The organism is Aliamphritea spongicola, assembly GCF_017051665.1.
Classification (GTDB): domain Bacteria; phylum Pseudomonadota; class Gammaproteobacteria; order Pseudomonadales; family Balneatricaceae; genus Amphritea; species Amphritea spongicola.
Genome location: NZ_JAFIDL010000005.1, coordinates 1 through 115343, shown reverse-complemented (window position 1 = coordinate 115343; position 115343 = coordinate 1). Strand labels below are relative to the sequence as shown.

The 115343-nt window shown below is 49.2% G+C and carries 104 protein-coding genes and 1 tRNA gene (1 of these 105 running past the window's edge); 23 read left to right on the top strand and 82 right to left on the bottom strand.

Going from position 1 to position 115343, the window contains the following annotated elements:
- The 6 genes in view from JYB63_RS15485 to JYB63_RS15460 are tightly spaced (at most 34 nt apart) and all read left to right on the top strand, a layout consistent with a single transcriptional unit that may run on beyond the window.
- A protein-coding gene (locus tag JYB63_RS15485; RefSeq protein ID WP_205658802.1) for a glycosyltransferase crosses the window boundary here: on the top strand, positions 1 to 986 show its 3' portion. 211 nt of this gene lie to the left of the window's left edge; only the last 986 of its 1197 coding nucleotides appear in the window; its start codon lies beyond the left edge, outside the window; it ends in the stop codon at positions 984 to 986.
- Between the two features lie 34 nt (positions 987 to 1020).
- Positions 1021 to 2193 carry a glycosyltransferase family protein gene (locus JYB63_RS15480; protein ID WP_205658801.1) on the top strand — a complete coding sequence of 391 codons (1173 nt, stop codon included), beginning with the start codon at positions 1021 to 1023 and terminating at the stop codon, positions 2191 to 2193.
- Entirely contained in the window at positions 2190 to 2948 is a 759-nt protein-coding gene (locus JYB63_RS15475; RefSeq protein ID WP_205658800.1) for a polysaccharide deacetylase family protein, read from the top strand. The genes JYB63_RS15480 and JYB63_RS15475 overlap by 4 nt, the downstream gene beginning before the upstream one ends.
- Before the next feature lie 30 nt (positions 2949 to 2978).
- Positions 2979 to 4199 (top strand): glycosyltransferase, encoded by a 1221-nt coding sequence (locus JYB63_RS15470; protein ID WP_205658799.1) that lies wholly within the window; start codon positions 2979 to 2981, stop codon positions 4197 to 4199.
- Between the two features lie 15 nt (positions 4200 to 4214).
- Positions 4215 to 5387: a glycosyltransferase family 4 protein gene (locus tag JYB63_RS15465; RefSeq protein ID WP_205658798.1), complete on the top strand. Its 1173-nt coding sequence runs from the start codon at positions 4215 to 4217 to the stop codon at positions 5385 to 5387.
- On the top strand, positions 5380 to 5967 hold the full coding sequence (locus JYB63_RS15460) for a histidine phosphatase family protein (protein ID WP_205658797.1): 588 nt from the start codon (positions 5380 to 5382) through the stop codon (positions 5965 to 5967). Before JYB63_RS15465 ends, JYB63_RS15460 begins: the two co-directional genes overlap by 8 nt.
- A gap of 61 nt (positions 5968 to 6028) precedes the next feature.
- Here JYB63_RS15460 and JYB63_RS15455 read toward each other — a convergent pair whose 3' ends face one another.
- Positions 6029 to 7030 carry an NAD-dependent epimerase gene (locus tag JYB63_RS15455; RefSeq protein ID WP_205658796.1) on the bottom strand — a complete coding sequence of 334 codons (1002 nt, stop codon included), beginning with the start codon at positions 7028 to 7030 and terminating at the stop codon, positions 6029 to 6031.
- A 212-nt stretch (positions 7031 to 7242) separates the two neighbouring features.
- On the opposite strand from JYB63_RS15455, the gene JYB63_RS15450 reads away from it, so the two are divergent.
- The 4 genes from JYB63_RS15450 to JYB63_RS15435 are packed head-to-tail and all read left to right on the top strand — an operon-like array spanning position 7243 to position 13217.
- Positions 7243 to 9144 carry an ABC transporter ATP-binding protein gene (locus JYB63_RS15450; protein ID WP_205658795.1) on the top strand — a complete coding sequence of 634 codons (1902 nt, stop codon included), beginning with the start codon at positions 7243 to 7245 and terminating at the stop codon, positions 9142 to 9144.
- Positions 9144 to 11033, top strand: coding sequence for an ABC transporter substrate-binding protein (locus JYB63_RS15445; protein WP_205658794.1), 1890 nt, complete (start codon positions 9144 to 9146; stop codon positions 11031 to 11033). Before JYB63_RS15450 ends, JYB63_RS15445 begins: the two co-directional genes overlap by 1 nt.
- 40 nt (positions 11034 to 11073) lie before the next feature.
- The gene (locus JYB63_RS15440) at positions 11074 to 12072 is read left to right on the top strand and encodes an ABC transporter permease (protein WP_205658793.1); all 999 of its coding nucleotides are present in this window, start codon (positions 11074 to 11076) and stop codon (positions 12070 to 12072) included.
- Entirely contained in the window at positions 12069 to 13217 is a 1149-nt protein-coding gene (locus JYB63_RS15435) for an ABC transporter permease (RefSeq protein ID WP_205658792.1), read from the top strand. Before JYB63_RS15440 ends, JYB63_RS15435 begins: the two co-directional genes overlap by 4 nt.
- Positions 13218 to 13281: 64 nt before the next feature.
- Here the strand turns inward: JYB63_RS15435 and JYB63_RS15430 are convergent, their stop codons facing one another.
- Positions 13282 to 14448 (bottom strand): nucleotide sugar dehydrogenase, encoded by a 1167-nt coding sequence (locus tag JYB63_RS15430; RefSeq protein WP_205658791.1) that lies wholly within the window; start codon positions 14446 to 14448, stop codon positions 13282 to 13284.
- 178 nt (positions 14449 to 14626) lie between these two features.
- Between JYB63_RS15430 and mnmC the strand changes: the two genes are divergently transcribed.
- Together mnmC and JYB63_RS15420 are read left to right on the top strand one after the other, a co-directional pair.
- A complete protein-coding gene (gene mnmC, locus JYB63_RS15425) occupies positions 14627 to 16600 on the top strand; it encodes a bifunctional tRNA (5-methylaminomethyl-2-thiouridine)(34)-methyltransferase MnmC2/FAD-dependent 5-carboxymethylaminomethyl-2-thiouridine(34) oxidoreductase MnmC1 (protein WP_205658790.1) in 1974 nt (657 codons plus the stop codon).
- Positions 16601 to 16740: 140 nt separating this feature from the next.
- Positions 16741 to 17310 carry a CBS domain-containing protein gene (locus JYB63_RS15420; RefSeq protein WP_205658789.1) on the top strand — a complete coding sequence of 190 codons (570 nt, stop codon included), beginning with the start codon at positions 16741 to 16743 and terminating at the stop codon, positions 17308 to 17310.
- A gap of 20 nt (positions 17311 to 17330) precedes the next feature.
- Here the strand turns inward: JYB63_RS15420 and JYB63_RS15415 are convergent, their stop codons facing one another.
- The 14 genes from JYB63_RS15415 to JYB63_RS15350 all read right to left on the bottom strand — a co-directional run bounded on the left by JYB63_RS15415 (position 17331) and on the right by JYB63_RS15350 (position 30841).
- Positions 17331 to 17972, bottom strand: a complete 642-nt coding sequence (locus JYB63_RS15415) for a DUF4126 domain-containing protein (protein WP_205658788.1) — start codon at positions 17970 to 17972, stop codon at positions 17331 to 17333.
- A 17-nt stretch (positions 17973 to 17989) separates the two neighbouring features.
- Positions 17990 to 18202 carry a YheU family protein gene (locus JYB63_RS15410; RefSeq protein ID WP_205658787.1) on the bottom strand — a complete coding sequence of 71 codons (213 nt, stop codon included), beginning with the start codon at positions 18200 to 18202 and terminating at the stop codon, positions 17990 to 17992.
- Entirely contained in the window at positions 18203 to 20227 is a 2025-nt protein-coding gene (gene ligA / locus JYB63_RS15405) for an NAD-dependent DNA ligase LigA (RefSeq protein ID WP_205658786.1), read from the bottom strand.
- A 38-nt stretch (positions 20228 to 20265) separates the two neighbouring features.
- Complete coding sequence (gene zipA, locus JYB63_RS15400) at positions 20266 to 22380, bottom strand: cell division protein ZipA (RefSeq protein WP_205658785.1); 2115 nt, start codon at positions 22378 to 22380, stop codon at positions 20266 to 20268.
- A gap of 223 nt (positions 22381 to 22603) precedes the next feature.
- On the bottom strand, positions 22604 to 23860 hold the full coding sequence (gene ccmI / locus JYB63_RS15395) for a c-type cytochrome biogenesis protein CcmI (RefSeq protein WP_205658784.1): 1257 nt from the start codon (positions 23858 to 23860) through the stop codon (positions 22604 to 22606).
- Complete coding sequence (locus JYB63_RS15390) at positions 23857 to 24339, bottom strand: cytochrome c-type biogenesis protein (protein ID WP_205658783.1); 483 nt, start codon at positions 24337 to 24339, stop codon at positions 23857 to 23859. Before JYB63_RS15390 ends, ccmI begins: the two co-directional genes overlap by 4 nt.
- Positions 24340 to 24341: 2 nt before the next feature.
- Positions 24342 to 24872, bottom strand: a complete 531-nt coding sequence (locus JYB63_RS15385; RefSeq protein WP_205658782.1) for a DsbE family thiol:disulfide interchange protein — start codon at positions 24870 to 24872, stop codon at positions 24342 to 24344.
- Positions 24873 to 24894: 22 nt separating this feature from the next.
- On the bottom strand, positions 24895 to 26859 hold the full coding sequence (locus tag JYB63_RS15380; RefSeq protein WP_205658781.1) for a heme lyase CcmF/NrfE family subunit: 1965 nt from the start codon (positions 26857 to 26859) through the stop codon (positions 24895 to 24897).
- Positions 26856 to 27323 carry a cytochrome c maturation protein CcmE gene (gene ccmE / locus JYB63_RS15375; protein ID WP_205658780.1) on the bottom strand — a complete coding sequence of 156 codons (468 nt, stop codon included), beginning with the start codon at positions 27321 to 27323 and terminating at the stop codon, positions 26856 to 26858. The genes JYB63_RS15380 and ccmE overlap by 4 nt, the downstream gene beginning before the upstream one ends.
- A complete protein-coding gene (gene ccmD / locus JYB63_RS15370) occupies positions 27320 to 27514 on the bottom strand; it encodes a heme exporter protein CcmD (RefSeq protein ID WP_431193908.1) in 195 nt (64 codons plus the stop codon). The genes ccmE and ccmD overlap by 4 nt, the downstream gene beginning before the upstream one ends.
- A 48-nt stretch (positions 27515 to 27562) precedes the next feature.
- Entirely contained in the window at positions 27563 to 28324 is a 762-nt protein-coding gene (locus tag JYB63_RS15365) for a heme ABC transporter permease (RefSeq protein ID WP_205658779.1), read from the bottom strand.
- Between the two features lie 43 nt (positions 28325 to 28367).
- Complete coding sequence (gene ccmB / locus JYB63_RS15360; RefSeq protein ID WP_243432012.1) at positions 28368 to 29057, bottom strand: heme exporter protein CcmB; 690 nt, start codon at positions 29055 to 29057, stop codon at positions 28368 to 28370.
- Between the two features lie 79 nt (positions 29058 to 29136).
- Complete coding sequence (gene ccmA / locus JYB63_RS15355; protein WP_205658778.1) at positions 29137 to 29784, bottom strand: cytochrome c biogenesis heme-transporting ATPase CcmA; 648 nt, start codon at positions 29782 to 29784, stop codon at positions 29137 to 29139.
- A 790-nt stretch (positions 29785 to 30574) separates the two neighbouring features.
- On the bottom strand, positions 30575 to 30841 hold the full coding sequence (locus JYB63_RS15350; protein ID WP_205658777.1) for a hypothetical protein: 267 nt from the start codon (positions 30839 to 30841) through the stop codon (positions 30575 to 30577).
- A gap of 317 nt (positions 30842 to 31158) precedes the next feature.
- Between JYB63_RS15350 and fliK the strand changes: the two genes are divergently transcribed.
- Together fliK and JYB63_RS15340 are read left to right on the top strand one after the other, a co-directional pair.
- A complete protein-coding gene (gene fliK / locus JYB63_RS15345) occupies positions 31159 to 31950 on the top strand; it encodes a flagellar hook-length control protein FliK (protein WP_205658776.1) in 792 nt (263 codons plus the stop codon).
- 8 nt (positions 31951 to 31958) lie between these two features.
- Positions 31959 to 32246: an EscU/YscU/HrcU family type III secretion system export apparatus switch protein gene (locus JYB63_RS15340; protein ID WP_205658775.1), complete on the top strand. Its 288-nt coding sequence runs from the start codon at positions 31959 to 31961 to the stop codon at positions 32244 to 32246.
- A gap of 1 nt (position 32247) precedes the next feature.
- On the opposite strand, the gene JYB63_RS15335 is transcribed toward JYB63_RS15340, so the two are convergent.
- The 32 genes from JYB63_RS15335 to JYB63_RS15180 form a co-directional block, all read right to left on the bottom strand.
- A complete protein-coding gene (locus JYB63_RS15335) occupies positions 32248 to 32655 on the bottom strand; it encodes a DUF2802 domain-containing protein (protein WP_243432011.1) in 408 nt (135 codons plus the stop codon).
- A 28-nt stretch (positions 32656 to 32683) separates the two neighbouring features.
- Complete coding sequence (locus JYB63_RS15330; RefSeq protein WP_205658774.1) at positions 32684 to 34630, bottom strand: hypothetical protein; 1947 nt, start codon at positions 34628 to 34630, stop codon at positions 32684 to 32686.
- Entirely contained in the window at positions 34627 to 35400 is a 774-nt protein-coding gene (locus JYB63_RS15325) for a ParA family protein (protein WP_205658773.1), read from the bottom strand. The genes JYB63_RS15330 and JYB63_RS15325 overlap by 4 nt, the downstream gene beginning before the upstream one ends.
- Positions 35400 to 36374, bottom strand: a complete 975-nt coding sequence (locus JYB63_RS15320; RefSeq protein ID WP_205658772.1) for a flagellar motor protein MotB — start codon at positions 36372 to 36374, stop codon at positions 35400 to 35402. Before JYB63_RS15320 ends, JYB63_RS15325 begins: the two co-directional genes overlap by 1 nt.
- Positions 36375 to 36390: 16 nt before the next feature.
- Positions 36391 to 37131, bottom strand: coding sequence for a flagellar motor protein (locus JYB63_RS15315; protein WP_205658771.1), 741 nt, complete (start codon positions 37129 to 37131; stop codon positions 36391 to 36393).
- Positions 37131 to 38312: a protein-glutamate methylesterase/protein-glutamine glutaminase gene (locus tag JYB63_RS15310; protein ID WP_205658770.1), complete on the bottom strand. Its 1182-nt coding sequence runs from the start codon at positions 38310 to 38312 to the stop codon at positions 37131 to 37133. Before JYB63_RS15310 ends, JYB63_RS15315 begins: the two co-directional genes overlap by 1 nt.
- A 61-nt stretch (positions 38313 to 38373) precedes the next feature.
- Positions 38374 to 40536 carry a chemotaxis protein CheA gene (locus JYB63_RS15305; protein WP_205658769.1) on the bottom strand — a complete coding sequence of 721 codons (2163 nt, stop codon included), beginning with the start codon at positions 40534 to 40536 and terminating at the stop codon, positions 38374 to 38376.
- A gap of 12 nt (positions 40537 to 40548) precedes the next feature.
- Positions 40549 to 41352: a protein phosphatase CheZ gene (locus tag JYB63_RS15300; protein ID WP_205658768.1), complete on the bottom strand. Its 804-nt coding sequence runs from the start codon at positions 41350 to 41352 to the stop codon at positions 40549 to 40551.
- 9 nt (positions 41353 to 41361) lie between these two features.
- The gene (locus JYB63_RS15295) at positions 41362 to 41733 is read right to left on the bottom strand and encodes a chemotaxis response regulator CheY (protein ID WP_205658969.1); all 372 of its coding nucleotides are present in this window, start codon (positions 41731 to 41733) and stop codon (positions 41362 to 41364) included.
- Positions 41734 to 41814: 81 nt separating this feature from the next.
- Complete coding sequence (locus JYB63_RS15290; protein WP_205658767.1) at positions 41815 to 42525, bottom strand: RNA polymerase sigma factor FliA; 711 nt, start codon at positions 42523 to 42525, stop codon at positions 41815 to 41817.
- Between the two features lie 18 nt (positions 42526 to 42543).
- Positions 42544 to 43368: a MinD/ParA family protein gene (locus JYB63_RS15285; RefSeq protein ID WP_205658766.1), complete on the bottom strand. Its 825-nt coding sequence runs from the start codon at positions 43366 to 43368 to the stop codon at positions 42544 to 42546.
- A 24-nt stretch (positions 43369 to 43392) separates the two neighbouring features.
- Complete coding sequence (gene flhF, locus JYB63_RS15280) at positions 43393 to 44937, bottom strand: flagellar biosynthesis GTPase FlhF (RefSeq protein WP_205658765.1); 1545 nt, start codon at positions 44935 to 44937, stop codon at positions 43393 to 43395.
- 53 nt (positions 44938 to 44990) lie between these two features.
- Positions 44991 to 47099 (bottom strand): flagellar biosynthesis protein FlhA, encoded by a 2109-nt coding sequence (gene flhA, locus JYB63_RS15275; RefSeq protein WP_205658764.1) that lies wholly within the window; start codon positions 47097 to 47099, stop codon positions 44991 to 44993.
- Positions 47100 to 47281: 182 nt separating this feature from the next.
- On the bottom strand, positions 47282 to 48424 hold the full coding sequence (gene flhB / locus JYB63_RS15270; protein WP_205658763.1) for a flagellar biosynthesis protein FlhB: 1143 nt from the start codon (positions 48422 to 48424) through the stop codon (positions 47282 to 47284).
- Positions 48425 to 49210, bottom strand: a complete 786-nt coding sequence (fliR, locus tag JYB63_RS15265; RefSeq protein ID WP_205658762.1) for a flagellar biosynthetic protein FliR — start codon at positions 49208 to 49210, stop codon at positions 48425 to 48427.
- 3 nt (positions 49211 to 49213) lie between these two features.
- Positions 49214 to 49483 (bottom strand): flagellar biosynthesis protein FliQ, encoded by a 270-nt coding sequence (gene fliQ, locus JYB63_RS15260; RefSeq protein WP_205658761.1) that lies wholly within the window; start codon positions 49481 to 49483, stop codon positions 49214 to 49216.
- An 8-nt stretch (positions 49484 to 49491) separates the two neighbouring features.
- A complete protein-coding gene (fliP, locus tag JYB63_RS15255) occupies positions 49492 to 50202 on the bottom strand; it encodes a flagellar type III secretion system pore protein FliP (RefSeq protein WP_374730438.1) in 711 nt (236 codons plus the stop codon).
- A gap of 47 nt (positions 50203 to 50249) precedes the next feature.
- On the bottom strand, positions 50250 to 50687 hold the full coding sequence (gene fliO / locus JYB63_RS23400; RefSeq protein WP_205658759.1) for a flagellar biosynthetic protein FliO: 438 nt from the start codon (positions 50685 to 50687) through the stop codon (positions 50250 to 50252).
- Positions 50687 to 51136: a flagellar motor switch protein FliN gene (fliN, locus tag JYB63_RS15245; protein WP_205658758.1), complete on the bottom strand. Its 450-nt coding sequence runs from the start codon at positions 51134 to 51136 to the stop codon at positions 50687 to 50689. The genes fliO and fliN overlap by 1 nt, the downstream gene beginning before the upstream one ends.
- Before the next feature lie 67 nt (positions 51137 to 51203).
- Positions 51204 to 52175 carry a flagellar motor switch protein FliM gene (gene fliM / locus JYB63_RS15240; protein WP_205658757.1) on the bottom strand — a complete coding sequence of 324 codons (972 nt, stop codon included), beginning with the start codon at positions 52173 to 52175 and terminating at the stop codon, positions 51204 to 51206.
- A 10-nt stretch (positions 52176 to 52185) separates the two neighbouring features.
- Positions 52186 to 52707 carry a flagellar basal body-associated FliL family protein gene (locus JYB63_RS15235; RefSeq protein WP_205658756.1) on the bottom strand — a complete coding sequence of 174 codons (522 nt, stop codon included), beginning with the start codon at positions 52705 to 52707 and terminating at the stop codon, positions 52186 to 52188.
- Positions 52708 to 52872: 165 nt separating this feature from the next.
- Positions 52873 to 54708, bottom strand: coding sequence for a flagellar hook-length control protein FliK (locus tag JYB63_RS15230; RefSeq protein ID WP_205658755.1), 1836 nt, complete (start codon positions 54706 to 54708; stop codon positions 52873 to 52875).
- Between the two features lie 110 nt (positions 54709 to 54818).
- Positions 54819 to 55259, bottom strand: a complete 441-nt coding sequence (gene fliJ, locus JYB63_RS15225) for a flagellar export protein FliJ (RefSeq protein WP_205658754.1) — start codon at positions 55257 to 55259, stop codon at positions 54819 to 54821.
- Positions 55256 to 56632: a flagellar protein export ATPase FliI gene (fliI, locus tag JYB63_RS15220; RefSeq protein ID WP_205658753.1), complete on the bottom strand. Its 1377-nt coding sequence runs from the start codon at positions 56630 to 56632 to the stop codon at positions 55256 to 55258. The genes fliJ and fliI overlap by 4 nt, the downstream gene beginning before the upstream one ends.
- On the bottom strand, positions 56625 to 57377 hold the full coding sequence (locus JYB63_RS15215; RefSeq protein WP_205658752.1) for a flagellar assembly protein FliH: 753 nt from the start codon (positions 57375 to 57377) through the stop codon (positions 56625 to 56627). The genes fliI and JYB63_RS15215 overlap by 8 nt, the downstream gene beginning before the upstream one ends.
- A gap of 3 nt (positions 57378 to 57380) precedes the next feature.
- Positions 57381 to 58403, bottom strand: a complete 1023-nt coding sequence (fliG, locus tag JYB63_RS15210; RefSeq protein ID WP_205658751.1) for a flagellar motor switch protein FliG — start codon at positions 58401 to 58403, stop codon at positions 57381 to 57383.
- Positions 58396 to 60066 (bottom strand): flagellar basal-body MS-ring/collar protein FliF, encoded by a 1671-nt coding sequence (gene fliF / locus JYB63_RS15205; protein ID WP_205658750.1) that lies wholly within the window; start codon positions 60064 to 60066, stop codon positions 58396 to 58398. Before fliF ends, fliG begins: the two co-directional genes overlap by 8 nt.
- A gap of 41 nt (positions 60067 to 60107) precedes the next feature.
- Positions 60108 to 60452 (bottom strand): flagellar hook-basal body complex protein FliE, encoded by a 345-nt coding sequence (gene fliE, locus JYB63_RS15200; RefSeq protein ID WP_205658749.1) that lies wholly within the window; start codon positions 60450 to 60452, stop codon positions 60108 to 60110.
- A gap of 188 nt (positions 60453 to 60640) precedes the next feature.
- Entirely contained in the window at positions 60641 to 61264 is a 624-nt protein-coding gene (locus JYB63_RS15195) for a 3'-5' exonuclease (RefSeq protein ID WP_205658748.1), read from the bottom strand.
- Positions 61265 to 61281: 17 nt separating this feature from the next.
- The gene (locus JYB63_RS15190; protein ID WP_205658747.1) at positions 61282 to 63096 is read right to left on the bottom strand and encodes a DUF294 nucleotidyltransferase-like domain-containing protein; all 1815 of its coding nucleotides are present in this window, start codon (positions 63094 to 63096) and stop codon (positions 61282 to 61284) included.
- A 116-nt stretch (positions 63097 to 63212) separates the two neighbouring features.
- Positions 63213 to 65021: a sodium:solute symporter family protein gene (locus JYB63_RS15185; RefSeq protein ID WP_205658746.1), complete on the bottom strand. Its 1809-nt coding sequence runs from the start codon at positions 65019 to 65021 to the stop codon at positions 63213 to 63215.
- Between the two features lie 27 nt (positions 65022 to 65048).
- Entirely contained in the window at positions 65049 to 65306 is a 258-nt protein-coding gene (locus JYB63_RS15180) for a DUF4212 domain-containing protein (RefSeq protein ID WP_205658745.1), read from the bottom strand.
- 365 nt (positions 65307 to 65671) lie between these two features.
- On the opposite strand from JYB63_RS15180, the gene JYB63_RS15175 reads away from it, so the two are divergent.
- The gene (locus JYB63_RS15175) at positions 65672 to 69628 is read left to right on the top strand and encodes a NahK/ErcS family hybrid sensor histidine kinase/response regulator (protein ID WP_205658744.1); all 3957 of its coding nucleotides are present in this window, start codon (positions 65672 to 65674) and stop codon (positions 69626 to 69628) included.
- Positions 69629 to 69675: 47 nt separating this feature from the next.
- Here JYB63_RS15175 and JYB63_RS15170 read toward each other — a convergent pair whose 3' ends face one another.
- The 6 genes from JYB63_RS15170 to fliS form a co-directional block, all read right to left on the bottom strand.
- Positions 69676 to 70341 (bottom strand): response regulator transcription factor, encoded by a 666-nt coding sequence (locus JYB63_RS15170; protein WP_205658743.1) that lies wholly within the window; start codon positions 70339 to 70341, stop codon positions 69676 to 69678.
- A 283-nt stretch (positions 70342 to 70624) separates the two neighbouring features.
- Positions 70625 to 72577, bottom strand: coding sequence for an acetate--CoA ligase (gene acs, locus JYB63_RS15165; protein WP_205658742.1), 1953 nt, complete (start codon positions 72575 to 72577; stop codon positions 70625 to 70627).
- Positions 72578 to 73008: 431 nt separating this feature from the next.
- Positions 73009 to 74373 (bottom strand): sigma-54-dependent transcriptional regulator, encoded by a 1365-nt coding sequence (locus JYB63_RS15160; RefSeq protein ID WP_205658741.1) that lies wholly within the window; start codon positions 74371 to 74373, stop codon positions 73009 to 73011.
- A gap of 50 nt (positions 74374 to 74423) precedes the next feature.
- The gene (locus JYB63_RS15155) at positions 74424 to 75545 is read right to left on the bottom strand and encodes a sensor histidine kinase (protein ID WP_205658740.1); all 1122 of its coding nucleotides are present in this window, start codon (positions 75543 to 75545) and stop codon (positions 74424 to 74426) included.
- A gap of 3 nt (positions 75546 to 75548) precedes the next feature.
- On the bottom strand, positions 75549 to 76970 hold the full coding sequence (locus tag JYB63_RS15150; protein ID WP_205658739.1) for a sigma-54 dependent transcriptional regulator: 1422 nt from the start codon (positions 76968 to 76970) through the stop codon (positions 75549 to 75551).
- Between the two features lie 292 nt (positions 76971 to 77262).
- Entirely contained in the window at positions 77263 to 77667 is a 405-nt protein-coding gene (gene fliS, locus JYB63_RS15145; RefSeq protein WP_205658738.1) for a flagellar export chaperone FliS, read from the bottom strand.
- 208 nt (positions 77668 to 77875) lie between these two features.
- Here fliS and pseB point away from each other — a divergent pair, with 208 nt between their 5' ends.
- Both pseB and pseC read left to right on the top strand, forming a co-directional pair.
- Positions 77876 to 78883: a UDP-N-acetylglucosamine 4,6-dehydratase (inverting) gene (pseB, locus tag JYB63_RS15140; RefSeq protein WP_205658737.1), complete on the top strand. Its 1008-nt coding sequence runs from the start codon at positions 77876 to 77878 to the stop codon at positions 78881 to 78883.
- Entirely contained in the window at positions 78880 to 80034 is a 1155-nt protein-coding gene (gene pseC, locus JYB63_RS15135; RefSeq protein ID WP_205658736.1) for a UDP-4-amino-4,6-dideoxy-N-acetyl-beta-L-altrosamine transaminase, read from the top strand. Before pseB ends, pseC begins: the two co-directional genes overlap by 4 nt.
- 2 nt (positions 80035 to 80036) lie before the next feature.
- On the opposite strand, the gene pseI is transcribed toward pseC, so the two are convergent.
- The 14 genes from pseI to JYB63_RS15065 form a co-directional block, all read right to left on the bottom strand.
- Positions 80037 to 81086 carry a pseudaminic acid synthase gene (gene pseI / locus JYB63_RS15130; RefSeq protein WP_205658735.1) on the bottom strand — a complete coding sequence of 350 codons (1050 nt, stop codon included), beginning with the start codon at positions 81084 to 81086 and terminating at the stop codon, positions 80037 to 80039.
- A complete protein-coding gene (locus JYB63_RS15125) occupies positions 81079 to 81960 on the bottom strand; it encodes a class I SAM-dependent methyltransferase (RefSeq protein WP_205658734.1) in 882 nt (293 codons plus the stop codon). The genes pseI and JYB63_RS15125 overlap by 8 nt, the downstream gene beginning before the upstream one ends.
- The gene (locus JYB63_RS15120) at positions 81950 to 82651 is read right to left on the bottom strand and encodes a WbqC family protein (protein ID WP_205658733.1); all 702 of its coding nucleotides are present in this window, start codon (positions 82649 to 82651) and stop codon (positions 81950 to 81952) included. Before JYB63_RS15120 ends, JYB63_RS15125 begins: the two co-directional genes overlap by 11 nt.
- Positions 82644 to 83159: a GNAT family N-acetyltransferase gene (locus JYB63_RS15115; RefSeq protein ID WP_205658732.1), complete on the bottom strand. Its 516-nt coding sequence runs from the start codon at positions 83157 to 83159 to the stop codon at positions 82644 to 82646. Before JYB63_RS15115 ends, JYB63_RS15120 begins: the two co-directional genes overlap by 8 nt.
- Complete coding sequence (locus JYB63_RS15110) at positions 83156 to 84133, bottom strand: hypothetical protein (protein ID WP_205658731.1); 978 nt, start codon at positions 84131 to 84133, stop codon at positions 83156 to 83158. The genes JYB63_RS15115 and JYB63_RS15110 overlap by 4 nt, the downstream gene beginning before the upstream one ends.
- Positions 84133 to 85434, bottom strand: coding sequence for an aminotransferase class III-fold pyridoxal phosphate-dependent enzyme (locus JYB63_RS15105; protein ID WP_205658730.1), 1302 nt, complete (start codon positions 85432 to 85434; stop codon positions 84133 to 84135). The genes JYB63_RS15110 and JYB63_RS15105 overlap by 1 nt, the downstream gene beginning before the upstream one ends.
- Positions 85427 to 86173 carry a cytidylyltransferase domain-containing protein gene (locus JYB63_RS15100; protein WP_205658729.1) on the bottom strand — a complete coding sequence of 249 codons (747 nt, stop codon included), beginning with the start codon at positions 86171 to 86173 and terminating at the stop codon, positions 85427 to 85429. The genes JYB63_RS15105 and JYB63_RS15100 overlap by 8 nt, the downstream gene beginning before the upstream one ends.
- Complete coding sequence (locus JYB63_RS15095; RefSeq protein ID WP_205658728.1) at positions 86167 to 87012, bottom strand: aldo/keto reductase; 846 nt, start codon at positions 87010 to 87012, stop codon at positions 86167 to 86169. Before JYB63_RS15095 ends, JYB63_RS15100 begins: the two co-directional genes overlap by 7 nt.
- On the bottom strand, positions 87005 to 87682 hold the full coding sequence (locus JYB63_RS15090; RefSeq protein WP_205658727.1) for a class I SAM-dependent methyltransferase: 678 nt from the start codon (positions 87680 to 87682) through the stop codon (positions 87005 to 87007). The genes JYB63_RS15095 and JYB63_RS15090 overlap by 8 nt, the downstream gene beginning before the upstream one ends.
- Positions 87666 to 88499 (bottom strand): phytanoyl-CoA dioxygenase family protein, encoded by an 834-nt coding sequence (locus JYB63_RS15085; RefSeq protein ID WP_205658726.1) that lies wholly within the window; start codon positions 88497 to 88499, stop codon positions 87666 to 87668. Before JYB63_RS15085 ends, JYB63_RS15090 begins: the two co-directional genes overlap by 17 nt.
- A gap of 34 nt (positions 88500 to 88533) precedes the next feature.
- On the bottom strand, positions 88534 to 90567 hold the full coding sequence (locus JYB63_RS15080) for a motility associated factor glycosyltransferase family protein (protein WP_205658725.1): 2034 nt from the start codon (positions 90565 to 90567) through the stop codon (positions 88534 to 88536).
- Between the two features lie 13 nt (positions 90568 to 90580).
- The gene (gene fliD, locus JYB63_RS15075) at positions 90581 to 92602 is read right to left on the bottom strand and encodes a flagellar filament capping protein FliD (protein WP_205658724.1); all 2022 of its coding nucleotides are present in this window, start codon (positions 92600 to 92602) and stop codon (positions 90581 to 90583) included.
- Positions 92603 to 92705: 103 nt separating this feature from the next.
- On the bottom strand, positions 92706 to 93086 hold the full coding sequence (locus JYB63_RS15070; protein WP_205658723.1) for a flagellar protein FlaG: 381 nt from the start codon (positions 93084 to 93086) through the stop codon (positions 92706 to 92708).
- A gap of 72 nt (positions 93087 to 93158) precedes the next feature.
- On the bottom strand, positions 93159 to 94934 hold the full coding sequence (locus JYB63_RS15065; protein WP_205658722.1) for a flagellin N-terminal helical domain-containing protein: 1776 nt from the start codon (positions 94932 to 94934) through the stop codon (positions 93159 to 93161).
- A 303-nt stretch (positions 94935 to 95237) separates the two neighbouring features.
- Here JYB63_RS15065 and fliT point away from each other — a divergent pair, with 303 nt between their 5' ends.
- On the top strand, positions 95238 to 95552 hold the full coding sequence (gene fliT, locus JYB63_RS15060) for a flagellar protein FliT (RefSeq protein WP_205658721.1): 315 nt from the start codon (positions 95238 to 95240) through the stop codon (positions 95550 to 95552).
- A gap of 72 nt (positions 95553 to 95624) precedes the next feature.
- Here fliT and flgL read toward each other — a convergent pair whose 3' ends face one another.
- From flgL to JYB63_RS14995, 13 genes are all read right to left on the bottom strand, one after another.
- Positions 95625 to 96923 (bottom strand): flagellar hook-associated protein FlgL, encoded by a 1299-nt coding sequence (gene flgL, locus JYB63_RS15055; protein ID WP_205658720.1) that lies wholly within the window; start codon positions 96921 to 96923, stop codon positions 95625 to 95627.
- Between the two features lie 52 nt (positions 96924 to 96975).
- Complete coding sequence (gene flgK, locus JYB63_RS15050) at positions 96976 to 99720, bottom strand: flagellar hook-associated protein FlgK (protein WP_205658719.1); 2745 nt, start codon at positions 99718 to 99720, stop codon at positions 96976 to 96978.
- A 76-nt stretch (positions 99721 to 99796) separates the two neighbouring features.
- Entirely contained in the window at positions 99797 to 100849 is a 1053-nt protein-coding gene (gene flgJ, locus JYB63_RS15045; RefSeq protein ID WP_205658718.1) for a flagellar assembly peptidoglycan hydrolase FlgJ, read from the bottom strand.
- Between the two features lies 1 nt (position 100850).
- Positions 100851 to 101942 (bottom strand): flagellar basal body P-ring protein FlgI, encoded by a 1092-nt coding sequence (locus JYB63_RS15040; RefSeq protein ID WP_205658717.1) that lies wholly within the window; start codon positions 101940 to 101942, stop codon positions 100851 to 100853.
- A 14-nt stretch (positions 101943 to 101956) separates the two neighbouring features.
- Positions 101957 to 102631: a flagellar basal body L-ring protein FlgH gene (flgH, locus tag JYB63_RS15035; RefSeq protein WP_205658716.1), complete on the bottom strand. Its 675-nt coding sequence runs from the start codon at positions 102629 to 102631 to the stop codon at positions 101957 to 101959.
- Between the two features lie 19 nt (positions 102632 to 102650).
- A complete protein-coding gene (gene flgG, locus JYB63_RS15030; RefSeq protein WP_205658715.1) occupies positions 102651 to 103439 on the bottom strand; it encodes a flagellar basal-body rod protein FlgG in 789 nt (262 codons plus the stop codon).
- 91 nt (positions 103440 to 103530) lie between these two features.
- A complete protein-coding gene (gene flgF, locus JYB63_RS15025; RefSeq protein ID WP_205658714.1) occupies positions 103531 to 104277 on the bottom strand; it encodes a flagellar basal-body rod protein FlgF in 747 nt (248 codons plus the stop codon).
- Positions 104278 to 104423: 146 nt separating this feature from the next.
- The gene (locus JYB63_RS15020; RefSeq protein WP_243432010.1) at positions 104424 to 106754 is read right to left on the bottom strand and encodes a flagellar hook-basal body complex protein; all 2331 of its coding nucleotides are present in this window, start codon (positions 106752 to 106754) and stop codon (positions 104424 to 104426) included.
- Between the two features lie 14 nt (positions 106755 to 106768).
- Positions 106769 to 107446, bottom strand: coding sequence for a flagellar hook assembly protein FlgD (locus tag JYB63_RS15015; protein WP_205658713.1), 678 nt, complete (start codon positions 107444 to 107446; stop codon positions 106769 to 106771).
- A 39-nt stretch (positions 107447 to 107485) separates the two neighbouring features.
- On the bottom strand, positions 107486 to 107920 hold the full coding sequence (flgC, locus tag JYB63_RS15010; protein ID WP_205658712.1) for a flagellar basal body rod protein FlgC: 435 nt from the start codon (positions 107918 to 107920) through the stop codon (positions 107486 to 107488).
- Positions 107921 to 107922: 2 nt separating this feature from the next.
- Positions 107923 to 108330, bottom strand: coding sequence for a flagellar basal body rod protein FlgB (flgB, locus tag JYB63_RS15005; RefSeq protein ID WP_205658711.1), 408 nt, complete (start codon positions 108328 to 108330; stop codon positions 107923 to 107925).
- Positions 108331 to 108592: 262 nt separating this feature from the next.
- Positions 108593 to 109456: a CheR family methyltransferase gene (locus JYB63_RS15000; protein ID WP_272873585.1), complete on the bottom strand. Its 864-nt coding sequence runs from the start codon at positions 109454 to 109456 to the stop codon at positions 108593 to 108595.
- Positions 109453 to 110400, bottom strand: a complete 948-nt coding sequence (locus JYB63_RS14995; protein ID WP_205658710.1) for a chemotaxis protein — start codon at positions 110398 to 110400, stop codon at positions 109453 to 109455. The genes JYB63_RS15000 and JYB63_RS14995 overlap by 4 nt, the downstream gene beginning before the upstream one ends.
- 69 nt (positions 110401 to 110469) lie before the next feature.
- Between JYB63_RS14995 and flgA the strand changes: the two genes are divergently transcribed.
- From flgA to JYB63_RS14975, 4 genes are all read left to right on the top strand, one after another.
- Positions 110470 to 111168: a flagellar basal body P-ring formation chaperone FlgA gene (gene flgA / locus JYB63_RS14990; RefSeq protein WP_205658709.1), complete on the top strand. Its 699-nt coding sequence runs from the start codon at positions 110470 to 110472 to the stop codon at positions 111166 to 111168.
- A 129-nt stretch (positions 111169 to 111297) separates the two neighbouring features.
- Entirely contained in the window at positions 111298 to 111606 is a 309-nt protein-coding gene (flgM, locus tag JYB63_RS14985) for a flagellar biosynthesis anti-sigma factor FlgM (RefSeq protein WP_205658708.1), read from the top strand.
- 14 nt (positions 111607 to 111620) lie between these two features.
- The gene (locus JYB63_RS14980; RefSeq protein ID WP_205658707.1) at positions 111621 to 112115 is read left to right on the top strand and encodes a flagella synthesis protein FlgN; all 495 of its coding nucleotides are present in this window, start codon (positions 111621 to 111623) and stop codon (positions 112113 to 112115) included.
- Between the two features lie 60 nt (positions 112116 to 112175).
- Positions 112176 to 112251: transfer RNA gene (locus JYB63_RS14975), tRNA-Arg, on the top strand.
- 16 nt (positions 112252 to 112267) lie between these two features.
- Here the strand turns inward: JYB63_RS14975 and JYB63_RS14970 are convergent.
- On the bottom strand, positions 112268 to 113905 hold the full coding sequence (locus tag JYB63_RS14970; protein WP_336510895.1) for a tetratricopeptide repeat protein: 1638 nt from the start codon (positions 113903 to 113905) through the stop codon (positions 112268 to 112270).
- A gap of 321 nt (positions 113906 to 114226) precedes the next feature.
- On the opposite strand from JYB63_RS14970, the gene JYB63_RS14965 reads away from it, so the two are divergent.
- Positions 114227 to 115153: a histone deacetylase family protein gene (locus JYB63_RS14965; protein ID WP_205658706.1), complete on the top strand. Its 927-nt coding sequence runs from the start codon at positions 114227 to 114229 to the stop codon at positions 115151 to 115153.
- The last annotated feature ends 190 nt before the right edge of the window (positions 115154 to 115343 follow it).

Sequence of the window (115343 nt, the reverse complement as noted above, 5' to 3'; positions counted from 1 at the left end):
TACACAACGGTGATTACACATCTTTAGGCCTGCACATCGACCTTGCCGATACAATGGCGCTGCGTGAGTCCATTATTCTCCATACAGCCAAAACCTTCGCGCCGGATATTTTTCTGGTGGATAAAGAACCTTCCGGGCTGAAAGGTGAAGTTAAAAGCACCCTTGAGATGCTTAAAGACACCAATACACAGTGTGTTCTCGGGTTACGTGATGTCATGGATGATCCGGAACTATTAGAAGTCGAGTGGCAAAAGAAACAGGTATGGCCAGTACTCGAAGATCTTTACGATGAAATATGGGTATACGGCCCGCAACGCATGGGCAACCCGCTGGAAGGTTTAAGCGGTAATTCCACTGCTATTAACAACAAAATGCAGTATTCAGGCTATCTGCCCCGCCACCTGCCTGAAAATATTGACCCCCAGAGCATCAACATCCCGGAACAACCTTACATTCTGGTCACCCCCGGTGGTGGCGGTGACGGTATCGAAATGATTGACTGGGTTATGCGTGCTTATGAAGCCGCCCCTCAGCCGATGCCGGCACTTTTTGTACTCGGCCCGTTCATGGCGACAGCTGAACGGAACAATTTCCTGCAACGGGCAGAAGCACTTGAGCAGGTTGAAGCGGTGACGTTCAGCTCGCACCTTGAACACCTGATGGCAAGTGCTCACGCGGTTATTGCAATGGGCGGCTACAACACTTTCTGTGAAATTCTGTCGTTTGACCGCCCGGCCCTGATCCTGCCTCGCAGCAAACCCCGCCGGGAACAGCTGATCCGGGCGACAAAGGCACAGTCCCTGGGTTTACTGACTGCGCTGGATCTTTCCGGTGAACGCAGTGTTGAGAGCATGCATCAGGCAATTGCAACACTGGTTACCCAAAAGCCTCCTTCTGAGCAATCCTGCCCAACCATGCTTGAAGGCCTGAGTTTTGTTGCACGCCGTTTCGGTGAACTTATTGATAACGAACAGGCTCCAAACTGAAACATCCTGTTCAGCTGACATCCGCGGAATATCTATGACGCCTACAACTCCCCGAGTGTTGTTTTATGTGCAGTATCTTCTGGGTATAGGACACGTTCGCCGTTCCGCCCTGGTTATTCAGGCACTGGCTAACGCCGGTATTCAGGTCGATGTCATATTCGGCGGCATCCCCGTCCCGCATATCAGCTTTGCCCCAGCCACCCTGCATTATCTCGACCCGGTAAAAAGTGCCGACAACGGTTTCTCCGGTCTGGTAAAGGCGGACGGCAGTGAATTCAGTTCAGCCGACAAACTTCACCGCAGCCAAAAACTGCTTGAGATATGCGATCAGTTGCAGCCGGATGTCATTGTCACGGAAACTTACCCCTTTGGCCGTCGGCAAATGCGCTTTGAACTGACCCCGTTACTGGAATGGGCCGCTAAACAGCCAGTGTCGCCGTTAATGGTGAGCTCTATCCGGGATATTCTCCAGGCCCGCAGCCCCAAACGGGAAGACGAATGCATTGAACTGATTCAGCAGCAGTACGATAAAGTACTGGTTCACGGAGACCCGGCATTCACTCCTCTGGAGAAAAGCTTCGCTAAAGCTGTTCAGATCCATTCTCAGCTCACCTACAGCGGCTATGTTTGCCCGGCAAAACCACCGGCAAAAGTCCGGGAAAACCTGATTGTTGTATCAATTGGCGGCGGAGCAGTGGGTAAAGAAATCCTGCAGGCAGCCCAACAACTTCATGCCAGCGGCTTTGAAGCCGATTGCCAGTGGTTACTGATTACCGGTCCCAATATGGCACCTGAAGACAAAAAGTCACTGGCTAAGCATAACTGCGACAACCTGCAGGTTGTTGAACTGGCAGATGACTTCATAGACAGTCTGAGCCGGGCCCGGGTATCGGTATCAATGGCCGGATACAACACGGTCATGGACTTACTGCAGACAGAAACACCTGCTGTGGTGATACCGTTTGAAGCAGAAAGTGAAACTGAACAGCTCGCCCGCAGCCAGCTACTGGAAGCTAAAGGTCTGCTGTCCATTGTCCGGGAAAATGCTTTAACCGCTGACACCCTGAAGGCAGCAATTATTCAGGCCCGGCAGCAACAACACCAACGGCCTGCCATTAACATGCTGGGGGCTCAGCATTCAGCAGAACTGCTCAAACTTTGGGCTGAACAGCATATGCAGACCTGTAAAAAAGAGACTTCGTTATGAGCTGGCCAGCACTGGAACAAGAGCTGCAACTTTGGGAAACCTCTGCTGACCTCTGGTGGCGGGATGATGATGCTACTCATGATACGCCTGCCCTGCAGCAATTGCTGACCCTTGCCGGAGAATTTCAGATACCTGTACATCTGGCGGTTATCCCGCAACAGCTGCATACCAGCCTGGACTGTATCCGACAGCCGACAAACCGTCCATACAGCTACGTATTACAGCACGGTATTAATCACCAAAGCCATGCAACAGAAGGCATGCGAAAAGTTGAGCTGGGTGGCAACTATCCACTGGAAAGCCTTTGTGATGACCTCGCTGCAGGCCGACAACGATTATCCGGGCATTTTGAGAATCAGTATCTGGACATGCTGGTCCCCCCCTGGAACCGGCTGTCTGATGCCCTGCTACCCCGGCTTAAACAAATCGGCTACGAAAAACTTTCTGTACTGGGCCCCCGCCCTGACACTGACACTGACAGCACACAACAAATCCAGCAGTTAAATGTGCACCTGGATATTATCAACTGGAAAGACCGTTGTTACGCCGGTGATGATCAGATCATCAGTAAACTGACTGAACACCTGTATCTTAAACGCACAGGCCAGATTGATAGCACCGAACCCTGCGGCCTGATGACCCATCATCTGGATCATGACCCCGCATGCTGGGACTTTTTACAGCGCTTTTTTACCTGGTGCCATGAACATGAGAAGATTCGGTGGCTTGCAGGCCCGGATCTGCTCAACCGATAACCTGAATACCGCCAACCAATAAGGATTGACGTGAAAAAAATTGCCCTGATTCTGAAAGGCTACCCACGCCTGTCTGAAACCTTTATTGCACAGGAAATCCGTGCGCTGGAAAAACGCGGCATGGATATCACACTGGTTTCACTCCGTCATCCGACGGATAAGCAAACCCATCCGATTCACCGGCAAATTCAGGCCAATGTCATTTACCTCCCTGAATATCTGCATCAGGAGCCTCTTCGGGTGCTTAAAGCACTGGGGCACTGCATCAGCAAGCGGACATTCTGTAAAGCTTTAAAAACCTTTTTAAAAGACCTGAAAAGGGACATGAGCCACAACCGTGTCCGACGTTTTGGCCAGGCACTGGTGCTCACAGCCGAAATGCCGACAGGCGTCGAACAAATGTATGCACATTTTCTGCATACTCCGGCATCAGTCACCCGTTATTCAGCCCTGTTGAATAAGCTTCCCTGGAGTTGTTCAGCCCACGCTAAAGATATCTGGACCTCCGAAGAATGGGAGTTACGGGAAAAGCTCCAGGAACTGGAATGGCTGGCCACCTGTACTAAAGCAAACCATACCTATCTTCAAAGCCTGAGTGATAACCCTGATAAGGTACAGCTTGTCTACCATGGTCTGGATTTTGACCGCTTTAACTACCCGCAAACAACAGCATCAGAAACACCGGCTGAAACCGTTAAAATTATCAGTGTTGGCCGAGCCGTCCCGAAAAAAGGCTATGACGACCTGCTTAAAGCCTTTGCCATGCTGCCAGCAGAGCTTAACTGGCACTTCACCCACATTGGTGGTGGCGCACTGCTAAAGCCCTTACAAGCTCAGGCAGAAGCACTGGGGATTGCTGATCGCATCAGCTGGCTTGGAGCCCTGCCTCAAGAAGAAGTTCTGCAGTCCTACCGCAACAGCGATCTGTTTGTACTGGCCAGTAAAATCATCGCCGACGGTGACCGGGACGGCCTGCCGAATGTGCTGATGGAAGCCCAGAGTCAGGCGCTATGCTGCCTGGCAACCAATATTTCAGGCATTCCTGAACTGATTACCAGCGGCGAAAACGGCCTGTTAGTAGACTCGGAATCACCTGAACAACTGGCTGAAGCATTACAAACCCTGATTCAGCAACCGGAGCTGCGCAATACTCTAGGTAAAGCAGGCCAGACCCATCTGCGGGAAAACTTCGATGTTGAGCAAGGTATTGACCAACTGGTTGACCTGTTTCAGAGCCCGCAGAGCAGCTGATCCCCGGAGCCCTGTATGCAACAGATTGCGTTTTATGCCCCCCTGAAATCCCCCCGGCATAAAAACCCGTCCGGTGACAGGCAAATCGCACGACTGTTGCAACATGCCCTGCAACTGGCTGGCTTTGATGTACAGCTTGCCAGCCAGTTACGCAGCTTCGATAAAGCCGGAGACAGTCAACGTCAGCAACGCATGATTGCCCTGGCAGACAAGCTGGCAAACAGAATTATTAAACACTGGCAACGTAAAGGGTATCGTCCAGACGCCTGGTTTACCTACCACCTCTACTATAAGGCACCCGACCTGCTAGGGCCGAAAATCTGCAAAACACTGAGTATTCCTTATATTGCATGTGAAGCCTCCTGGGCTGCAAAACGCGCCAACGGCCCCTGGCAAGCCTATCATCAGCAACTGGACATAGCGCTGAGCACTGCCTGCAAAGTCTGCACTATCAATCCCGTTGATCAGATCGCACTTAACGATTATTACACCACGCAAGCACCCTCCCCCTTGCACCGGCTGGCTCCGTTTGTAGAAACGCCTGCCACAGAGCAGGTAAAGGATAAAACTCAGCTTGCTCACACCTATCGGCTTGATGTCAGTAAGCCTTGGCTAATAACGGTCGCCATGATGCGTGACGGGGATAAGTACAAATCTTATGAACTGTTGGCTGAAACCCTTCAGTTAATCCAGGCAGATTTCCAGCTACTGATAATAGGAGACGGCAAACGTCAGGAAGATGTAAAAAAACTGTTCAGCGGTGACCACAGAGTCCGTTTTGCTGGTCGTATAGATAATGAAGCCTTGCTACAGCTGCTGCCACACTTTTCTATTAATCTCTGGCCGGCAGTGAATGAAGCACTGGGAATGACGTTTCTGGAATCCCAGGCAAGAGGCTGCACCGTCGTGGCCGGTAATGAAGGCGGCGTTCACTCTGTAGTGGATAACGGACATACCGGAATACTCTGCCCGCCACGGGATTCTCTCGCCCTGGCCAGGGCCGTTGATTCACTGCTCAGCCATCCCGAACAGTTAGAAAACTATCAGCAAAACGCACGGACATACGTTACTGAAAACCACAGCCTGCAACATGCAGCCACGGAATTACGCGACATCATTTCGCACGCAATAACCATACAAAAACAAAGCAACCCGACTGAAAGTGCAGGAAATCCAGACCATGGCTGACTTTTATTTTTTGCGCCACGCAACCACCGAATGGAACCTGCAGAAACGCTTACAAGGACGTACGAATATCCCCCTTGCAGAGGCCGGCATTGAACAGCTTAAGAACCGTAAGATCCCGACAGTATTACAAACACTGCGCTGGTTCAGCAGCCCCCTGGAGCGAGCCCGGCAAACGGCCGAGCAACTGAACATTAATGCAGCGAGCGAACTTGCACTGATAGAAATGAACTGGGGCGACTGGGAAGGCCTGACACTGACAGAACTGCGCGATACCCAACCGGAGCTGTTAGCCCGTGAAGAAACCCGCGGACTGGACCTGACGCCTCCCGGTGGAGAATCCCCCCGGGAAGTCAGTGCACGGGTAACGACCTGGGCAGACCTTATCAGCAGTCAGGACAGCGACCAGCAATTCGGCTGTATCTGCCACAAAGGGATTATCCGTGCGATTTATGCAGCCGCATCCGGCTGGGATATGTTGGGTAAGCCACCGCACAAACTGGACTTTAATGCGATTCAGGGGTTCCGCTATACAAACGGAGAATGGCAGATTCTGGAGCTGAACATCAATATATCCAGCTGACTCTCAGGGCAAAAAAATGCCGTAAGCTAACCACTTACGGCATATTTCATAAACAGCTCTGTCATCTCTGGTAATACTCTTTATACCAATCAACGAACTTCTGCATACCTTCATCAATTGGCATGGCGGGCTTAAAGTCCACCAGCGCCATCAGTTTATCCACATCAGCATAGGTACGTGGTACATCTCCTGCCTGCATGGGCAAACATTCTTTAACGGCTTCTTTCCCAGCTGCTTTTTCAATTGCAGCAATAAAATCCCCCAGCTCCACCGGCTCGTTATTACCAATGTTATACACTTTAAAAGGCGCCCAACTGGTTGCAGGGCTGTCTTTAGCAGCCTCTGGATCTAGCTGAGGCACTTGCGCCAACACACGCACAACCCCCTCAACGATATCATCGATGTAAGTAAAGTCCCGTTGCATCTTACCGTGATTAAACACCTTTATTGGCCGGTCGTTCATGATCGCATCGGTGAACAGGAAAGGCGCCATATCAGGCCGCCCCCACGGGCCATAAACCGTGAAAAAACGCAGACCTGTAGTAGGCAGGTCATACAAATGAGAATAGCTGTGCGCCATCATCTCGTTAGATTTTTTGGTTGCTGCATATAAAGACACTGGGTGATCCACACCATGGTCTTCTGAAAACGGCACTTCCTCATTCATGCCATAAACAGAACTGGATGACGCATACACCAGATGCTCAACCTTGTTATGCCGACAACCTTCCAGAATTGTTGCCATGCCCACTAGATTTGAATCCACATAGGCCATCGGGTTCTCAATGGAATAACGCACCCCGGCCTGGGCCGCCAGATGAACAACACGGTCAAAACCCTCTGTAGTAAACAACTCGGCAACGGCTTTCCGGTCAGAGATATCCATTTTCATAAAACGAAAATTATCCGCACCCGCCAATCGTGCCAGACGCGCTTCTTTCAGAGCAGGATCATAATAGTCATTCACATTATCAATCCCAATAACCTGATGTCCCTGTTCACATAAACGTAAAGCCGTCGCTGAACCAATAAAGCCTGCAACGCCGGTGACCAATATTTTCATACTTATTTCCAAAAGGAGGGGATCTCGCTAAGAGAGGTAAATTCCAATTATGACATCTATTCTAGTGACTGTGTTACCTGACTGACAGCTTAAAAATATTCCGCTTTGTTATAAATAGGCTCCGGAGCAGCCTTTACAGTGCACTCCAAAGACTGTCATTATCGAAGAACTATTTTTTCTTATCCTTAGGTCGCAGGGTGGAACCTTAACGAATGTACGCCGAACAACAGAGTATACAGGACCAGGCAACCGATCAGCCTTTACTGGAAATTCAGAATCTCGCCGTCAGCTTTATGGTACACGGCAGTGAAATACCGGCGGTTAAGGATGTCAGCTTCACGATCCCTAAAGGTAAGACAGTCGCCATTGTCGGAGAATCCGGCTCCGGAAAATCTGTAACCTCCCAGGCCATTCTTGGCATACTGCCGAGCAACGGACGGATCAGTAATGGCAGTATTCAGTACCACTGCAAGCCTAAAAACAAACCTGCCCAAGTTGTTGATATTGCTACTCTGGCGCCCACCAGCCATGCAATGAGGGACCTGCGCGGCGACGAAATAAGTATTATTTTCCAGGAGCCCATGGTCTCCCTGTCGCCAGTACATACCCTGCTGGACCAGATCGGCGAAGCACTGAAACTCCATAAACAGGTCAGTAAAAGTGAAGTCCGGGATGCGGTACTCAGCATGCTGGAAAAAACCGGCTTTCCTGACCCGGAAAAAGCACTGAACCAGTATCCTTTTGAACTATCTGGCGGTTTAAGACAGCGGGCAATGATCTCAATGGCCCTGATCTGCCAGCCTGCACTCCTCATTGCTGACGAACCCACCACCGCACTGGATGTAACCGTTCAGGCGCAGATTCTTCAGTTAATAAAGTCCCTGCAGGCCGAATTCGGCATGTCGGTATTACTCATTACCCACGATCTGGGGGTCGTGGCTAACATGGCGGATGAAGTGGTGGTGATGTTTCACGGTGAAGTGGTTGAACGGGGACCGATTGAAGCCCTGTTTAACAACCCTCAGCACCCTTATCTGAAAGCACTGTTTGCCGCCATTCCAACCTTCGACATGGCGGATAATGCCCGCCTGACGTCCCTAAGACCGGTCGAGCTGGACAGCCATTACTTACAACAACAACGCAAACCCTGGAGCCAACAGGAACGGGAACATGCTCCTCACCTCAGTATTCAGCAACTGGGAAAAGATTATTACACCCGCCACGGTAGCTGGCACGGTTCAAATGCCGTAATTCATGCGGTCAGGGATTTCAATCTGGATATACCGGTCGGTGAAAGCTTCGGATTGGTAGGTGAAAGTGGCTGTGGCAAAACGACCCTGAGTAAAATGCTCATGCGGGCAATTTCTCCCACTCAGGGGAACATTGTTTATAACGACAGAGGCACATCCCGTCATCTGCTGGAACTGGATGATCCGGCACTGCGTAATTTTCGGCAAAAGATGCAGTTTGTCTTTCAGGACCCTTTTAGCTCACTCAGCCCGCGTATGACAGTGCTGGACATACTCTGCGAACCTTTTGTCATTCATGGCATCGGTGATGCTGCGTTCCATAAACAGCGCGCCAAAGAGCTGATGGCACTGGTTGGGCTTGATGCACGCTTCCTGAACCGTTATCCGCACAGTTTCTCCGGCGGCCAGCGACAAAGGATCAGTATTGCCCGGGCACTGGCTTTACAGCCTGACCTTTTGATCCTTGATGAGCCGGTATCCGCCCTGGATGTATCTGTACAGGCACAAATCCTTAATTTACTCAAAGACTTACAGCGCGACCTTGATCTGACCTACCTGTTTATCTCTCATAACCTCGCTGTGGTAGACTATATAGCAGACAGAATAGGTGTTATGTGTCGTGGCCAGTTGGTTGAAATAGCTCCCCGTCACAGCTTGTTCCAAAACCCACAACACCCCTATACTCATGCATTATTAGCAGCAATTCCTTACCCCGAACTGGAGCGGCCGCTAGATTATAGCCAGCTCGACCGTCGTCATATGGAACCGACACACTGGCCTCGCCCTTATCGCCTGAGCGAAGACGATGCCGGAATTCTGAAAGAAGTTGGTGACCAACACTTTGTCAGAGAGGCGACGCTGTAATGTTCCATAAATATCTTACCTCCATACTGTTAATCACAGGCTGCATGGCAAGCCCGGTATTTGCTCAGCAACAACCAATCCCTTACTTCGCCAAACAGCTAGCAAGCGGCACACTCCCGCCAATGGCTGAACGTTTACCGGAGTCACCGGCAAAACCCTCTTTTTTCGATAAAGAAACCGGCCAGTACGGCGGTAAGATCCGTATGCTGATGGCAAAAGCCAAAGATATCCGCCTGATGGTTGCTTTCGGCTACTCCCGACTGGTGGGCTACGATGATCAGTTACAGCTTAAAGCCGATATCCTGAAAAAAGTAGAAATCGAAGAAGGCCGGATTTTTACCTTACATCTGCGCCCGGGGATGCGCTGGTCTGACGGCACGCCTTTCACATCAGAAGACTTCCGGTTTTACTGGGAAGACATCGCCACCAACGAAACCCTGTCACCGTTTGGCCCGGCTAAAGACCTGCTGTCCCAGAAAGAAAAACCGGTATTCGAAGTTATAGATGAATACACTGTCAAATATTCATGGAACACCCCTAACCCGTACTTTTTACCGGCGCTGGCTGGTCCCCGACCGCTGTTTATCTACATGCCTGCTCATTACATGAAACAGTTCCATGCAGATTATCAGACACCGGAAAAACTCACTCAGTTAACTGAAGAAGCGCATAAACGGAACTGGCGGGGCCTCTTTGTCAGCAAAGGCCGGCAATACAAACTGACCAACCCTGACCTGCCAAGTCTGCAGCCCTGGGTAAATACAACCCGCCCGCCTGCAGAGCGATTTATCTTCAAGCGGAACCCTTATTTCCACCGGGTTGACCCGAACGGACAGCAACTGCCCTATATCGATGAAGTTGAAATTAACCTGGCCTCCGCCGGGCTGATTCCGGCGAAAGCCGGCTCCGGTGAAGTCGACCTTCAGGCCCGTTACTTACGATTGGATAACTACACCTTCCTCAAAGAAGGAGAAGAAAACGGCAATTACCAGGTAAATCTGTGGGAAACAGGTCGTGGTGCCCAGATAGCCCTGTATCCCAATATGAATGCTAAAGACCCTGAGTGGCGTAAACTGATGCAGGATGTCCGTTTCCGCCGTGCCCTGTCTATGGCGGTAAACCGTAATGAGATCAATCAGGTGGTCTATTTTGGTCTGGCTAAAGATATGGCCAATACGGTGCTTCCGAGCTGCCCGTTATTTAAAACTGAATACGCGACCGCCTGGAGTGATTTCAATACCGATGCAGCCAACCGTTTACTGGATGACATAGGACTGACAAAGCGTGATGCCCGGGGCATTCGTCTGCTACCGGACGGTAATCCGATGGAAATTCTAGTGCAGACTGCTGGCGAGAGCACAGAAGAAACCGACGTACTCTCACTGGTTGAAGACAGCTGGAAACGGATCGGTGTACAGATGTACGTTAAGCCTACCCAGCGGGAAGTCTTGCGTAACCGGGTATTCTCCGGTGAAGCCATTATGTCTGCCTGGTACGGACTGCCTAACGGTGTGCCAGTAGCCAGCATGAGCCCTTCACAAATGGCCCCCACCCGTCAGGATCAGTATCAGTGGCCTCAGTGGGGACGCTATTACGAAACAGGCAAAGGGAAACCTTCAAAGATGCCAGAAGTGCAGGAGCTGGTATCCCTGAACAATGACTGGGGGATGGCATCATCAGAAGAAGAACAGGCCCGGATCTGGAACCGAATGCTGGAGATACACGCCGATCAGGTATTTTCCATCGGTTTGGTCAGCGGTGTATTACAACCAATGGTTGTGAATGAGAACCTGATGAATGTTCCCGAAAACGCATTCTATAACTGGGACCCGGGTGCTTATTTTGGCATTCATAATATGGCCGGATTTTTCTATAAGGATCCTGAATGAACCACCTATCACATTTATTTAATCAGCTGGTAACGGACGTATGCTGAAGTATCTGCTTAAACGCTTTCTGGTTATGATCCCTACGCTGATCGTCATCAGCGCTCTGGTGTTTATCATCATTCAGCTGCCACCCGGTGATTATCTGGAAAGCCATATCGCCGAGCTGGAAAGCCAGGGCGAAAGTATTGATCCTCAGAAAATTGAATTTCTGCGACATGAATACGGTCTGGATAAGCCCCTCTGGGAGCAGTACCTGGTCTGGATTACCGGCTTTGTGCAGGGCGATCTGGGCTACTCCTTTGAATACAACCTGCCGGTAGCGGAAGTCATTGGCGATAAAATGTGGCTCACCATTATCGTCTCGTTCTTTACCATCCTCGTGACCTGGCTGATTGCGTTTCCTATCGGCATGTATTCTGCCACGCACCCGTACAGCTGGAGTGACTACAGCCTGACACTGGTCGGCTTTTTAGGTTTAGCCACCCCTAACTTCCTGCTGGCGCTGGTTATGCTCTATCTGGCTAACCGCTATTTCGGTACATCTATAGGCGGCCTGATGGATCCGGAATTCATGGATCAGGACTGGAGCTGGGCCAAAGTAAAATCTGTTCTGGAGCACTTATGGATTCCGGTACTGGTCATCGGTACATCCGGCACTGCGGGCATGATCCGCCGTTTACGGGCCAACCTGATGGATGAATTACGGAAACCTTACGTTGTCACCGGCCGCGCCAAAGGCCTAGGGGAAACCCGGCTGCTGGTTAAGTACCCGCTGCGCCTCTCGATGAACTTTTTCATTGCCGATATTGGCAGCTTATTGCCGAGCATTATTTCCGGCGCGGAGGTTGTGGCCGTGGTGCTTTCCCTGCCGACGACCGGGCCGATTTTGCTTGCAGCCCTGCAAAGTCAGGACATGTATCTTGCCGGTTCCTTCCTGATGTTCCTGGCCGCGCTGACCGTAGTTGGCGTCCTGATATCAGATATATTGCTCGCCATGCTTGATCCCCGAATCCGCTTACAGGGAGGTGTGCAGCGATGAGTCAGCACTGGGTAAGCGACAAACCTTTTGATCCCCACGCCACCAGCGCACTGAGCCCTGAACAGGAAAAATTCTTCCTGGCATCACAATGGAAACTCATCTGGTGGAAATTCAAACGCCACCGTATTGCCATGCTCTCGGCAGTGTTTTTAATCATCACTTACGGGGTGGCTTTTTTCGCGGAATTCTTTGCGCCGTACGCACTGGATACTCGGCATACCGATAAAATCTATTCTCCCCCTCAGTCAGTTTACTGGTTTGATGAAGGCAAGTTTGTCGGCCCTTATGTGTATGGCTGGTCATACCAGCTCAATATGGACAAACTAATCCGGGAGTATTCAGAAGACCGGACAGAAAAATACCCGGTGCAATTCTTCTGCGAAGGTGATGATTACGAACTCTGGGGCATGTTCAGCGGCAACACCCACCTGATGTGCGTTGACGCTCCCGGCAGCCTGTATCTGCTGGGTACCGATCGGCTGGGGCACGATATGCTCTCACGTATTATCTACGGTGCCCGGATCTCTCTGACAATCGGCCTGATCGGCATCATACTCAGCTTTGTATTGGGTCTGACCTTTGGCGGACTGGCTGGATTTTATGGTGGCTGGATAGACAGCAGTGTACAGCGGGTTACTGAAATCATCCGGTCATTCCCGGAGCTTCCTTTGTGGATGGCCCTTTCAGCCCTGCTTCCGCTTAACTGGAGCCCGTTATGGATCTTTTTCGGTATCACCCTGATACTGGCGATGCTCGACTGGACGGGTCTTGCGAGGGCCGTACGCTCTAAAATCCTTGCACTGCGGGAAGAGGATTATACGACGGCGGCAATCCTCATGGGTGCCAAGCCTTCACGTATCATTACCCGGCATATGTTGCCAAGCTTCTTCAGTCACCTGGTAGCCTCCGCCTCACTATCGATTCCGGCGATGATTTTGGGTGAAACAGCGCTCTCCTTCCTGGGGCTCGGTTTACGGCCGCCTATTACCAGTTGGGGTGTTTTACTAAACGAAGCACAAAACATAAATAACGTAGCCGTATACCCATGGCTGATGCTGCCCGTTGTACCGGTTATTCTGGTCATTCTGGCTTTTAACTTTATGGGTGACGGACTTAGAGATGCAGCAGATCCGTATCGCAACTGAAATAACACGAATCAAAAAAGGCCTCGTAAGAGGCCTTTTTTAATGTTCAAATCCGAGCTATCAGTTAATCACTGCCAAACAAATCGCGAGTGTAGACCTTATCCGAAATATCAGTGATATCGTCAGATAAACGGTTTGCCACCACGACATCAGAAATACGCTTAAATTCGTCAAGATCTCTGATTACCCGGGAATTAAAAAAGGTTTCATCCTCCAGTGTTGGCTCATACACCACCACTTCAATCCCTTTCGCTTTAATCCGCTTCATGATGCCCTGAATCGCCGAAGCCCGGAAATTATCAGAACCGGACTTCATCACCAAACGATAAATACCAACAATGCCGGGGGCACGGGAAATGATAGAATCAGCTACGAAATCTTTACGGGTGGTATTCGCATCAACAATCGCCCGAATAATATTGCTCGGGACGTCTTTAAAGTTCGCCAGCAATTGCTTGGTATCCTTTGGCAAACAGTAACCACCATAACCGAAAGACGGGTTGTTATAGTGATCGCCAATCCGGGGATCAAGCCCCACCCCCTGAATAATCTGTTCACTGTTCAGGCCATGACTTTCAGCATAAGAATCCAGTTCATTAAAGTACGCAACCCGCATTGCCAGATAGGTGTTCGAAAATAACTTAACCGCCTCCGCCTCAGTGGAATCGGTAAACAATACATCAATATTGTCTTTACGGGCGCCGGCTTGCAGCAGGGCAGCAAACGTTTCAGCCCGGGCTGAACGCTCCCCAACAATGATCCGTGAAGGATAGAGATTATCGTACAAAGCCTTCCCTTCACGCAGAAACTCAGGAGAGAACATCAGTTGCTCACAGCCGAGCTCTTCTTTCAGTCGGGTGGTAAACCCCACCGGCACAGTTGACTTAATAACCATTACTGCATCTGGATTTATTGTCATCACATCACGGACAACACTCTCAACCGAACTGGTATTAAAATAGTTAGTCTCTGGATCATAATCCGTCGGCGTGGCGATGATGACGAAATCCGCCCCTTCATAAGCAGCCTGTTTATCCATCGTAGCCGAGAAGTTCAGACGATCATCCTGCAAAAAAGACTCGATCTCGGTATCAACAATCGGTGCCCTGCGATTATTCAGCGACTCAACCCGCCCGGCAACAATATCCAGCGCAACCACTTCATTATGCTGCGCCAACAGCAACGCATTCGATAAACCCACATAACCGGTTCCAGCTACAGCAATTTTCATACACTCACATCCTGATCACGAAATCCGTTTCTGTTTATCGCGGCGTTTTACAGAGAAAAAACATCCTGACAGATGTCATCAAAAAGCAATCTTCCTAACGCCAGTACAACTTCTTCGAGGCGGAAAATGGTACCATAGTTTCCCCGATTTAATCCGACTTCCCTACAGATATCCTGACATGAGCCAACAAACCTCCTGCCCAAACGCACAACTGCGGTGGTGTAATAATCAGCCATTTTCAACCCAGTATGAAGATGTCTATTTCAACAGCGAAAACGGGCTGGAAGAAACAGATTATGTATTCCTACAGGGGAATAGTCTTACAGAACGGTTCCAGACATCCGCCGGGAAAAACTTCGTCATTGCTGAAACCGGCTTTGGCAGCGGCATGAACTTTCTCAGCACCTGGAAGCTTTGGCAGGAACATGCCCCTGAAAATGCCCGGCTACATTACATCAGCGCCGAACGATTCCCTTTCAGCAAAGAAGACCTTCAGAAAGCAATGCAAACCTGGCCGGAGTTTCAGCCATTTCTGTTGGAACTGATCCAGCAGTACCCGCCATTAATGTCAGGTTTCCACCGTCTCAGTTTCCCTGACAGCCGTATAACACTCACGCTGATGTTTGGTGACGCCACCAACATGTATTCGCAGTTAACGGCCAGGATAGATGCATGGTTTCTGGATGGATTTGCCCCGTCAAAAAATGCCGATATGTGGCATGAAGATTTATTCCGGACGATGGCGACACTCAGTCACTCCGAAACAACATTTGCGACCTTCACTTCTGCAAGCAAGGTACGCAAAGGCCTTCAGGCAGCAGGTTTTGAAATCAGAAAAATTCCGGGATTTGGCCCTAAACGGGAAATACTTACCGGCCAGTTCAGCAGCACACAACCTGTTAATACTGGCACTCCATGGCTAACACTCCCTCTTCCACCTGCTCACCAAAAACACGCCATTATCATTGGTGCCGGACTGGCCGGAGCCTGCACAGCCTGGAGCCTTGTACAAAGAGGCTGGAAAGTTGAGGTGATTGATCAGCATCCGGCCGCCGCTCAGGCCGGCTCAGGTAATCATCAGGGGGCGCTGTATGCCAAACTGCCAGCAAAACCAATCAGTAGCAGCCAGTTGCACCTGCAAGGATTTCTGCATGCCCTAAACTTCCTGCAAAGCAATATTCCGGCAGAAGGTATATGGAACCAATGCGGCATGCTCCAACTGGCTACCACAGATAAAGAAAAGCTACGCCAGGAAGCCCTGGTAAAAGAAAACCAGTATCCGGAAGCCCTCATCCATGCGGTAGAGTCCTCCCAGGCCAGTAAAATTGCAGGCCAGAACACCCCGCATTCTGGCCTTTATATTCCGGATGCAGGCTGGGTAAGCCCGGTCAGACTCTGTAACTACTTACTGCAACACCCTGATATTCACTGCAGGTTTAATACCCGGGTAGACAAAATCAGCCGCACCGGTGATAACTGGCACCTATACGACAATAATGATCAGTTGATCGCATCATCAGCCATCGTAGTTGTTGCCGGGGCCAGTGAAACCAAACGCTTTGAACAACTCAGCCATCTGCCGGTAAAGCCTATTCGCGGACAGGTCAGCCTGAAACAGGCTACTTCTGAAGCCCCCGTTCTGAATACAGTCATTTGTGGAGAAGGTTACATTTCCCCACCACTGGATAATCAGTGGTGCTTCGGAGCAAGCTTTGACGTCAAAACACCCAGTGATGAAATTCGCGCAGAAGATCACCAGAGTAACTTTAAAAAACTTCAGGATGTATTACCGGAACTGGCAGAACACTTCGCGACTCAAACGGAGAGTCCCCTTGGTCGCGTAAGCCACCGGTGTGCTTCAGCAGATTATCTGCCGATAATCGGTGCGGCCCCGGACTATAATGCTTTTATCAGCGACTTCGACAGATTGCGAAAAGACAGCAAATGGCAATTTGACTGCCAGGCAAAATACCATCCGGGGCTCTATGTAAACCTGGCACATGGCTCTAAAGGATTGATCACAGCACCTCTGGGTGGCGAACTTTTAGCAGACATACTCAATATGACACCTATACCACTGGAAAAAAATTTGATAAATGTTATGAATCCGGCCCGTTTTATCATTAAGAATTTGAAAAAAGGGACGATATAGAGGTATACATATAAGTAAATAAACTAACGGATCTGCATATGGCACTTGTCATTTACGATCAAGGGTATCGCATACAGACACCTGTCAGATCGAACTTTCCACCCACAGGAGTGGAACAACTTACAAACCTGTCGCACTCGATGGAGACTGCAACACAGGCAGATCATGAGCGTGATCTGGCTGCTGCTGTACAACATAAAGAACCACAACAGGGTAATACACGGGCACGGCAGAAAGCAGCTAACATCTACCAACAGGCCCGCAGCAGTAACCCCGCAGATGCGGAGCCGCGCAGCTATATCCCCGCAGCGATGATCATGTCACAGCCGGTGCAAAGCGTTCTTTCCGGAAGCCCGATTCGCTCAGCGCTGTTCAAAATGCAGCAACTGCGAATAGACCACCTGATCGTTCTTTCGGGCCAGGGTTTACTTCTGGGAGTCGTAACCAAAACACTGCTTATGCAGGCACTCAGCAAAGCATCCCTGATGGGTAAGGATTTGGAAGACAGTATCGATGGCTGCTACGACACCAAGGTCGTCACAGCTACACCGGAAACTAATATACGGCAACTGGCCGTAAGTTGTGTGGATCAGAAACTGACCTGCATTCCGATCGTCAGCGAAGAAGGGGATATAAAAGGAATTGTTACCCGTACAGACTTACTGCAGTCACTGATCAATAATGAATGGCTAGACAGCCGGGGGTTATAAACCCCGGCATGACACAACCGCTATTTAATTTTTAACACCGGATCAGATGCCTGCTGGTTGCTGACCTTATCCGGAAAAAACCAGCGAAAGATTTTCTTAATTCCCGACCAGATTCGTGGCAACAACCACACCGCAAACAAAATAAAGACAACCAGCGCTATCAGGAAGAAAACAGGCTGCGAAAGCGCAGTCCACAAGCCGGCAATCACCAGTACATCTTCTGACAATGAAGCAAGCCAGTTAGACACCGGTTCAGGAGAAGTATTGATCAGCACTCTGCTGCCAGCTTTAAGCGTATGACTCGTCGCAGCCATCGTACCACCCACCAGACCTGCAGCCAGCATAGCAGCACCGTTAACCTCTCCCATTGCACCCGCAGCCAGAACCGCACCGGCGGGTATTCTGATAAAGGTATGCAGGGTATCCCAACCGGTATCTACACCGGGGACTTTATCGGCAAAAAACTCCACGCAATACATGAAGCCGGCTGCGATCAGCACCATAGGATCAGACAGTAGCTCGAGACCGGGAGGCAAGGCCATGTGTCCCATATTAGACATCAGCCCCAGCATCAGAATAGCCGCGTAAAGATTAATTCCGCTGGCCCAGCCAACTCCCATACTCAACGCTATCAGCGTTATAACCTGGTCAAGCTGTTCCATAAGCACCTCGCAAAATTTCAGAGAGTGTTACGGTAAACTATATTACAAAGGCCTGTATTCTGACTGAATAGGATGACCACCTCACCGCTGTTAAGCTTAGCTTCCACCTGAGCAACACGGTCACTGAGACCCACTTCAGTCTCGCCATAATCGGTACCATCCCGCGTGACAAACTCTTCAATAAGGTTCAGCAATGTATCTCTGGCAAGCTGATCGTGGGGAATGATCATTTAGCCTTCCAGTTCTTCAAGCCGTGCTAACAACTGAGATTCATCAAGCACTTCAATACCCAGCGCTTCGGCCTTTTCAAGCTTTGAACCGGCAGCCGCACCGGCGACCACATAGCTGGTCTTTTTTGACACACTGCCAGCAACTTTAGCCCCCAGATTCTGCAGCCGCTGCTTAGCCTCATTCCGGGTTAACTGCTCCAGAGTGCCAGTAAGTACCCAGGTCTGCCCTTCCAGAGGTACTGCTTGCTCACTGATTTCGATATCAGCCCAGCTAACACCCGCTTCCCGCAACGCCTGAATCACTTCCAGATTATGCGGTTGACGGAAGAAACTCAGAATATAACGTGCAACTACCGGCCCGACATCAGGCGCTTGCTGCAGTATTTCTTCATCTGCCGCCTGAACAGCTTCAAGACTTCCAAAATGCATCGCCAGCGTACGTGCGGTTGCTTCGCCTACTTCCCGAATACCCAGTGCATAAATAAAACGGGGCAACTCAGTCTGCTTACTGACTTCAATACTGTTAAGCACATTGCTGGCAGACTTATCACCCATGCGCTCCATTTTCGAAAGCTGGAGGTGTTTGAGATGATATAAATCAGCCGGGCTGTGAACCAACTCGCGTTCAACCAGCGCATCAATCAGTTTTTCCCCCAGGCCATCAATATCCATCGCCTTACGGGAAATATAGTGTTTCAGCGCTTCTTTACGCTGTGCAGCGCAGCTAAGCCCTCCCGAACAACGGGCTACGGCTTCATCTTCAAGACGGATAACAGCAGAGTCGCAGACCGGACAGTTTTGCGGCATAACAACCGGCTCGGTACCTTCCGGACGGCGCTCAGCAACCACACTGACAATTTGTGGGATAACATCACCGGCACGACGGATAACAACACTGTCGCCGGCACGCACGCCCAGCCGCTCAACCTCATCCATATTATGCAAAGTTGCATTACTGACGGTTACACCGCCAACAAACACCGGCTCAAGACGTGCTACTGGTGTCACAGCCCCGGTCCGGCCAACCTGAAATTCAATTGCCTTTACTACTGTCAGCTCTTCCTGAGCCGGGAATTTATGCGCGATAGCCCAGCGCGGTGCCCGGGATACGAAGCCCAGTCGTTGCTGTGTTCGCAATGGATTTACTTTAAAAACAATGCCGTCTATATCATAAGGAAGCACATCACGACGGGCAGAGAGGGCCGCATAATACTCAAGACACCCCTCAACCCCTTTAACCGCTCGCATTTCCGGATTGATTTTTAATCCCCAGCCCGATAACTGCTGCAATACACCGGTATGGGTATCGGCCAACTCACCTTCCACAACCCCCACACTGTAACAACACATTTCCAGAGGACGCGAAGCCGTTATTCTGGAATCCAGCTGCCTGAGGCTGCCAGCTGCCGCATTACGGGGATTCACAAACGGCTTTTCTCCCCGGCTCAGCGCCAAATCATTCAGCTTATCAAAGCCCGCTTTAGGCATATAAATCTCGCCCCGAACTTCCAGACGACGCGGATAGCCCTCTCCCAGCAAACGTAACGGAATGCTGTTGATTGTTCTGACGTTCTGGGTAATATCCTCGCCAGTTGAACCATCGCCACGAGTTGCACCTCGAATCAGCTTGCCATCTTCATATAAAAGGCTCACAGCGATGCCGTCTAACTTAGGCTCGCAAGCATATTCCAGCTCTACATCAGGCTGATCAAGACGATCCTTCAGACGCTTATCAAAGGCCCGCATATCATCCGCATCAAAAGCGTTATCCAGAGACAACATCGGCATTTCATGACTGATCTGGCCAAAGCTGTTTAATGGAACATCCCCTACCCGCTGTGTTGGCGAATCATCAGTCACCAACTCAGGGTGTTCAGCTTCAAGCGCCTTCAGCTGTTGAAATAACCGGTCATATTCGGCATCCGGAACCGTAGGGGCATCCAGCACATAATACTGATAATTATGATGACGTAACTGTGCCCGCAGATGCTCTATCATCTGGCTTGCAGAGGTATCCTGACTCATGAGATTTCCGATGGATCTGATTAGGACCCCAGCTGCGATTACAGCTGAGGTTTAAGTTTACGCATTTCAAAATCACGAATGCGTTCGCGGTAGTGTTCTTTTGTCTGAGTTCTCATACTGGAGCGATTTTCATCCAGGAGCTCACCACCCAGGTTTTTAGCAACAGCCTCAGCCGTGCCCAGCATACATTCATATGCGTTCATCACGTCCCGGGGCTCTTCCATAGACATAAAGAAGGTAACACCACGGGTATCCAGGCTTTCCATATTATCGATATCGAAAATACCTGGCTCCATGGCATTCGTCATACTGAACTGAATAGCGCCCTGATCAATTCCATCTTCATAGCGGTTGAAGATCTGCATTTCACCAAAATGCATACCGCACGCCTTAACGATTTGCAGCAGATTACGTCCGTTAAAGCCTTGCTCTTCCCGGGTAACAACAGAAATAACCAGTACCTTATCCGCATCAGGAACAGATTGTTTAGAACGTTTCTGAGGCGCTGGCTCAGAAGGAGCGACGACAGGCGCAGAAGGTTCAGTTACCGACGCCTGCTCAGGCTCTAGCTCTTCAGAGGTGAATGATGTATCAGATGCTGTAGCCGTATCCATCAACGGATCAGTGAACATCGGCTCAGGCTCGATATCAGTAAACGTCGGTTCCTGTCGCTGAGGAGCATCGTGTTCCGCTGCAGGCTCCGAGAGATTTTCACCGATCAGCGGCGCATGACTGATTTCTTCCTCAGCCGGCTCATCTTCAACAGCACTGAATCTTGAAACAGGCGCGGCAGGTTCTACAGGAGCAGGCTCAGAAGGGATTACTGGTTCAGAGAAATCATCAACCTCTCCAAGATCCATTGTTGCCTGTTGAGGACCGGTATCATGAGACCCATGATGGCCAAATAACTCAGTGATCGGCTTTTCAAAGTCCAGACCATTATCCTGATCGTCTTCTTCAACCACCTCAGTCAGCCGTGGCGAAATAAACTCTTCAGCCCCCTGACTCAGGTCATCATCCAAATCATCATACTGATACGGCTCAGATACAGCAGCCTCAGGCACTGTATCTAAATCAACATCAGAAATACCAGCGATCTCTTCAGGCGGCTGTTCAAATGTATAAACAGCCTCTATGTCTGCATCAGCAGCGGGCTGAGCAATATCGACAGTGGCAGGCACCTCTGGAATATCATTTCGGGCCTGATCGTTCTCGTAATCAACAGGTACAGAATCGCTGACAACCCTTACATCAGAAAGACCATCATAATCTGACAATCCATCATCTACTTCGCCAAGAGGTTCAAACAGAGGATCACGCTCAGCAAAGTCATTCGCATCAAAAGCAGGCTGCTCTTCAACAGAATCACGGTGAGCGCCAGTTTCAAAAACAGGCTGGCTGCTTTCAGAGTCAGCAGAAGACTCACTTCCGAAGGCTACGCTGACCTGCTCATCACTTAACTCTTGCTCCGTCGCAGTAAAAGACAAAGACTCTTCCGCTCGAACGTGCTCTTCCTCGGCAAACGGTGCGACGATTTCCTCATCAGTCAGCTCCTGAGGCACAGGCTCTTCAGACGTTTCATACTCCGTTGCGTAACGAACTTCACCAAGACTGTCAAAGCTAACATCAGCGTCCTGCGGCATATCAGTAAAAGCCAGCTGTGGCTCCTCTGTGGAATGGTCAGGCTCTGTAACAATTCGAGGGGCAGAGAGATTATCATCATCAAACACAGGCTGATCCTGTGTGGTTCTTTCTGCAGTAAACGGCTCTGGCTGAGCGACAACAGCTTCCGCTATGATCTCGCTATCTACTTCAGACTTAACTTCAGAAGCGAGTTCTCCTGGCTGTACAGAAGTTTCTTCTGCCGTTATTTCTTCTGAGGGCTCAGGGGGTAATTCAGATTCAACCTCACTGGCCAGGGAGACAGGTGACTGACCTACCGCGCGTTCAGCAGTGTCATCGTCAATAACGCGAAAGCCGCCATTAGGCAGCTCAGGGTTATGGGATTCTTCGGGAAGATCAACAAGACTCTTGTCGATCTGCATGCGCAATGTATTTCGATTGCTGCGCATACGTCGCCATCCGTCGATGATGATTAATGCGATGATAACCACACCGCCAATAATCAGCCATTCACGTAAACTTAGCTCCATCAAAGAACCTGACCCTTAGCAAAAACAATAGACTGTATAAACTGTATCTATTTTATGATTGAGCACAGACACCTGCAACACAACTTATCCCCAGATAAGTGTTTGTTTCACAAAAACAGATGTAAAACCCCGCTTTCTGTGTGACCCGTTTTTTTAATTGATGTTCCGGGCCAAATATCATGCCGAATCCAAATACTCGGATCCGGCATACACAACTCAGGGATTACTCAACAATCTGATCGATAGACAGGTCTAATATATCAACTTGTTGCTGAACAGCAACAGGAGAAATGGTTCCGGTCAGATCACCGGCCTGAGGCCGCAGCTCACCACTGGAAGAAACCCGGGCAATAATCTCAACTTCATCCACTGAAGAAAGTGTCATTTGTGGCTGCATCGCCAGACTGTCATCCAGAATGACATTCGCCGGTAAGTCCGCAACGGTCAAACGTACAGCAGCCAGCGGCACCCGCCCACCGACAGGCCGGGCAAAAATAAATACCGGGCTGTCCGGGCTAACGGTCTGAGCAATCTCAGGCTTAATTGAAACATTGATGCTCAGAGACGCATTTTTCAGCTCCGGCAGTTCAGGTACGCTTTCGCCCTGTTCAATTAGCGCCTGACGGGCTGACTCAATGCCGCTGCGCAACGACTCCTGCTGAACGGGTTCCGCATTGTCATATGCACGACGCCAGAAACCCAGCGCTTCACGGAACTGTCCATTTTCATAAGCATCAATGCCCAGTAAGCCCAGTGCGGTTACTTCATAAGGCTCACGGACCAGAATATCATCAAGCAGAGCACGAATGTCTTCATTCAAACGGTTGTTATTGGCCAGATACAATGCCTGGGCATATTGCCCCTGAACACCGGCATACTGAGGCGCGTCTTCCGGCAGTAGCTCCAGCACCTTCTCGAAACTGCGGGAGGCATCTTCATAACGCTGCATATTCATATAACTGTTCGCTAACAGGAACCAGCCTTCCGGCTTATCAGGTTCATTCTGCAGACGGGCTTCAAGCTCCGCAATAGCTTCATCCATGCTTGGGGTCTGGCCATTAAACGGGTCTACCTCCCCGTTCATTACCGCTCTGACATCATCAATCCGGCCATACTCACCATAAATAGCAATGGCAGACACAGGTATCAGCACCGCTAGTAATACAACGGTCACAAGTGTCTGAGCACTCAGTTTCAGAGGCTTACCGTTCAGTGCTTCAAGATCTGCCACATCATTTAGCAGGTTTTTCTCAAGCTCAAGCTTCAGGCCGGCATGATCATCATCTGAAAGATTCCCGGCGTCACGTTCAGCATCCAGTTCTGCTACGCGTTCTTTATAAATTTCTACGTTCTGAGCCTGACGGTCAACGGCATCATTTTGCGGTTGACTGAGCATCCGGCGGGCCCGGAAATAAGGTAACAGAACAAAACACATTGCCAGCGCTGATAACGCAGCAATACCTAACCAAAAACTCGTCATGCGTCTTTATCCTGATCCTGTTTTAAAAGCGCATCCAGGCGCTGCTGTTCCTGAGCTGATAAACCGTCTTTTTCAGCGGGCTTTCCGGCTGTTTTTTTACGCCTTGTGAGCGCGATCACGACCACTATACCGATGATAAAAAGGCCGGCAGGTGCGTACCAGAGCAAATATGTCTGGCTGGAAACCCGCGGACGGTAAAGCACAAACTCACCGTAACGGGTCACCATGAAATCAACAATTGCAGTATCACTGGCACCACTGTCCAGCATACGGTAAAGCTCATCACGAAGATCTTTAGCAATCGGCGAATTAGAATCAGCAATATTCTGGTTCTGACATTTCGGACAACGTAACTCAGCACTCAGAGCCTGGAAACGTTCCCGGGTGAGGTCATCTTTAAACTCATAGGTATCAATAGCCGCATAGCCGGACTGGCTAATAAGCACTAACAAACCTATAAAGCATGCACGCAGGGTCATTATCATGAGCCGCCCTCCAATGCCTTCATTTTAGCTTTCAGTGTCTGCCAGACCCGTTCGTTCACTTCACCGATATGCTTATAGCGGATAATCCCCTCAGCATCGATAAGGTAGGTCTCCGGCGCACCATACACCCCAAGGTCCAGACCTAACCGACCATTAGGATCAAAAACATTCTTCGCATATGGATCAAGATACTTATCCAGCCAGACCTGAGCTTTCTCGCGGTCATCCTTATAGTTGATGCCGTAGATCGTTACCCCTTCATCACGGGCAATACGGTTCAGCTGCGAATGCTCCTGCTTACAGGTAGGACACCAGGTTGCCCAGACATTAATCAGTGCAGGACCGGTAAAGTCAGCAGCGGACATCATCTGATTCTCATCGTATAACGACGTGAGTGAAAACTCAGGAACAGGCTTGCCCAGTAACGGTGAAGGAATTGTGGTTGTATCCTGTCCAATTCCCCGCCAGAGGAAAATGGCCAGTCCAACAAAAATCAACAGCGGCAGTAAAACTAAAATGCGGCGCATCACAGAATCCTATTAATTGTCTTCAGGCAGCCTGCCGGCGAGCCAGTTCACGTTTTGCCTGTCGGCTGTAGCGCTTATCAACAGCAGCCAGAATACCGCCGAAGGCCATCAGCAAACCGCCCAGCCACAACCAGCGGACAAAAGGCTTATATTGCACACGCACAGCCCAGGCACCACCTTCGAGGGGCTCACCCAAAGCCACGTAAAGATCCCGGGTAAAACCAGGGTCAATAGCCGCTTCAGTCATCACGTTACCGCGGGCATTGTATAAACGTTTTTCAGGCAACAGTTCCGTATACGGCTCACCATCCAGCAGAATCCGGATTACCCCCTGGTCGGAACGGTAATTCGGCCCCTGAACCTTACGGGCACCGTCAAAAATAAATTCATACTGACCAAATGTAATCCGGTCACCCGGCGCCATACGCAAATCCCTTTCTTCATTATAGATAGAGACCATCACAGCACCGACAATCGTTACCGCCACACCGACGTGAGCCAGCATCATGCCGACATAGCTACGGGAGAAGCCGCGCATGCCTTTCCACAAACCGGATTTGGCTGAAGCCCGCTTGTACATATCCTGCAGGCCGGTAAATGCCAGCCAGAAAACCAGCACCATTATTCCGACAACCTGGAAGTTGAATTCACCGGCATACAACCACTGGGAAACCACACCGGCAACAATACTCAGCACCGCCGGCTTCCATAACTGTCGGGCCAGCAAATCAACACTGGTCTGGCGCCAGCGCGCCATAATACCAATGCCAAGGAAGCCAACCATCAGCAGAACCAGAGGAATAAACAGGGCATTAAAGTACGGAGGCCCTACAGAAATCTTACCCCAGCCCAGCGCATCGACAATCAGCGGATAAATAGTCCCCAGCAACACTGTCATGGTGGCAATCACCAGCAGAATGTTATTGATCAGCAACAGGGTTTCGCGGGATACCAGGCTGAAGCTGGACTCACTTTTCACATGCGCCGCTTTCCAGGCATACAGCACCAGAGAACCGCCCACAGAAATGGCCAGCAAGACCAGAATGAAATAACCACGGGCCGGATCTGATGCAAACGCGTGTACTGAAGTCAGTACCCCGGAACGCACCAGGAAGGTACCCAGCAGGCTTAAGGAGAACGCGAAGATCGCCAGCAATACGGTCCAGCTCTTAAATACGCCCCGCTTTTCAGTCACTGCAAGGGAATGTACCAGCGCAGTGCCTATCAGCCATGGCATAAAGGAAGCATTTTCAACCGGATCCCAGAACCACCAGCCGCCCCAGCCAAGCTCGTAGTATGCCCACCAGCTTCCAAGGCCAATCCCCAGTGTCAGGAATGCCCATGCAATGTTCGTCCACGGACGTGACCAGCGGGCCCAGGCAGCATCTAACTGACCGCTCAGCAGCGCCGCGATCGCAAACGCAAATGCCACAGAGAAACCCACATAGCCCATATACAGTAATGGAGGGTGAATAATCAGACCGATATCCTGAAGCAGCGGGTTAAGATCCCCCCCTTCCTGTGGAAATACCGGTAAATGCCGGTCAAATGGATTTGATGTAAGAATAATGAACAGCAGGAAGCCCACACCGATCATCCCCATAACCGACAGAACCCGGGCAACAATTGCCGGTGGCAGGTTATCACTGCGAACGGCAACAGCAAGGGTCCAGCCGCCCAGAATCACAATCCATAACAGCAGCGAACCTTCATGGCCGCCCCAGATTGCACTTATCTTGTAATAAATCGGCAGCGCTGTGTTGGAGTTACTCGCCACATAAACCACCGAGAAGTCATCTGCGACGAATGCATATCCAAGACACAGTAAAGCAATAAACAGAAACAGGAACTTAGCCGTCGCTAGTGGGCGTGCATAAGACATCCACAGAGGGTTATTTGTTTCAGCACCAACCAGCGGAATAAATGCCAGCAAAAAGCTCAGGCACAGAGATAAAATCAGTGCATACTGTCCAAATTCAGGAATCATTCTGCGTAAGCCTCTTGTGCACGTAACTGCTCAGGCATCTTTCCAGCCTTTTCCAGTGCTTCGGCCACTTCCGGTGGCATATAGTTTTCATCATGCTTGGCAAGTACTTCCACAGCAATCAGCTGGCCGGCCTCATTCAGCTCACCCTGAGCAACAATGCCCTGCCCCTCACGGAACAGATCAGGAAGAATACCGTCATAAACAACATTCACCGTGCTGACATAATCAGTCAGACCAAACTCTACCCGCAGACTTTCCGGGTCACGCTTTACACTGCCGTCAACAACCATGCCGCCCGCACGGATACGGGTTTCAACAGGCGCTTTCCCCGCCGCAATATCTGCCGGGGAATAAAACAGATTAATATTCTGGCTCAGCGCGTACATTACCAGGCCAACAGCCACTGCTGCGCCGATTACAATAGATAAAACGATATACAATCGCTGTTTACGCTTAGGGGTCATATTTGGCTTTGCTCCCGGCGCAGACGTCGTGCCTGCTCTTTATGAATCTGTTTTTTGGTACGCAGCGGCGCCATAAGATTGAGCGCCACAACAACCAGGGCAATGGCATAACTCAGCCAGACATACAGTCCGTGACCACCCATTGCCAGAAAATCAGTAAAACTCTCGAAACCCACAACCACCTCACTCACACTGGCCTGCTCGTTTGGCCTGTGCTCTTTCTAATAGTTCCGGTAAATTTAACGAAATTGCGTCTGGATCAGTTCCCGTACCCAGCCACTGCGACGCTCACGGCTGACAATTTCATTGCGCAACCGCAACATCATTGCCACCGCGAAGAAACAGTAGAATCCAATCACCATAATCAGCAGCGGCATCCACATTTCAACAGGCATCGCCGGTTTTTCAGTCAATGTGAAGGTTGCCGGCTGATGCAATGTATTCCACCACTCAACCGAATACTTGATGATTGGGATGTTCACCAGACCAACCAAAGATAAAACCGCGGTCGATTGTGCAGCAGTCGTCTGATTCTCAATCGCAGAGTTCAGTGCCATCACACCGAAATACAGGAACAACAGAATAAGCATAGAAGTCAGCCGGGCATCCCAGACCCACCATGCTCCCCAGGTAGGCTTACCCCAGATAGCACCTGTAGCCAGGGCCAGCACTGCAATCGAAGCACCGATAGGCGCACAGCACTTGGCGACCATATCTGCGACTTTCATTTTCCAGATCAGCCCAACAGCACCGGCAATAGCCATCAGCATATAACAGGACTGAGCCAGAATGGCGGAAGGAACATGAATATAAATAATGCGGAAGCTGTTACCCTGCTGGTAATCAGCCGGTGCAAACGCCAGCGCCCAGGCAGTACCGCCCAGTAACAGCAATACAGCTGCCCAGGCAAACAAGGGTAACAGTTTGCCGGTAATGTCATAACACCATCGGGGAGAAGCCAACTGGTAGAACCACCGCGGCATCCACTTTTTCTCTGCCATATTACAACTACTTAACTGTTAAACAGTCTGTTAATAAAGCCAGTTAACTACTGGCACTGATTCTTAGCGCGGCGGCAATAGCAAACGGCGCCAGCACCAGCCCTAATACTAAAATTGCCCCCAGCAATGCTAGGAAACCGGCGATCGGCAATCCGGTAATCGCTGCCTGAGCAGCACCGGTGCCAAAAATCAGAACCGGAATATACAGTGGAAGTACCAGTAATGAAATCAGCACTCCCCCTTTTCGCAATCCTACAGTTAGCGCCGCCCCTATCGCACCGATCAGACTCAGCGTGGGCGTACCCAGCAACAGGCTGGCCATCAGCCCCCACATGCCTTCAGCCGGAAGAAACAGCATAACGGCCAGCAAGGGTGACAACAGTGTCAGCGCCAGCCCGGTCATCATCCAGTGAGCAAAAACCTTGGCCAGCACGACCATAAACAGCGGCTGCGGGCTTAACAGCGTCTGCTCCAGCGTGCCGTCTTCAAAATCTGAACGAAACAACCCGTCCAGAGATAACAGCGTTGCTAGCAAAGCAGCTACCCAGATAACCCCAGGAGCAACTTCAGCCAGAAAGGTTGGCTCAGGGCTGACACCCAGCGGAAACAAGCTCGCAACCATCAGAAAAAAGATCAGCGGATTAACCAGATCACTTTTCCGGCGGAAGGATAATAACAGATCCCGCTTCAGCACACCCCAAAAGAACATTTCACCTGTTCTGCCTTCAGTCATACATCCGACTCCTGTCTTTCAACAAGAGTTCCGGGGGCACGTCTGAACATCCCGACCACTTGCCTAAGGTGCACACTCATTATACTACTCCCCCGGCACAAGCTAATTGATCGAGATTAATTTTTCTAAGGGTTCCGGCCATCGCCAGTTCATGATGGGTTGTCAGAATAACCATGCCGCCACTGGCTGCATGATCAGCAATCAGCGCTTCGAGCGTTGCTACACCCTGCTTATCGATTGCAGTAAAAGGTTCATCAAGAATCCATACCGGAGCCGTACTCAGATACAGACGGGCAAGGCTCACCCGACGGTTCTGTCCGGCGGAGAGAGTATGACAAGGCACATCTTCAAAACCATGCAGGCCTACCTGCTGTAAGGCCCAGTCGAGCTTATCCACATTAATATGAGGCTGCATGGATGCATACCAGTGGAGGTTTTCTAACGGCGTCAGTAAGGCTTTCACCCCCGCCTGATGGCCAAAATACAGCAGATTCTGGCGATACTCATCGGCGCATTCAGACAGCAGCTGATCACCCCAGTAAATGTCCCCTTCATAATGATTAGACAGTCCGGTCAGCATTCGCAACAGGGTCGTTTTACCACTGCCGTTCTGCCCTTCTATACGGACAACGTCTCCGGCTGACACAGAAAAACTGAGGCCTTCGAACAGTACTCTTTCGTCCCGTTCACAAAACAGATTATCGACCCGAAGCGGTTCAACTGCCAATCTAAAAACCTCAGCTCAGCCTGAATTTCACAGACATTTTTTTCACGGTTAAAGCGGACAAAACCTATAATTTTTTCAGTATCCGCCGAAAGCAAGGCATTATATACAAAATAACTCAGTGAAGTGCACAGTTGCGGCAAAACTACTGCGCTACATCAAAGCTCCGTGAGGCAATCACATATGTTACCGCCTTCCAGTATTCAGAACTCAGCCAGCAATGCTGGCTCTCCGCGGACCACACAGGAACTGGCCCGCGCACTGACGGTGGATAAAGCAACCCCGGTAACAATCCGACAAGTATCAGTCAGCGCTTCACAAAGTAGCCAGCCCAACCAGCCCGCAGCCGCTACCCTGGTTATCCAGCTGGGCAACCAACAATACCAGCTGAAAACTCAACAACAGCCGGGGCAAACACTTACCGCTCAGGCACAAGCCCTTATAACCCGCACTGCCGACGGTAAACTGTTACTCGATTTCCTACAGCAGCCGGCTTCCAGAACACAGGCAAATACACAGACAGAGCAAAGCAGCAGGGCAAATCAGACACCCGTCCAGACAGCTGCTCAGACAACCAGCTCCGGCCCCGGAGCAGCTGCAACAAATCAACCGCAAAACCTGGCAACCCCACGTAACGCACCACTGCAGATAAACCTTGGACAGCCGCAACAGACACCACTGACTATCAACCGCCCAATTGCAGGCCAGTCAATACAGGTAATCCCACAAGCACCTTCTGGTACGGGCAGCGTACAGCCCGGTACAACTGCTTCCGGCAGTACGCCAGCATCCGTCACAGCGCCTGTACAAAATACCGCGCCCCCTGCCGGGCAGTCAGGCGCTCTGCAGACAACAAATCAACAGACAGCTCCGCCGCAACCTGCAGCAACAGGCAATACCGCGCCACAGCCCCAACAAGCTCAGCCAACCTCTGCAAATCAGCCCGCTGGCACACCAACACAGCCGGCTTCAACAGCGACCACTCAGCCATCTTCTGGTCAGCCCTCGACATCGACACAAACCAGCCAAACAGCATCAGCCGGCCAGCCAGCGGCAGCATCAGCTGTCAGTTCCGGTCAGCCTCAGCTTGCCTCCCAAAGCTCTGCAGCTCAACCGGTTCAGCTCTTAGCCCAGCCAGGTGCCGCATTAAGCAAACAGCTACCTATCCAGCGCCCGGTCATCGTTAGCGTCGAACAGGCAACCCAACAAGCCAATGGCAGCCAGTCAATACAGGTTAAACTGAATGATCAAAGCCTCACGCTACAAAGCCCTGTACCAGTCAGTACCACAGACAAAGCAGTGCTGCTGAGAACATCAGGCACTCAAGCTTTACTGCAGCCGATAAGTCCTGAGATTCAGAGCAAAGACACCCAAAAAATGATCAGCGAAACCCTGCGGGAAGTTTTGCCGAACCAGCAGCCTCTCGCGAATGTGCTTAATCAGCTAAACACCTTAGGCAAACAAAATAACAAACCGGAAAACAGTAATCTTAACCGGCTCGTATCTTCTCTTATCAGCCTCTACAGCGTACCGGCTGAAGGCGGTAAGGAAGCCAGCCAGAGTGTACAGCGCAACATTCAGGAAGGCGGCCTGTTCAGTGAAAGGCAACTACTGAATAACAAGCCTCTGACACAGGACCTGAAAGCTCAGCTGGGGCAACTGCTGAATGCAGCAGACAGCCTGCCTGAACAACCCCGACAGCAAATGCTGGATCTGATTAAATCGCTGCTTAACCGGGTGACGCAGAATCAACTGGAAAGCCTGCAACAAAACCGTACCAACCCGGATGGCAGTCTGGAGCGGGTATTCACGCTCGACCTGCCTGTGCGACAAGGCCAGCAACTGGATAATGTCGAGCTGAAAATCAGTGAATACCGCCGGGAAGACAGCGAACAGGAATGGCAGAGCAGCTGGAAAGTACGTCTGCACTTTAACCTTGAACAGCAAGGTACTGTCGATGCGGAGGTACTGTTACAGCAGGACAATGAAGTAACCGCTCAGTTCTGGTGCAGCCACCCTTCAACCACCCGGTTACTGAACGACAAGCTCAGCGGTTTCAATCAGCACCTGCAGGAACAGGGATTTATCATTAACAACCTTAATTGTCATACCGGCAAAACACCGACAGCAAAGAACCAGGTTCAGCAACTTATCGACATCAGCACCTGAGGTAACGTATGACTAAGAAAAGTACCGACCAGCCATCACTGAACCAGAAAGCAATCGCACTGAATTATGACCACGCGTCTGCGCCAAAACTGGTGGCCAAAGGCCGGGGGGTCATTGCTGAGCAGATTATTGCTCTCGCCAATGAACACGACGTTCATATTCACGAGAGCCCTGAGTTGGTTGAAGTACTTCTGAGACTGGAACTGGGGGATGAAATTCCGGAAAGTCTTTACCGTGCGATCGCCGAGATAATTGCTTTCACCTATAACCTGAAGCAAAACCCGGCCAAAACATAAATCAGCGCCGGCCACGCACCTGCGGTGCCGCCACCTCTTTATGCAGCAAGGCCATCAGCTCAGCCTCAGGACGGCCAATACCGCAGTTTTGCACAAGATCATCAACATCGGCGCCCATTTCCATCAAACGTGCAGCCTGATTATATGCCAGTACACCCGGATCACGGTTAGCCAGCTCCTGTTGCTTTTCAACGGTAATGTTCAGACGACTTTCAATATCAACCAACCGGTGCCCCATACCGATGGAACTGCTGGTCATTGCCTGAATTTCATTGCGTAAAACATTAATCAGCGCCTCATACTGACGCTGATGTTGCTGAAGCTGACGATGAGCACGCAAACTGTAAACAGTCGCAACAACAGCCAGCAACGCGACCACTGTAAATCCTATCCATATCATTGCGTTCATCACTCTACCGAATCAACCAGGAAGGCTATTATAACGCCTCTTCCAGCTGTTTACACAAGGCCGGAATATCAACAATCGCACACTTATGTGCCATGCTGGTACCCAGTAGCCACGGACGGCGGCTCTTATCTGTATTTAACGTCACCTCATCCATGCTGATAATCTGCGCTGTCACCATCCGGTCATAGGTCAGTGCCCAGGGTTTACCCTGCAACAACAGAATCTCATCATAGGTGGCATTATGTGGCTCATAGGTTTCCGGAATCAGCCACATCGCCGTATCCACGACATCAATCTTAAAGTTCAGATCCAGGAAACTGCCCAGCACCCAGTCGTACTGATCATCCAGAACAAATGACATATCAGCGATATGCCGCGGCTCCAGCACATGCTCAAGTGGCATTGCTAACTGCAGGCCATGCATTTCAACAATGATGCACTGCATTTCCTCTGCCGGCGTAGCGGCAGCCATTTCCGGCACAGGTTCAGGTTCCGAAGCCACTTCTTCCAGTTCAGCCGGGAACTCAATTTCAGATACATCTTCATCAATAGCAGGTTCTTCAGCGGGCACCTCAGCACTCGCCGCATCCATATCCGCTTCGGCAGCCATTGCCGCAGCGAACTCTGCGGCCAGTTCGTCTTCTGATAAATGCTCTTCTTCTGCTGAAGGCAATTCTTCAGCTAAAAGCTCTTCTTCGGCTGAGGACTCTGCTTCAGCTGAAGGCTCTTCCCCGCCAAACAGCTCTTCTTCAGCGATTTCCTGAGCATCATCACTCAGGTCAAAACTGATCTCTTCTTCGTTCACCACCGCATCAACCGCTTCCAGAATATCTTCTGAAATATCCTCAGCAATAACCGTCGGCTCTGCTTCCGGTTCAGGGTCAGCCTGAACATGTGTATGGGATGAGAACTCCTGAGCAATTTCTTCAATTTTCTGAATAACCGCTTCAGCAACTGAATCATCGGAAACGATTTCAGCCAGCTGTGATAACAGAGCCGCAATATCATGATCATCATGATGCTCTTCCCGCGGCGCCTCGGTTACCGGCTGCATATTGGTAATGTCTTCAACATAGGCATCCAGATCTGCCGATGCTGATATCTCCGCTTCAGCAACTGCCTCAGTAACAGAATCTTCATCTGCCAATAGCGGCTCATACTCCGCAGCAGAGTCATCAGTTGGTAATAATGCTTCCGGCTCGGTGGCAATTTCAGGGATATCCTGTAATGCACTTACCGGCTCAGAGGCTTCTGCATCCTCGAAGGGATCTGCATCGTACTGATCCAGCTCTTCCTGCAGTAATTCCGCAGCAACACTGATCGGATCATCAATCGTCGATACACCATCATCAGCGGCCAGATCTTCAGGCAAATCGGGAAGAGGCTGTTCTGCTTCCATCGGTTCGCCGCTTACTTCAGCAACAGGCTCATCATCAAACTCAGAAATTACTTCTGCTTCTGTCTCAGTTTCTGCTACTGCTTCTGCGGCCTCAACTTCCTCTGCAGCCTTCACAGATTCAATGGCATGTAACGCAGCGTCCAGTGCTTCTTCACTGTCCGGCGGTATCTCAGACATACTTTCAGCAGGAGCGGCTTGCTCCACTTCTGTCAGATGTTCTTCAGTCTGAATGTCAGCAAGTTCCAGAGGCTCCTCACTTTCAGGCTCAGCCCCTGCTAACTCTGTCGCTAAAACAGGCTCAGCATCAAACTCTTCAGAAACGTTGTCGTCAGCTAACACTGCTATTTCTGCTGTCTCCGAAGGTAATTCTTCTGTTTCATTCAGCGTATCCGGCATAGCCGATTCAGCTGCCATCACATCGACAGATTGCTCAGCTTCTGCAGCAACGGGCTGCACAGCATCCACCTCTTCGACTGCTTCAGACTGATCAACCGCTGTTTCCGGATCCGTCAGCAGTGCATCCAGATATTCCTGCACCATTTGCTGCTGGCGATTGCTCCATGGGGTATCTGTCATGATCCTGACCTCTCTCCAAGCACCCGCAGAATCCGGCTATAAGCCTGTACGCCTGCACTGCTGTCATCCAGTGCAGAAGGCGTAACACCTTTTGAACTGGCTACACGGAAACGGGCATCCACAGGCACGACAGTACTGGCCATCTGCTCCGGATAACGCTGATGCAGTTCACGCAGACAATTCACCGACGAAGCCACTGAACGATCATAAAAGGTCGGGATAAGCGTGAACTCAAGTTTCCGTTTACGGGCACGGTTAACCATATTGATTGTACGTAACATACGGTCCAGCCCTTTCAGAGCCAGATATTCTGTCTGCACCGGCACTAATAGATGCTGACAGGCCGCCAGAGCATTGATCATCAGAACACCCAAAACTGGCGGGCTGTCGATCAGTACCACATCATAACGGTCTTTAAGTAAACGTAATGCTTTTGCAACCTGCAGGCCGAGACCTTCCTGCCCGACGGCTTTGCGCTCCAGAGTCGCCAGTGCGGTCGTCGCCGGCATCAGGTCGATCTGCGGATCAGTGGTTGGCATCAGGATATTATCAACACGGTTCAGCGAAATCTGAGACTGCATAAACAGGTCATATACGCTGTTTTCCAGCTCATCCGGGTCATATTTAAAATAACTGGTCATCGAGCCATGGGGATCCAGATCCACCAACAAAACCCGTTTTCCTGCATCGGCCATTAAACCAGCCAAAGCGACAGCCGTTGTCGTCTTACCAACACCGCCCTTCTGATTTGCGATTGCCAAAATCTGCATTACTGTTCCGTCTCCACCGGCGTCGTTATCGGCTGAGTCAGCCTGTCCACCTCAAGCTCATTGCGAGGGACCTTACGCCTAAAAATTACTTTACCGTCTTCCGTTTCAACCCGTTCCATATCAGCAGGCGTCGCTCTGTCTTCAACAAGTACCGAGCTAACTGCATCTTCACTTACCTGCTGACTGCCAAAAGCGGCCACTACCCGCTGGGTTTTCCGGTCACGGGATACCACTATAACCGCCCGACGATTAATTCGCCGGCCATCTTCAGTACCATTATCCCGCACCGGCTGATACTCACCAAACCCTACAGCAGCCATACGGTGTGGCTCAACACCATTAAGCTCCAAAATGCGCACAATTGAAGCAGCCCGCGCAGCTGATAATTCCCAGTTCGAAGGAAATTCATCCGTCGAGATATACTGATCATCAGTGAAGCCTTCAACATGGATTGGGTTAGGGTATTCTTTCAGTATTTCAGCCACCTCAGCAAATAATGGATCAATACTGATCGGTGGCAAGGCGCCTCCCTCAGGAAACACCAGATTTGCCCCCAGCTCAATCGCTACCCAAAGATTATTACTCTGAACCTTAAGATGTCCATCCCGAATCAGCTTTTTGAACTGCAGCTGGGTTTTATCAGCAATTTCACCAAGAATGACACTGTTTTCCGGCTTCGGAGGCACTATTTTGACTGTCGGACTGTTGTCATCAGATTCACCGCCATCAAAAATGCCGATGCCGATGGAATCAGCCTGCGCCTCCTGATTAGCCGGACCTTCAAACTGATCTGTCTGAAAACCTGCAAACACCCCGGAAAGCGCAGAAGAAATCTCTTTATACTTTTCTTCATTCACCGATGAGATGGCATACATGACAACAAAGAAAGCAAACAGAATCGTGATGAAATCCGCATAGGAAATTATCCAACGATCCGTATGTGAACTGTCATCTTCTACTCTGCGACGGGGCATCTGACACCTCTTAAAATTAGCTGAGGTAGCCCTGCAGGCGTTGCTGAATAATACGCGGGCTCTGTCCTTCAGCAATAAACAGTAAGCCTTCGAGCATCATTTCCTGGTAGTGAAAACGCTGCTGAACCAGAGAGCGTATTTTATTAGCAACCGGCAGGAAAAACAGGTTAGCAATACCCACGCCGTAGACAGTGGCCACAAAGGCTGTCGCAATGCCGGCACCCAGCTCATCCGGGCTATCGAGGTTAGACATCACGTGAATCAATCCCAGTACAGCACCAATAATGCCCAGTGTAGGCGCATAACCACCCATACCTTCGATGACCTTGGCACCCTGTATATCGCGGTATTCACGGGTTACCAGCTCCGCCTCAAGCGAGGAGCGAATAACATCCACCGAACGGCCATCTACCAGCAACTGCAACCCGGACTGAATAAATGGGTCCGCCTGCTGATCGATTTCCCCTTCAAGTCCCAGTAAACCTTTACGACGGGCCGTTGCACACCAGCCAACGATCTGGCTGATACCGTGCTCAAAATCCAGTTTGTTTTTGCCAAACGCCCAACCCAGTAAATACATACCCCGCTTAAAATCACCACTGGGTGACTGCACCAGCGAAGCCGCAAATGTACCACCGATAACGATAAGTGCCGCCGGAATGTTGACCAGCTGATCCAGATGACCGCCATCCAGATAATTCCCGCCAATAACAGCTAACAGCGCCAGGATTAACCCGCCAATGCTGACCAGATCCATCAACGCCCTCCCTTATTCTTTAACAGCTGTCCGATATCATTCAGTTTCAGGATGTGATCAGCAACACCGGCATTGATCACAGCTTTTGGCATACCAAAAATTGTACAGGTCGACTGATCCTGCGCCCAGATATGACTGCCCGCCTGTTTCAGCAGCTTCGCGCCTTCAGCGCCATCTGCCCCCATGCCGGTCAGCACGATCCCTAATACATGTTTACTGTGAATTTTGGCCGCTGATGCAAACGTCACATCAACGCTTGGCTTATAGGTAACCCGCTCATCGCTTGGGAAAACTTTAACCCGATCGCCTCTGCCAGGCTCAAAAATCATCTGGCTACCACCCGGCGCAAGGTATGCATGGCCCGGTTTCAGCACATCACCATCTTCTGCTTCTTTAATATTAATCTGGCAGATTCCGTTTAAACGCTGAGCAAACACCGAAGTAAAGGTCTTCGGCATATGCTGTACCAGCAATATCGGATAAGGAAAGCTTGCCGGAATCGAGGGCAGTATATCCTGCAGCGCAGCTGGACCACCCGTTGAAGAGCCGATGACCACAACCTTACAGGGTGGAAAACTCACCCTGTTTACGGAGTCATGACCGCCTGCTGCCGGAGAGGCAGAGGACGAAGCAGTGGAAGCCGGAGCAACAGCTGTACCGGATGATGCAGTTGCCGTTCTGGAAACCGTTGTGGCAGGTCGTGTCAGACCTGACGAACGTGATGCAGGTGCAGCACCGGAGCGGCTGCTTAAGGACGTTGCCTTACGAGGCGGATTAGAACGGTGCCGGTTACCCAGCGCCAGTACTTTTTCAACTACCTGAGCAGAAACGTCGCTTTCTTTCTCAATCCAGAGTTTGGCGTCTTTTTCCAGGTAATCGGCAGCACCGGCATCCAGCGCCTCAAGAGTTACCCTCGCACTGCGCCGGGTAAGAGAAGATAACATCAGAATCTGACAGGGGGCATCCTTCATAATGCCCTTAACCGCTTCAATGCCATTTAACACCGGCATTTCCACGTCCATCGTCACCACATCAGGATTCAACTGTACAGCCTGCTCAATTGCCTCACGGCCATTTTTAGCTGTGCCGACAATCTGTATACGCCGGTCCTGGCGCAAAATCTGGCTAATGCGGTTACGAAAAAAAACAGAATCATCAACAACAAGAACCCTAACCGCCATCCATTCCTCCGGCGACAAATGATACAGAGAGCCATGCCCCGTAAGGCATGGCATAACTCATTTAAGACGCATAATGCTTAAGTAAGTTAGGGATATCAATGATCAGCGCAATGCGGCCGTCACCGGTAATTGTTACACCGGACAGGCCTGGCGTTCCGTACAGAACACTGCCTAACGGTTTAATAACAACCTCTTCCTGACCCACCAACTGATCGACAACAAATGCCACCTGAACAGTACCAACATTGGCAATAACCACATGGCCCTGATCCGGCAACTGATCTCCCTGGTGTCCGTCAACCAGCCAGCGCTTAAGGTGGAACAGCGGCAATGCACGGTCACGCACCACAATCGCCTGCTGACCATCAACGACGTTAATCTGTGTCAGATCCAGGCTGAAGATTTCATTCACATTCACCAGCGGTAATGCAAACGCCTGATCTTCCAGCAGAACCATCAGTGTTGGCATAATTGCCAGCGTCAGCGGTACCTGAATTTCGATCCGGGTGCCTTCGCCCAGTGTGGAATCAATTTCCAGCTTACCGTTAAGCTGAGAAATCTTGGTTTTAACCACGTCCATACCGACACCACGGCCGGATACGTCGGAAATTTCTTCTTTGGTTGAGAAACCGGCAGCAAAGATCAGGTTGAAGCATTCCTGATCACTCAGGCGGTTTGCCGCTTCAACATCCAGCATGCCACGCTCAACAGCCAGACGGCGTAACTTGTTAGGATCCATACCGGCACCGTCATCTTCGATAACCAGCAGAATATGATCCCCTTCCTGTTCAGCCGAAAGCAGTACGCTACCTTCACGTGGCTTCTCGCGATTAACCCGTTCATCCGGCATTTCAATACCATGGTCGATCGAGTTACGCACCAAGTGAATCAGCGGGTCCGCAAGGGCTTCGACCAGGTTTTTATCCAGATCGGTATCTTCACCGCGCAGCTCCAGACGAACTTCTTTATTCAACTGACGGGACAAGTCACGTACCAGACGCGGGAAGCGGCCAAATACTTTCTTCACCGGCTGCATGCGGGTTTTCATTACTGACATTTGCAGATCGCCGGTCACCATATCCAGTGAGGCCAGCGCCTTGGTCAGCTCAGTATCTTCATTATCCGCACCCAGACGCACCAAACGGTTACGGACCAGTACCAGCTCACCTACCATATTCATGATCTGATCAAGCAAACGGGTATCAACACGAACATTGGTTTCAACATTCGCCTTCTTGGCATCCGCTGCTTTTGCAGGCGTCGCTTTCGCCGCAACAGGCTTAGGCTCTGGCTTCGGTGTACCGGTAAATGCACCCTGACCCTTCGACTGCAGATCATCCAGCAGATTTTCAAACTCCTGCTCGGTAATCAAATCATCCTGAGCAGTCCGGGCAGAGGCCGGCGTTTCAGCCTTTGCAGGCTCCGCCGCCGGAGCAGACGCTGCTGCCGGTGCAGAAGTAGCCTGTTTAACAGCCTGATCCAGCAGCTGGTCAAACTCAGAATCTGCCATGGAGCTGGTCGCCGGTGCCGCAGGTGTAATACCAGGCGCGCCGGTAGGTCCGTGCAACTCATCCATCAGGGAATCGAATTCATCTTCAGTAATCAGATCACTCTGAGGGCTTGCAGCAGGGGTGATACCAGGTGCACCACTGCCATGCAAATCATCAAGCAATGACTCAAATTCATCTTCAGTAATCAGATCAGACTCAGCGGCAGCAGGTGCTTCTTCGGCTGCCGACATCCCGGAAACCATTTCATTAAACTGTGCACCCAGATCAGCAGCCGGTTCAGACGCAGGAGCTGCCGCCGGTGCCGGAGCATCCACAGTGATACTCTGCCCTGCAGCCAGCGCATCAAGCTTGGCAATCAGATCAGCAGGTGCAGGTTCCGGATTTTCACCGCCGCGTACGTCTTCGAACATTGCGTTTACAGTATCGAGGGCCTGTAATACAACGTCCATCAAGGCTGCGGAGACTTCTAAGTCATCATTACGCAGCATGTCGAAAAGATTTTCCGCACTGTGACAGCAGTCAACCATCGGTTCAAGCTGTAAGAATCCGGCGCCACCTTTAACGGTATGGAAACCACGGAAAATTGCGTTCAGCAACTCCCGGTCTTTCGGATTCTGCTCGAGATCAACTAACTGTTCAGACAGAAGCTCAAGGATTTCCCCCGCTTCTACCAAAAAATCTTCCAGTATTTCCTGATCAACATTTAAAGCCATTGCCTACCCCTGTTAAAAACCTAAACTGGAAAGGAGGTCATCCACATCATCCTGGCTGGAAGCAACTTCATCATTATCTTTTGCTGCCATTTGTGGGCCTTCAGCCATTACTTTCTTCTTTTTGGCCAACACTTCTGCGTCCGCCGTCATACCGTCAATACCATTCAGACGATTCACTCTGGAAGCAACTTCCATCAGATTAACCAGCTGTGACTCAATGTCGGTAACCAGCTGAATAACACGCTTAATCAGCTGCCCTGTAATATCCTGATATTCCTGTGCCAGTAAGATATTTGTCAGACGCTCTTTCAGCTCAACCAGGGCATCTGAGTTATCAGTTGCATGCTGACAGGCAAGCTTATACAGGCCTTCCAGCTCAGGTTTATCCTGCTGAACCTTATCGAACTCTTCCAGCAAACGCTGGCGGCGACGGAAACCTTCTTCCAGCTCGGATACAAGACTCAGTGAAATATCTACACTGTCTATTGTCTTGTGAGCATTGCTTTCAGTCAGTTCGATTACATATGACAGACGGTCACTGGCATCAGAAATTGATGCAATATGTTCTTTTGAATCCTGCAGCATCGCATTACTGCTGACATCATCGGAGAAGCTGACAATGGCATTATGCAGTGAGCGAGTCAGTGTACCGACTTCGTGATACAGCGCCTGATGACGTTTTTCATTCAGGTCGTGGATCAGCGTCATTGCTGCACCAACATCTCCGTTGGCCAGATGTTCCACAAGCTTGTCAGCATCCTGCTTCAACTCAAGCTCAAAACCACTTGCTCCCTTATTCTCTATCGTCTCAGACATCGCCATCACCTAGCCCAGCCGTTCAAAAATCTTGTCGATTTTTTCTTTCAGCACCGCTGCGGTAAACGGTTTAATTACATACCCGTTAACACCTGCCTGAGCCGCTTCAACAATCTGGTCACGCTTCGCTTCCGCCGTAACCATCAGAACAGGGATATGCTTCAGATTCGGATCCGCCCGAACGGTCTTAAGCAGATCGATACCTGTCATGATTGGCATGTTCCAGTCTGTTACGAGGAACTCAATACTGCCGCTTTGCAGAATCGGTAAAGCAGTTTTACCGTCATCGGCCTCAACAATATTGGTGAACCCCAGATCGCGGAGCAGATTTTTGATGATACGTCTCATAGTAGAGAAATCATCTACCACAAGTATTTTTATGTCTTTTTTCAAGACTATCCCTCCATCAGGAAAACTATCTGACTGTAGTTAGCCAGCGGTATCTACCGATAAGACTGCCAGCTATTGCCAGTCTCTTAACCGACTTCGCAAGCGTAACGCTGCCTGACTATGAATCTGGCTTACTCTGGATTCACTGACACCCAGGATCTGACCGATTTCTTTTAAGTTCATTTCTTCGTCGTAGTACAACGACAACACTAATTTTTCCCGCTCCGGCAACCCTTCGATGGCCGTTGCGATTGCCTGAACAAATCCCAGCTCTTCATGTTCATCTTCAGGGCTTAAATTCTCTGCGGCGATATTTTCACCGGGACCGTCTTCCTGCGGACCAATCAGCTTTTCAAAGCTGAACAGCCGGCTCTCAGCGGAGTCCTTCAATAATGCGTGATATTCAGTGATAGTGATATTTAATTCAGCGGCAACCTCCCCATCTTGGGCATCTCGGCCAGTACGGGATTCAATTGCCTGAATTGCTTCGGAAACACGGCGACCATTACGGTGTACTGAACGGGGGGTCCAGTCGCCCCTACGGACTTCATCAATGATGGATCCACGGATGCGGATACCAGCATAGGTTTCAAAGCTTGCGCCTTTGGTGGGATCGTATTTTTTGCCGGCCTCAAGCAAGCCAACCATGCCTGCCTGAATCAGATCATCCAGCACAACGTTTGCGGGTAAGCGCGCCAGCAGATGATGCGCAATTCGTTTTACCAACGGCGCATATTGCTCAATCAGCTCCTGACCCGACTTAAACTGTAACTGGTTATACATATTTGCTCTTCTGACTTGTCAGCGTTGATTTGCCCCTTTAACCAATCGCTCAACAAAAAACTCCAGATGACCCCGGGGTGAAGATGACACACCCCAATCATCTACTTTTGCCGCCAGCTGCTTATATGCCAACGAGGCCTTACTCTTAGGAAACGCTTTTAAAACAGCACGTTGCTGCTGTACACCTTTACGGACTGACTCATCATAAGGGATTGATCCCAGGTATTGAAGCGTCACATCCAGAAACCTTTCCGCCACCGTCAGCAGCTTACTGTATATATTCCGGCCTTCCTGCTCTGAACGTACCATATTGGCAAGTACCCGAAACCGGCTTACCTGATAATCACGGTTCAGCAGCTTCATCAGCGCATAAGCATCCGTAATTGAGGTCGGTTCATCGCACACTACCACAACCACTTCCTGCGCAGCTTTGACGAAGCTCACAACCGTGTCAGAAATACCCGCTGCGGTATCAATGATCAGCACATCCAGCTCATCTTCAATATCACTGAATGAATGAATCAGTTCTGAATGCTCATGGGCACTCAGCGTCGTCATTTCCTGTGTACCGGAAGCTGCCGGCACAATATGTACGTTTTCACCGACCTCGATCAACAAGTCCCGTAACGAACAGTCTCCGGCAAGCACATCTGTAATGTTTCGCTTTGCTTTTACACCCAGCAACACATCCACATTCGCCAATCCCAGATCAGCGTCCATCAGCACAACCCTGCGACCAATCTCCCCCAGCGCAAGACTCAGGTTCACTGACACATTGGTTTTGCCAACGCCGCCTTTACCACCGGTAACTGCGACAACTTTCACCGGGTGCGGACTAGTCATTATGTCTTCCTATCTGATATCCCATCAATCAACCCACTGCCCATTTTGTGAAAGTTTATCCTGACGCCGGTCCTGCGCCATCCGCTGATTACGGGAAACACGCTGCGCTGTCACCACGGCACGGCTGACCAGATCCCGCTTATGAGCAACATCCAGATCATCCGGCACCCGCTGACCATCAGTCACATAGGTAACCGGCAAACCGTTATCAACGATAAGTTCGATCGCCTCGCCAAGGTTTCCGGACTCGTCTAACTTACTGAGAATACAGCCATTAAGCCCCATACGGCTGTAGGTTTCATAGGCATTCTCAATCACATGCTTTTGGCTGGAACAAGAAAGCACCAGCAGCTTTTTCATCCGCACACTGACACTTTCCAGCATATCAAGCTGGGCCTGCGTATGCGGTTCGTGTGCACTCATACCTGCGGTATCAATCAAGACCAGTCGCTTATTACGTAACGACAACAAAACTTCATCAAGACTGTGGTTTTCATCTACCACCCGCACAGGAATGTCCAGAATCCGGCCAAACGTCAATAATTGTTCATGCGCCGCTATACGATATGAGTCAGTGGTCACCAATGCCACACTGGAACTGCCATGTTTGAGTACATAACGCGCAGCCAGCTTACCGATTGTGGTGGTTTTCCCCACACCGGTCGGCCCGACAAAAGCAATCATACCGCCACGCTCTACAAAATCGCCGCCAATCACAGGTATCGAGTCACTCAGACGGGATAACGTATCCCGCCAGCCATCATCCACACTTTCAGCACCTTCCAACTTAATCAGTTGGCGGCGCAGGTGCGGCCCTATACCAAGTTTCTCAAGGCGATTTTCTACCCGTTTGTGCAGCACATTCTCTTCTGGCTGTTCCGCTTTTTGCGGCACCGGCGCAGCCACAGGCGCAGGTTCAGCAGCAGTTTTAGGCTGTGAGACCTGCTGTAAGAGCAGTGATTTAAGTGTATCGATTTCCGCCCGCATCGAAGCCACCTGAGGATCAGGTGTCGGCGGGCTGTAAGTAGGTTCCTGCCGTACAACCGGTTTAGACTGCGCGACATATTCATCAATGCCCGGCGCCGGCGGTGGAGATACAGAAGAAACAGCAGGAGCGACAGAACCCGGCTGCCGGTTCTCATTCCGCTCAAAATTCCTTGCAGCCTGCTGGGCCTGACGCTGTTTAAGCGTATCCAGTATCCCGTCCAGCCCCGGATCTTCTACCTGCTGGTTTTTGGCTTTTGCCGGCTCTTCGGCACCGGCCTGTGCCGCCGCAATTCTGGCCTGTGCTTTACGCAACTCATCAGCCAGATTACTTTGCAACTTAGGGCTGGCCTCCCGGGTAGCCTGGCGCTGAGCCTGTTGTTGCTGTTGCTGCTGTTTTTCCAGAGCCTGTTTACGCTTGAAGGCTTCCTGCGCGGCTTCATACTCGTGCTCATGAGCGGCAACAACTTCTACCCCTCCGGCAACCCGATGATTAGACACGATGACAGCGTCAGGTCCGATTTCCTCTCGAACCCTCTGCATCGCTTGTCGCATGTCCGGCGCAAAAAAACGTTTAACCTTCATAACCGTTCCTGTATATCGGCCATCCCTTCAAAAACTTTGACGTTTCAAAACTATTACTGACCACGGTTCTGTCCTCCGACAGTCGCAATGATCGTCACCCGTTTATTCTCCGGGATTTCCTGATACGAAAGCACTGATATCTGCTGTTCGCCATAGCGCACAAACTTCGCCAGCAACGGCCGAACCGGCGCTGCCACCAGCAATACTGCCGGCCGCCCGGCAATTTCCTGCTGCTGCGCCACTTCAGTCAGTGACGTCTGTAATTGCTCAGCCATACCCGGCTCGATGACCAGCCCTTCGTTGTTGCCCTGCTGCATTGACCCCAGCAGCAACTGCTCAAGCTGTGGATCAAGTGTAATAACCGGCAACTCCGGCTCCGAACCGTTGATATTCTGTACAATCAGACGATTCAACGCCACCCGTACAGCAGCAGTCAGCGTCATAGGATCTGCGCTTCGCGGTACCGCCTCTGCCAAAGCTTCGGTAATGGTACGGAAGTCTTTAATCGGAACCTGTTCCATCAACAGATTCTGCAGCACTTTCAGTATGATGCTGACAGACAGCTTACCCGGCACCAGATCTTCAACCAGCTTAGGTGAAGATTTCGCCAGAATATCCAGCAACTGCTGCACCTCATCGTGCCCCATCAGCTCATGAGAGTGGGCCTGCAATAACTGATTAAGGTGCGTAGCAACCACAGTCCCGGCATCCACAACGGTATAACCAAGTGTCTGAGCCTGCTCTTTCTGACTCTGTTCAACCCACACTGCATCCAGACCAAAGGCCGGATCTTTAACCGTAATCCCCTGAAGATTACCAAACACCTGCCCGGGATTAATTGCCAGCTCACGCTCAGGATACACCTCAGATTCACCGACAATCACCCCCATCAGAGTGATCCGATACGCTCCTGGCATCAGATCAAGGTTATCCCGAATATGCACCGACGGCACCAGAAAGCCCAAGTCCTGAGACAGCTTTTTACGCACCCCTTTAATCCGGTTAAGCAACTGCCCGCCCTGCAGCTTGTCGACCATAGGAATCAGCCGGTAACCTACCTCAAGACCGATCATATCGACAGGCATTACATCATCCCAGTCCAGCTCTTTCACATCCGCATCCGGCTCTGGTGGCGGCGGCGCTTCAGACTCCGCAGCCTTTTCCCGCTCCTGGGCTTCAAGATTTTTCTTATGAATGAAGTACGCACCTGCGCCACCAAGGAATGCCAATGACAGGAATGCAAAATGCGGCATACCCGGAATGATACCCATGATAAACAGAATACCCGCAGCAACCGCCAACGCTTTATGGGAACCGAATAACTGTCCCAGCACCTGCTTACCCATATCATGGGAAGCATTCACACGGGTTACCATGATTGCTGCAGCAGTGGATAACAGCAATGACGGAATCTGAGCAACCAGACCGTCACCGATGGTCAGCAGCGAGTAGTAACGGGCAGCCAGATCAAATGACAGATCATGCTGTACCATACCAATACCCAGACCACCCAGGATATTGATTACCAAAATCAGAATACCGGCAACCGCATCACCCCGGACAAACTTACTGGCACCGTCCATAGAGCCGTAGAAATCTGCTTCCTGGGTGACATCTTCCCGGCGCTTTTTCGCCTGTTCCTGATCGATAATGCCGGCATTCAGATCCGCATCAATGGCCATCTGCTTACCAGGCATCGCATCCAGTGTGAATCGCGCGCTTACTTCTGAGATTCGCCCGGCACCTTTGGTCACAACCACGAAGTTGATGATAACCAAAATCAGGAATACCACTAAACCGACAACATAGTTGCCGCCGATTACAACCTCACCAAAGGCCTCGATCACCTTACCGGCCGCATCACCACCTTCGTGACCATACAGCAGCACCACCCGGGTTGAGGCAACATTCAGCCCCAAACGCATCAGCGTTGCTACCAGCAAAATCGTGGGGAAAACTGCAAAATCCAATGGTCGCATGGCATAGACACACACCAGCAGAACCACAATCGACAGTGCAATATTGAAGGTAAACAGAACGTCGAGCAGAAACGGCGGCATCGGCAATGTCACCATTGCCAGAATCACCAGCAACAGGAAAGGCACACCCAAGTTGCCCTGTCCTAAACTGCGTACGTTGTTATAGATAGCTGCTCTATCCACTGCCTGCCTGCTTAATCAGTAACGCTTACCAAAACCCAAAGCGTCAAAAAAATAACACTAAAATATAAAATCACTCTACGAGTGGTAAAATACCATTAAAAAGCAGCAACAAACATCAATTTTTTGACGCACCACTTCCCATAGTGGGAGATGATGCAAGAAATCCGCCAATCTACCGACAATCAGTCAGCTTCGTCCCGGCGCAGTTCTTCAGGGATAGGTAACTGATCTGACAGGCGCTGCGGCGCAGGCCCTTCCTTCTTCTTATGGCGCTTCAGCTGATACACATAAGCCAGCACTTCAGCCACCGCCTTGAACAGGCCTGAAGGAATTTCATCATCAATCTCTGTGGAGTAGTAAATCGCCCGCGCCAGGGCCGGCGAGGAAAGAACCGTCACATCATTCGCTTCAGCGATTTCACGAATTTTCAGAGCCAGAAAATCACCACCTTTGGCAACCATAATCGGCGCATGGCCGCGTTCCTGATCATACTTCAGCGCCACCGCAAAATGCGTTGGGTTAGTAATGACCACATCCGCTTCCGGTACCGCGCTCATCATCTGCCGCTGAGAAATTTCACGCTGCAGCTGTCGAATCCGGCCCTTCACCTCAGGCTTACCTTCGGTGTTCTTCATCTCATCCTTGACTTCCTGCATCGTCATTTTCAGCTTTTTGGAATAGTCATGAATCTGAAATGGTACATCCACAACCGCAATCAGAATCATCGTGGCACTCATCGCCACAAACGCCCAAAGTACAATTTCAGTCGCACCGGCCATTGCGGTGCGGATATCCTGCGCCCCCAGCGCAAAAAGTGCTTCTTTAACGTTATCCAGAATAAAGAAAGACAGGACGCCCACGACCGTAAACTTAGCCAGCGCTTTAAACAGCTCAAGCAGAGCCTTCAGGGAAAACATTCGTTTGAGGCCGGAAAGCGGATTAATACGGCTTCCTTTAGGCATTAAAGCCTTACCACTGAGATTCCAGCCCCCTAAGCCTAAAGGCCCGATAAACGCAGCAACCAGCATAATCAGAAAAAACAGCGCAACCGACATCATCCCCTCTTTCAGGGAATGGCCGAGATGCTGAAACATGAGATTAGGATCAAACGCAGCCTGACGGTCGAGAGCAAAGTTATAGCTCATCATGTCCATCATGACAGTCGCGGCCGTGTCACCCAGCATGAGGGCACCAAAAGCGGCCGCCAGCAAGGAAACAGTCGTCGCCAACTCTTTGGAACGGGCTATATCGCCTTTTTCTTTGGCGTCTTTTAACCGTTTGGGTGTGGGTTCTTCGGTTTTCTCCTGACCGCTCTCTTCTGCCATTTACAGCCCTCCCACACCCAGAACCCGCTCAATATACTGAAAAGCGAATTCAGTAAAACGGTAGTACTGCCCCAGGAAACCTTCCAGACTCACCCAGGTAATCAGTAACCCCATCAGCATGGTAAAGGGGAAACCGACAGCAAAAATATTCAACTGCGGAGCAGCCTTGGTCATAATGCCAAAGGCAAAGTTAATCACCAACAAAGCCGTTACCGCCGGCAACGACATCAGCAACGCACTGGAGAACAGCCAGGTACCGGAAGTTGCAATTGCCATCAGACCCGAAGCGGGAATCCCCCCTTCCGTCACCGGCAACACATAAAAGCTTCGCACCAATGCCTCTATCAACACCAGATGTCCATTCAGCGCCAGAAAGAGCATCATGACAACCATAAGATAAAACTGGGATAAAACAACAACAGAAACCCCGTTTGCCGGGTCACTGACGGATGCAAAGCCCAAACCCATCTGGGAAGCAATCAGCTGCCCGCCAAGGGCATAAATCTGAAACAGAACCTGAATGAGGAATCCCATAGAGATCCCCACAAGAATCTGTTCAGCTATCCAGATATAGGTTTGCATCGATAAGCCATTCACCTGCGGCAAGTTCGGCAGAACCGGCACAATGACAGCCGTTACCGCCAGGGCCAACCCCAAACGAATGCGTGCCGGCACCATCCGGGTTCCGATAATTGGCACAACCATGAAAAAAGACGCCACCCGGAAAAACGGCAGCAGAAACTCAGCGGCCCACTGTTCAATTTCGAGAAAACTGGCGCTAAACACCTGTTACCCCAGAAACAGCGGAATGTTAGTAAAGATATTGCCGAAGTGGTCCAGCAACTTGGTCAGGATCCAGGGCCCCGCCCACATAATAGTCAGCAGGGTAACCAGCAAACGGGGCAGGAAACTCAGGGTTTGTTCGTTAATCTGGGTTGCCGCCTGAAAGGTCGCAATGATCAGACCCACCAGCAGCGAAGGCAAAACAATCACCGCTACCAGGACCACTACCAGGTAGAGCGCTTCACCATACAGATCAAGAACAATTTCCGGTGTCATAGGATCTCCTACACAACCACAAAACTGGCAGCCAGCGTACCGACCACCATTGCCCAGCCATCAATCAGTACAAATAACATGATTTTAAACGGCAGGGAAATAATCACCGGCGATAACATCATCATACCCATGGCCATCAGTATACTGGCCACCACCAGGTCGATAACCAGAAAGGGAATGAACAACATAAACCCTATCTGAAACGCTGTCTTCAGCTCACTGGTAACAAATGCCGGCACCAGCACATTAAACGGAATTTCTTCCGGTGTGTTTACCGCCGGCGTACGGGAAATATTCATAAACAGGTTTAAATCGTTTTCCCGGGTCTGCGCCATCATAAATTCACGGAACGGCACACTGGCAGCCTGCACAGCTTCAATGGATGTTATTTCTTCGTTTATATAGGGCTGAATAGCCCCTTCGTTCACCCTGTCCAAAACCGGCGTCATAATAAAGAGGCTAAGAAATAACGACAGTCCAACTAAAATCTGATTCGACGGCGTCTGCTGTAAACCTAAGGCCTGACGCAAAATTGCAAATACGATAATGATCCGTGCGAAGGACGTCATCATCATCATAATTGCCGGCAGGAACGTCAGCAGCGTCATCAGCGCGAGGATCTGAATCGTCACACTGTAATCCGCTGTTCCGTCCGGATTGGTGGTCAGGGTTACCGCCGGTATTGCAGGATCAGCCGCAAATACCCAGGCAGGCAGCATCAGCCCCAACATGATCAGCCCACTGCGAATAATGATCGCCAATTTCTTCATTGTGGTTTAACCCTGTTTAGTGCCTGCTGCAACTTCACAGCAAAATCCCCTTTTTCACCCACCTCGATCAGCGGCTCATCATAACTGGCCAACAGGTTCACCCGACCCGGTGCAACGCCCAACAGTAACTGCTGCTCACCGGCCTGAACCAGAACAACTTTTTCCCGGGCAGTCAGTGGTAACGCGGCAATAACCTGTAGACGTTTATTTTGTCCCGGTAAATTTGAGTAACGGCGCAACAGCCAGGCAAGCGTAAAGATCAGCCCGATCACAACAATCAGGCCCAGCGCCAACTGGGTAATTGCCCCTGAATTGAAAGGTTCTTTATATACCAGGCCAGTAGCCGGAGCGGGAACCGCACCGGATACCGTATCTGCCAGCAGCCAGAATGACTGCAGCGAAGTTATTACAAACAGACAGACACGCCAGACCACTAGCGCAGCTTCTCGATACGTTCTTCAGGACTGATCACATCGGTAAGACGGATACCATAACGGTCGTTAACAACTACTACTTCACCATGAGCAACCAGCGTACCGTTTACTTTTACATCCAGCGGTTCACCGGCAACACGGTCCAGCTCAATCACTGATCCCTGATTAAGCTGCAGCAAATTACGGATAGGAATTTCCGCATGGCCTACCTGCATGGATATGGTCACGGGGATATCCAGAATCACATCCAGCTTCGGGTCTTTTACAATAGCAGCGTCATCAATCAGCTCATCAAGCTCTACCTTCTGAGCAGCTTCACCGGTAGCCTGCTCTGCCAGGGCATCGCCCCAGTCAGCATCACCGCCGGCATCGCCAACCTGCTCGGCCATTGCCGCGCCCCAGTCATCTGCCATTGCGTCCTGATCGACGTTACCTGTTTCATCACTCATACAAGCGTTCTCATTATGTAACTGATTACAGCCAAGTTAACCCTATACAGTTAAGCTTAGCGAATTTTTATCGTTTTATTTCATGGAGGATTTTTACTGCAAGATTCCCTCGGGACGTCCCCAGGTTACAGGTAAAAATCGGTACCCGGTTAGCCGTCAGCTTGAGCTTATCCGGTATATCAATCGGGATAATATCACCCACCTCAAAATCCACGACATCACGCAGGGTTAACTGCCGCTCAGCAATGGAAAGGCCAAGCTCCATCGGTGCGCCAAGCACTTCCTGCTGCAAACTTTTCAGCCACTGCTCATCAAGTTCTTCTTCGGCACGCTGATAGCCGGAAACAAGCGTATCCTTGATTGGCTCCAGCATGGCGTAAGGCATGGTGACATGAAACTCACCCATACCGCCATCCAGATCCACCTGAAATGAGCTAACCACAACCACTTCTGAAGGGTTGATAACATTCGCCATGGCCGGGTTTACTTCGTGACCACTGACTTCAAACTTCAGCGGCATAACCGGCTGCCAGGAGTCTTCCAGATCACCAAAAAACTGACCGATAACCTTATTAATCAGACGCAGCTCAGTCGGGGTAAATTCCCGGCCCTCGATTTTAGCGTGACGGCCATCACCACCGAAGAAGTTATCCACCAGTTTAAAAACCAGCTTGGCATCCATAACCAGCAACGCGGTTCCCCGCAACGGCGACACCCGCAGCAGGTTAATACTGGTCGGTACATACAGCGTATGAATGTAGTCGCCGTACTTCATAATCTGTACACCGCCGACAGATACATCTGCATTACGGCGCAACAAATTAAACAGGCTGATTCGGGTATGACGGGCAAAACGCTCATTGATCATTTCAAGCGTCGGCATCCGGCCACGGACAATTCGCTCATGGCTGGCAAGGTCGTAAACCCGTACCTCGCCCGTATCCTGAGGCTCTTCTTCCTGCGTTTCTACCTCACCGCCATCAACACCATGTAATAGGGCATCAATTTCGTCTTGTGAAAGCAGGTCTTTAACGGTCATACATTAACCTTCACTGCATAATAAAACCGGTAAACAGGACTTTCTCTATCCCCGGCTTACCGATTTTATCCTGCATTTCTGCCTGAATTTCCTGAGTGGCTGCAGCCTGCAGATCCAGCTTGCCCTGCAGAGTACGTAACGTTGACAGTGACTGGTTACTGAACAGGCGGGTAAGGCGATTAACAATGCGCGGCATATGCTTGGTCAGCGCAGCAACCACTTCGTCATCACGGGATTTAGTCTCAACATAGACCTGAAGATAATGGGTTTTGCCGTCATTACTGTTAATGGTAACGGTAAAGTACGGATCCCCGGAAAGAATTCGAATCTTACTGTATTGCGCCTGCTGCTTCACAGGTGCTGCAGCTTCCGCTGGTTCGGCAGCTTCATCAGAGCCACCCAGAAACATCATACCGCCCACGGCACCACCCGCCGCAAGCACGATTGCACCCACAATAATCAGGATAAGCTTCAGCTTACCGCCTTTTTTGCCTTCACCGGCACCATCTGCTTCAGTATTTTCTTCAGCCATCGAACATCCCAGCGGCATACAGCCGATTTATCTTAGAATAATGGGCCTAATATAACATACTGATTCAGCAGCGGAAGCCACCAAATTCCGCATTACGCGCAGAAGAAAATGAATCCTCAGATGGACTTTTTAAAAAACTGCACTAAGCAGAGTTAAAACAGCTGTTTAAGCATAATAATCAACCATGGAAATGCTTTGCGCAGCCTGCCCGGCAATCACTTCAGGCTCATCATCCAACTCCCCTTCAGCACCGTATCCACCACTGGCAAATGCCTCCCGTTGCTGCGTATCTTCACGCTGCTGAGAACTCTGATCTTCAACTGATGAATCAGCCAGCTCCAGGCCCTGCTCTGCAAACATTTCCCGCAGTCTCGGCAAACTTTGCTCCAGTGAATCCTTCACACTGGCATGAGGCGTATTAAACACCACACTGACCTGCTCGTTCTTAATTTCAAGCTTCACATTCAGGCTACCCAGCTCAGGCGGATCCAGACGAATCTCCGCTACTTTACCGTTCTGCGATGCCAGCCATACAACCCGGTCACTGACTGCCTGTCCCCAGGCAGGATTACCTGGCCGTAATCCTTGCTGCATCTGTAGCTGATGTGGCTCAGCGCCAGCTTTTTCAGCCCGAACAGCACTGCTGTTTGCCAGTGACGCAGAGAGTGAATCTGCAAAACCTTCAGTCTTCACCGTTTCCGCACCGGAAGCCCTGGCTGCCGATTTACTGACAGCCTGATCAGCCAACTGATCCGTTAACAGTGAGGCTGAATTCTGTAATTTTGCCAGACTGTCCGCCGCCGGGCTTACACCAGTCGGCAGAGCAGATTTCTGCCCGTCAGCGGCCTTATTATCTGCCACCAAACCTTTAAGCAGACCATTTTCCTCTGCGCCTCGCTGTGCAGCGACTCCGACCTGACGGGACTCAGCTTTCTGCTCTTCTGCAGTAACGCCTGCAGCATTAGCAACAACACCTTCCTGCCCCGGCAACACGGACTTGCCGGCCTGAGCGTCCGCTGCCCGCTGGGCCAGTTGCTGTACCTGTGCATTAACCTTTTGCTCTTCCGCTGCCGCTGGCACTAATGGTTGCGACTGTTTTCCGGCTACTTCCGGCTGAACAACAGCAGACTCAGCAACAGCGTTTGCTGACCGGCTGGTAGCTGCAACAACAGTTTCAGCTGACTTTTCTGCGACAGGAGCTGTCTGAGCCACAGCACCTGGCTGAGCAACTTTATCACCGCTGCTCACAGAAGCTGATGTTTCAGTAACCGCAGCGGCCTTAACTTCACCAGCCACAGGTTTTACAGAGGATGCAAGCTGCTCCGCAGACTGATTAGCTAACTGCTGCGGGTTCTGCTGAGACACTGCCGAATCCTGCTTTACCCCAGCACTCTCAGAGACAACTGTGTTCTGCCGGGCACTCTGCTCGCCAGCCACGCTCGAATTACCCTCAGCTGCTGACTGCTGAGCGTTTACAAGCTCATGCACCGCTCTTGATAAAGGCGACTGATCAGTCGGCACGCCAGCAGATTGTGACGCCTGCTGGCCAACAACTGCTTGTGTATTAACAGGCTGAGACTCGGGAAGGGCTGCTAATCCTGAAAGCCCCTGAGATGAAGGAGACTGAGCATTTTCTTCCTGTATCAGCGAATACTCCGCCGACACATCCGCTTCCAGAAACTTTTTCAGCTGGCTAAGGGTTTCGCTGCCACCAATGGTCTGCTTTTCACCTGACTTATCGGCACCCGCCTGAACATCTGCCCTGGCAACCACCTGCTCCGAAGCCGGGGAGACAGCACCCGGCGGCAAACTTTCGCCGCCCTCTGCCTGCACCTGCCCCTGAGCAGTGACCAGAGCAGAAGTGCCGGTTTGTGACTGACTGGTTTGCAGAATCATTGCATTAAAATTTGCTCCAAGCCCTGCCGTTGCAGGCGCAGCGCCGGCCCCACCTATATCAAGAAGTGATCCGGTACCGGTCGAAACAGGAAGCATTGGATTCATATAGCAGCCCTACCTAAATATCTGAAAACGCAAAATACGCTTCTTTAGCGATATTGAAGCAGGATTAATGCCAACTTAGAAAATTATGCTCTGGCAGGTATGCCATTACATTAAATGAAAGGGGTACGAACTAACTGTGATCGCTCATCAATTTGCTGTTGCTGCTTTTTCTCATCAACCCGGCGCTCATCTTCACGAGCCTTATCAATCACCGAATCGATAGCTTTAAAATGGCCGTAAGCTGCTTTCCAGTGTTCACGGACTTTTTCCAGATGCTGCTGATCTGATTCAATCGCCAGTCGTTGCTGCTCAATCGCTGCACGGATTTTCTGCATAAACGCTTGATGGGTATCCAGCTGCTGGACATTCACCCCACCAGCGCCATTGGCATAAAAATTGTTCGCGTATTCCGCATAGTACTGTTCCAGCTGCTGCATGGTTTCCAGCCCTTTCTGAACACGTCCCTGAGAATCAGCCAGTAACTGATCCGCCTGCTTACGCTTGCGTTCCGCCTGCTCCAGAACAATCTCTAACCGCTTTGAACGTTTCACTGGTCAGCCTGCGCAGCTGCTGTTGTATCGCCGCCCTGCGGATTAGAAGATAAGACCATCGCCATACTCTGCAGACTGGTTTTGAAATCAAACGACTCATTCAGGCCCTGCTGAAGAAACTCACGCATTAACGGCATACGCTCGATGGCGAAATCGGTTTCAGGATCACTGCCCTTCATATAGGCCCCCACTGAGATCAGATCACTACTCTGCTGGTATTTAGCATAGATCTGTTTGAAGCCCATTGCCGCCTGCAAATGCTCAGGGGCAACAATCTGTGGCATGGCACGGCTGATGGACTGTTCCACATCGATCGCCGGGTAATGCCCCCGCTCTGCAAGCGAACGGGATAACACAATATGCCCGTCCAGAATCGCCCGGGCAGAATCCGCAATCGGATCCTGCTGATCATCACCTTCTGTCAGCACCGTATAGAAAGCTGTCACCGAGCCACCACCGTGGTCACCGTTACCGGCCCGCTCTACCAGCTTAGGCAATTTCGCAAACACCGAAGGCGGATACCCCTTGGTTGCCGGAGGCTCACCCACCGCCAACGCAATCTCACGCTGTGCCTGTGCGTAACGAGTCAGGGAATCCATCAGCAGGAGTACATTTTTACCCTGGTCACGGAAGTACTCAGCAATCCGGGTCGTTAACTGTGCCGCCCGCAAGCGCATCAGCGGTGAGTCATCCGCCGGTGAGGCAATCACCACCGAGCGCGCCATACCTTCTGCGCCCAGACTGTGATCGATAAACTCGCGCACTTCCCTCCCCCGCTCACCGATCAGACCAACAACGACTATTTCGGCTTCTGTAAAACGGGTCATCATCCCCAGCAAGACACTCTTACCCACACCACTGCCGGCAAATAATCCTAAACGCTGGCCTCGACCGACACTTAACAATGCGTTGATGCAGCGCACACCCACATCCAGGGTCTGATTAATTGGCTGACGCGCCAGAGGATTAATGGTCCGGCCGTGCAAAGGCACCCGGGTATCACACCCCAGAGGCCCGCGGCCATCCAGCGGTTTACCGACACCGTTGATCACCCGACCAAGAAGATTAAAACCAACCTCAACATCGCCCCCCCCCTGCTTCGGTAACACTTTGGCACCGGGTGCCAGCCCCTCAACCACGTCGATGGGCATCAGATAAATACGGTCACCGGCAAAGCCCACCACTTCTGCTTCAGTCGGCAAGCCCTTTTCAGGATATACGAGACAGTAATCCCCCATAGACGCTTTAATGCCCACCGCTTCAAGGGTCAGGCCGATCAGCCGGGTAATATGTCCCTGCGCAACAGGTACGGGAGGAATGTAAGAAACGTCATGAAAACGCGCCAGCCGGTCCAGCAGACGGTTATCACTCATTGTTCTGATCAGGCCCCTGATGGGCCACTTCGGTTAAATGCGCCTGCAGCTGGCTCGCCACAGACTGGAAACGGGTATCAACGGTATTATCGATCTGAGCGTTACCGGTACTGACCTTGCAGCCTCCGGCACTGACGGTGTCATCAGCAATCAGCCGCCAGTTTTCATGACGTTGCTGTAACGGCTCAAGCAATTCCACCTGCTCAGGGTGAACAGAGATATCAACAGCACCGGTTTCCCGGGGAAGCTGGGCAACCGCATCCTGCACGGCCTGGCGGACAGCATCTGCATTGGTCTGCAACTCTGCACCAACAACGGCACGCCCCAGCTCCAGCACCATCGCCACCAGCATGTGCTCAACATCATCATTAATCTGATCAAGCGGTTGTTCTAACTGCTGCAGCAAATTTTCCAGATGTGCTATCCGCTGGGAAACATCAGCGGTTCCGGACGCCATCCCTTCCTGGTAGCCGGCCTGCTGACCTTCCTGACGGCCGATCTCGTTACCTGACCGCAGCCCTTCCTGATAACCTTCCTGACGGGCGCTTTCACGAATAGACTCAAGCTCTGAAAGCGTCACTTTTTCAGCAACGATCTCGTCTTCGACAACCTCAATCTCTTCTTCTTTCTGCAGTTCATTCAGCGCCACCACGTGATGACTCTTCACCACAGGCAAATCCCATGGCTGAGTTACTACCGCTTCACCGGCGCGAATACGCACCATTGAACTGTCAATTGCCTTCATCGGTTAGAGCATCTCTTCGCCGCCGCCACCCAGCATGATCTCACCATCATCAGCAAGGCGACGTGCCACACCCAGAATTTCTTTCTGAGCTTCTTCCACTTCACTTACGCGTACCGGACCTTTCGCTTCCAGATCATCACGCAGCAAGTCGGCAGCACGCTTGGACATATTGCGGAAAATCTTTTCCTGCAGATTGGTATCAGCACCTTTCAGCGCGACAACCAGTACGTCAGTATTTACTTCCCGAAGAATAGCCTGAATACCGCGGTCTTCAATATCAATCAAGTTATCAAAGACAAACATAAGGTCGGAAATCTGATCGCCAAGACTCTCGTCCACTTCGCGGATCTTCTCCATGATATCCTGCTCAAGCGAGCTGTCGATGAAGTTCATAATCTCGGCTGTTGTCTTCAGACCGCCCAGCGACGCGGTCTGGCTGGACGCACCGGCAAACTGAGCTTCAAGAATATCGTTCAGCTCCTGCAGCGCTGAAGGCTGAATCTGATCCAGCGCGGTAATACGCATCAGAATATCCAGCCGGACGACTTCATCAAAACTGGCCAGAACAGCCGCAGACTGGTCCGCCTCAAGATAGGCAAGTACAACAGCCTGAATCTGAGGGTGCTCATAACGGATAATTTCAGCCACCTGACGGGGTTCCATCCATCGCAGTGTTTCAAGGCCGGAAGTATTCGTATTCATCAGGATACGGTCAATCAGCGTCTGGGCTTTTTCCAGCCCTAACGCCTGTCCCAGCATCTCTTTAATGTATATATCATTATTGATACCGATACTGGTCTGATCGCTGATAGCTTCCATAAAGTCAGCCATCACGGCTTCGACCGCTGACTGTGGAATATTATCCAGGTCATTCATCGCAGAACCGATCATCTGCACTTCTTTCTGACCCAGATATTTCAGAATCTCGGCAGCGTCCGCTTCGCCCATACTGATCAGCAGCACGGCCGCCTTCTGCAGCTTACTCAGTTCTATTCCCGGTTCAGGTGCCGGAGTTGGTTCACTCATCTTCGTTTACCCACTGACGGATAGCCTGCGCCACTTTGGCAGGGTCTTCAGCAATCATACTGCGAATAGCATTGAGCTGATACTCATAGGTCTCGTTAGGTGTCGGGGATAGCGCGCTGTCGATCCCACTGAACGTCACCTGATCCGCGGACATTCCGTCCATTTCCAAAGATTCCAGCTGCGCAGAAATATCACCCTCAGGTGTATTCTCATCCTTTTTCTCTTTCTGACTGGCAGCTGCAAGGTGATTCAGAATTGGCCGTAACAGACCAAATACCAGTAACAGAACGAACAGGCCGGCCGCCGCTTTTCTGGCAATATCCCACACCCACTCCTGCTGCCAGATCGGAATTTCTTCATCAACAAACTCTTCCGGCGCAGCAAACGGTGAATTCAGAACATTGACGCTGTCACCGCGCAGGGCAGAAAAGCCTACCGCGTCACGGACAAGAATTGTCAGGCGGTCCAGATCCTGCTGTGACCAGGCCGTTTTACCGGCCTCAGGTGAAGCACCGGCAGCAACGAAGTCATCCACAACCACCGCAACCGACAAACGTTTGACGCGCCCCATCTGATGGCGTGTATAACTGATAGAACGGTCCAGTTCAAAGTTTCGCGTCGCCTGCGAACGGGCACTCTGGGGAGGTTCAACCCCACCCGCGCCGGCTTCACCGTCAGCCACTTCAGGCACTGTAGCCACTCCCGGAGGCTGATTAGACAAGGCACCCGGAATTCCCCTGGCTTCATTACTGCCGGTCGTACTCTCATCCAGGGTTTGCTCACTGCGCAGGGAAGGCAAGTCCGGGTTAAAAATCTCATCCGTCTGCTCAACAGCAGTAAAATCCACCTCAGCAGAAACTTCCGCACGGAAGTTGCCCAGCCCGACAACCGGCTGCAGGATACTGTTCACACGGTTAAGTAATGTTTCTTCGATCTTACGGGTATATTCCAGCTGCTTAGCCGCCAGTACCACATCGACATCTGCATCACGGGTATTCAGCAGGCGCCCTTTCTGGTCAACAACCGTGACATCTTCACTGGATAAAGAAGGAATGCTGGAAGCAATCAGGTTGGCAATGGCTTCAACCTGGACCCGATCCAGTTTACGTCCGGCTAGCAACTCCAGAAATACAGACGCAGTTGGCTTGCGCTGATCGCGCACAAACACAGACTGTTTCGGCAATGCCAGATGCACCCGGGCCTTGCGAACAGAAACCATACTGCTGATAGTACGGGCTAACTCACCCTCAAGCCCGCGGCGATAACGGGCATTTTCCATGAACTGGCTGGTGCCGAGCCCCTGCTCTTTATCAAGCAGCTCGAACCCTACTGTGTTGTCACCGCTGAAACCTTCCGCAGCCAAACGCAGGCGCGCTTTGTGCAGCTGTTCATTAGGTACCAGGATCGAACGTCCTGAAGCGTCAAATTTATAAGGAATGGCAAATAACTGTAGCTGATCCACAATTTCATTGGCGTCAGCATAGGCAACATCATTGTACAGCACCCGATAGTCCGGCTCCTGAGACCACAGCACCACAGCAAAACCAATAGCGATAGTAGCCGCCAGACCGACCATCAGCCCCAGCTGACGAACCAGACTCAGACGATTGAAGCCAAAGGCTATACCCTTGCTACCACCCGCTGCCATAGATGCGTTTTCCATTTAGTTGAGTGCCCACACAACCGTTAATTCAATAAGCGCCATTAAATTGGCATCTTCATAACATCTTCATAAGCCGACACCATCCGGTTACGGACCTGGGTCATTGCCTCAAATGAAACCGATGCTTTTTCCATGCTGATCATTACCTGGTGAAGATCAACACCCGGGTCTCCCCGCTCAAAAGACGTCGCCAGTGCTTTGGCTTCCTTTTGCATGCCATTGACCTTATCTACCGCGCCTTTCAGCATTTCACCGAAGCCCGGGGTATCATCATTAACACCGGCCACAGGCATCCCCATAGGGGCCTGCTGCATCCCCTGCTGCGCCTGCGACTTCATCGCACGCATCTGTTCCAGGACAGAATTTATGTCGGCTCTTTCGATCATACCCACCTCAGAAATCGGCAATATATTGACATTATATGCGTAGACTAGGTCTATTCAAGTAATAATCCGGCGTATTCGCCAAAAAAACGTCGCCTAATAACGTCAAAAAACTATACATACTGAGTTAAAAGCAAAAAACGGGCCATCAGGCCCGTTTATTTTTTGACAGGTTGAACAAAGCAACCGCTTCAGATATTCGGCGTCTCGCCATACTTCAGGCGGACATACATAAGCGCGACGGTAATCGCATCGCCCAGCGCGGTATGCCGCTCTAATATAGGAATATCAAGATTCTTTGAAATGGTATCAAAACGCAGATCGGCATTACCGCCAATACTCCGCCATTTAATGATGTCGTGGTACACATGGGAAAGCTCAATCGCTTTACCCGGTAAGCCAAAACCGTAACGGGGCCGTAAAAACTTATCCAGCATGCGAATATCATAATTCACATAATACCCCAGTACCGGCCGGTTACCGACAAACGCCAGTACCTGCTCAAGTGCCTCATCCATATCTACACCGTCAACCAGATCAGCCGCACGGATTTTATGAATTTTGATTGAATCTTCTGTCAGACTCTTAGGCGGCTTAAGCTTGATATCCAGCCGCTCACTGGTGACTACCTTCTGCCCTCTGATTTTTACCGCGCCAATGGACAGTATTTCACCTTCTTTGACATTAAGGCTGGTCGTCTCGCAGTCCAGCGATACCACCTCATCACCGTCATAAGGCTCAAACAGCTCACCATGAGGCCCGGCCTTATGGTCTATCCGCTCTTTAAACTGTCTGATGGTACGGGGAATAATCATCCTGAATTTGCCTCCGGTTAGCCTGCCAGGTGATAACGCAATGCCAGATGCTTTTTAAATCCCTTCACTATATGCAGGGCATCACGCAACATATCGCGTTCCATTTTATCCAGAAGGGCCAGGTCAATGGTATTAGGCGTTTGATCAATGCCGTCCTGTTCCGCACGAACGACCTGCTGACCCAGCCGGACCTGAATAAACAATGCCAGTGCCTCGCACAGTTCACGGCCATGCTTTTCTTTAATCTGCCCCAGCTCTACCAGCGCCTCGATGCGCTTAAAGGTATTCGTTTCCAATACCCGGTATTCCAGCGCCAGTGTCCGGATACCATGAACAATCGGGAAGATACCGCCCTTTTTTACATCCAGCTGGCCTTTTTCTTTTAGGTTGCCGAAAAAGCTTAGCGGCGTATCAAACTCCAGTGCGACTTTGGCAAAATGCGCAAAAAACACTTTATTGCTCTGCAAATGGCGCATAAACCAGTTACGCGAGGTTTTGAAGAGCGCCTGATTACCGGCAACCGGGTGTGCATCAACGGCGATCGCCAGATTCATTTGCGCCGTACCGTCACAGTTCTGGGACCAGTCGCTTAATTGCTGTGTCCAGTCACCGATTGATTTCACCCAGGCAGGATTCGATACCATGATATTCCCCGGACATTCCGGAAACCCAAATGAGATCAGGGTATCGCTGAACTGACGGAGGGTTCTGTGCATATCCGGCCATATCAGCCCGTCACGGAATATAAGACCGTTATCCTGATCGGTCTTCATAATCTGCTCACCACGCCCTTCACTGCCCATGACGACCAAACACACATGGGGTTGCATATCCGGCGGAATAATCAGGTCGAACAGTTTGGCAATGATCCGGCCATTCATCGCGGCAATCAGATCCATCACAAAGCGGGCCTTCACTCCCTGCCCGACAACCGCTCGCACCAGATCACTCAACCCGGCGGCAGCATCCCGCAGGGCATCAATGGTATCTGCACGCTCAATGCGCAAACCGATCACATGGGAATGGCTTGAGAAATAGCTGAGCACGTCGGTCAGCTCTACCACACCGGTAAGCTGCTGGTCGTCCATCACCACAACCCGTTCAATATGCTGCTGGGTCATGGTGATCAGCGCATTAAACAGGTAATCGCCGGAAGCTGTTGTGATAAGCCGGTAGCTGGCAATTTCAGCCACATCCGTTTCCAGAGGAAAACCATCAATGACAATCGCATCCAGCAGATCCGTACCGGTTACCATGCCATAACGGTTGCCCCGCTTCACCAGCATGCAGTCCGCCCGTTTCTCCCGCATAAGCCGGGTCGCGGCTTCAATACTGCTGCCCTGCTCAACGATCAGGGGCTCACGGATAACACCGTCTTTAATCTGCGCCAGCATAAACTCGGCCATATCCTGGTCACCGCCCAGTTTTGAGCGGATCTCGGTTTTGGCCGACAGACTTTGCTGAAAGTAGTCAGCAAAGCGGCTGTTCTCTGCACAGAGATCCAACAGGGTTTTCGTCGGCAGGATATGACAAATGGTTTCTTCTTCGGCGATAAAGTTATGAATTGCCCGGCCCTTAATCGCCGACCAGCCGCCAAAGTAATCTTCTGCGGTGTAGTGAACAAACACGTGATCAACTTCACCGCCATCCGCATCATTTTCGCTGACCACACCTTTTAATATGACGTAGACACCTTCCGGAACGTCGCCGGCCGCCAGCACTGTCTCGCCGCGCTGGTAATAACCGATATCCAGACTGCCACGCAGCAACGCCTGCTCCGCTTCCGTGAGCAGGCTAAAAGGCATATTCGTCATATTAAAAGATGAAGGCATTTATACAGTCCTTTTTGCTGATTTATCCGCCCGTACCTGCCGGGCAGAAAAAAGGGCACACCTGCTCTCGCGGGTGTGCCCTTGTCACTCCTCTCCGTAAAAAGGGAGGTTAACGATTAGTGAGCGTGAGCAGCACCTGCACCCCGTGGGACACGGATATTCTCAACGATTTCCTGAATCTCAACCGGTGGTGGTGGAGTCATCATAGACACTGCGTACGCCACGATGAAGTTCAGAATCATACCCACGAAGCCGAAGCCACCTGTGGAAATACCCAGGAACAGATCTTCCTTCGCACCGCCCATAAAGGTGAAGTAAATCATGTAAGCCATGGTAGAACCCAGACCCACGATCATACCGGCAATCGCACCTTCTTTATTCATACGCTTGTTGAAGATACCCATCACGATAACCGGGAATACCGAGGATGAAGCCAGACCGAAGGCCAGCGCTACTACCTGAGCCACAAAGCCCGGCGGATTTATCCCGAAGTAACCGGCAATACAGATCGCAACGATGGCAGCAATCCGTGCGTACATAAGCTCCTGCTTATCCGAAATATTCGGATTGATACAGGTCTTCATCAAGTCATGGGAAATAGCTGTCGAAATTACCAGCAGCAGACCCGCTGCGGTCGACAGTGCCGCGGCCACCGCACCGGCAGCAACCAGCGCAATCACCCAGTTAGGCAACTGTGCTATCTCAGGGTTAGCCAGTACCATGATGTCACGGTCAACGTATACTTCGTTTGCATACGGTGCACCGTTCACAGCAGCAGGATCAGCAATTGGGTTAGTTACCGCACGCTCACCGAACTCACCACGGTTATCACCGTCGAAAGCAGGCTTACCTTTCTTGCCGTCAAACGCAGCTCCGGCAGCATACTGAACCTTGCCGTCACCGTTGTAATCATGCCAGCCCAGCAGGCCCGCATTTTCCCAGTTCTTAAACCACTGAGGCATCTGCGCATATTCTGTACCTGCGTTATCAGCACCGTTGATGGTCTGAATCAGGTTAACCCGGCCGAAACCGGCAACACCCGGTACTGAGGTATACAGAATGGCGATAAAGATCAGCGCCCAGCCAGCAGAAGTACGGGCATCTTTTACGCGAGGTACAGTGAAAAAACGTACGATTACGTGTGGCAGACCTGCAGTACCCGCCATCAGAGCAGCGGTTAAGCAGAAGATATCAATCGTGGATTTCTTACCCGCCGTATATTCAGCAAAACCCAGATCTGTGGATAACTGGTCAAGTGTTGCTAGAACAGACATACCGGAATCCAGTGTTGCACCCAGACCGATCTGTGGCAGGAAGTGGCCGGTGATCTGCAGTGACAGGAAGAATGCTGGCACAGTGAACGCCAGAATCAGTACACAGTACTGAGCAACCTGCGTGTAAGTAATACCTTTCATACCGCCCAGAACGGCGTAGAAGAATACGATTGCCATACCGATAATAACACCGGTGTTAATATCCACGTGCAGGTAACGGGAGAATACGATACCTACGCCGCGCATCTGACCGGCAACGTATGTGAAGGAAATCACAATGGTACATACAACGGCGATAATACGCGCTGTATTGGAGTAATAACGGTCACCGACAAAGTCAGGCACCGTGAACTTACCAAACTTACGCAGGTAAGGGGCCAGCAGCATCGCCAGCAGTACATAACCGCCGGTCCAGCCCATCAGATACGCACCGCCGTCACGGCCGATGAAAGACACCAGACCCGCCAGGGAGATGAAAGATGCAGCAGACATCCAGTCCGCTGCAGTTGCCATACCGTTTGCGACAGGGTGTACACCACCGCCAGCTACGTAGAATTCTTTTGTAGACCCTGCACGGGCCCAGATTGCGATACCGATATAGAGCGCAAAAGAGCCGCCTATAAACAGGTACGTCAGTACATCAAGACTCATAATACCGTCCTCAGATTCTTGTTATTGTTATTCGTGAACGTCGTATTTTTCATCCAGCTTGTTCATGCTGAACGCATAAGCCCAGATCAGGCCTACATAGACGAAGATAGAACCCTGTTGGTCGATCCAGAATCCTAACGGGAAGCCGAAGAACGGAATTGCATTAAGCTGTTCTACCAGCAAGATACCGCACACATATGAGACTACAAACCATATAGAAAGGTATGTAACGATAATGCGCAGATTTTCAGACCAATAGGCCTGAGCATTCTCAGACGAAGACATTGGCACCATCCTTATTTTTGTTATTGGGTTAATAGAATTTCGTCCTATAACGCTAGCAAAGCGCCCCTGTTTCCGATGCCCCGACTTTAGTCTCAGGCTATTTTATGAGCCCAACCGGACATCGCCGAAAGCCAGACATTACGGGGCATACAGCGATTTATTTTGCGCCGCAGCACAACAAGCTCTGTAGACAAAGGTATAATTCTGCCCGGCACGAATTCGCTGCATTTTTACTGCCCGACTGTGTTTAAATGGAGATCTGACACGTAAAAAAGACTGAATAAGAATTGCTGTGTCCGTACCGAACGCCCCCTCACAGACAGGCCTGTAAACGGTATTTATTCACAGCTCAGGAATCAGAAAATATGCTCTCTGGCGCATCGATTATTTTCATTTCACTGGCCTATGTAGGTCTGCTGTTTGCCATCGCGTATTTTGGTGACCGCAGCCGTAAAGGGCGCTCTTATGCCAGCAATCCTGTTATCTATTCTTTATCACTGGCGATCTATTGCTCATCCTGGACGTTTTATGGTGCCGTGGGGCGGGCCACCACCAGCGGCTGGGAGTTTCTGGCCACGTATCTCGGGCCGGTCTTAGTCTTTATTTTTGCCTGGCGCATCATTGAAAAAATGATTCTTGTCGGCAAACAGCAAAACACCACCTCCATCGCCGACTTCATCTCTTCCCGCTACGGTAAAAGTCAGTCACTGGCCATTCTGGTGACCGTCATTGCCGTATTCGGCACCATCCCCTATATCGCCATGCAGCTGAAAGCCGTGGCGATCAGCTTTGATGCCCTTACCCCCAACATCGCCGACGGCCTCAGCAAAGGTAGTGATACCGCACTCTTTGTTGCCCTGCTGATGGCGGTATTTGCCATCCTGTTCGGTACCCGGCATATCGATGCCACTGAGCACCACGAAGGCATGGTACTGGCCGTTGCCTTCGAATCCATTATCAAGCTGACCGCCTTTATCATGGTAGGCCTGTTTGCTGCCTTCGAGATTTTTGAAGGGGTAGATGACCTGATCTTTAATATCAGCCACCAGCTCAGCTATAACGCCAATTTCCGCGGCCCTCTGAGCAATGGCTTCGTTATTGAGGTATTGCTGGCCTGCGCCGCTATTATCTGTCTGCCCCGTCAGTTTCACGTTACCATTGTGGAAAACACCCGGGTAGATAACCTGAAAACCGCCCGTTGGCTGTTTCCTTTGTACATGATCCTGCTGGCCCTGTTTGTGTTACCGATTGCCACCGCGGGCATGACAGTCTTTAACCCGACCAATACCAACGCAGACACCTATGTACTGCTGCTGCCGTTACGCTCCGGCCATGAAAACCTTGCTGTATTCGCCTTTATTGGCGGCCTGTCCGCCGCAACCAGCATGGTAATCGTTGCCTCCATTACGCTGGCCACCATGGTCTGTAACGACATCATCATGCCGCTGCTACTGCGCATCTCATGGCTAAAACTCTCCGATAACAAAGACCTTGGCGCGCTGCTGTTACGGGTACGTCGCATCACCATTGTCTGCCTGATGCTCATGGCCTACTTCTATTACCGTATCCTCGGTGACCAGACATCACTGGCCTCCTTTGGCTTACTGGCATTTGCAGCAGCCGCTCAGCTTATTCCCGGGATCATCGGCGGTATTTACTGGAAGGAAGGCTCACGCTACGGGGTGCTGGCGGGTCTGAGCGCTGGCTTTATTCTGTGGATCTACACCCTGGTATTCCCGACACTGGCCAGTGTCGGATTACTCGACAACGACATTATCGAAAACGGCCTGTTTGGTTATGAAAGCCTTAAACCGATGGCCCTGTTCGGCATAACCGGATTGGACATACTCACCCACGGCACCCTCTGGAGTGTTGGTGTGAATGCCCTGCTCTATCTGGTCATTTCACACTACACATCACAGCGACTGGTTGACCGCATTCAGGCGAGCGCATTTGTTGACGCCTACAATAAGGACCTTAACGAATCCCAGCGCACCACCAATACACACGCCACCGTCAGCGATCTGCAAACCCTTGCGGAGCGTTTCCTGGGCACCAACCGGGCGCAGCATGCCTTTACTGATTTCGCCCTGAAATTCAGCCAGACTCCGCCACTGCCCAGTGAAAAAGCCAGCCATGAACTGATTCAGTTTACGGAACGCCTGCTGGCAGGTGCTATCGGCGCATCATCCGCACGCATCGTACTGGCCTCCACCCTGCGGGGCAAAGACATGCAAATCGGCGACATCGTTACCATTGTCGATGAAGCCTCTCAGGCACTGCGTTTCAACCGCTCCCTGCTGCAGTCCACCATTGAAAATATTTCCATGGGCATCAGCGTAGTGGATCAGCAAATGCGGATCGTAGCCTGGAACCGCCGCTATATTGAAATGTTTAATTACCCCGACGGACTGGTGTGTGTCGGACGGCCCATTGAAGACATATTCCGCTATAACGCCCGCCACGGAGAATACGGTGACGGTGACATTGAAGCATCCGTCAAAGCCCGCCTGGACGCTATTCGCTCCGGAGACAATCAGGCATACGAACGCCACCGCCAGAACGGTACCGTCCTGGAGATTCGCGGTAACACCATGCCGAATGGTGGCTTTGTGAATACCTACATGGATATCACCGACCACAAAGAGGTTCAGGAAGCCCTGCGTGAAAGTGAACAGAACATCCGGATTTACACCGACAATGTGCCGGTACTGATCGCCTATCTGAATAACGACCAGTACTATCAGTTCGTCAACAAATCCTACGCCCAGACATTCGGCATCGACCGGCATAACATCGCCGGCATGCACTGTACCAGTGTTCTCAGCGAGGAAGAGTACAAACAGCGCTTACCCTATATAAAAGCGGCCGTTGCCGGCGAGCGCCAGCGGTTTGAAACCCAGTTACCAACGAAAGACGGCTCCCCCCGCTATGCCGAGGTTACCTATATCCCTCACTTTGGCTATCAGGGAGAGATCCCCGGGTACTTCACCCTCTATCAGGACATTACCGAGCGCCGGCTTGCAGAACAGGCCCTGCAGGAAACCAATGAAAATCTGGAACAGCGGGTTCAGGAACGGACTTACTCGCTGTCAGTAGTTAACAATGAGCTGCGCAAAGAAAACACCGTCAGAGCACTGATTGAGGATGAACTGCGCCAGGCCAAAGCCGATGCAGATGCCGCCAACCTGGGTAAAACCCGCTTCCTTGCGGCTGCCAGCCACGACGTACTCCAGCCCCTGAACGCTGCCCGGCTGTTTACCTCAGCACTGGCACAGCAACAGCACAGTGAAGCAACCACCCAATTGATAGAAAATCTGGACGGTTCACTGAAAGCCGCTGAAACGCTAATCTCGGCGATACTGGATATATCCAAGCTGGATGCCGGTGCACTGGTGCCTAACCGTAGTCACTTCAGCCTGACAACCCTGTTTGAAAACCTGAATACGGAATTCACCGCACTGGCCAATGAAAAAGGCCTGCAGTTCCACTTTGTAAACTGCCATCGAATCGTACATTCCGATCCGCAACTTCTCCGGCGGGTGCTGCAAAACTTCATTTCCAATGCCATTCGCTATACCCAGAAAGGCAAGATCCTGCTGGGCTGCCGGCATACAGGCAACAGTATCCGGATAGAGGTATGGGACACCGGCGTGGGCATTCCAGAAGACAAGCTCAGTGAAGTATTTGAAGAGTTCAGACGGATCAACAACCCTAAACACTCCAAAGTAGAAGGCCTGGGCCTTGGTCTGGCGATTACCGAACGTATCGCCCATATTCTTGAGCATCCGATTAGCGTCCGCTCCTGGCCCGGCAAGGGCACCGTTTTCAGTGTCAATGTGCCACTCGGGGAAACCAGCAAGGCCATTAAACAGCAACCGGAGAACCGTGGCTGGACCCGCAGTAAGGGCCTGGAGGGGGTTAATGTGCTGGTTGTGGATAACGAGCCAAGTATTCTGGAAGGCATGACCGCACTGTTGCAGGGCTGGTCCTGTAATACCTTATGCGCAACCTCCAGTGCAAACGCGGCGGCCCTGATCCGCGACGAAGATTTCACACCGGATATTATTCTGATGGACTACCATCTGGATGACAGCCTGACAGGCATCATGGCACTGAAAGATCTGGCACCTCTCTGGCCTGCCCCGGTACCGGCAGTAGTCATCACCGCAGACCGCACCGATGAAGTTCAGGACGAGATCCGCCAGTCGGCAGCACAGCACCTGAATAAACCGATAAAACCGGCAGCACTGCGCGCCATGATCAACAAACTCATTTCAGCTAACCGGCAACAAGAAGCTGAAACTTCCGGCCAGACGTAAAAAAGGGCCTGACGGCCCTTTTTTTCACACTGTTTTATATCCGGGTATTACGCCAGCTCAGTTTTCGGCGGCTCAACACCTAAGCGTTGTGCGGCAATCACGGCCTGAGTACGGCTGTGTACGCCCAGCTTACGCAAAATGGCCGTCACGTGGGCCTTAATGGTCGCTTCAGATACATTCAGCTCATAAGCGATCTGCTTATTCAGCAGCCCTTCGGTCAGCATCGTAAGTACACGGAACTGCTGTGGCGTCAGCGAGGCAAGATTGTTGGCAAACGCCTGATCTTCTGCCGGCACATCATCCATATTATCCGCCAGTGCCTGTGGCAGCCATTCTTCACCCTGCAACACTTTGGAAATCGCTTCAGCAATGATATCCAGCGGCGATGACTTAGGAATAAACCCGGATGCACCGTAATCAATGGCGCGCTTCATCACCACCGGTTCTTCACTGCCAGAAACCACCACAACAGGTATTCCCGGGTTTTGGCCCCTCAGGAATACCAGGCCGGTAAAACCGTTAGTCCCCGGCATATGCAGGTCCAGCAGGACCAGATCTGCGTCACTGTGTGTATCCACCGCTTCCTGAACAGCGGCCAGAGAATCAGCTTCTACAATTTCAACACCGGAAACAGCTTGAGTCACCGCCTGTTTAAGCGCTGCACGAAACAGCGGATGATCATCCGCAATGATTATTTTCTGCGCTAACTGCATTCAACCTCTCCCCATATGCATCATGTTACTTAGCATAGCAGTGAAAACTGCTCTGGCAGGACCAGCAACGGCCTGCAGCACACCACTTACATTAGCAACATATTATCACCGGCAACCTTTTAAACAAACTTCTGCCACCTGTCGTGGCGAATTTTATTGTTTAAGCTCAATAAGTTAGCCTTATACTTAAGTCGAAGAAACGACTCTGAATTACACTTAAAAATTACTTTCCCTTAAAAACAACAACGCCCCGTACAAAGACGGGGCACTGAATATTAAGCACTTATTTGCGGTTCATACGGTGCTCAATCAGGTCATCAACCACCGACGGATCCGCCAACGTTGAGGTATCACCCAGGGCGGCAAAATCATCTTCAGCGATCTTACGCAGGATACGGCGCATGATCTTACCTGAACGGGTTTTTGGCATACCCGGGGCAAACTGAATCAGATCCGGCGAAGCAATCGGGCCGATCTCCGCACGTACCCAGTTACGCAGCTCTTTCATCAGCTCGTCAGACTCTTCATAACCGGACTGCAGGGTCACGTACACATAGATACCCTGGCCCTTGATGTCATGCGGATAACCTACAACCGCCGCTTCAGCAACTGCCGCATGGGCTACCAGCGCAGATTCAACCTCTGCAGTACCCATACGGTGGCCGGATACGTTGATCACGTCATCAACACGGCCGGTAATCCAGTAATAACCGTCTTCATCACGACGGGCACCGTCACCGGTGGTATACATGCCCTTAAACGTTGAGAAGTAGGTTTGTACGAAGCGCTCGTGATCACCCCAGATTGAACGCGCCTGGGAAGGCCATGAGTCGGTCAGCACCAGATTACCGTCAACAGCACCGCTCAGTTCATTCCCTTCGTTATCCAGCAGTGCCGGCATAACACCGAAGAACGGACGGGTTGCAGAACCCGGCTTAGCCGCGGTAGCACCCGGCAGTGGCACAATCATCACGCCACCGGTTTCAGTCTGCCACCAGGTATCAACGATCGGGCAGTTTTCCTGACCGACAATCCGGTGGTACCACTCCCAGGCTTCAGGGTTGATTGGCTCGCCCACAGAACCCAGAATCCGCAGTGAAGAAAGATCGGCATCACCCAATACATCTTCACCCTGCTGCATCAGTGCACGGATAGCGGTTGGTGCAGTGTAGAACTGATTTACTTTATGCTTTTCGATAACACGGCCGAACCGGCTATTATCCGGGTAGCTCGGCACACCTTCAAACATCAGTGTTGTTGCACCGTTCGCCAGCGGGCCATAAACAATGTAGCTGTGTCCGGTTACCCAGCCCACGTCTGCTGTACACCAGTAGATATCGCCGTCTTTATAATCGAATACATACTCATGGGTCATAGACGCATACACCATGTAACCACCGGTTGTATGTTTCAGACCTTTAGGTGCACCGGTAGAGCCGGAGGTGTAAAGAATAAACAGCGGATCTTCGGCATTCATTTCTTCTGCCGGGCAATCCGTGGACGCCGCTGCGGTCAGTTCTTCATACCACTTATCACGGCTGGCATCCCAGGTTACATCCTGATCTACACGCTTCACCACCAGCACGCTGCTGATGCAGGCTGCTACCGCAGGGTTTTCCAGCGCTTTATCCACGTTTTCTTTCAGTGGAACCGCTTTACCGCCACGCAACGAATAGTTAGCAGTAATGACAACTTTAGAGTTCGCACCTTCGATACGTGCGGCCAGGGCTTCCGGTGAGAAACCACCGAAAACAATGGAGTGCACCGCACCGATACGGGCACAGGCCAGCATTGCGACTGCCGCTTCCGGGATCATCGGCATATAAAGAGTTACAACGTCACCTTTTTGAACACCCTCACCTTTCAGTACATTGGCAAAACGACTGACACGCTCATGCAGATCGCGGTAAGTAATATTCTCTGACTCACTCGGGTCATCCCCTTCCCAGATAATCGCCGTCTGGTCGCCACGGGTTTCCAGATGCCGGTCCAGACAGTTATAAGCCGCATTCAGAGTGCCGTCTTCATACCAGCGGATATCCACATTGTGCGGATCAAAAGAGGTGTTCTTAACTTTGGAGTAAGGCTTAAACCAGTCGATACGCTTACCATGCTCGCCCCAGAACGCATCAGGATCGTTAACTGACTGCTCGTACATCGCTGTGTATTTTGCGTTATCGATATGCGCAGAAGCGGCCATCGCTTCAGAGACCGGATACATCTTAGAGTCGCTCATGATCATGCCCTTAACTTGTTATTTTATATTCGTTATCAGCGGATAATGCAGAACAGCGCACGTCACTGCTATGCATTCATGCTCAGGTTTCAGCGTGCAGCGGCACCGACTGTTCCCGACAAAAGATTCATTATATAGACGCCGGGAGTTGGCCAGACGCGAAAATCTGTTCCTGATTTAATTAATTACTCTACTAATACCATGCTTTTTGCAGCATTGCCTCACAGGCTGACAGTAAAGCGTTTTCAGCATTCATCTGATGTCTGATCAATGTATAAAGACTGCCCTGCTGCCTAAATTAGACATTGGTCGATTTACAGCAAGCCATTAGTCTTACACGGAATCGGACTGAGAGTAGCGCTGCGGCTGGGTTTGAACAAGTGATTCCCGGTTCTGCAAATGTTGCCATTTGCAGAACACAGCCTGGCAAATCAGCCCAGCATGGCATCCAGATCCACACCGTCTTCACGCATTTTTGCCAGCTTATAGCGCAGCGTCCGGGGACTGATACCCAGTTGCTGAGCAGCATCTTTACGGCTGCCTCCGGTTTCCCTGAGGGTATCAATGATCAGCTGATACTCATGCTGGCGCACACCGGCAACCAGCGGATTTGAATCACTCCCTGAAGACAGCTCAACACTGGTATCAAACTCGGCGGTCTGAATACTGGTGGGCTGAATGTGCAGATCACGGGCACTGATCAGCGCGCCTTGTTGCAGAATCAGCGCGCGCTGCACCACGTTATCCAGCTCCCGGACATTACCCGGCCAGTCATAATTACTCAGTGCCTGCTCAGCATCCTCACCCAGAGAAACGGCCGTGCGGTTCATCTTCAGTGAGTACTTACTCAGCAAGCGCTTGGCCAGCGGTACAATATCTGCCCGGCGCTCTCGCAGCGGCAACCACTGCAACGGAAACACATTCAGACGGTAGTACAGATCTTCACGGAATTTATTCTCGCCCACATAAGACTCAAGCTTACGGTTAGTGGTCGCCAGAATCCGCACATCCAGACTGATGACTTTACGGCCACCGACCCGCTCCACTTCCTGCTCCTGCAGGACACGCAACAGCTTGGCCTGCAGGCCAAGATCCATCTCGGAGATTTCATCCAGCAAAATAGTCCCGCCGTTAGCCTGTTCAAACTTACCCGGGTTACTGCTGTACGCACCGGTAAATGCGCCCTTTTCGTGACCGAACAGCGTCGCTTCCAACATGCTTTCCGGAATGGCTGCACAGTTAATGGCGATGAACGGCTGATCCGCTCGTGGAGAATGGTTATGAATGTACTGGGCCAGCACTTCTTTACCGGTACCGCTTTCGCCGGTAATCAGTACGGTGGAGTCGGTTTCTGCCACTCGCCGGGCAACCTGCAACAGTTGTTTACTGGAGTTTTCTTCCGCCACCGGCTGCAGATTATCCTGCTTACGGATCTGCGTGCCGGTATAACGTTTTACTACTTCAATCAGTGCATCCGGCTCAAAGGGCTTCATCAGATAATCCACAGCACCGCTGCGTATTGCATCCACCGCTTTATTCACCTGCCCGTAGGCGGTAATCAGCATCACCGGCAAACAGGGATGTTGCTGCTGTATTTTTTCCAGTAATTCATGGCCGTCCATGCCGCCCATATTGACGTCACTGACCACCATATCTACCGACTGCTGACTCAGCAGTGTCAGTGCATCTTCACCGGACTCGGCTTCGAGACAACCGAAATCGGCCAGTTCCAGTGTATCGACCAGCGCTTCTCTCAAGCTGGCATCATCTTCAACCACCAGTATCTGCGTCGCCATGTATTTTCCCGTTTCGTTATCTGTATAAATTCAAAAAAACAGCCGGTTTATCAACTGCTGACGTTAGCATCTTTTTCGTAAGGCAATAAGAACGCTGCCCGCGTGCCCTTACCGAGCTCTGACACCAGTACAAATTCACCGTGATGCGCTTTGGCAACCACCTGTGCCACCGCTAACCCCAGGCCGGTGCCGTGTGATTTAGTCGAGTAAAACGGCTCCAGTACTTTCCGGCACTGCTCCTGATCCATGCCCGGACCATTATCTGCCACCATCAGGCACAGCCTTTCCTTAAGCACTGATGCTTCAATGCTTAACTCAGCGCCCTTACCTGTCGCCTGCAGGCTGTTTTCAACCAGATTCATCAGTGCGCCCAGTAAGGCTTCTTTATTACACTGCAACTGAAGGTCCGGGACCGCATTAATACATTCGCAGTCTGCATCCCAGGCCGCCAGCGGTACATCCAGTGCATCTTCAATATCGCGAAATAACTGCGCCAGGGTCAGACGGTCATCCAGACGGGTTTCCCCCCGGGCAAACACCAGCATATCGCGCACCTGATGCTCCAGATTTTCCAGCCGTGATTTAATTTTGCCAGCAAACTTAATCTGCTTATCTGTCTGCAAACCCGGCTTAATAAGATGACTCGCGTATAACAAAGCCGCCGACAGCGGCGTACGGATCTGATGTGCCAGGGAAGCCATCATCCGGCCCATTTCAGACAACCGCTGATAATGAGCAACCTGCCCCTGTAAGAGCCGAGTTTCGGTCTGATCCGTCAGCATAATCAGCTGCCCGGTTTCAGACTCAAGCGAGCGGGTAGACAAACTCACCCGGCGGCCGCTTTTTAAAGATACCTCGTGTCCATCATCACTGCGCGGCGCAAAGCTTCGCTGAATAATCCCCAGCCAGGATTCCCCCAGCAACGGTTCCCCCAGCAGCTCTGCGGCTGCCAGATTCGCTTCGCTCACCAGACCACGGTGATCGACCACCAGTACGCCGGCAGGCAGGAGGTTTAACAGATTATCCATACGGCCGCTCAGGCGGGAGTTTTCTGCCTGTTGCTCAAGGTGCTGCCCCTGAGTATCCGCCAACTGAACTTGCAGGGCAGCTACCTGCTCACGCAGTTGCGCCAGTTCAGTATTCATCTCAGTGTTAGAGTTCTGATCGGCCATGGGTTATTTTCGCTGAATCCCGTACTTACGCATTTTCTCCACCAGCGTGGTCCGGCGAATTTGTAGCTTGTCCGCGGCTCTGGCAACAACGTTGTTGGTGGTATCCAGTGCCTGCTCAATCAGTACCTGTTCAATGCCTTCAAGATAGGCCTTCATATCAATACCCTCTTCCGGCAGCACATGTGCCCCGGGAGCATCTGACGCTTCAGCCTGGGCCTGATCAACGTCCAGATGTAACTGTGCCTTTAAACTGATATCACCGGCATCTTCTTCCAGATAACGGAATTTCTCCGGTAACTCACTGATACTGATAATGCTGTCCGGGTGCATGATGGTTAAACGTTCAATCAGATTCGCCAGTTCGCGGACATTGCCTGACCAGGGATGCTGCTGTAATGAACGGATAACCGCCGGCATGACTTTAATCCGGCCAAATCCATCCGCTTCGGCACGGCGGACAAACAGCTCAGTCAGGGTGGGAATATCTTCTGTCCGTTCACGCAGGGCGGGCATAGCAATCGGGAAAACATTCAGGCGGTAATACAGGTCTTCCCGGAACTTACCTTCATCGATCATCTCTTCCAGATTTTTATGTGTGGCGGCAATGATGCGCACATCACAGTCGATGGTTTTGGTACCGCCGACCCGTTCAAAGCACTTTTCCTGAATAACCCTTAGCAGCTTTACCTGCATATTCAGTGGCATATCACCAATTTCGTCCAGGAACAGTGTGCCGCCGTCCGCCAGTTCAAACCGCCCGGGACGGCTCGAAACAGCACCGGTAAAGGCACCTTTTTCATGCCCGAACAACTCACTCTCTAACAATTCAGAAGGTATGGCTCCGCAATTAAGCGGCACAAAGGGCCCGGCAGCCCGTGATGAAGCCTTATGCAGGCAATTAGCCACCACTTCTTTACCGGTACCGGACTCACCGTTAATCAGCACACTGACATCCCGTCCGGCCACTTGCGCCATCAGACTGCGAACGTCGTTCATAACGGCGCTGCCACCGGCAAGATCAGCAAACGCCTGTTGCAGCCCCCCGGCCAGTTCCGCCGGCTGACGCAAGCCTCTGAAAATCTGCGCCCGGTGTAACACATACTGCACATCTGACAGCTGCGACCCCGGTGTTAAGGTACCCAGTATTCTTTGCTGCAATCCTTCACTGGCCGCTTCAGGCTGCATCCAGTCCCCCACGGTGATCACCGGCGTTGCCTCATCCAGCCGCTGCGCCAGCAATTTTTCCAGATCAATCGGATGGTTACAGTGCCCCAGCATGACAGCCAAATATTCAGAACTCCGACCTTCCTCTGCCTGCAACCAGTCAACGTAACTCTCAGTCTGGCAGGCAATGCCGGCAAAAGTTAACCGGTCGGATAACTGCCGCCGGCTATCTGCATTGTCATCTACATAAAGAAGCTGCATATGTGTGTCATACCTGTGATCTGAACATACCTTCAGCACTAACGCCGTCACCCGGACGGTGTGCCTGAAACAGACAAAAAAACCTTAACGTCAAATTTATGACATATATTAAAACTTAACAAGTATCTTTGTGTTATTTTTTTGACGCTTCGAGAATTATTATCCATAAACCAAAAAACGGGCACTGTATAGCGCCCGTCTCATAGTTAAATCAGAAGTATTTAAAGTCTTTCACCTAGCTACCAACTGCTGTCAGTAGCCGACATACTCACACGCTCTATACCAATAGTAATTACTTACCACCCATCTGAAGCTCAACAGGCATCTCAGACCATCCTTGTTTCACCACTAAGATTAAATCCATGACTTCCTGAACTTTTTCGCTATCGCTGTTCCGGTTAGCCTGCATTATTGTACGAAGCATGTAATCATAAAGCTCATCAAGATTAGCTGCGACCTCACCGCCTTTATCCAGGTCCAGGCTCCCTCGCAAATTGACAACTATCTCAGAGGCTTTATTGAGATGGACAGTTCTTTCTTCAATACTATTTCGCTCGATAGCCCCTTTGGATTTCGCTAAAGCAGCTAACGCTCCATCAAAAAGCATTGCAATCAACTTATGTGGACTGGCTGTAGCGACTGTCGCATGCAGACTAACGTTTTGATACTGCTTAAGAGCCTTTAAGTTTACAGACATGTACACACCTTAATCTAAAAATATTAGGACTGAATCATTGTACTTCAATATCGGCATCAGTGGTGCTTCCTTTAACTATCAGTGCTCTGATAAGCTACCTATATTGAGATCCTTCCCGCTGCTGCATGCTACACCACACACTATAAGTGATTTTAAATTAGTAAATATAGCCAGCATATTAATTATGAGCTTTATTGGATGAAGAACTATGTTTGATAATAAAACAATTTTAATCACTGGTGGCACCGGGTCATTCGGCCAAAAATACACAGAGACTTTGCTTAGTCAGTACTCACCTAAAAAGATCATTATCTATTCCCGTGATGAACTAAAGCAGTTTGAAATGCAGCAGAAGTTTGACAACCCCTGCATGCGTTACTTCATAGGCGATGTCCGGGATCAAGAACGATTGAAACAAGCCATGCAAAATGTTGATTTCGTCATTCATGCTGCTGCACTAAAGCAAGTTCCTGCTGCAGAATACAATCCCATGGAATGTATTAAAACTAATATTCACGGGGCCGAAAACGTTATAAAAGCAGCATTAACAAATGACGTTGATAAGGTCATTGCATTATCCACTGACAAAGCAGCAAACCCGATCAACCTCTACGGTGCTACAAAGTTAGCATCCGACAAGCTGTTTGTTGCAGCAAATAACATGGCTGGCGGCCACCCAACTCGCTTTAGTGTTGTCAGATACGGAAATGTCGTCGGTTCACGCGGTTCCGTTGTACCTTTTTTCAATAAGCTGATCAGTGAAGGACACACCTCCCTTCCAATAACAGATACTCAGATGACACGGTTCTGGATTACGCTTCAGGAGGGTGTGAACTTTGTACTCAAGAACTTCTCCAGAATGAATGGAGGGGAAATCTTTGTACCTAAAATTCCTTCAGTTAGAATTGTTGATCTTGCAAAAGCTATGGCCCCTGATCTTGAACATAAAATTATTGGCATTCGCCCCGGCGAAAAAATTCATGAGATTATGTGTCCTGCTGACGATTCTCACTTAACGCTGGAATTTCCCGATCACTTTGTTATCAGACCCTCAATCACTTTCACCAGCAGAACAAACAACTTTGAAACAAACAACATCAATGAATCTGGAAAAGCTGTAGAACAGGGCTTTGAATATAATTCAGGAAACAACAATTTTTTCCTAAGCATTGATGAAATCAAAAAATTAAATCAAGAAGTATCGAGCAACCAATGATTCCTTATGGACGCCAAGACATCATTCAAGATGATATAGATACTGTTATTGAAACCCTGCAATCTGACTTTATTACACAAGGGCCGCAGGTAGCTCTGTTTGAGAAAAAAATAGCTGAATATTGTCAGGCAAAATATGCCATCGCCTGCAACAGCGCAACATCCGCCCTTCACCTAGCCTGCTTAGCACTCGGTATAACGGAAGGAGATCAGGTATGGACTTCACCGATTACATTTGTTGCCACAGCCAATGCTGTAAAAATGTGTGGTGCTCAGGTCGACTTTGTAGATATAGATCCCGAAACATCTAATCTGAGCGTTTCTGTACTCAAATCCCGTCTGTCTCAGGCCGAAAAGCAAAACGCTCTTCCTAAAGCAATTATCGTTGTACATATGGCCGGCCTCTCCTGTGACATGGCAGAAATATCATCACTTACTCAAAAATACGATATTAAGATAATCGAAGATGCTGCACATGCTATTGGTGGAAGCTATCAGGATGCCAAAATAGGAGCTTGCCAATACAGCGATATAACAGTTTTTAGTTTTCATCCGGTAAAAATAATCACCACTGCTGAAGGAGGTCTTGCTACAACTAACAACCCTGTTTTAGCAGCCACCATGGAGCAGCTAAGATCTCATGGGGTTACCAGAGATGAAGAAAAGTTACAAAATACAGCCGATGGCCCATGGTATTATGAACAGCATTTTCTCGGATTTAACTATCGGATAACTGACATTCAGGCAGCTCTTGGAATCAGCCAATTGAAAAGGCTTGATGATTATGTAAAAGCCAGAAACGCCCTGGCTAAACGCTATAACGATGCTTTATCAGTTTTACCAGTTCGGCTTCCTGAGATTTACAAAGACAGGCTATCTGCATTTCACCTGTATATAATAAAGCTCAATACACCGGATCGTTCTGAACATCTCAGGCTCTTTAAAGCTCTGCGAAAAGAAGGCATTGGTGTGAATCTTCACTATATACCTGTTTACAGACAACCTTTTTATCAGGAACAAGGGTTCAAACGTGACGACTTTCCCAATTCAGAAGCATATTATCAGTCTGCCATCACTTTACCCTTATTTCCAACGATGACATTTGAAGAACAAGATAAAGTGATTGAGACATTAGTTAATCTTTTAAAATAATCCTATTTTCTGAAAAGATGCCAGGCTGTAGCGGTTCCCCGAGTAATATCATGAGCAGCTATCCTTCCAATTAACTGATCACGATACTTAGGGGCCAATCCATTAGCAGGTCTGATGATACAAAGATCATCAATTGTAATTTTCTGCCCCTCACTAACCGATTTTTTAAAATATACTGAACGGCGATAAAGCTTACTTTTCTGTTCAGCCTTACTTCCACCATAACTAACATCACCTAGAGCTTGATGCGCTTGCTTCACATCACTGACCATTCTGGCAAACTCAGCCGGTTCCAAAGAAAAACCCGCATCAACTCCGCCATCAGAACGCTGCAGGGTAAGGTGCTTCTCAATTACAACACTGCCCATCACCGTAGCCGCAACAGCCACAGCAGACCCCATTGTATGGTCAGATAAGCCGACAAGTGTCTTACTCCACTCCCTAAGATGTGGAATCGTTTTGATATTTGAATTTGAAGGATCAGCAGGATACGTACTGGTACATTTAAGTAGCACAACCTGCGCATCAGACTCAGACCTTATGGCTAGCAAAGACTCTTCAATTTCACCAAGTGTCGCCATTCCAGTCGACATAATAATGGGTTTACCGGTACGGGCAATTTTTTTAAGCAGAGGGATATCTGTCAATTCAAACGAAGCCACTTTATAAATGGGACAGTTTAATGATTCTAAAAAATCAACAGCGCTCTCATCAAAAGGAGAGCTAAAAGGCACCATTCCCTTTTGTTTAATATAATCAAAAAGCTCTTGATGCCATTCCCAGGGAGTATGGGCCTCATGATAAAGACTATACAATGTATAGCCTGCCCACGGGTTATCCAAGTCAGCCACATGAAAATCATTTTGCTGACAATCCAGAGTCATAGTGTCTGCTGTATATGTCTGCAACTTAACAGCATCGGCCCCGGCATCTGCAGCCGCATCTATGATTGCTTTAGCGCGCTTTATATCGCCATTATGATTACCGGAAAGCTCTGCAACCAAAAATGGCGCTTGTCCCGCAGCTATAATTTTATCACCAAGTTTAATCATACTTTTTCTCAGCAACCATAAGTATTTGACGTCCAAGATTAATCTCGGCAAGCGCCCTATAAAACTGATGCAATACTTTAGTCCTGCCTGTTGACCTTAAATTATGTTCAAACAACATTCTCTGCTCGTGAATCTGTCTCCCCAGAGCCGGATTCCCCACATAGTTATTTCCCATAAGCAGATTCATTTCTAACGGAAAAGAAGCCATTTTATCAAGAACAGTAAAGCCTTCCCCCTGCAACAGGGCCTGTAAACTGTCTGAACTAAAATAATTAAGATGCGCAGGCGGTGCTACCCACCATTCTTCAAGATTATTAACTTCCTTCCCGGCAACCTGAAACTCATTAAACTCATTAGGCACATCGATAATGAACAGACCACCCGGGTTAAGCAGGTTCTTATGTATTTCGGCTACAACTGCAACTGGGTCTGCAAGATGTTCAAGTACATTCTGCATCAGTAAAACATCAAACTTCCGCTGAAATGGATTTAAATCCTGAAGATTAGAAACTTCCACGTTTAGCCCAAGAGAGCGCCCATACTCTATAGCTTCCGGTGTAGTATCTATTCCATAACACTCCATCCCTTCTTCTTTAAAGTAAGAAAGTGTTTCGCACCAACCACAGCCAAAGTCCATAACAGAAACATCAAGCCGGCCAAAATGCTCTCCTATCAAGTTAACCAGATCCGCTCGCCAACCCTGATAAAACGCTTTATCTTTCTTCTGAATATCCAGACTTGAATCATTTACTTGTGCAGGTGATTCGGACGCATAAAATTCATTAGAATAATACTCTGCAATCTCAGCATCACTGGGCGTAGGTGATATTTGTAAAAAACCGTAATGAGGATTTCTTTCCAACTTATAACCCATTAAAACCCCTCCGGATATAATGTTTTGTTTCTTCAAGACCGATATTAGCAATGACATCAACAATAGAAAGATGAGAGTGCCATTGATCACTTCTATATTGCCTGTACTTCAAAGGCTCATACTCTTGATAGACAATATCAATACCTTCTTCCTGCAATATACCGTCTCGCTCAAGGTACTCACGAGCGCCTTCAGGACTAAAATAACTTAGCCCTCCAAAAGCTCTGATGAGATCTAACAACCGTTGACTACGTTCTGAAGAGGTATCAATTTCAGAGCTATTATGGAAAGTACAATCAAGCTCAAGCAGCCGAGCAATTTTTATAGTTAACTCAATGTTAACTTGTGCTAATGAACTTATGCTTATACTTTCTATTCCTTCCATAATAAGCTCAAGATCATTAAAAAAAGGGGCTTTTCCATACACAGACTTCAACTGTTGTAAATGTTTTTTTGGCCACTGTCCTTCCGGACGGATCATCACTTCATTAATATTAACTACCCCCTGTCGCGTGACCGGCAAGCTAATCCACTGAACATCCCCGAAACAATTGATCCTGTTTCTTGACTGCCAACTGGACTTTGAAAACTGCACATCGTCCAGAAAGACAAAAAAATTCACTTGGCTCATCAGATGAAAATAGCCAGCCCAGGGCAAATAAGTTGGCTGCATAATGGCGACATCAAACATCCTCTGAAACCACCCATTCATCGAACAACAATCCCCAGATATTTTGATCAACAAATACGCCATCCTGGTATATTGCCTGCCGCTCACAACCTTCTAATACAAAACCAGCCTTCTCATACATTTTCTGGGCTGCAATGTTATCAATACGGGTAAATAACTTTACCCGGTGAAGCTTAAGCTCTTTAAATGCAACCTTTAACAACAAGCCCAATGCACGAAAGCCCATACCCCTACCACGAAGTGAGGCTTCACCTATATAGATCTCCAGCAAAGCGCTCTTATGTCTTGGAGTTAAACGTAAAATAGCGTTTCCAATATGCTGACCATTAACTTCAATTGCTTTAATAAGAAAGTCACACTGAGCATCCAGCCACTTACGGTGCATACTTACATCGATTTGATACGTCAAACCAAAAGTATTTTTCATCTCTGGGTCATTCAACCAGGCAACTGTTCTTTCATCATCAGAAACCAGATATGATCTTAAACAAACTTCACCATTCTTCATATTGCTCTTCCTTCAAGACAGGAAAGAATTTTCTGTTTAATCCTCACAGCACCATCAGCATCCAAATCTAATCTGCCAGTTACAGGTTCTGAGACCAAAAACTTACGAAGTTTGTGCTCTATTGTTCTCTTATTAAAACCATATCCCAGGTATTTAATCAGTCCTTCTCTTTCAAGCTCTTCCAAAATATTGATCTGATTCTTGTGTGTTGCGACCAGTGCAACTTGACATCCTGCTGCGATTCTTTGCCAAGTCGCTAACCCAGGAGCTCCTATAGCAATTTCAGCCGCCACTAAACCCTCAGCCAGTGAACTTGGTTCAAAGCTTAAGAAAGCATTGTGTTTGGCTTTGATAAGTTCCTCAATAGCCCTAACATTCCGGTTTCTAGATGTAATAACAACTTCCCACTGCCAACCCAGAAACATATCTAATAATAATTCCAGGTACTTCTCAGTTAAGTTCAATGGGTCAGTAGATCCTAAAAACAAATGGCCTCTGTTCTTTACCTTCTTCCCGGATGTAAAAAGATTACGTTCCAACATTAAATAAGAAGAGCCAATTAAACAGTGACATGACTCACTGACCAGTCCTTTATAATCAGCTTCCTGCCTAACCGGACTTGCATCAATTAAAATATCTGCCTGTATCTCTCTACTCGCCAAATCATCAAAAACAACAATTAACGCGTCGGTTAATCGACGTTTCATATTCAGCTCATAATCATCGAGAATCACCAACTGCACATCGGCTTCATACAGGCATCTTTCTAATCTTTTTTCTAACGTACCATTACAGGATTCTATACAAATCAACTCAACACAGGTTTCAGCCAAGCGTTTTTCAATACGGGGCGTTAACGATGTATAAAACCACACAATCTGAGCACCGGAAAATTCAGATATGAGCTGAAGACAACGAACAGCATGCCCTTCTCCTATCCTAAAAGAAGCATTGGCATAAACAGCAATACGCATTAATCTTTTTTCCGCACACTAAACAGAGGGGTCAGAGAGTCAACATGTAAAAAAGAGCCTGGACCACCCTTTGATTTTGCGCGTGCAAAAACCTCAATTACTTCGGCATATATAGCAAGAACCCTTTCTATCACACCTTCATCATGACTCAACGTTAAGTTATGGGACCCTAAAGTGATCAAACCTCTCTTTAACGTCTCTTGCATGTAGAGTGTTTTCCACAAATATAACTCTTCAGGCTCATCAACATGTATATTGAAAAAACTCCAGACCGGATTACCAGACACTGAAAGAAAATCTGAACATGAAAACTGAGATATCAGAGCTTCAAGGCCTTCTTTCAACTGAGTACCATAGGTCGTAATCTTCTGAATTCCGGATTGTTTTTCCAACTTTTCAATGGTTGCCAATGCCGCTGCAATAGACAGTAACTCCCCTCCATAAGTGAAAGAGAAAAAAACCTCATCCAACAACTGCATAATTTCTTTCTTACCTGTTACAACTGACAACGGCATACCATTAGCAATTCCCTTACCAAAAGTTGCTAAGTCTGGTGTAACACCAAAAATTTTTTGCGCGCCTCCCAGATCAAATCTAAAGCCTGTAACAGTCTCATCAAATACCAACACAGCCCCATATTCCTGACAAAGCGCTTTCACTCCAGGCAGGAAATCAGCTTCAGGATAAGTAATATTCATTGGCTCAAGAATAACAGCAGCAATTTTATCCTTACGCTTCTTAAACAAAGCCTCAAGGCTATCAATATTATTAAACTGAAATTTGTGAGTTAAAGACTGTGTTGCTTCAGGCACTCCAAGCTTTTTGTCAGTGGAACCGATATACCAATCGTGCCAACCGTGATAACCACAAACAGCCACTTCATCTCGGCCGGTATAAGCTCGGGACAAGCGAATTGCTGCTGTTGTTGCATCAGAGCCATTCTTTCCAAAGCGACTCATTTCAGCACAAGGTATCAACTGCGCAATTTTTTCCGCCAACAGGGCTTCTAACTCGTTGGAAAGTGAAAAAATTACACCTTTTTCAACTTGCTTAATAATCGCAGTGTCCACATCCGGGTCACAATAACCCAGAGTGACTGCTGCCAATCCGTTGACCATATCGATAAACTGATTACCATCAACATCAAAAAGGTAGGGCCCCTTTCCTTTCTCAGCAAAAAAAGGACTACCACCTTTTGGATAGTGTTTATAGCTTTTGCTAAATGTCTGACTGCCCAACGGTATTGTTTTCAAAGCTCGTTCCAGCAGACGCTCAGAGCAGGAAAAAGATAAATCAGTCACTCTCTAACCCTTCATTTCGCTTATACATACTATTAATCGCTAACAGCTCAGGGGAATATTGCAAAGTATCAAGGATATCAGCCAATTTGATATCCAGATAAGCATTGGAAACACATTCACAAATTTTCTGGATCAATTGATAATCTTCCGGTGTGTCCAATGTAATCCGATACTTAGATAAATCTCTTTCGTAAGTATGGCTATAAATTTCAAAAAGCTCCGGATGTGTATATATAAAATGCGTTACATGTTCACGATCCTTTCGGAGTACTGCTAATTTATTCACTCGCTGCAACGTCTCACCCGAAAAGACTTCACAATCCAGACCATCAGGTAAGCTTGGCTCAAGAGCATTACTCGCATACTCTGCACCACTCAGTAAGTAGTGATCGATAAGATCATCCACGAAGCTCGGATCAATAAAAGGACAATCCCCCGTAACCCTCACATAATGCCGGGCAGGATACTCTCTGGCAGCTCCTGCAAACCGAGCCAATACATCATTCAAACTTCCCCTAAAAACAGGGAAGCCTGCTTCACGAACAGTTTCAGCTAATAAGTCATCTGATTGCTCATGACTGGTCACCAGCATAACTTTATCAACGTTCTGAGAACGCTGCAGACGTGTAAGCACACCTTCTATAACAGTTGCTTCTCCCAGCGGCATAAGAACTTTACCGGGTAACCGAGAAGAACTCATCCTCGCCTGCACTAAAGCAATAACATTAAGATCTACCATTTGCTGGGATTCACCCTGTCTATATCTTTTACCGCACAGGACTGCATAGAAACATTCTGTACTGGAGCCGCTATGAACGCTTCCAGCTGAGCATAATTTTCAAAGCCTAATACCCAGTGATCAATACAATCCTGTGCTGCCGCGAATGACTTACATGCTGACAAAGTAGACATTTCATTTTTACGCAGAAAAGCTTGCCAGTTATCAAATAAGTCCGTTAATTTTTGAAGCCTGTGCGGAAGCAAACTTGTAAGCAAAACACCTTGTAAAAAAAGACTCCTAGATTGCAATGTAACCCCAGCCTTTTTAAGTCTTTGTGCTTCACCACTTTCTAAAAAAGACTGATTTAATGGATTAAGAGGTATCTGTACAACATCAGGAATCCAGTGATCGAGCAAAGCCTTCGTTTGTTCTACCTCATAAACGCTAACACCGGCCGCCGTAATTAACTGTTCAGACTTTAGTTCTTCTAATTGCCGGCTTACAGACTGAAGCGCTCCTGAAATTTTCAAACTTTCAGCATCATGTATCAGAACACTATCAACACATGAACAGCCCATATTTACTAAAGAATTTTCAACTTGCTGCCTGATAGTAAGGTCACTCTGGCAACTGACTTTGGTGGTAATCCTGGCAGACAGAACATCTAAAGATAAAACTTTTTCAGCATCACCATAACCTGCAGCGGTATCAACCCCTACGGCACCAGAACGCAAAGCCAGATTAATCATACGCCACGCTTCATCAGCTGAAGTCTGTCCTCTATCATTCGTCACACCATAGGGCATCCCAAACTGAGCCGTTCCCAACAACCAGTCACTAAACTTATTACTAACCAAAAGGTGATTCCGGATAGGCATGAGTCTGATTCTTATGAAGTACTGTCAAGCCTACACAATGATCAGGATTCATCGGTACGTTTGGATTTCTGGGCAAATTTGCTGTTTCAAGATGAATTAACCTATAAGCAGGATTCCAAAGAAACATTTTTGAATAATCCTGTTTATAACTATTCAGCCCTTCTAAATGGTGATAAGGATTTTTATAAGCAAATGGTGGCATAAAATCGACTATTAACAACAAACCTGTATCCCGAAGAATCCGGTCACACTCATAAGCAATTTTAAATAACTCATTACGATCACACAGATACAGGCAAAAACCTAGCACCAAGACGTCCAACGAGTCACTTTCCAGCCCAGTACTAGCAGCAGTACCACGCATCAAGGTAATACTTTTATAGCGTTGATTGCCAACATCTATTGCTTTTTGAGAGGGCTCGACACCCACACAGTCACAACTAAAAATACTTTGAAGCTCAGCCAGGCGCCATCCGTCTGAACATCCTACTTCACCAACTTTTTTCCCATCAAGAAATGCTGTTCTGAGATATTTAAGTACTAAATCCTGATCTCGATTCTGTTTTACTTCTTTAGAAAAATTTCTTTCGAACCAGGCATCAGCCTCTTTCTCTAAAAAAACTTGGGTCTGATCATTTTGGAAGCTCATAACCTTCATACCATTCAGCATTGTCACAACGACGGGTTATACGTGTAAACTCATCCAATGGAGGATTCGAATCCAGGCCAAGTAAACACTTCCTCTCTTCATTTAATGATGAATAAATTTTTTCAGGTATATTACGACTAAAGTCAAAGGAGGGCTTAATAAACCAGCGCCCATATCCTAAAATCACAGCCCAACGACTTGAATCATCATACTTTTTAGAAGAGCCGTGCCATAAAGCTCCGTCAAATAATAAGACACTGCCTCTTTTACCTGTCACAGTCACTTCATCTGTATATACTTTACCATCCTCAGCATATCGATCGAATCGATGACTGCCAGGTAAAATTCGGGTAGCACCATTAACCTCTGTAAAATCTTCTAGCATAAACAGTGCAACTAAAATTAAAGGATATCCTCCTTTACCGGGCAAATTACTATCTAGGTGTAATTGCTGCGGTTCGGCATATGGAGCTGGATTACGTGCGGAAATATTCAGTAAATTAACTGATTCATTATTTTGATATGATCCAGTTTGTAATATTTCTTTAATAACAGGAAACACATCACAATGATCAAAAAGATTAAAATAACGCATATCTTTGTTATGCATGTTATAAACAACCTTTTCATTACACTTGTTATTAAGGCCGTGAACAGTGGCCCCTGATGACTGGTAATGATCAGCATATTGCTTATAATCACGTTCCAACAGCTTTACATAAATATCACATTCTTCCTCAGTCAGCACATCAGGAATCAAAGCATATCCATCCTTAATTATAGACTGAACATACTCATCTTTACGTTGATCTTTCATAACACGCTCCGCCAATAAAATTCATATAATATAATCAGAGCGTGACTGTAGAGTATGTATCCAGATCAAAAAAACGTTCTTCTATGTCACGTATTTGAGAATTAAAATATTTATCAGCCACATACTTCACACGGGGGAATACATCTGCTACTTGTTGTGGCTCATAATAAGCAAGAACTGAAGCCATTGCTGATGTCAAATACTGAACCCCTCCAAACATTAACATTCTGCTAAACTGATCTGGCTTGGAATCAACAAATGTTTTATAAAGATTTTCAATTAACTGGAATGCTTCCGCCTCATTCTCGACCTTCCGATCTAAACAATTAATTAACAACTGATTAATTTTACAAACATTCTGAACAAGTCTGGATTTTAGCAACTCTTTATCTAAATACTGGAGCCCGTCGTGATAAAAACATTTTTCAACAGTGGCGCTTATCAGCTTCCCCTGATCAACAGGACAGGAAGTGATAGTTAGTACAGAAGGATCTCCATACTCTGTTCCATTAATTCTTGCACCATCACCTAAATTAATAACATCAAGATTATATGCCTTAATTATTCTTTCCATTTCTAAGCGTGAAACGTTAAAAATATCATTTGTCCAAATTTCGCCACCTTTGGCAGACGCTACTCTAAACGACCCCAGCTGCTCGAACACATGATCGGCCTCATTATCCTGATCTTGAGTCCCTTCATAATAATCACTACTTTTTGAATGATGCGTCTGTAAATCTGGCATACCGAAATCTACTCCGGCTAAATATATCTTCTTAAAGCCAAGCAGAGTACAAAGTGAAACACCGAAATTTGTCACTGTAGGATTACAACCATCAGCCATTGCCAATGTATTATTCTCAAGTTTTTGTAGCGAACTAACCAGATAAATCAACCCCAAATCATTTGGTTTAAGACACTGAAAAGCCTTACCTTTATCAAATAATTCAAAGCAATCAGGATGCACAGTATTCAAGCCAAAAAAATACACACCCTTTCTTATCTCTTCGTCAGTGCTACTTTTTAGCCAGTCATATGTAGCCTGAGGTCTCTCCTGTTCGATATGTATATGAGGCTTAATTCCTAATCTTTTCAACGTTCCAAAACTGGATCCACAAGATATGATTATTGCACGTTCACGATTAGCCTTAATAAAATTAATACTTTCATCAAGAGAAGGTCCATTACCAATTATGATGACTGGAACATCAACCGTATCTTTTCGTTGCAGTAATGAAACACGGGAAACAGGGTAACCTCTATGAGTGTTTTCTATCGTATGTGAAAGCCCAACCCTTTCATCATCATAAAAGCCATAACCATAGGTGACTTTCTTCATTTGACGCTGAAAGTTATTTATAAACTGTTTCATAGCATTATTTTCATAGTGGTAATAAATATAATACTTAGAAAGATTAAAAAATCCGATTTCTATAAATAATTTTTTAAAGCGATCAAAAGCTTCACTTTCTTTTTCTTCAACAACAACTTCAAGTGCACCACTTACTTTCTTAGCAATACAGCTCCAACTAACAAAATAAAGAGAAGCATATAGTGCATCAAAATTATTTTCATAAATAATAAGATTCTTTATCTCTTTTTTATTAAGCAATTTTTCAAGATGTAAACCCGTGCCCATCCCACACATAATAACGAGTTGAATAGTTTTATCATCAGCAGGAAATACTTTGCTTTTTATATCAGGATATAAACCTATTATTCCTTGCATCATCTCATCGTGAACATAATCTCCTCCAATATTTTTACGAGGATCATGAAAAGATGTTCTACAAACATGAGATTTTTTTAAAAAATGATCCACCTGTTTTTCGGCATAGACTTCAGGTGACTCAGGATATACAAAATTGCCACTCGCATTTCGAAGATTTATATCTCCGTTTTGATCAAACGCAAGAGTAATAGATTTTGGTTTATAATTTAAAAAAGCCTTATACAGCGATGGATTTTGCTTACTAAAAAACCTCATATTTTCAGTATACTGAAAATCTGCAGCTTTATTTTTTTCTAACTGATAGGCTTTTTTCTGCAGACTATCCAACTGGTCCATAACATCCTAACCTTTAATTGTTGGAAGCAGTAAATGGTAATCGATCAACCAAACCATCTAATGAACTCGAAGTTGTTCGGAAACTAGCCAGGATATTTTCCATAGCCGTATACTCACTGGTTAATCGCTCACGCAAGAGAGCCATTTTCCGATCAAGCTCAGCCTGATCACTTTTAATATCTTCAAGCTGATTATTAATACTGTCTTCACGATTTTGAATAACCCCGGTGCTAGAAAGAAAGCCATCAATTAGTAAAGACATTTCGCCGGCAAATCCACGGGAGAATGTAAAACTGACATTTCCAGTAACCCCCTCCTGTACCTGTAGGTTTAACCCGTAAGGATTAGTGTCAACCTTAGGTAACAGCACACCGCCTGCGCCGAACGCCTCATCACCGGCAATGGTGCCTGCTACATCAGTACCTTTCGTTACGGCTGAACTTGTTGATAATCCAGTAGCAGCAGTAAAGTTACCTTCAGCAGTTATGAACTTAACTTCTGTATCTGCACCATACTGACGGGACTGAAGCTTAAGCTCACCGCCATCAATCACAACGTCAATAGCCTGACCAGCCTCTTTCAAGGTGCTGTCATTGTTAATCAGCGATTGAAGCCCCGCCCGTAATTCTTCCTGAGAGTTATAGGTACCAGTCAGGATTAACTCCCCTGACTCAGTACCATTCACGTTAACAGTAAATTTATTATTGGCACTGAGATCCGGCGGAAATGTTGTGGTCATTCCACTGCCTTGCACAAATCCCTTACTTGGCGCTGTTGCTATATTTGCCTGATAAGTACCCGCTACAGCTCTTGAACCAAAACTACCCACCTCAACAGATACCGCGCTGTTAGACGTACTTGTTGTCGTTGAAAAAACAGCCGCAACCTGAGCAAAATTGTCGTTAATCGCCCGATCAAAGTCTTCGGTATTTATCTCAAGCGTTCCGTCTAACTTAGTACGTATGCCAACGTTACTGAGCGAGTTAAAACCATCAACTCCAGGGACTGAAGCAGAAATCATACTACGCATACGGGAGAGTAAATTTTTTGCTGTCCCGTCATTTGCTAACTCACCCCGTTTAGTTTCGTTTGTTTCACTGTCTGTAGTAGTACTGGTTAACCCTTTTAGCGTTGTATATAGAGTGTTGTAGCCTTCAATAAAGCTATTGATGGCTGTTTTGGCTGTGTCTTTATCCTCGGTAATAGAAAACGTCAGTTTATCTCCGGGACTAGCTTTATTCAGTGTCAGTGACAGACCCTGAATGACGTCGTCTATATCATTACTTGGTCGCTTAACATTCAGACCATTTATATTAATTGAAGCGTCTTTAGCCTGCTGTGTTTCGGTAACATTACTATGATTGCTCTCATTAAAATTCAGAAAATCCAGACTCGCATCACTGCCTGAGATCCGTAACGCATTTTCTTCACCGGAAGGAGCTGAAATCAGCAACTGATAGGAACCATCAACCAACAATACAGAGGCTTCCACATCGGAACTGTCCGCATTAATTTTATCGGCAATCTCCTGAATGGAATCAGTAGCGGTTACTTCAATCTCAATAGCCTTTAACGCTTCGTTTTCCGCAAAACTGGAGGGATTACCTGAGGCATAGGTCCACTCACCCTGTGCAATAGTAAGCGTACCACTGACACCTGCAGCCGCATCCTTATCAGCAAAAGTCTGATTACCAACTAAAGACTGCCCCTGAGCAACTTCCAACACCTCTAACTGGTAAGTCCCCAACTGAGCATTAGCATCCAAACTGTTTGCCGTTACGATATCTGTCGTCGGCAACGATACCGAACGGGCGTTGAAAGTGTCCGGGTTTGAAAGTGGCGTCATCAGATTCTGAAATTCTGACAAACTGCTTTTCAGCGTACCATACGCAGAAATCTGGGCATCTAAAGTGGTTTTTTTACTATCCAGACGGGACTGTTGAGGTGCTTTCTGAGCATCGACCAGGCTATTTACCAAGCTGGTTGTATCGATTCCTGAACCGGCTCCCAGCGTGTTAACAATATTTGTAGCCATAGTAAATCCCTCTGATTCAGACGCATAGCTTAGTTGTGACGGAATGGCCTGATATTCTACAGCAAAACAACACTAACAGAGCCATTCTATAGATTGATTAATATCAGGCCTTATCGTTAAAGATCAGCCCCATGGCTGCCTCAAGGTGTTTAGCTAGTTCAACGGCTTCTTCAGAAGGATACTGCCTGATCACTTCCTGGGTTTCACTGTCCAGTACTTTGATAATGGTATCGTTACTTTCTTCATCAACAGAAAACGCCAGGTTCCGCTGCTTAGTGTTCATGAATTCGTTAAGACGGTCTGCTAGCGCAGACGCTTCTTCGTTGGTTAGTTTTTGCTGTGGCGCTTCCTGCGCGACAGCTTCAGCAGGCTGCTGAACAACTGAATCAGTTACCGGTTGCTGTGTTTGGGTTTGTTGTGTTTGCTGCAGTGGCTGTCCAGCTGCACTTGCAGCATTACCAGCATTAATTGATTCCACTGACATAATCTCACCTCCAAAAACAAAAACCCCCCGATGGCACGAGGGGTTTTATCGGTTAACGTAGAGCGTTACCTATTACTGTAGTAAAGACAGTACCTGCTGTGGCGCAGCGTTCGCCTGTGCCAGCATTGCAGAACCTGCCTGCTGCAGTACCTGCGCACGACTCAGGTTTGCAGATTCAGCTGCGAAGTCTGCATCTTCGATACGTGACCGCGCAGCGGATACGTTTTCAGATACGTTTGACAGGTTATTAACTGTGAAATCCAGTCGGTTATTTACCGCACCCAGATCACCACGTGTTGAGTTAATCTGCTCCAGAGCCTTATCAATTACACCAATAGCCTTCTGAGCACCATCAACAGTCGAAATATCAAGAGATGCAACGCTACCAGCTCCTTCAAGTGCATTACGTTCCTGAAGCGCAGTCAGAGCCAGAACGTTCGCAGTGTTTGCTGTTTCTGCATATTCAATTGAAATTTCTTCCTGAGCTGAAGATCGCAGGGCGATACCTGTTGATGTAGTATATGCAACTACACCTGTCTGATCAGAAGCTTCGTTAATAGCTTTAACTGTATTCGCCTGAGTTTCCGCAATACCTGTACCACCAGTAATTGCACCAATTTCAACACCGTTAATTTCGATATCGCCAGCATTGATTGTTGTGCCGCTCAAGTCAGCAGTACCGGTCAAAGAACCAGACAACAGGTTACCGTTATCATCGTGTAAATCCACACCCAATGCTAATGCCGCTGCAGCCGCACCTGAGTTAGAAGCCTCAATTTTCACACCGCGCTGATCTGTACTGGTATCTTCAAACACCAGGGAGAAGTTAGCTGTTTCACCTGCAGTTACAACACCAGCTGCATCATCGCCCTGAGTAGTATCACCGTTCACTGCGATAGAATTAATATCATCACCAACAATCTGCAGTTTGCCTTCATCATTAATAGATGCTTGCAAATCACCACCTGCTGCGTTGATCTTATCAACAACTTCATTAAGGCTGCTTGTATCTGTAATTTCCAGAGTTTGTGAAGTGTTGCCGAAGTTATCAGTTACAGTAATAGTTAGCTTATCTGTACCTCCAAGAAGTACCCCGTCACCAACACCAGAAGCAGTCCATTCAACAGTGGTCGATGCCTTCGCACCAAAGCCATCAAGATCAGCATTCATTATGCTAAGCGCCTCATCAACTGAGGCTGCACCAGAAAGAGAACTGATTGTCTGATCATTGATAGAAAACACAGCATTAGCGTTACCTGCACCAGTACCAGAGCCAATTAACTGCAAATCTGCCAGACCGTTTGCTACAGCTTCACCGGTAATGTCACCTGAAGAACCACCCAGAGCTTTAGCGTTAGTTGCTCCGATTTCAAGCGCAATTGTTTCATTAGCGTCTGCACCTACCTGCAAGCTTACTTCGCCCAGGCTGCCATCCAGAATCTGAAGTCCGTTGAACTTGGTGGTCTCAGAAATACGGTCAATTTCAGAGATCAACTGCTGAACTTCTGCGTTCAGAGTTGAACGGTTGCCGGAATCGTACGTGCCGTTCGCAGACTGGATTGACAGTTCACGCATCCGCTGCAGAATGTTAGTCGTTTCATCCAGCGCACCTTCAGCCGTCTGAATCATTGACACACCGTCGTTAGCGTTACGAACCGCCTGGTTCAGACCGTTGATCTGAGACGTCATACGGTTAGAGATCGCCAGACCCGCAGCATCATCTGCTGCTGAGTTGATACGCTTACCACTGGATAAACGCTCACGCGCCTCGTTTTGCTCCATTTGCGCACTATTCAGGTTACGCTGAGCATTCAGTGACTGAATATTGGAATTAATTACTAATGCCATGAGACCTTCTCCTCATATCAACCAAGTCTGACTGGTTGTTTATTTGTCCAGTTTGAATCCCATTCATCCGTGTAAATTTATGAATACGATTCCAGTATGCTTTAAGTTATCGACCACCGGTCGCATTACTTGAAATTTTTTTTAACTTATTTTTTCAGTGGCTTTTTTTACACGTTAAATATGCTGTTAAAGCCTTAATATTACTGACTATAAGCTCGCTTCAGGTGTACTATATCGGTCGTTATCCGACAGACTTTAATGACTTCTGCATTATTTTTCTGAATAAAAATACGGGGGCATAAAATGATCAGCACACTCCAACACATCCTGCAGTTGTCAGAACAGATTTTGCAGGCCGCTGAAGCACAAGACTGGCAAAAAGTAGAAACCCTGCAACAGGAAAGAGAACAGGCCAGCAAGCAGGCAGTATCCGGCGACATTCCTCAGGATAAAGACACATCTTTACAGGCTGACGCGTTAATTACGCAAATTAAACAGCTGGATGAAAAATCACTGATGCTGATTGAAGGAAACAAACAGAAAGTGGGTCAGGAAAAGCTGCGCTCCAACAAACGGAACAAAATGGCTCAGGCTTATATCAACCAACCCAAATTCTGAAGCCACATGCAGAACGACGAAGCAGGCAGAAGATCGCTCTTCTGCCTGCTTCATTATCAGTACAAAACACTATTAGTTTAAATAGTTAAACAGCGATAACGAACTCACCCGCCCAAAGGTTGCCTGAGCAGCCTGCAAGGTAGTTTGCTCCAGCGTAAACTCACTGATAACCCTGGACAGATCAGCATCCTCAATGGTTGATATAGCGCTTTCGGTAAACAGCTTAAAATCCTGATTGGATGAAGTGACGTTTTCCAACGTACTTAAACGCGACCCCACAACTGTTTGGAATTCTGTTGTGTTCTCAGCCGACATTTTAAACTGCTCCAGCGCCCGGGCTACCGCTTCATCCCGCTCTGTACGCATCTGATCATTTTCAATCGGCTTTTCGAGCACGTCTGCAAGTGCGGAAGCAGCATCCAGTACATTCATTTTCTCAGGGGTCACTGAGATTTTGATTTCGTTCGCGCTAGCAATATCGGCCGGCTCATGAAGCTCCATGCTCAGACCATGAATATTAATCTGAGCCGGAGTCACTGCGAGATCACCGACTGGAATATTCTCTATGTTATTGCCGCCGCTGTCTTTAAGCGGTTGACCGGAGCTATCAAATACAGAGTATTCAAAGTTATCCGGTGTGGGCTCAGTCACTCTGATCGTTAATTCACCTAACCCTTTAGTTGCTTCTTTAAAGGAATTCTCAGCCGCCACAGTTGCGAATTCCGAGTTACGAACAAAAGGCTCAACCGGCGGTGACTGCTGCGCCGCATTGAAAACAGCCTGCCCAGTCATTTCAATTTGCAACGGCCCCTCAATTGATTCAAACAGAGCCTCTCCGGAATCATTGGAAGGTACAAACAGATCAGAGCCCACCTGAATCAGCCTTTGGCCATCATCGCCAACGTATTCATAGCTACCATCCCCCTGCTTCACATAAGGAGCTTCGCCACCTTTATTACCCGCGAATAAATATTCACCCTGAGCATCCTGGGTGTTCATCAGACCAGCAACGTATTCAACCAACTGATCCAGCTCCTGAGCAATTGTCGCCCGGTCAGCATCATTAATGGTGTCACTACCGGCACTGATGGTCAGTTCCCGCATACGGTCTGTGGCAATATTAATAGAGTCCAGAATCGAGTCTTCCTGCTCCAGACGACGCTTCGTTACATTAATATTGTCATCGTATTTATTGTACTGAGAAAGCTCCCGCTCAAGTTTCACCAGTTGAGCAGCCCCAACAGGATCGTCCGACGGATTGCGCAGCCGCTTACCGGTGGATATCTGCTCCTGCAAATCCGCGATGTTCGACTGGGAACGCTGCATGTTATCGATTGAACTCAAAAACTGTTGCTGTGTTGAAATTCTCATGACCTGGTTACCTTTTACTCAAACAGCCGAAAGTAATGTCTGCGACTGCGCGTTATACCGCCTGAAGCAGACTGTCAAAAATAGACTGTGACACCCGGATTAGCTGAGCAGTTGCCTGATACGCCTGCTGGAACTGCACCAGTTTAGCCGCTTCTTCATCCAGGTTTACACCACTCACACTCGCCTTGGTATTCGCGGTTGTATCCATCACCGCTTTACTGGCATCCGTTGTGATTTTGGCTGTTGCTGTTGTCGTTCCGACCCGTTCAACCAGGCTGCCATACAGATCCTGATAATCAGAACCGCCAACCACTTTGGTATTTTGCAGGTTAGAAATTTTTAACGCGTTACGGTTATCTGAGATACCGTCTTTATTGAACTCAAAACTGAAACGGTCACCAGACGATGGCTGATTCGCGATCGTAATGTCGTAACCGTTCAGGATGATCACCTCTCCCGATGTGAACGCCTGATTGACCAGCGGGCCGTTACCCACATCCAGAGGAACCGGATTAGTCGGCTCAGTCATGTCATACACGGTATAACGGATGGGGTCGGCATTATCGAATACGATCTCAACCGGTGGTTTAAGCTCACCGTCTACCGCAAAGGCAGATGAGCTGGTATCCGTAATATCAACGGTTGCGACACCGGTTCCCTGGTTACTGTCTGCCGGTGATACACGAACAGGAGACGCCAATGCCAGTTGATCACCGTCCTGAATAACCCTTTTCAGGTCTTCCGCACCGGTACGTACCGCATTGATCGAGTACCGATCACCTTCAACAAAGGTTCCGTCAGCTTTCAGGGTTACTTTGATGCCGTCCACCTGAAAAGATAACGTGCCATTATTCGGATCCAGGTAATATTCACCTTCGCTAACATCCGCAACCCCCTGAGCCACATTGCCCACGGTAGACGCCACATTGTTTGTCGTATCGATCATGTTAACGCTGGCGCCGCCAAGCAGTGTACTGCCGGCACCCGCCGAAGAAGCAATGCTCAGCGTCTCAACAGTTTTATCAACCGTCGCCGTCGAATCATCCAGATACCCTGAAGCAACCGCCTTAACCTGAGCCGCATTGTTTGCGGTTAAAGTTGTACCGGCCCCCTGAGTTGTGTCATTGGTATACTGTTTAACAGTCATAACATCAGCATCAGCATTATCGGTAAACTCAACGCTGATATTGCCACCGGTGGAGTCGGTAATCTTTACGTCTGAACCGTCCATTTCGATGCTGATATTCGACATATCATGCCCGGCACTTTCCAGCCCTGCCAGCGCCACATCCAACGCTGCTTTACTGTTTACCGCACCGGTGCCGCCAGTCGGCAAGGTAATCGTCATGGTGCGGGCTATACCGTCGTTATCCAGTACCTCAACCGTATACTCAGCACCGTTTGCACCGGCCTCAGTGATATCGGTAATCCCTACCGCCGTCGTTGCACTTACGCCTGATACACCGGCCGTGCCATTCAGAGCATCTGCTACTCCTTTGGCAGAATCAACGCCGGGAACCGCAGTCGCCACACCATTCAGCGTGACTGTTAATGTTTCCGCAGGCGCGGTAACCGCACTGTTGCCCGCAGTAATGCCAGCAACGGTACCAATGGCGTTAGCTTCGACAGTCCGGTCATCCGTCGACGGGGTTAGCTGATCAATGTCGATTACTTTGCCATCTTCCTCACGGACCAGTCTTATCTGCCCTTCACCGCCATAGGTTAGTTCATAACCGGATGCCTGCAGCAAGCTCACATCTTCAATAGAGACTGTTGATGAAGCCAGTGCTGAGCGGTTAGCGACATGGGATTCCAGGCGGTTCGCCTGGGCAGATGAAGAATTCACATCGCTGAAAATATCGCCGCCATAGTTATTATTGGCATCGATACCTGAACGGTGTTGCTCGTTCATTGTTTCAGCCAGGGCAATGGCCATCCTGCCCAGTTCGTCACGAGCATCATTCAGTGACTCATCCCGGTAATCCAATACACCGCCCAATTTTCCGCCACTAAGCTGATCGGTCACTTCCGTCGTGTTACCGGCAATCACAAGCTTCACTGACCGCTCCGTCGGCACCGCATCACCGGGTGTGCTGATCAGTTGATTGGCGGTAGCGCCGACAACCAGTGGCTGACCATTGGCCAGGAATACGCTGTAATTCTTATTACCTTCTTCCAGCACATTGATAGAAACCAGCTCAGAGAGTTCGTTGACGACCTGGTCACGCTGATCTTCAAGTTCATTAGTCGGCTTATTTGCGGCAACAGCAATATTAATCTTGTCGTTGAGATCGGCAATATTTTCACTCAGCGTCGATATCTGGCTGGTGTAATCGTCGATCATGGTATTCACGTTGGCTTCCTGAATACGCAGATTGGCATCCAGATTATTAAACCGCTGTACCAACGCCTCTGTTTCCGCGATAAACAATTCACGGTTAGGATCTGAAACCGGATCATCCACAACGTTTTGCAAAGAGCTGAAATATTTATCCATGGCATCTGAAACACTGGTGGTTTGCTGTGCCAGCAGATCGTCCAGCTGAGCTGTCAGGGTCGAGAATGTTGAAGACTGATTATAACTGGACAGGTCACTCCACAACTGCCGGGTCAGCAAGTCATCAGCCAGACGGTCAATACTGCTTACTTCGACGCCGCCAAGAGCTGGCAAGCTGTCAAAGTTAACGCGCTGACGGGTATAGCCGTCCGTATTAACGTTGCTGATATTTTGCCCGGTGGTTGCCAGAGCATTCTGATTGGCAATTAATCCTTGTTTACCAATGTTTAATAAATTCATCTAAAACTCCTCGCCAGGGAAAAAGCGCTACCGCTCCGGCTGCGCATCTGACTCAAACCGGGTTATCGGCCAATCGTTAACTTTCTTTGCTATTTATGCCGCTATTGGCAGATAAACTGCCCGTATTATCTGCCTGGCTGATTAACTCACCGCTGTATATACGGCTGATCTTATTCGAGTATTCCGGATCAGTGGCATATCCCGCCTGCTGCAAGGCATCAACATACGCAAAAGGATTTGCCGCCTGCTGCAATGCATTCTGGTAACGGGGACTGTTCTTCAGAAAAGACACGTAGTCATTAAAACTTTCTTCATAGGAACCGTAGGAACGAAAAGCAGCCTGCTCACGCTGAGCCACACCGTCACGGTACTCCAGGGTGCTGACCTGAACCTGTTCACCCTGCCAGCGAGAATCGGCCTTAATGTTGAAAAGGTTGAAACTGCTCTCACCGCCCTGCTGAATAACATGTTTGCCCCAACCGGTTTCCAGTGCCGCCTGAGCTAACAGCACTTTTGGATCAACGCCCAGTTCACCGGCAACTTTTTCAGCAATAGGCATCAGCGACCCGACAAATTCTTCCGGCGTTTCAAAACGCCCCGGAAGCTGTTCATTAACCGCCGCCACCTTCTCTGTTGTTCTCACAGGCTGGACCGACTCTGCTTTTTCAGGTGCAGACCGCTGCTGGGCCTGACCTAAAATTGCCGAAGCGGCAGCGCTGGCTGTACTGTCAAACGCCCGGCTTAACAGTTGTTCCGATTCGGAAAGGTTATTTTTCTCTTCAGCCTGATCAGACTCAGCATCCAGCTGAACGCCATAACCTGCACTCAGCTGTTTAACAATAATGTCAGCCAGACCGATACCGCCGGATTCAGACAGGTCCTTGGTGAGCTGAGTATCCGCCATATCCTGATAAAACTTTACTTTTGAAGAGTTAAGCGGGTTATCTGAACTGAAAACATCATTTGCCTGCCGCATACTTTTCATCATCATATTCATGAAAAGTTGCTCAAACTGCTCAGCAACCGCCTGCAGAGCCGCAGGATCTTTGTCCTTGGCCTGCTGACGCAGCTTGTTCATTTCATTGAATTCGGTATACAGCTGTGCGTTCTGGCTGGCATTCGTTTTCATATTAAATCACCACCAGCTCTGCTTTTAACGCACCTGCCTGACGCAGTGCTTCCAGTATTGCCATCAGGTCGCCGGGAGCAGCTCCTACCTGGTTCACAGACTCAACAATGTCCTGCAACGACGCACCCGGCGCGAACTCGAACATATGTCCGCTGCCTTCATCCACTTCAATACCGGTACGGGGGGTAATAACTGTCTCACCCTGAGAGAGCGGATCAGGCTGATTCACATCAATATTTTCATTAATCGCAACGGTCATACCGCCATGAGTAATTGCTACCGGAGACACCCGTACATTCTGGCCAATAATGATCGTGCCGGTCCGTGAGTTAATAATCACTTTCGCCACTTCCTGAGCAGGCTGAACTTCAAGATTTTCCAGTACAGAAAGGAAAGATACCCGCTGCGAAGGGTCCCGCGGAGCACGTACCCGGATAGAGGTCGCATCAACGGCCTTCGCCATATTCGGCCCTAACAGGCTGTTAATGGTTTCAGATACCCGGCGTACCGTGGTGAAATCAGGATGATTCAGATTCAGCACCAGACTATCCCCCTGTGCAAAAGCATTGGGTACCGTCCGCTCCACCGTTGCACCGCCCGGAATCCGGCCAACACTCGGTACGTTCAGTGACAGACGTGAACCGTCGGCACCTTCCACACCAAAGCCCGATACGACCAGGTTACCCTGAGCAACCGCATAAATCTGACCGTCCGCACCTTTCAGTGGCGACATAATCAGGCTGCCGCCACGTAAACTCTTAGCATCACCCAACGCGGAAACAGTGACATCAATCACCTGACCCGGCTTGGCGAACGGTGGCAAATCCGTATGGATCGCAACCGCAGCAATGTTCTTGGAGGACGGGTCAATATTTGGCGGAATCGCCACACCGAAGTTATTCAGCATATTTCTGAAGGTAGCTGAGGTAAAACTTGTTTTATCCCCGGTGCCGTCAAGACCAACCACCAGACCATAACCCACCAACTGGTTACTGCGGACCCCGGCCACTGTTGAAATATCCTTTAAACGTTCAGCAACTGCAGCAGTACTCAGCAGAAACGAAGCAGCGACCAGTACAAGTGACTTAAGCATCTGTCTTCTCCTGATTAAAATGGCCACAACTGACCAATAAAGAACTGTGATAACCAGCCCATGGTATTTGAGTCATGCACTGCACCGGTTCCACTGTAAGAAATCCGGGCATCAGCAATCTGAGTCGAGTTAACGGTATTGTCCGCACTGATATCTTGTGGACGAATCATGCCGCTGACACGAATATATTCATCACCCTGATTTAAGGTCAGCCATTTCTCACCTTTGACAATCAGTACACCGTTGGCCAGCACTTCATGAATGGTGACCGAGATATTACCGGTAAGGCTGTTACTCATATTCACTTTACCTTCACCGTCAAAATCTGTCGTTGAGTTACCGAAGTTGGCAGATAACGGCTTACCATCAATTGTCAGTGCTTCACCTAAAATCGTCGGCTGAGCAATGGTCTGGTTATTACTCTTATCGATCTCTGTTTTACTGTTCTTCTGCGAAGAAGTACTTTCCTGCAGAACAACCGTAATGATGTCGCCAACACGGTGCGCACGGCCATCACCATAGAGGTTAATGTTGGTTGCACTGCTGAAAATTGAACCGTTCACCGACTTAGGCGCCTGCAGCGACTGTGGCCGGATCGGCGCGAAGTGCGGGTTATCCGGCTTCGGCGGTGTATTAACACATCCGGTCAGCAACAGAACAAAACCAACAAGAGTAAGAACCTTATTCATAATATTCACCCAAATACGCTTACAGCTGCTGAGTCACGAAGGACAGCATCTCATCTGCCGTTGAAATTACTTTGGAATTCACTTCATATGCCCGTTGAGTGGTAATCAGATTCACCAACTCTTCCACCGCATTCACGTTGGAACCTTCTAAAGAGCCCTGCAAAAGTGCCCCCGTGCCGCCTTCACCCGGGTTATTCAGAATAGGCGCCCCACTGGCATTGGTTTCCAGAAACATGTTCTGACCAATGGCTTCCAGGCCCGCTGGGTTCACGAAGTCAGCCAGCTGAATCTGACCTATATTCTGTGCAGCGGTATTACCTGCAGTAACTACTGATACCTGGCCATCCTGGCCGATCGTCAGTGTCTGCACTTCCGCCGGCAAGGTTATCCCGGGCTGCAATACAAAGCCTTCTGCCGTAACCAGTTCATTATCAGAATTAATCTGCCACTGACCGTGGCGGGTATAACCGGTTTCTCCGGTAGGCAGCGTGACCGGGAAAAATCCTCGACGGCCATTAATTGCCACATCAAACGCATCGCCGGTGTTCTCAATAGAGCCTTCCTGAAAAAGCTTTTGAGTACCAACGATCCGCACCCCGGTTCCCAACTGCAAACCGGAAGGCAGCTGTGAACCTTCCGCCGACTCAGCTCCGGGCTGACGCTGGGTCTGGTACATCAGATCTTCGAATACAGCCCTGTCACGCTTGAAACCAACAGTACTCACGTTTGCCAGGTTGTTGGAAATAACCCGCAATGATGTATCCTGCGCCGACAAACCTGTTTTCGCTACAAATAACGCACTGTTCATTCTTTTACCTCTCTAAACAGCTCTTCAACGGCTGTTTTTTATTCTTAGTCAGAAAGCTTTATTCGCTCACCGAATACTTACTGATTAAATATTATCCCTGCAGCTGCAAGATACGTGCCGCTGCTGATGAATTTTCTTCTGCCGTCTTCATCATTTTCACCTGCATCTCATACTGTCTGGACAGAGAGATAATCGACGTCAGTTCAGAAACAGAATTTACATTGCTGGTTTCCAGAAAACCGGAAACAACTTTGACATCATTTGCCGGCGGCAAAGGCACAGGATTGCCGGTACGCATGAACGAGTCCTGCCCTTTGAACAATGTACCGGGCTCCGGGTTAACCAGCTTGATACGGTCAACGACCGCTAATGCTTCCGGCCCTTCACCCAAAGGCTGAACGGTAATGGTGCCGTCACCGCCAATATCCAGTTTTTCAAATGCCGGCAAGGCAATAGGAATACCACCATTGCCCATAACCGGAACGCCACCGGCGGTTACCAGCTGATTTTGTTCATTAATCGTAAATTCGCCAGACCGGGTATAAACCTCTTCACCGTTGGCATTGATCACTGCAAACCAGCCATCGCCTTCAATTGCGACATCCAGCTCCCGCCCGGTAGGCGTCAGCACCCCTGAAGTAACATCCGTGGCAGGCCGCTCGCTCATGGCATACACCCGGGACGGCAAACCTTCCCCATACACAGGCATCGCCCGTGCCTGAGCTAAATCAGTTTTAAAGCCGGTCGTATTTACGTTAGCAAGGTTATTTGAGTGCGCATGCTGTGAGCGCATATTTTCCCGCGCGCCACTCATGGCAAGATACAGCACTTTATCCATTACTCTTCTCTCTACGTATCAGCTCAAGCGGAAATGCATTGCCGCTTTTTCAATATATAGAAGAAAGCAATTAGTGTGCCAAGAAATAAAACAGGAATACCCGGCAGGTTAAAAACCGGCCGGGTATGGAAAAGAAAACAGAAAAGTTAAATCTGAAGTATCGCCTGCGTCACCGTATTCAGGGTTTCAAGCGTCTTCGAGTTCGCCTGGAAGTTTCGCTGCGCTTCAATCAGCCTTACCAGCTCACTGGAAAGGTCAACGTTCGACTGTTCAAGTGCTGCAGATCGCAAGCTACCGTTCAAACCGGTTCCCGGCGGGTTCAGAATCGCATCGCCTGAGGTCAGTGTCGCAATCCATTCGGTATCGCCCGCAGGCTGCAAGCCCGACTGGTTTTCAAAGGTAGCAAAAGCAACCACACCCAGGTTTTGCGTCTGGCCGTTTGAGAAGCTGGCAACCATTTCACCGGTTTCAGCAAAGGTAACACCGATCAGGTCACCCTTGGTATAACCATCCTGCGTTGCGGCCTTAACAATAGAGGCGGATGCAAACTGGGTGGTATTGGTAATATCCAGCTCAATAACCGTTGTCGGGTCAGCAGGGTCTGCACCGGTAATCGAAATATTCGGTGCGGTTCCGCCAAGCGGCACGTTCGTGCCGTTCACTGAACTCAGCAAACCGTTAGTCGGATTAAACGTCACCAGAATCGGGCCCGGCTCTGAAGCACCACCCGGCTCACCCGGATCAGGCGCCTTACCCAGATCCAGCGTCTCAGTACCGTTCAGGTATGCATACATCCGGTAAACACCTTCATAGGAGTTATCACCGGAATCAATGGTAGAAATCGCCATAACAGGCTGAGTGCCAGGCGTTGTAGTGGAACCGTCGCCAAAGTCAACTTCCAGAATATCATTTGGCACATTACCCGACTCAGGCTTATAGGTAATAACCAGTTGGCCTGAAGAATTAAACTGCACCGATGCCACATCAGGATTCGCATCCAGAATTGCCGCCTGATTAGCAGCAATTTTAGAAGAAACCGTTTCCTGCGTATCTGCTGTATCAAGCTGAATTGTCACCCCACCAATGGAAATTGATGGCGAACCATCCAGAGTACCACTGGCAAAAGCAGCACTGTTAAATGCATAGGTATGGGTTTCACTTGCCGATAAGGTAGTCGAGGTAATAGCAACATCTGATAATAAGTTACCCGCACCATCACGCACCTGAATATCATCCACATCCGTCGCAGACGCCTTAAAACGGACATCCAGTGACGTACCGTCCGCCGCAACCTGAACAGAACGAATTCGACTGTCTGCATTCAGTAATGACTGAACCTCATCACCAAACTGACGTAAAGTTGTTGCGCCAGTCGCAGTACCGCCGGTCAAAGTACCAAAGCCGACTGCTGGCGCTGATTCTGAGTCATCAAACTGAAAAAACAATTTGGAAGAATCTGTCGGGTCTTCAGCAATGTTTATCAGAACCGGTTCATTCGATGCACGGTTAGCATTATAGTGATCAATAATTGCCTGCTTTTGAGCTTCAATTTTATCACCCAGATCAGCAGGTGAAGTCGAAGCAACAATCGTGGCAGCCGGTACGGTAACCGTACCAATAACCATACTTACACCGGTAATACCCGCTGCAGCACCTGAAATATCAAACTCCTGCACCTGCCCCGGCAAACGGTAATCACCATCCACCAACATACCGTCCGGATCAAGACCAATACCTGCTCGCAGTACATCTTTATCAACTGTCTGACCGCTGATCACAACCGTACCACCAGAAACATTCGGAGGCGTAGCTCCACTGAAATTCAGCGTCTGCACTTCACGGATTGGTGGTTGCTCTACCATGTTGAACTTGATGGTATGCTCGTTACCCAGGCTATCGAAGCTACGGATAGTGGTACTGTAGGTAAAAGTCGCCGGGTTATCGCGATCATACGGCTGCACTAACGCACTAGCATCTGCCCGGTCATCAATATTGAAAGACAGGTTAACCTCTTCAGTTGCCTTAGGCGGGCTTTCCTTCTGCGTTACCGCCAGATCACCGATCGGCAAACGGTTGCCGTCACTGTCCAGACCATAGCCCTGCAAACGCTTACCGGACTTGGATACGATAAAACCGTCTTTATCCAGCTCAAACGCACCGGCACGGGTGTAAGTCACACCACCCTGGCCATCATCCAGCTGGAAAAAACCTGAACCGTTGATCGCCAGATCCAGGTTGTTGTTGGTAAATTCAATGGTACCGGCCTGAAAATCCTGTGCGATGTCAGAAACGATTACACCGGAACCGGCCACGTTACTGGAACCCGCACCCACTACAGCTGTGGCATAAATGTCGCCAAACTCCGTCCGTGAAGATTTAAAACCGATTGTACTGGAGTTCGCAATGTTGTTACCCGTGACATCCAGATCGGTTGTTGCCGCTTTTAAACCTGTAACCGCAGTATTAAAACCCGCCATGATACTCTCCTGCCTTACCCAATCTGTTTGATATCACTGAACGCAATAGAACCTGCGTCAGTATTCAGTTTCATGCCAACACCGTTCTGACCCAGTGTGACGCTGTTGACGTTGTAAGCCAGGTAACTGTTCACTGCCTTATAACCATCTGCGGTCGCGGCCTCAGCCACAACCCGGTAATCGCCGGAAGCCGCATCATCGCCCGCATTCCATGCAAAATTCAGATCCCCTGCGTTTTTAGCCCCCAGATCAAGGGTCTCTATTTCAACGCCGTTAGGATCATAAATTTTGACCCGCAGGTTCGTCGTTGAAATCGGCAACTCAACAATGCCTTTAACATCTTTATTATCCGCAGTAATCGTTGCCACATCGGTCTTGGCATACACATTCTGCCCAACCATTGATGAAGCCTGTAACGCCGACTGACTGGACAGCAGCGAATTGGAAAGGTTATTCATCGTAATGTTTAGGTTGTTGATACTCTCAACCTGACTCATGCTGGAAATCTGCTGCATGAAGTCATTTGTCTCTGCCGGGCTAGTCGGATCCTGATTCTGCAGCTGAGCAATCATCAGCTGCATAAACATATCGCTGTCGCTGGATGTCTGAGACGTCTGCGTCGATTGCGCCTTGTTAGCCTCATTAATCTGATCAAAGACATTGGTTGTCTGATTCGTATTAATAGTCGACATAATTAATTACCTCTGAACTCTCACGCAAATCCGACGTTATCAGCCCTGACCAAGGGTCAGCACCCGCTGCGTCATCTGCTTCGCGGTATTCATGATTTCAGCATTAATCTGAAACGAACGGGACGCAGAAATCATATCTGCCATCTCTTCAACCACATTTACATTGGGATAAAAAACATATCCCTCTTCATTTGCCATCGGGTGATTAGGGTTGTATTCCTGGCGTAACGGCGCGTCACTTTCAACAATTCCGGCAACCTCAACCCCCTGGCCCGCCTGGGTACCCAAAGGCACACCTGGCTGCAATTCATCCTGACGACCCAGCTCAAAAACAGCCTTACGGGCCCGGTAAGTTTCACCATAGCTGCTGCTGACGCTGTCAGCATTTGCCATGTTAGAGGCCGTCGTATTTAACCGGACACTCTGGGCGCTCATGGCTGAACCGGCAATATCAAAAATATTAGACAATGACATAATTATTCACCCTTAATCGCGCCTTTCAGGCCCTTAAATTTTCTGTCCAGAAACTGAAACGATGCCTGATAGTCCAAAGCATTTTCTGTATAGCGGGCCATTTCAGTCTGAACATCGACTGTATTGCCATCAATGCTTGGCTGACTTGGGATCCGGTACATCATTTCAGCGGCAAAATCCGGATTTACCAGACCTTCACTGTGGCCACTTTTAGTTTGAGCCAGTTCAAGCTGTCCTGCCTGCATCTGCGACTCTTTGCCCTGCAAAATTGCTCTGAAATCCATATCCCGGGCTTTAAAATTTGGGGTGTCTGCATTTGCAATGTTATTTGCCAGCACTTCTGCACGCTTGCTACGTACGTAGACCGCTTGCTCATGTATACCCAGCGCTGATTCAAAACTGATTGCCATACCGACACTCCTATAATTAACTGACCAGTTAAATGCAAACAGAATGCCAACTACTAAAAATCATTTAAAATCAGCAAGATAAGAAAAAAATAAAACTATAAGCGGCAATCAAATGCCCCTTAAAAAACGAACCGGCAATCCACCGGCAACGGGGCGGCAAAGCGGCATCTCCCATTACTCTGCATTGCCGCGATGTACCTTCCAGGCATAAAAAAACCCCGGACAGCAAACTGTCCGGGGTTCTTGAATCACTCAAATAGCTTTAAATAGCCTTATAAATAATACCTGGTCTGCAGTGAATCATTTCATAGCAGTCACTCAGGCCAGATAAAGACTCTGATGCCCCCAAAAAGAGATAACCTCCCTTCTTAAGCGACTTATGCATCTTACGCAGAATTTCCAGTTTCAACTCAGTGGAGAAATAAATGAGCACGTTACGGCAGAAAATAATATCAAACTGCCCCATCGTGCTATACGAGCCCAACAAATTCAGTTCACGGAAGTTAATTCTGCGTTTGAGCTCTGGCTTTATGGTCCAGATATCATCGCCTTTAGGAGAAAAGAAACGGTTCAGGCGCTCCTGAGACAAGCCTCTTCCTAAAGCCAGACGCTCATAGTCACCGGTCTTAGCCTGCTGTAATACCCGTGTACAGATATCAGTAGCAACGATTTCCTCACCACCAAAACTGCCCTTACCTGACTGCTTGAACTCTTCAATCGACATACTGATCGAATAAGGCTCTTGCCCCGTTGAGCAGGCTGCTGACCAAATCCGCAAACGCTGGCGACTACCAGCTGCGGCCAACTCAGGCAAAACCTGATTATTCAGGATTGTATAGGGATGAATATCACGGAACCATAAAGTCTCGTTGGTCGTCATTGCGTTGATAACCTGCTCATTAAGAGCCCGACTACCCGGCCGCTTCAGTTGCTCTACAAGGGTCGCGAGACTGGGAATCTCACGCTCTTTCATCAGGCGCCCCAAGCGGCTTTCAACGAGATACAACTTATGTCTGGCTAACAAAATGCCGCAGGCATTTTCCAGATAATCACAAAACAGGGTAAATTCCTGATCGGTAATCTTTAACTTAGAAGTGTCCAGAACCTTTACTCCACCACCTGTCAAAGACCGGATTCAACAGCCTTCATACGCTCTACTACTGCAGTTGCCAACTCGTCGGCATCAAACTTACCAATAAACGCATCAGCACCAACCTTTTTAATCATTGAAAGGTTAAAGCGTCCACTCAGTGAACTGTGCAACACAACGTGCAGCTTACGCAAGCTTTCATTGTCACGGATACGGTTTACCAGGGTATAACCATCCATTTCCGGCATCTCAATATCAGAAACAACCATCAGGAAGAGTGACGGTACATCAACTCCCTTATCAACCAGCTGTTCCAGCAATGTCAGAGCGGCCTTACCGTTCTTAGCCGTGGTAACTTTAATACTCATGCCTTCAAACACCTGCTGAACCTGCTTCAGCGCGATATTTGAGTCATCAACAACCATCACGTGATATTCCTTCGCGTGATTTTTAACTTCTTCTGTGGCGATATCTTCACTGACCGCAGTATTACTCGGAATCAGATCCGCAAGAATTTGCTCAACATCCAGGATTTCGATCAGATTACCGTCGTGCTCTAACACAGCTGTCAGATAGTTTTGTCCGACCAGCTCAACCGGCGGCGGTGTAACGTTATCCCAGTGAGTTGCCAAAATCCGGTCAACCCTGCGCACCAGGAAAGAAAGTGTACGGCGGCTGTATTCGGTAACCACCAGAAAACAGCTCTTACGATCATCAGGGCTAACAGGTTCCTCACCGATTGCCTCAGACAAGTCGATCACAGGGATCGTTTCACCACGGATATGCGCCATCCCTTTAAGAGACGTTGTCTGTTTAGGAATACCCGTCAGATCCGGACAGGGAAGCACCTCCCGTACCTTAAATACGTTGATGCCATATTCCTGCTCAGTATTAAGGCCAAATAGCAATAACTCCAGGCGGTTATGGCCAACATCACTCACCCGCTGTCGCTGGTTTACACTAATCTTATTTACTGACATGATTATTCCTACGTACTGAGTGGACCTGCTTAGTTTACTCAAATGGTAAGTAATGGTTTAAATTATCCAGTGAATCACCCAACCATCACATTAATATGTACTTTTATAGCGATCTTCACTCTGGCAGTAAAGGCCCATGCCAGCGCCTACCCGACCAAAATCAAACAACAGGCTGAAGAATACCTGTATTCCATCTATTCCGTTGAACAGCCATTAGCCCGAACCAGCATCAAGTTACGCCCCCCAAGCACGCAGCTAAACCTCTCCCGATGTAAACAGCCAATCACCTTCAAACACGCACCAACACGGGCCAGCAGGGTAAGCATTGCCGCTCAGTGTCATAATCCCAAGTGGCGAGTTTTTCTGACCGGCACTGTTGAACAATGGCTGCCGGTTGTCCACACGACCCGACCTTTAAACAAGGGCACCATTTTGGGGGCTAAGGATCTGGCACTGATCGAAACTGACGTACGCAAGATCAACCAGGCTTACTTTACCGACCGTGCCGAACTGTTTAACCGGCGACTGAAACGCACCCTGCGCAGCAAGAAAATCATCACCGCGCAAGCGCTGAGCAAACACCTTCTGGTTCGCAAAGGCGATCATGTCGTCATTGAAGCCAAAAACGGCAGCATGATGGTTCGCATGAACGGCACTGCACTGGAAGACGGTGAACAGGGCAAACAGATCAATGTAAGAAACACCCGTTCCGGCCGGGTCGTACGCGCTTATGTCAGCCGCGTAGGGGTTGTTTCAGTCACACCTTAGGCGATTAGCACCGCCTGTATATCACTGATATACTTAACCTAAAATTTTTATAATTTTTTTGTATTTTTTGACTAAAGATTATTCACACTGCGCCGATATACTCACTCATAGAAAAATGAGGTTCAGAAAATGGTTATTGATATCACGGGTTTATCGTCCAATCAGGCGACCCTATCTCGTGGCAAGGTGAATGAGCAACCTGCAGCGGGCAACAAGCCAGCCACTGGCGCGGCACCGACCAGCCAGCCGGCAAGCAATGTCAGTATCAGTGATACTGCACAAGCAATTCAGAAAACAATCGACAGCAGTTTAACTGATGACGGTGTAAATGCTGACCGTGTTGCAGAACTGAAAGCTGCTATCGAAGATGGCAGCTATCAGGTGGATGCCCTGAGCACAGCCAAAGGCCTGCTTCAGATCGAAACACAACTCGGCTAAGCAATATACGGAATATGCAGACAGTAACGCCTTTACAACTCAGCGAACTGAATACCCTGAACCAACAGGGACTGATTACGATTGGCAAACTGAGCGCACTCCTTGATCAGGAGTATAACGCCCTGTCTGAACGAAATGTTGAAACCATTCAACAGACGGTTCAGCAAAAAACGGACATTCTGCGGGAGCTGGAAACCAACAGCAGATCCCGGAATGAACTGTTTAATCAACTGGGTGTTTCTGCAAACAAACAGGGACTGGAAACTTTTTCCGGCGCACTGCCGCCAGAGCCTCGCGCTGAATTTCTTAAACACTGGAAGCCGCTGGAAACACTGCTTTTAGAAGTAAATGAGAAAAACCAGCGGAACGAAACCGTCGTTGCACGCAACAGCCGCAACCTTGAACACCTCATGAGCATCATCCGCGGCCAGAATCAGAAAAACATGCTTTACGATAACGCCGGCGGAAAAGGCAACTATTCAGCGCAGCAACGTTTAGGAAAAGCTTAAAATATTTCCGCGCTTACCCCGTGACTCCACACAGAAACATCAGTAGAATCAGCCACCTGCCTCCCCGTAGTTCAACCGGATAGAATAGGGCCCTCCTAAGGCTTAGATAGGGGTTCGAGTCCTCTCGGGGAGGCCACTTCCCTCTCACTGTATTACTTTATCAGCTCACCCAGCGGCCCATGTGGTAAAGACTTTGCGGGTAGTTTCCTGAAGCGCTCCAGCACATTCAGCTTCCGCTGCTGATCATCTGACAGCTGCCCGTTCCGTAACAACCCCAGATAACGATCCACCATCTTTAAACGGCCTTCACGGCGTTCTTCATCATCACGGGCGGTTTCCAGAAACAACTGCGCAAGATTCAACATGGCAGCAAAGTTTGTAAAGTCGAATTCAACGGCAGCACCAAAGGATTTAATCGCCGCACCTACCTTACCACTCATGTAATGCTTAATGCCCAGACGATTTGCCTTGAGGCTCATCTGTGCATCCTTAGCTTTCTTCTTCCCGGCCTCAGGCACAGGCGCAGCGGCTTTTTCCGGCTCAAGCACAGGCACAGCATCGCCTGACAAAGCAAGCACCTCACGGTCCAGATCCAGCGGCATTTCAAGCCGGTCATTAATCAGTATCGCTTCTTTCAGGAGACGCTCCCCTTCGGAAAAATCTCCGGTACTTTCAGCAAACTGGCTGCGAATTAAGTGACTCCGCACATCCAGCCCCAGATCATTCGGAAAACTCTGTTTGGCACGCTGCAATAACACATCCATATCACGGGCAAGCTGATATTGTGTTTTTTCATCAGAATGCTTGGCTTCCAGCATAAATACATTCGCCAGACACAAATAAGGCTCTGCTGAGTGCAAACTGCTTCGCTTACCCAGAGATATTGATCGGCGATAGGCTGACTTCGCCACCTCCATCACCTTGGTCTTAGTAGCTACCCTTCCCAGCTTCATTTGCCGGGGAATAGCCAGAGGAGCCTTTGATGTCGCTTCGCGCAACATTTCACGCGCCTCGCCCAAATCCCCCTGCTTTTCATAAACCTCAGCAAGCAAGTCATAGGCAGCTATCATCAGGGGTGATCTTTCAATCAGCTTCAGCAACTGCTCCTGAGCCAACGAGAGCTCATCCATGCCGATAAATACTTTTGCCAGATACAATCCGGCTTCCTTTTCGCCGCTCTCCTGATAAATGGTCTCAAATAGCCGTCGGGCATCCTCAAGCCGGCCTAGCTGCAATAGCAGTGAACCACGGACAATTTGCAAATGATCAAATTCAGGATGTTCACGGTAAATGAGATTTTCACAGATTTTCAGAGCCTGCCCGATCGAACCCGCCTCAACCGCGAGATCCACCGGACGCAGCGCCATCTTGCGGCGCATTACCTGATCAATTCGCTGCTTCAGCTCTTCCATCGTGAACGGCTTAATCAGCAGATCATCCGGATTGCTGTCGATCACCTGAAGAATAGCTTCCTGAGAAGAGTCACTGGTCATACATATCCAGGCGGAGCTGGGCCGGATAAAGCCGCGATACCGCGCTTCCTCCAGGATCTGGATACCGGTTACAGAGTCCCGCACGTTATGGCTCAGCAAAACGATGTCGTAGTCATTGCGGGAAATCAGCGGAATCACCCGCTCATTACTGGTGACCGCCTTAATGTTATGCATGCCAAACTCGCGCAACATGTAGTACACCGTTGCACGCATATTGCCACTACTGTCCACCAGCAAGACATTGGTGTCACTGTAATCAATCTTGCGATTAAGTTTTAAATCCGTAACAAGTGGCACAGAAACGCGTTTCCTAACATTAAACCGATATTACATATAACTTCATTCAGATTATCAGAATGTCAGAAACAGGTGGAGCAAAGCAGGCAGGGTTTTTGCCCTATGCGTCTTAAAATGGGCAAAAAAAAGCACCGGTGTAGGGTGAAACACACGGTGCTAAATACAGTTCTATGCTGTGATGATCATATTACGCAGCTACTCGCCAGCACACCATGATCCATGTCAATATCTGTACCATAAAGCAAATTAGTTACACTTTTGACTAAGCGCCCGGGCTGAGCGAATTCAGTACACTGAAACAAATACAGGGATAACAATAAAATGACGACTACAGCCTTCATCAGCCATGAGGATTGCGGCCTGCACAATATGGGGCCCGAGCACCCGGAAAGCCCGGTCAGACTCATTGCCATTCAGAAAGTACTGAGCAAAACCGGATTGATAGATGACCTGCTACAGATGGAGTCTGTACATGTCACTGCGGATCAGATAAAGCTGGCGCACTCCAGCCATCACCAGTCAGACCTGCTGCAACTGTCACCGGAGTCCGGCATCGTTCATGCGGACGCAGACACCGCACTCTGCCCCGACAGTATGCACGCCGCCAGTCTGGCTGCAGGGTCTGCCGTACTGGCAACTGAACAGGTTATCAACCAACAGGCAGACAACGCCTTCTGCTCTGTACGCCCACCGGGTCATCATGCCGAACACGGGCTGGCAATGGGGTTCTGCCTCTATAACAACATTGCTATAGGCGCGATGCACGCCCTGCAGCATCCGGACATTAACCGTGTCGCGATTGTCGATTTTGACGTTCACCACGGCAATGGCACCGTTGATATATTCAAAGACATACCTGAAGTAATGGTCTGTTCAACATTTCAGCATCCTTACTATCCGGGCCGCCTTCATGACGTTCAGCGGGAAAATATAATTAACTGTCCGTTATCTGCGGGCAGCGGAAGCCTGGCATTCCGGCAACAGCTGGAAGATGCTTGGTTACCGGCCCTGCAAAGACACAAGCCCGACATGATATTTATTTCCGCAGGATTTGATGCCCACGAGGAAGACCCCCTCGCAGACATTAACCTTCGGGAAGAAGATTACTACTGGGCAACAAAGTTACTGATGGATGTAGCCAACAGTTACGGTCAGGGCAGAATCGTTTCTGTTCTTGAAGGAGGCTACAATCCTGTCGCACTGGCTTTCAGTGTCCAGTCACATCTGGAAGCATTAAACGGCAAGTAATACTTAAAGCGACACACAACGCAAACAAAAAAGGCTGCCCATGGCAGCCTTTTTTTACAGCTTTGACCCGTCCTGAATAAGGTTGACACTTTCTAACCTTAAATTTGGAAAGTGTTATGACAACAATCACTAAGCGTACTCAGCGAGATTATTCTCTTGCCTTTAAATTAGCTGTGGTGGATCAGGTTGA

What these genes read in the sequence shown, in the direction of transcription:
- JYB63_RS15480 (WP_205658801.1), top strand. Translation starts at nt 1,021, where the DNA reads ATGACGCCTACAACTCCCCGAGTGTTGTTTTATGTGCAGTATCTTCTG.
- JYB63_RS15475 (WP_205658800.1), top strand. Translation starts at nt 2,190, where the DNA reads ATGAGCTGGCCAGCACTGGAACAAGAGCTGCAACTTTGGGAAACCTCT.
- JYB63_RS15465 (WP_205658798.1), top strand. Translation starts at nt 4,215, where the DNA reads ATGCAACAGATTGCGTTTTATGCCCCCCTGAAATCCCCCCGGCATAAA.
- JYB63_RS15460 (WP_205658797.1), top strand. Translation starts at nt 5,380, where the DNA reads ATGGCTGACTTTTATTTTTTGCGCCACGCAACCACCGAATGGAACCTG.
- JYB63_RS15455 (WP_205658796.1), bottom strand. Translation starts at nt 7,030, where the DNA reads ATGAAAATATTGGTCACCGGCGTTGCAGGCTTTATTGGTTCAGCGACG.
- JYB63_RS15450 (WP_205658795.1), top strand. Translation starts at nt 7,243, where the DNA reads ATGTACGCCGAACAACAGAGTATACAGGACCAGGCAACCGATCAGCCT.
- JYB63_RS15445 (WP_205658794.1), top strand. Translation starts at nt 9,144, where the DNA reads ATGTTCCATAAATATCTTACCTCCATACTGTTAATCACAGGCTGCATG.
- JYB63_RS15440 (WP_205658793.1), top strand. Translation starts at nt 11,074, where the DNA reads ATGCTGAAGTATCTGCTTAAACGCTTTCTGGTTATGATCCCTACGCTG.
- JYB63_RS15435 (WP_205658792.1), top strand. Translation starts at nt 12,069, where the DNA reads ATGAGTCAGCACTGGGTAAGCGACAAACCTTTTGATCCCCACGCCACC.
- JYB63_RS15430 (WP_205658791.1), bottom strand. Translation starts at nt 14,448, where the DNA reads ATGAAAATTGCTGTAGCTGGAACCGGTTATGTGGGTTTATCGAATGCG.
- mnmC (WP_205658790.1), top strand. Translation starts at nt 14,627, where the DNA reads ATGAGCCAACAAACCTCCTGCCCAAACGCACAACTGCGGTGGTGTAAT.
- JYB63_RS15420 (WP_205658789.1), top strand. Translation starts at nt 16,741, where the DNA reads ATGGAGACTGCAACACAGGCAGATCATGAGCGTGATCTGGCTGCTGCT.
- JYB63_RS15415 (WP_205658788.1), bottom strand. Translation starts at nt 17,972, where the DNA reads ATGGAACAGCTTGACCAGGTTATAACGCTGATAGCGTTGAGTATGGGA.
- JYB63_RS15410 (WP_205658787.1), bottom strand. Translation starts at nt 18,202, where the DNA reads ATGATCATTCCCCACGATCAGCTTGCCAGAGATACATTGCTGAACCTT.
- ligA (WP_205658786.1), bottom strand. Translation starts at nt 20,227, where the DNA reads ATGAGTCAGGATACCTCTGCAAGCCAGATGATAGAGCATCTGCGGGCA.
- zipA (WP_205658785.1), bottom strand. Translation starts at nt 22,380, where the DNA reads ATGGAGCTAAGTTTACGTGAATGGCTGATTATTGGCGGTGTGGTTATC.
- ccmI (WP_205658784.1), bottom strand. Translation starts at nt 23,860, where the DNA reads ATGACGAGTTTTTGGTTAGGTATTGCTGCGTTATCAGCGCTGGCAATG.
- JYB63_RS15390 (WP_205658783.1), bottom strand. Translation starts at nt 24,339, where the DNA reads ATGACCCTGCGTGCATGCTTTATAGGTTTGTTAGTGCTTATTAGCCAG.
- JYB63_RS15385 (WP_205658782.1), bottom strand. Translation starts at nt 24,872, where the DNA reads ATGCGCCGCATTTTAGTTTTACTGCCGCTGTTGATTTTTGTTGGACTG.
- JYB63_RS15380 (WP_205658781.1), bottom strand. Translation starts at nt 26,859, where the DNA reads ATGATTCCTGAATTTGGACAGTATGCACTGATTTTATCTCTGTGCCTG.
- ccmE (WP_205658780.1), bottom strand. Translation starts at nt 27,323, where the DNA reads ATGACCCCTAAGCGTAAACAGCGATTGTATATCGTTTTATCTATTGTA.
- JYB63_RS15365 (WP_205658779.1), bottom strand. Translation starts at nt 28,324, where the DNA reads ATGGCAGAGAAAAAGTGGATGCCGCGGTGGTTCTACCAGTTGGCTTCT.
- ccmB (WP_243432012.1), bottom strand. Translation starts at nt 29,057, where the DNA reads ATGACTGAAGGCAGAACAGGTGAAATGTTCTTTTGGGGTGTGCTGAAG.
- JYB63_RS15350 (WP_205658777.1), bottom strand. Translation starts at nt 30,841, where the DNA reads ATGCTGCCGCTGGCTGGCCGGCTGATGCTGTTTGGCTGGTTTGTGTCG.
- fliK (WP_205658776.1), top strand. Translation starts at nt 31,159, where the DNA reads ATGATCAGCGAAACCCTGCGGGAAGTTTTGCCGAACCAGCAGCCTCTC.
- JYB63_RS15340 (WP_205658775.1), top strand. Translation starts at nt 31,959, where the DNA reads ATGACTAAGAAAAGTACCGACCAGCCATCACTGAACCAGAAAGCAATC.
- JYB63_RS15335 (WP_243432011.1), bottom strand. Translation starts at nt 32,655, where the DNA reads ATGAACGCAATGATATGGATAGGATTTACAGTGGTCGCGTTGCTGGCT.
- JYB63_RS15330 (WP_205658774.1), bottom strand. Translation starts at nt 34,630, where the DNA reads ATGACAGATACCCCATGGAGCAATCGCCAGCAGCAAATGGTGCAGGAA.
- JYB63_RS15325 (WP_205658773.1), bottom strand. Translation starts at nt 35,400, where the DNA reads ATGCAGATTTTGGCAATCGCAAATCAGAAGGGCGGTGTTGGTAAGACG.
- JYB63_RS15320 (WP_205658772.1), bottom strand. Translation starts at nt 36,374, where the DNA reads ATGCCCCGTCGCAGAGTAGAAGATGACAGTTCACATACGGATCGTTGG.
- JYB63_RS15315 (WP_205658771.1), bottom strand. Translation starts at nt 37,131, where the DNA reads ATGGATCTGGTCAGCATTGGCGGGTTAATCCTGGCGCTGTTAGCTGTT.
- JYB63_RS15310 (WP_205658770.1), bottom strand. Translation starts at nt 38,312, where the DNA reads ATGGCGGTTAGGGTTCTTGTTGTTGATGATTCTGTTTTTTTTCGTAAC.
- JYB63_RS15305 (WP_205658769.1), bottom strand. Translation starts at nt 40,536, where the DNA reads ATGGCTTTAAATGTTGATCAGGAAATACTGGAAGATTTTTTGGTAGAA.
- JYB63_RS15300 (WP_205658768.1), bottom strand. Translation starts at nt 41,352, where the DNA reads ATGTCTGAGACGATAGAGAATAAGGGAGCAAGTGGTTTTGAGCTTGAG.
- JYB63_RS15290 (WP_205658767.1), bottom strand. Translation starts at nt 42,525, where the DNA reads ATGTATAACCAGTTACAGTTTAAGTCGGGTCAGGAGCTGATTGAGCAA.
- JYB63_RS15285 (WP_205658766.1), bottom strand. Translation starts at nt 43,368, where the DNA reads ATGACTAGTCCGCACCCGGTGAAAGTTGTCGCAGTTACCGGTGGTAAA.
- flhF (WP_205658765.1), bottom strand. Translation starts at nt 44,937, where the DNA reads ATGAAGGTTAAACGTTTTTTTGCGCCGGACATGCGACAAGCGATGCAG.
- flhB (WP_205658763.1), bottom strand. Translation starts at nt 48,424, where the DNA reads ATGGCAGAAGAGAGCGGTCAGGAGAAAACCGAAGAACCCACACCCAAA.
- fliQ (WP_205658761.1), bottom strand. Translation starts at nt 49,483, where the DNA reads ATGACACCGGAAATTGTTCTTGATCTGTATGGTGAAGCGCTCTACCTG.
- fliP (WP_374730438.1), bottom strand. Translation starts at nt 50,202, where the DNA reads ATGCTGCCTGCCTGGGTATTTGCGGCTGATCCTGCAATACCGGCGGTA.
- fliN (WP_205658758.1), bottom strand. Translation starts at nt 51,136, where the DNA reads ATGAGTGATGAAACAGGTAACGTCGATCAGGACGCAATGGCAGATGAC.
- fliM (WP_205658757.1), bottom strand. Translation starts at nt 52,175, where the DNA reads ATGACCGTTAAAGACCTGCTTTCACAAGACGAAATTGATGCCCTATTA.
- JYB63_RS15235 (WP_205658756.1), bottom strand. Translation starts at nt 52,707, where the DNA reads ATGGCTGAAGAAAATACTGAAGCAGATGGTGCCGGTGAAGGCAAAAAA.
- JYB63_RS15230 (WP_205658755.1), bottom strand. Translation starts at nt 54,708, where the DNA reads ATGAATCCAATGCTTCCTGTTTCGACCGGTACCGGATCACTTCTTGAT.
- fliI (WP_205658753.1), bottom strand. Translation starts at nt 56,632, where the DNA reads ATGAGTGATAACCGTCTGCTGGACCGGCTGGCGCGTTTTCATGACGTT.
- JYB63_RS15215 (WP_205658752.1), bottom strand. Translation starts at nt 57,377, where the DNA reads ATGAAGGCAATTGACAGTTCAATGGTGCGTATTCGCGCCGGTGAAGCG.
- fliG (WP_205658751.1), bottom strand. Translation starts at nt 58,403, where the DNA reads ATGAGTGAACCAACTCCGGCACCTGAACCGGGAATAGAACTGAGTAAG.
- fliF (WP_205658750.1), bottom strand. Translation starts at nt 60,066, where the DNA reads ATGGAAAACGCATCTATGGCAGCGGGTGGTAGCAAGGGTATAGCCTTT.
- fliE (WP_205658749.1), bottom strand. Translation starts at nt 60,452, where the DNA reads ATGATCGAAAGAGCCGACATAAATTCTGTCCTGGAACAGATGCGTGCG.
- JYB63_RS15195 (WP_205658748.1), bottom strand. Translation starts at nt 61,264, where the DNA reads ATGATTATTCCCCGTACCATCAGACAGTTTAAAGAGCGGATAGACCAT.
- JYB63_RS15190 (WP_205658747.1), bottom strand. Translation starts at nt 63,096, where the DNA reads ATGCCTTCATCTTTTAATATGACGAATATGCCTTTTAGCCTGCTCACG.
- JYB63_RS15185 (WP_205658746.1), bottom strand. Translation starts at nt 65,021, where the DNA reads ATGAGTCTTGATGTACTGACGTACCTGTTTATAGGCGGCTCTTTTGCG.
- JYB63_RS15180 (WP_205658745.1), bottom strand. Translation starts at nt 65,306, where the DNA reads ATGTCTTCGTCTGAGAATGCTCAGGCCTATTGGTCTGAAAATCTGCGC.
- JYB63_RS15175 (WP_205658744.1), top strand. Translation starts at nt 65,672, where the DNA reads ATGCTCTCTGGCGCATCGATTATTTTCATTTCACTGGCCTATGTAGGT.
- JYB63_RS15170 (WP_205658743.1), bottom strand. Translation starts at nt 70,341, where the DNA reads ATGCAGTTAGCGCAGAAAATAATCATTGCGGATGATCATCCGCTGTTT.
- acs (WP_205658742.1), bottom strand. Translation starts at nt 72,577, where the DNA reads ATGAGCGACTCTAAGATGTATCCGGTCTCTGAAGCGATGGCCGCTTCT.
- JYB63_RS15160 (WP_205658741.1), bottom strand. Translation starts at nt 74,373, where the DNA reads ATGGCGACGCAGATACTGGTGGTTGAAGATGATGCCAGCTTGAGAGAA.
- JYB63_RS15155 (WP_205658740.1), bottom strand. Translation starts at nt 75,545, where the DNA reads ATGGCCGATCAGAACTCTAACACTGAGATGAATACTGAACTGGCGCAA.
- JYB63_RS15150 (WP_205658739.1), bottom strand. Translation starts at nt 76,970, where the DNA reads ATGCAGCTTCTTTATGTAGATGACAATGCAGATAGCCGGCGGCAGTTA.
- fliS (WP_205658738.1), bottom strand. Translation starts at nt 77,667, where the DNA reads ATGTCTGTAAACTTAAAGGCTCTTAAGCAGTATCAAAACGTTAGTCTG.
- pseB (WP_205658737.1), top strand. Translation starts at nt 77,876, where the DNA reads ATGTTTGATAATAAAACAATTTTAATCACTGGTGGCACCGGGTCATTC.
- pseC (WP_205658736.1), top strand. Translation starts at nt 78,880, where the DNA reads ATGATTCCTTATGGACGCCAAGACATCATTCAAGATGATATAGATACT.
- pseI (WP_205658735.1), bottom strand. Translation starts at nt 81,086, where the DNA reads ATGATTAAACTTGGTGATAAAATTATAGCTGCGGGACAAGCGCCATTT.
- JYB63_RS15125 (WP_205658734.1), bottom strand. Translation starts at nt 81,960, where the DNA reads ATGGGTTATAAGTTGGAAAGAAATCCTCATTACGGTTTTTTACAAATA.
- JYB63_RS15120 (WP_205658733.1), bottom strand. Translation starts at nt 82,651, where the DNA reads ATGTTTGATGTCGCCATTATGCAGCCAACTTATTTGCCCTGGGCTGGC.
- JYB63_RS15115 (WP_205658732.1), bottom strand. Translation starts at nt 83,159, where the DNA reads ATGAAGAATGGTGAAGTTTGTTTAAGATCATATCTGGTTTCTGATGAT.
- JYB63_RS15110 (WP_205658731.1), bottom strand. Translation starts at nt 84,133, where the DNA reads ATGCGTATTGCTGTTTATGCCAATGCTTCTTTTAGGATAGGAGAAGGG.
- JYB63_RS15100 (WP_205658729.1), bottom strand. Translation starts at nt 86,173, where the DNA reads ATGGTAGATCTTAATGTTATTGCTTTAGTGCAGGCGAGGATGAGTTCT.
- JYB63_RS15090 (WP_205658727.1), bottom strand. Translation starts at nt 87,682, where the DNA reads ATGAGCTTCCAAAATGATCAGACCCAAGTTTTTTTAGAGAAAGAGGCT.
- JYB63_RS15085 (WP_205658726.1), bottom strand. Translation starts at nt 88,499, where the DNA reads ATGAAAGATCAACGTAAAGATGAGTATGTTCAGTCTATAATTAAGGAT.
- JYB63_RS15080 (WP_205658725.1), bottom strand. Translation starts at nt 90,567, where the DNA reads ATGGACCAGTTGGATAGTCTGCAGAAAAAAGCCTATCAGTTAGAAAAA.
- fliD (WP_205658724.1), bottom strand. Translation starts at nt 92,602, where the DNA reads ATGGCTACAAATATTGTTAACACGCTGGGAGCCGGTTCAGGAATCGAT.
- JYB63_RS15070 (WP_205658723.1), bottom strand. Translation starts at nt 93,086, where the DNA reads ATGTCAGTGGAATCAATTAATGCTGGTAATGCTGCAAGTGCAGCTGGA.
- JYB63_RS15065 (WP_205658722.1), bottom strand. Translation starts at nt 94,934, where the DNA reads ATGGCATTAGTAATTAATTCCAATATTCAGTCACTGAATGCTCAGCGT.
- fliT (WP_205658721.1), top strand. Translation starts at nt 95,238, where the DNA reads ATGATCAGCACACTCCAACACATCCTGCAGTTGTCAGAACAGATTTTG.
- flgL (WP_205658720.1), bottom strand. Translation starts at nt 96,923, where the DNA reads ATGAGAATTTCAACACAGCAACAGTTTTTGAGTTCAATCGATAACATG.
- flgK (WP_205658719.1), bottom strand. Translation starts at nt 99,720, where the DNA reads ATGAATTTATTAAACATTGGTAAACAAGGATTAATTGCCAATCAGAAT.
- flgJ (WP_205658718.1), bottom strand. Translation starts at nt 100,849, where the DNA reads ATGAAAACGAATGCCAGCCAGAACGCACAGCTGTATACCGAATTCAAT.
- JYB63_RS15040 (WP_205658717.1), bottom strand. Translation starts at nt 101,942, where the DNA reads ATGCTTAAGTCACTTGTACTGGTCGCTGCTTCGTTTCTGCTGAGTACT.
- flgH (WP_205658716.1), bottom strand. Translation starts at nt 102,631, where the DNA reads ATGAATAAGGTTCTTACTCTTGTTGGTTTTGTTCTGTTGCTGACCGGA.
- flgG (WP_205658715.1), bottom strand. Translation starts at nt 103,439, where the DNA reads ATGAACAGTGCGTTATTTGTAGCGAAAACAGGTTTGTCGGCGCAGGAT.
- flgF (WP_205658714.1), bottom strand. Translation starts at nt 104,277, where the DNA reads ATGGATAAAGTGCTGTATCTTGCCATGAGTGGCGCGCGGGAAAATATG.
- JYB63_RS15020 (WP_243432010.1), bottom strand. Translation starts at nt 106,754, where the DNA reads ATGGCGGGTTTTAATACTGCGGTTACAGGTTTAAAAGCGGCAACAACC.
- JYB63_RS15015 (WP_205658713.1), bottom strand. Translation starts at nt 107,446, where the DNA reads ATGTCGACTATTAATACGAATCAGACAACCAATGTCTTTGATCAGATT.
- flgC (WP_205658712.1), bottom strand. Translation starts at nt 107,920, where the DNA reads ATGTCATTGTCTAATATTTTTGATATTGCCGGTTCAGCCATGAGCGCC.
- flgB (WP_205658711.1), bottom strand. Translation starts at nt 108,330, where the DNA reads ATGGCAATCAGTTTTGAATCAGCGCTGGGTATACATGAGCAAGCGGTC.
- JYB63_RS14995 (WP_205658710.1), bottom strand. Translation starts at nt 110,400, where the DNA reads ATGTCAGTAAATAAGATTAGTGTAAACCAGCGACAGCGGGTGAGTGAT.
- flgM (WP_205658708.1), top strand. Translation starts at nt 111,298, where the DNA reads ATGGTTATTGATATCACGGGTTTATCGTCCAATCAGGCGACCCTATCT.
- JYB63_RS14980 (WP_205658707.1), top strand. Translation starts at nt 111,621, where the DNA reads ATGCAGACAGTAACGCCTTTACAACTCAGCGAACTGAATACCCTGAAC.
- JYB63_RS14965 (WP_205658706.1), top strand. Translation starts at nt 114,227, where the DNA reads ATGACGACTACAGCCTTCATCAGCCATGAGGATTGCGGCCTGCACAAT.